114 protein-coding genes (2 of these 114 cut by a window edge) are annotated in these 110620 nt (G+C 65.2%); 70 read left to right on the forward strand and 44 right to left on the reverse strand.

What is annotated here, in order from left to right; all coding sequences use genetic code 11:
- The 3 genes from queG to AC4NN3_RS11330 all read left to right on the forward strand — a co-directional run.
- On the forward strand, positions 1-694 hold the 3' portion of the coding sequence (gene queG, locus AC4NN3_RS11320; RefSeq protein WP_491927197.1) for a tRNA epoxyqueuosine(34) reductase QueG. It extends 431 nt beyond the left edge of the window; the window shows 694 of its 1125 coding nt (coding positions 432-1125); the start codon falls outside the window, past its left edge; the stop codon is at positions 692-694.
- 125 nt (positions 695-819) lie between these two features.
- Positions 820-1560: an NAD-dependent epimerase/dehydratase family protein gene (locus tag AC4NN3_RS11325; RefSeq protein ID WP_491927198.1), complete on the forward strand. Its 741-nt coding sequence runs from the start codon at positions 820-822 to the stop codon at positions 1558-1560.
- Positions 1557-2213 (forward strand): GNAT family N-acetyltransferase, encoded by a 657-nt coding sequence (locus AC4NN3_RS11330; protein WP_491927199.1) that lies wholly within the window; start codon positions 1557-1559, stop codon positions 2211-2213. Before AC4NN3_RS11325 ends, AC4NN3_RS11330 begins: the two co-directional genes overlap by 4 nt.
- Here AC4NN3_RS11330 and AC4NN3_RS11335 read toward each other — a convergent pair.
- A complete protein-coding gene (locus AC4NN3_RS11335) occupies positions 2210-2983 on the reverse strand; it encodes an alpha/beta hydrolase (RefSeq protein WP_491927200.1) in 774 nt (257 codons plus the stop codon). The two genes, AC4NN3_RS11330 and AC4NN3_RS11335, sit on opposite strands and share 4 nt — an antisense overlap.
- A 182-nt stretch (positions 2984-3165) precedes the next feature.
- Between AC4NN3_RS11335 and infC the strand changes: the two genes are divergently transcribed.
- Positions 3166-3702, forward strand: a complete 537-nt coding sequence (infC, locus tag AC4NN3_RS11340) for a translation initiation factor IF-3 (RefSeq protein WP_193338018.1) — start codon at positions 3166-3168, stop codon at positions 3700-3702.
- Between the two features lie 154 nt (positions 3703-3856).
- On the forward strand, positions 3857-4843 hold the full coding sequence (locus AC4NN3_RS11345) for a nucleotidyltransferase family protein (protein ID WP_491927201.1): 987 nt from the start codon (positions 3857-3859) through the stop codon (positions 4841-4843).
- 23 nt (positions 4844-4866) lie between these two features.
- On the opposite strand, the gene AC4NN3_RS11350 is transcribed toward AC4NN3_RS11345, so the two are convergent.
- From AC4NN3_RS11350 to irrA, 5 genes are all read right to left on the reverse strand, one after another.
- Positions 4867-5763 carry a ribokinase gene (locus tag AC4NN3_RS11350; protein WP_491927202.1) on the reverse strand — a complete coding sequence of 299 codons (897 nt, stop codon included), beginning with the start codon at positions 5761-5763 and terminating at the stop codon, positions 4867-4869.
- Positions 5760-6302 (reverse strand): DUF1697 domain-containing protein, encoded by a 543-nt coding sequence (locus AC4NN3_RS11355; protein WP_491927203.1) that lies wholly within the window; start codon positions 6300-6302, stop codon positions 5760-5762. Before AC4NN3_RS11355 ends, AC4NN3_RS11350 begins: the two co-directional genes overlap by 4 nt.
- Positions 6299-6895: a YdeI/OmpD-associated family protein gene (locus AC4NN3_RS11360; RefSeq protein WP_491927204.1), complete on the reverse strand. Its 597-nt coding sequence runs from the start codon at positions 6893-6895 to the stop codon at positions 6299-6301. The genes AC4NN3_RS11355 and AC4NN3_RS11360 overlap by 4 nt, the downstream gene beginning before the upstream one ends.
- Before the next feature lie 2 nt (positions 6896-6897).
- Positions 6898-7767, reverse strand: coding sequence for an arylamine N-acetyltransferase family protein (locus AC4NN3_RS11365; protein ID WP_491927205.1), 870 nt, complete (start codon positions 7765-7767; stop codon positions 6898-6900).
- A gap of 142 nt (positions 7768-7909) precedes the next feature.
- Positions 7910-8356 carry an iron response transcriptional regulator IrrA gene (irrA, locus tag AC4NN3_RS11370; protein ID WP_491927206.1) on the reverse strand — a complete coding sequence of 149 codons (447 nt, stop codon included), beginning with the start codon at positions 8354-8356 and terminating at the stop codon, positions 7910-7912.
- Positions 8357-8530: 174 nt separating this feature from the next.
- On the opposite strand from irrA, the gene fabA reads away from it, so the two are divergent.
- Together fabA and fabB are read left to right on the forward strand one after the other, a co-directional pair.
- The gene (fabA, locus tag AC4NN3_RS11375) at positions 8531-9061 is read left to right on the forward strand and encodes a 3-hydroxyacyl-[acyl-carrier-protein] dehydratase FabA (RefSeq protein ID WP_193337585.1); all 531 of its coding nucleotides are present in this window, start codon (positions 8531-8533) and stop codon (positions 9059-9061) included.
- A gap of 78 nt (positions 9062-9139) precedes the next feature.
- Positions 9140-10366 carry a beta-ketoacyl-ACP synthase I gene (gene fabB / locus AC4NN3_RS11380; RefSeq protein ID WP_491927207.1) on the forward strand — a complete coding sequence of 409 codons (1227 nt, stop codon included), beginning with the start codon at positions 9140-9142 and terminating at the stop codon, positions 10364-10366.
- Positions 10367-10797: 431 nt separating this feature from the next.
- Here the strand turns inward: fabB and AC4NN3_RS11385 are convergent, their stop codons facing one another.
- The 5 genes from AC4NN3_RS11385 to ubiE form a co-directional block, all read right to left on the reverse strand.
- Entirely contained in the window at positions 10798-11520 is a 723-nt protein-coding gene (locus AC4NN3_RS11385; RefSeq protein WP_491927208.1) for a HesA/MoeB/ThiF family protein, read from the reverse strand.
- On the reverse strand, positions 11510-12238 hold the full coding sequence (locus tag AC4NN3_RS11390; protein ID WP_491927209.1) for a DUF2259 domain-containing protein: 729 nt from the start codon (positions 12236-12238) through the stop codon (positions 11510-11512). The genes AC4NN3_RS11385 and AC4NN3_RS11390 overlap by 11 nt, the downstream gene beginning before the upstream one ends.
- A complete protein-coding gene (gene dut / locus AC4NN3_RS11395) occupies positions 12219-12680 on the reverse strand; it encodes a dUTP diphosphatase (RefSeq protein ID WP_491927210.1) in 462 nt (153 codons plus the stop codon). Before dut ends, AC4NN3_RS11390 begins: the two co-directional genes overlap by 20 nt.
- Positions 12681-12747: 67 nt before the next feature.
- Positions 12748-14304 (reverse strand): 2-polyprenylphenol 6-hydroxylase, encoded by a 1557-nt coding sequence (gene ubiB, locus AC4NN3_RS11400; protein ID WP_491927211.1) that lies wholly within the window; start codon positions 14302-14304, stop codon positions 12748-12750.
- A gap of 3 nt (positions 14305-14307) precedes the next feature.
- Positions 14308-15090 (reverse strand): bifunctional demethylmenaquinone methyltransferase/2-methoxy-6-polyprenyl-1,4-benzoquinol methylase UbiE, encoded by a 783-nt coding sequence (ubiE, locus tag AC4NN3_RS11405; protein ID WP_491927313.1) that lies wholly within the window; start codon positions 15088-15090, stop codon positions 14308-14310.
- 99 nt (positions 15091-15189) lie between these two features.
- Between ubiE and mutM the strand changes: the two genes are divergently transcribed.
- The 4 genes from mutM to dnaA all read left to right on the forward strand — a co-directional run bounded on the left by mutM (position 15190) and on the right by dnaA (position 18879).
- Positions 15190-16077, forward strand: coding sequence for a bifunctional DNA-formamidopyrimidine glycosylase/DNA-(apurinic or apyrimidinic site) lyase (mutM, locus tag AC4NN3_RS11410; RefSeq protein ID WP_491927212.1), 888 nt, complete (start codon positions 15190-15192; stop codon positions 16075-16077).
- 153 nt (positions 16078-16230) lie between these two features.
- On the forward strand, positions 16231-16497 hold the full coding sequence (gene rpsT, locus AC4NN3_RS11415) for a 30S ribosomal protein S20 (RefSeq protein ID WP_193337576.1): 267 nt from the start codon (positions 16231-16233) through the stop codon (positions 16495-16497).
- A 491-nt stretch (positions 16498-16988) separates the two neighbouring features.
- Positions 16989-17090, forward strand: coding sequence for a hypothetical protein (locus AC4NN3_RS11420; RefSeq protein WP_491927314.1), 102 nt, complete (start codon positions 16989-16991; stop codon positions 17088-17090).
- 334 nt (positions 17091-17424) lie between these two features.
- The gene (gene dnaA / locus AC4NN3_RS11425; RefSeq protein WP_491927213.1) at positions 17425-18879 is read left to right on the forward strand and encodes a chromosomal replication initiator protein DnaA; all 1455 of its coding nucleotides are present in this window, start codon (positions 17425-17427) and stop codon (positions 18877-18879) included.
- A gap of 52 nt (positions 18880-18931) precedes the next feature.
- On the opposite strand, the gene AC4NN3_RS11430 is transcribed toward dnaA, so the two are convergent.
- Positions 18932-19789 (reverse strand): SDR family NAD(P)-dependent oxidoreductase, encoded by an 858-nt coding sequence (locus tag AC4NN3_RS11430; protein ID WP_491927214.1) that lies wholly within the window; start codon positions 19787-19789, stop codon positions 18932-18934.
- A 201-nt stretch (positions 19790-19990) separates the two neighbouring features.
- Between AC4NN3_RS11430 and dnaN the strand changes: the two genes are divergently transcribed.
- The 4 genes from dnaN to AC4NN3_RS11450 all read left to right on the forward strand — a co-directional run bounded on the left by dnaN (position 19991) and on the right by AC4NN3_RS11450 (position 26276).
- Positions 19991-21112: a DNA polymerase III subunit beta gene (gene dnaN / locus AC4NN3_RS11435; protein WP_491927215.1), complete on the forward strand. Its 1122-nt coding sequence runs from the start codon at positions 19991-19993 to the stop codon at positions 21110-21112.
- A 153-nt stretch (positions 21113-21265) separates the two neighbouring features.
- Complete coding sequence (gene recF / locus AC4NN3_RS11440) at positions 21266-22378, forward strand: DNA replication/repair protein RecF (RefSeq protein ID WP_491927216.1); 1113 nt, start codon at positions 21266-21268, stop codon at positions 22376-22378.
- Positions 22379-22480: 102 nt separating this feature from the next.
- Positions 22481-24934, forward strand: a complete 2454-nt coding sequence (gene gyrB / locus AC4NN3_RS11445) for a DNA topoisomerase (ATP-hydrolyzing) subunit B (RefSeq protein ID WP_491927217.1) — start codon at positions 22481-22483, stop codon at positions 24932-24934.
- Between the two features lie 679 nt (positions 24935-25613).
- Positions 25614-26276 carry a hypothetical protein gene (locus AC4NN3_RS11450; protein WP_491927218.1) on the forward strand — a complete coding sequence of 221 codons (663 nt, stop codon included), beginning with the start codon at positions 25614-25616 and terminating at the stop codon, positions 26274-26276.
- Positions 26277-26278: 2 nt separating this feature from the next.
- Here AC4NN3_RS11450 and AC4NN3_RS11455 read toward each other — a convergent pair whose 3' ends face one another.
- Positions 26279-27229 carry a toll/interleukin-1 receptor domain-containing protein gene (locus tag AC4NN3_RS11455; protein WP_491927219.1) on the reverse strand — a complete coding sequence of 317 codons (951 nt, stop codon included), beginning with the start codon at positions 27227-27229 and terminating at the stop codon, positions 26279-26281.
- Between the two features lie 136 nt (positions 27230-27365).
- Between AC4NN3_RS11455 and AC4NN3_RS11460 the strand changes: the two genes are divergently transcribed.
- The 3 genes from AC4NN3_RS11460 (at position 27366) to AC4NN3_RS11470 (ending at position 29714) form a co-directional block, all read left to right on the forward strand.
- Positions 27366-27935: a tetratricopeptide repeat protein gene (locus tag AC4NN3_RS11460; protein ID WP_491927220.1), complete on the forward strand. Its 570-nt coding sequence runs from the start codon at positions 27366-27368 to the stop codon at positions 27933-27935.
- 344 nt (positions 27936-28279) lie between these two features.
- Complete coding sequence (locus AC4NN3_RS11465) at positions 28280-28567, forward strand: type II toxin-antitoxin system HicB family antitoxin (RefSeq protein WP_491927221.1); 288 nt, start codon at positions 28280-28282, stop codon at positions 28565-28567.
- A gap of 124 nt (positions 28568-28691) precedes the next feature.
- Positions 28692-29714: an LLM class flavin-dependent oxidoreductase gene (locus tag AC4NN3_RS11470; RefSeq protein WP_491927222.1), complete on the forward strand. Its 1023-nt coding sequence runs from the start codon at positions 28692-28694 to the stop codon at positions 29712-29714.
- Here the strand turns inward: AC4NN3_RS11470 and arsK are convergent.
- Genes arsK through AC4NN3_RS11490 form a run of 4 tightly spaced genes read right to left on the reverse strand, consistent with a single transcriptional unit; the run spans position 29665 to position 32283 of the window.
- Positions 29665-30900 carry an arsenite efflux MFS transporter ArsK gene (gene arsK / locus AC4NN3_RS11475; RefSeq protein WP_491927223.1) on the reverse strand — a complete coding sequence of 412 codons (1236 nt, stop codon included), beginning with the start codon at positions 30898-30900 and terminating at the stop codon, positions 29665-29667. The genes AC4NN3_RS11470 and arsK overlap by 50 nt on opposite strands.
- 43 nt (positions 30901-30943) lie before the next feature.
- Entirely contained in the window at positions 30944-31246 is a 303-nt protein-coding gene (locus AC4NN3_RS11480) for an ArsR/SmtB family transcription factor (protein WP_491927224.1), read from the reverse strand.
- 57 nt (positions 31247-31303) lie between these two features.
- Complete coding sequence (locus tag AC4NN3_RS11485; RefSeq protein WP_491927225.1) at positions 31304-31834, reverse strand: hypothetical protein; 531 nt, start codon at positions 31832-31834, stop codon at positions 31304-31306.
- A gap of 2 nt (positions 31835-31836) precedes the next feature.
- Positions 31837-32283, reverse strand: a complete 447-nt coding sequence (locus AC4NN3_RS11490) for an Lrp/AsnC family transcriptional regulator (RefSeq protein ID WP_491927226.1) — start codon at positions 32281-32283, stop codon at positions 31837-31839.
- A gap of 33 nt (positions 32284-32316) precedes the next feature.
- On the opposite strand from AC4NN3_RS11490, the gene AC4NN3_RS11495 reads away from it, so the two are divergent.
- Both AC4NN3_RS11495 and AC4NN3_RS11500 read left to right on the forward strand, forming a co-directional pair.
- Positions 32317-33693 (forward strand): D-amino acid dehydrogenase, encoded by a 1377-nt coding sequence (locus tag AC4NN3_RS11495; protein WP_491927315.1) that lies wholly within the window; start codon positions 32317-32319, stop codon positions 33691-33693.
- Between the two features lie 241 nt (positions 33694-33934).
- Positions 33935-36568 carry a transglycosylase domain-containing protein gene (locus AC4NN3_RS11500; protein WP_491927227.1) on the forward strand — a complete coding sequence of 878 codons (2634 nt, stop codon included), beginning with the start codon at positions 33935-33937 and terminating at the stop codon, positions 36566-36568.
- A gap of 52 nt (positions 36569-36620) precedes the next feature.
- Here AC4NN3_RS11500 and AC4NN3_RS11505 read toward each other — a convergent pair whose 3' ends face one another.
- The 4 genes from AC4NN3_RS11505 to AC4NN3_RS11520 all read right to left on the reverse strand — a co-directional run bounded on the left by AC4NN3_RS11505 (position 36621) and on the right by AC4NN3_RS11520 (position 39159).
- The gene (locus AC4NN3_RS11505; RefSeq protein ID WP_491927228.1) at positions 36621-37304 is read right to left on the reverse strand and encodes a L,D-transpeptidase; all 684 of its coding nucleotides are present in this window, start codon (positions 37302-37304) and stop codon (positions 36621-36623) included.
- 57 nt (positions 37305-37361) lie between these two features.
- The gene (locus AC4NN3_RS11510; RefSeq protein ID WP_491927229.1) at positions 37362-37703 is read right to left on the reverse strand and encodes a hypothetical protein; all 342 of its coding nucleotides are present in this window, start codon (positions 37701-37703) and stop codon (positions 37362-37364) included.
- A gap of 69 nt (positions 37704-37772) precedes the next feature.
- On the reverse strand, positions 37773-38504 hold the full coding sequence (locus AC4NN3_RS11515) for a M48 family metallopeptidase (RefSeq protein ID WP_491927230.1): 732 nt from the start codon (positions 38502-38504) through the stop codon (positions 37773-37775).
- A gap of 163 nt (positions 38505-38667) precedes the next feature.
- Positions 38668-39159, reverse strand: coding sequence for a DUF2852 domain-containing protein (locus tag AC4NN3_RS11520; protein WP_491927231.1), 492 nt, complete (start codon positions 39157-39159; stop codon positions 38668-38670).
- Positions 39160-39304: 145 nt separating this feature from the next.
- Between AC4NN3_RS11520 and AC4NN3_RS11525 the strand changes: the two genes are divergently transcribed.
- Together AC4NN3_RS11525 and AC4NN3_RS11530 are read left to right on the forward strand one after the other, a co-directional pair.
- Positions 39305-40615 carry an ActS/PrrB/RegB family redox-sensitive histidine kinase gene (locus AC4NN3_RS11525; RefSeq protein WP_491927232.1) on the forward strand — a complete coding sequence of 437 codons (1311 nt, stop codon included), beginning with the start codon at positions 39305-39307 and terminating at the stop codon, positions 40613-40615.
- 51 nt (positions 40616-40666) lie between these two features.
- The gene (locus tag AC4NN3_RS11530) at positions 40667-41218 is read left to right on the forward strand and encodes an ActR/PrrA/RegA family redox response regulator transcription factor (RefSeq protein WP_491927233.1); all 552 of its coding nucleotides are present in this window, start codon (positions 40667-40669) and stop codon (positions 41216-41218) included.
- A gap of 67 nt (positions 41219-41285) precedes the next feature.
- Here the strand turns inward: AC4NN3_RS11530 and AC4NN3_RS11535 are convergent, their stop codons facing one another.
- Positions 41286-41633, reverse strand: coding sequence for a DUF1428 domain-containing protein (locus AC4NN3_RS11535; RefSeq protein ID WP_491927234.1), 348 nt, complete (start codon positions 41631-41633; stop codon positions 41286-41288).
- A 115-nt stretch (positions 41634-41748) separates the two neighbouring features.
- Between AC4NN3_RS11535 and AC4NN3_RS11540 the strand changes: the two genes are divergently transcribed.
- Positions 41749-43389 (forward strand): MBL fold metallo-hydrolase RNA specificity domain-containing protein, encoded by a 1641-nt coding sequence (locus tag AC4NN3_RS11540; RefSeq protein ID WP_491927235.1) that lies wholly within the window; start codon positions 41749-41751, stop codon positions 43387-43389.
- Here AC4NN3_RS11540 and AC4NN3_RS11545 read toward each other — a convergent pair.
- The 5 genes from AC4NN3_RS11545 to AC4NN3_RS11565 form a co-directional block, all read right to left on the reverse strand.
- Positions 43355-44521 (reverse strand): MFS transporter, encoded by a 1167-nt coding sequence (locus AC4NN3_RS11545; RefSeq protein WP_491927236.1) that lies wholly within the window; start codon positions 44519-44521, stop codon positions 43355-43357. The two genes, AC4NN3_RS11540 and AC4NN3_RS11545, sit on opposite strands and share 35 nt — an antisense overlap.
- Complete coding sequence (locus tag AC4NN3_RS11550; protein ID WP_491927237.1) at positions 44518-44979, reverse strand: MmcB family DNA repair protein; 462 nt, start codon at positions 44977-44979, stop codon at positions 44518-44520. The genes AC4NN3_RS11545 and AC4NN3_RS11550 overlap by 4 nt, the downstream gene beginning before the upstream one ends.
- Positions 44980-44982: 3 nt before the next feature.
- On the reverse strand, positions 44983-46176 hold the full coding sequence (locus AC4NN3_RS11555; RefSeq protein WP_491927238.1) for an MFS transporter: 1194 nt from the start codon (positions 46174-46176) through the stop codon (positions 44983-44985).
- Positions 46173-47348 carry an MFS transporter gene (locus AC4NN3_RS11560; protein WP_491927239.1) on the reverse strand — a complete coding sequence of 392 codons (1176 nt, stop codon included), beginning with the start codon at positions 47346-47348 and terminating at the stop codon, positions 46173-46175. Before AC4NN3_RS11560 ends, AC4NN3_RS11555 begins: the two co-directional genes overlap by 4 nt.
- Before the next feature lie 156 nt (positions 47349-47504).
- Positions 47505-48380, reverse strand: coding sequence for a LysR family transcriptional regulator (locus AC4NN3_RS11565; RefSeq protein WP_491927240.1), 876 nt, complete (start codon positions 48378-48380; stop codon positions 47505-47507).
- A 323-nt stretch (positions 48381-48703) separates the two neighbouring features.
- Here AC4NN3_RS11565 and AC4NN3_RS11570 point away from each other — a divergent pair, with 323 nt between their 5' ends.
- The gene (locus AC4NN3_RS11570) at positions 48704-49669 is read left to right on the forward strand and encodes an aldo/keto reductase (RefSeq protein WP_491927241.1); all 966 of its coding nucleotides are present in this window, start codon (positions 48704-48706) and stop codon (positions 49667-49669) included.
- A gap of 60 nt (positions 49670-49729) precedes the next feature.
- On the opposite strand, the gene AC4NN3_RS11575 is transcribed toward AC4NN3_RS11570, so the two are convergent.
- Entirely contained in the window at positions 49730-50083 is a 354-nt protein-coding gene (locus AC4NN3_RS11575; RefSeq protein WP_491927242.1) for a septal ring lytic transglycosylase RlpA family protein, read from the reverse strand.
- Positions 50084-50528: 445 nt separating this feature from the next.
- Here AC4NN3_RS11575 and AC4NN3_RS11580 point away from each other — a divergent pair, with 445 nt between their 5' ends.
- Positions 50529-51599, forward strand: a complete 1071-nt coding sequence (locus AC4NN3_RS11580) for a diguanylate cyclase domain-containing protein (protein ID WP_491927243.1) — start codon at positions 50529-50531, stop codon at positions 51597-51599.
- A gap of 4 nt (positions 51600-51603) precedes the next feature.
- Here AC4NN3_RS11580 and AC4NN3_RS11585 read toward each other — a convergent pair whose 3' ends face one another.
- Positions 51604-52338 carry a TetR family transcriptional regulator C-terminal domain-containing protein gene (locus tag AC4NN3_RS11585; protein WP_491927244.1) on the reverse strand — a complete coding sequence of 245 codons (735 nt, stop codon included), beginning with the start codon at positions 52336-52338 and terminating at the stop codon, positions 51604-51606.
- Positions 52339-52444: 106 nt separating this feature from the next.
- Between AC4NN3_RS11585 and aptA the strand changes: the two genes are divergently transcribed.
- The 10 genes from aptA (at position 52445) to AC4NN3_RS11635 (ending at position 63413) form a co-directional block, all read left to right on the forward strand.
- A complete protein-coding gene (gene aptA, locus AC4NN3_RS11590; RefSeq protein ID WP_491927245.1) occupies positions 52445-53788 on the forward strand; it encodes an omega-aminotransferase AptA in 1344 nt (447 codons plus the stop codon).
- Positions 53788-55281 (forward strand): CoA-acylating methylmalonate-semialdehyde dehydrogenase, encoded by a 1494-nt coding sequence (locus tag AC4NN3_RS11595; protein ID WP_491927246.1) that lies wholly within the window; start codon positions 53788-53790, stop codon positions 55279-55281. The genes aptA and AC4NN3_RS11595 overlap by 1 nt, the downstream gene beginning before the upstream one ends.
- Positions 55282-55292: 11 nt before the next feature.
- On the forward strand, positions 55293-56543 hold the full coding sequence (locus AC4NN3_RS11600) for a Zn-dependent hydrolase (protein ID WP_491927247.1): 1251 nt from the start codon (positions 55293-55295) through the stop codon (positions 56541-56543).
- A 46-nt stretch (positions 56544-56589) separates the two neighbouring features.
- Positions 56590-56865 (forward strand): hypothetical protein, encoded by a 276-nt coding sequence (locus AC4NN3_RS11605; protein ID WP_491927248.1) that lies wholly within the window; start codon positions 56590-56592, stop codon positions 56863-56865.
- 94 nt (positions 56866-56959) lie between these two features.
- The gene (hydA, locus tag AC4NN3_RS11610) at positions 56960-58411 is read left to right on the forward strand and encodes a dihydropyrimidinase (protein WP_491927249.1); all 1452 of its coding nucleotides are present in this window, start codon (positions 56960-56962) and stop codon (positions 58409-58411) included.
- Between the two features lie 10 nt (positions 58412-58421).
- Positions 58422-59210, forward strand: coding sequence for an ABC transporter ATP-binding protein (locus AC4NN3_RS11615; RefSeq protein WP_491927250.1), 789 nt, complete (start codon positions 58422-58424; stop codon positions 59208-59210).
- A 70-nt stretch (positions 59211-59280) separates the two neighbouring features.
- Positions 59281-60147, forward strand: a complete 867-nt coding sequence (locus AC4NN3_RS11620; RefSeq protein WP_491927251.1) for an ABC transporter permease — start codon at positions 59281-59283, stop codon at positions 60145-60147.
- Entirely contained in the window at positions 60144-61256 is a 1113-nt protein-coding gene (locus AC4NN3_RS11625; RefSeq protein WP_491927252.1) for an ABC transporter permease, read from the forward strand. The genes AC4NN3_RS11620 and AC4NN3_RS11625 overlap by 4 nt, the downstream gene beginning before the upstream one ends.
- Positions 61257-61275: 19 nt before the next feature.
- Positions 61276-62253 (forward strand): ABC transporter substrate-binding protein, encoded by a 978-nt coding sequence (locus AC4NN3_RS11630; protein ID WP_491927253.1) that lies wholly within the window; start codon positions 61276-61278, stop codon positions 62251-62253.
- 266 nt (positions 62254-62519) lie between these two features.
- Positions 62520-63413 (forward strand): hypothetical protein, encoded by an 894-nt coding sequence (locus AC4NN3_RS11635; protein WP_491927254.1) that lies wholly within the window; start codon positions 62520-62522, stop codon positions 63411-63413.
- Between the two features lie 138 nt (positions 63414-63551).
- Here the strand turns inward: AC4NN3_RS11635 and truB are convergent, their stop codons facing one another.
- The 3 genes from truB to AC4NN3_RS11650 form a co-directional block, all read right to left on the reverse strand.
- Positions 63552-64454 (reverse strand): tRNA pseudouridine(55) synthase TruB, encoded by a 903-nt coding sequence (gene truB / locus AC4NN3_RS11640; RefSeq protein WP_491927255.1) that lies wholly within the window; start codon positions 64452-64454, stop codon positions 63552-63554.
- Positions 64451-64858, reverse strand: a complete 408-nt coding sequence (gene rbfA, locus AC4NN3_RS11645; RefSeq protein WP_491927256.1) for a 30S ribosome-binding factor RbfA — start codon at positions 64856-64858, stop codon at positions 64451-64453. The genes truB and rbfA overlap by 4 nt, the downstream gene beginning before the upstream one ends.
- Positions 64859-64944: 86 nt before the next feature.
- Positions 64945-65958 (reverse strand): 2-hydroxyacid dehydrogenase, encoded by a 1014-nt coding sequence (locus tag AC4NN3_RS11650; protein WP_491927257.1) that lies wholly within the window; start codon positions 65956-65958, stop codon positions 64945-64947.
- Between the two features lie 104 nt (positions 65959-66062).
- Here AC4NN3_RS11650 and AC4NN3_RS11655 point away from each other — a divergent pair, with 104 nt between their 5' ends.
- Positions 66063-66647, forward strand: coding sequence for an SH3 domain-containing protein (locus tag AC4NN3_RS11655; RefSeq protein WP_491927258.1), 585 nt, complete (start codon positions 66063-66065; stop codon positions 66645-66647).
- Here the strand turns inward: AC4NN3_RS11655 and AC4NN3_RS11660 are convergent.
- Both AC4NN3_RS11660 and AC4NN3_RS11665 read right to left on the reverse strand, forming a co-directional pair.
- Complete coding sequence (locus AC4NN3_RS11660) at positions 66644-67429, reverse strand: siderophore ferric iron reductase (protein WP_491927259.1); 786 nt, start codon at positions 67427-67429, stop codon at positions 66644-66646. The two genes, AC4NN3_RS11655 and AC4NN3_RS11660, sit on opposite strands and share 4 nt — an antisense overlap.
- Before the next feature lie 68 nt (positions 67430-67497).
- Positions 67498-68259, reverse strand: coding sequence for a copper homeostasis protein CutC (locus tag AC4NN3_RS11665; protein ID WP_491927260.1), 762 nt, complete (start codon positions 68257-68259; stop codon positions 67498-67500).
- Positions 68260-68381: 122 nt separating this feature from the next.
- Between AC4NN3_RS11665 and AC4NN3_RS11670 the strand changes: the two genes are divergently transcribed.
- The 9 genes from AC4NN3_RS11670 (at position 68382) to AC4NN3_RS11710 (ending at position 75903) form a co-directional block, all read left to right on the forward strand.
- Positions 68382-68756: a GntR family transcriptional regulator gene (locus tag AC4NN3_RS11670; protein ID WP_491927261.1), complete on the forward strand. Its 375-nt coding sequence runs from the start codon at positions 68382-68384 to the stop codon at positions 68754-68756.
- Entirely contained in the window at positions 68749-69663 is a 915-nt protein-coding gene (locus tag AC4NN3_RS11675; protein WP_491927262.1) for an ABC transporter ATP-binding protein, read from the forward strand. Before AC4NN3_RS11670 ends, AC4NN3_RS11675 begins: the two co-directional genes overlap by 8 nt.
- Positions 69660-70577: a hypothetical protein gene (locus AC4NN3_RS11680; protein ID WP_491927263.1), complete on the forward strand. Its 918-nt coding sequence runs from the start codon at positions 69660-69662 to the stop codon at positions 70575-70577. Before AC4NN3_RS11675 ends, AC4NN3_RS11680 begins: the two co-directional genes overlap by 4 nt.
- A gap of 142 nt (positions 70578-70719) precedes the next feature.
- On the forward strand, positions 70720-71133 hold the full coding sequence (locus tag AC4NN3_RS11685) for a host attachment family protein (protein ID WP_491927264.1): 414 nt from the start codon (positions 70720-70722) through the stop codon (positions 71131-71133).
- A gap of 135 nt (positions 71134-71268) precedes the next feature.
- Positions 71269-72171 carry a metal ABC transporter substrate-binding protein gene (locus tag AC4NN3_RS11690; protein WP_491927265.1) on the forward strand — a complete coding sequence of 301 codons (903 nt, stop codon included), beginning with the start codon at positions 71269-71271 and terminating at the stop codon, positions 72169-72171.
- Complete coding sequence (locus AC4NN3_RS11695; RefSeq protein ID WP_491927266.1) at positions 72168-73049, forward strand: manganese/iron ABC transporter ATP-binding protein; 882 nt, start codon at positions 72168-72170, stop codon at positions 73047-73049. The genes AC4NN3_RS11690 and AC4NN3_RS11695 overlap by 4 nt, the downstream gene beginning before the upstream one ends.
- Entirely contained in the window at positions 73046-73912 is an 867-nt protein-coding gene (locus AC4NN3_RS11700; RefSeq protein WP_491927267.1) for a metal ABC transporter permease, read from the forward strand. The genes AC4NN3_RS11695 and AC4NN3_RS11700 overlap by 4 nt, the downstream gene beginning before the upstream one ends.
- Positions 73909-74751 (forward strand): metal ABC transporter permease, encoded by an 843-nt coding sequence (locus AC4NN3_RS11705; RefSeq protein ID WP_491927268.1) that lies wholly within the window; start codon positions 73909-73911, stop codon positions 74749-74751. Before AC4NN3_RS11700 ends, AC4NN3_RS11705 begins: the two co-directional genes overlap by 4 nt.
- 99 nt (positions 74752-74850) lie before the next feature.
- Positions 74851-75903: a DUF2793 domain-containing protein gene (locus AC4NN3_RS11710; RefSeq protein ID WP_491927269.1), complete on the forward strand. Its 1053-nt coding sequence runs from the start codon at positions 74851-74853 to the stop codon at positions 75901-75903.
- On the opposite strand, the gene AC4NN3_RS11715 is transcribed toward AC4NN3_RS11710, so the two are convergent.
- Positions 75893-76489, reverse strand: a complete 597-nt coding sequence (locus AC4NN3_RS11715; protein ID WP_491927270.1) for a TetR/AcrR family transcriptional regulator — start codon at positions 76487-76489, stop codon at positions 75893-75895. The genes AC4NN3_RS11710 and AC4NN3_RS11715 overlap by 11 nt on opposite strands.
- A 206-nt stretch (positions 76490-76695) precedes the next feature.
- Here AC4NN3_RS11715 and AC4NN3_RS11720 point away from each other — a divergent pair, with 206 nt between their 5' ends.
- Together AC4NN3_RS11720 and AC4NN3_RS11725 are read left to right on the forward strand one after the other, a co-directional pair.
- On the forward strand, positions 76696-77823 hold the full coding sequence (locus AC4NN3_RS11720; protein ID WP_491927271.1) for a Gfo/Idh/MocA family protein: 1128 nt from the start codon (positions 76696-76698) through the stop codon (positions 77821-77823).
- A gap of 76 nt (positions 77824-77899) precedes the next feature.
- Positions 77900-78718, forward strand: coding sequence for a glycosyltransferase (locus AC4NN3_RS11725; protein ID WP_491927272.1), 819 nt, complete (start codon positions 77900-77902; stop codon positions 78716-78718).
- A gap of 3 nt (positions 78719-78721) precedes the next feature.
- Here AC4NN3_RS11725 and AC4NN3_RS11730 read toward each other — a convergent pair whose 3' ends face one another.
- The 3 genes from AC4NN3_RS11730 to AC4NN3_RS11740 all read right to left on the reverse strand — a co-directional run bounded on the left by AC4NN3_RS11730 (position 78722) and on the right by AC4NN3_RS11740 (position 81508).
- Positions 78722-79600, reverse strand: a complete 879-nt coding sequence (locus AC4NN3_RS11730; RefSeq protein WP_491927273.1) for a glycosyltransferase family 8 protein — start codon at positions 79598-79600, stop codon at positions 78722-78724.
- Positions 79597-80814 (reverse strand): O-antigen ligase family protein, encoded by a 1218-nt coding sequence (locus tag AC4NN3_RS11735; protein ID WP_491927274.1) that lies wholly within the window; start codon positions 80812-80814, stop codon positions 79597-79599. The genes AC4NN3_RS11730 and AC4NN3_RS11735 overlap by 4 nt, the downstream gene beginning before the upstream one ends.
- A gap of 91 nt (positions 80815-80905) precedes the next feature.
- Positions 80906-81508 carry a hypothetical protein gene (locus tag AC4NN3_RS11740; RefSeq protein WP_491927275.1) on the reverse strand — a complete coding sequence of 201 codons (603 nt, stop codon included), beginning with the start codon at positions 81506-81508 and terminating at the stop codon, positions 80906-80908.
- 125 nt (positions 81509-81633) lie between these two features.
- Between AC4NN3_RS11740 and AC4NN3_RS11745 the strand changes: the two genes are divergently transcribed.
- The 3 genes from AC4NN3_RS11745 to mbfA all read left to right on the forward strand — a co-directional run bounded on the left by AC4NN3_RS11745 (position 81634) and on the right by mbfA (position 84034).
- The gene (locus tag AC4NN3_RS11745; RefSeq protein WP_491927276.1) at positions 81634-82089 is read left to right on the forward strand and encodes an RrF2 family transcriptional regulator; all 456 of its coding nucleotides are present in this window, start codon (positions 81634-81636) and stop codon (positions 82087-82089) included.
- Positions 82082-82972, forward strand: coding sequence for an NAD(P)/FAD-dependent oxidoreductase (locus AC4NN3_RS11750; protein WP_491927277.1), 891 nt, complete (start codon positions 82082-82084; stop codon positions 82970-82972). The genes AC4NN3_RS11745 and AC4NN3_RS11750 overlap by 8 nt, the downstream gene beginning before the upstream one ends.
- 81 nt (positions 82973-83053) lie before the next feature.
- A complete protein-coding gene (gene mbfA, locus AC4NN3_RS11755) occupies positions 83054-84034 on the forward strand; it encodes an iron exporter MbfA (protein WP_491927278.1) in 981 nt (326 codons plus the stop codon).
- Positions 84035-84050: 16 nt separating this feature from the next.
- Here the strand turns inward: mbfA and AC4NN3_RS11760 are convergent, their stop codons facing one another.
- Positions 84051-84779 carry an SDR family oxidoreductase gene (locus tag AC4NN3_RS11760; RefSeq protein ID WP_491927279.1) on the reverse strand — a complete coding sequence of 243 codons (729 nt, stop codon included), beginning with the start codon at positions 84777-84779 and terminating at the stop codon, positions 84051-84053.
- Positions 84780-84851: 72 nt separating this feature from the next.
- On the opposite strand from AC4NN3_RS11760, the gene AC4NN3_RS11765 reads away from it, so the two are divergent.
- On the forward strand, positions 84852-85490 hold the full coding sequence (locus AC4NN3_RS11765; RefSeq protein ID WP_491927280.1) for a TetR/AcrR family transcriptional regulator: 639 nt from the start codon (positions 84852-84854) through the stop codon (positions 85488-85490).
- A 26-nt stretch (positions 85491-85516) separates the two neighbouring features.
- Here the strand turns inward: AC4NN3_RS11765 and AC4NN3_RS11770 are convergent, their stop codons facing one another.
- On the reverse strand, positions 85517-86434 hold the full coding sequence (locus AC4NN3_RS11770; RefSeq protein ID WP_491927281.1) for a LysR family transcriptional regulator: 918 nt from the start codon (positions 86432-86434) through the stop codon (positions 85517-85519).
- A 167-nt stretch (positions 86435-86601) separates the two neighbouring features.
- Here AC4NN3_RS11770 and lnt point away from each other — a divergent pair, with 167 nt between their 5' ends.
- The 8 genes from lnt (at position 86602) to AC4NN3_RS11810 (ending at position 93777) form a co-directional block, all read left to right on the forward strand.
- Positions 86602-88212, forward strand: a complete 1611-nt coding sequence (gene lnt / locus AC4NN3_RS11775) for an apolipoprotein N-acyltransferase (protein ID WP_491927282.1) — start codon at positions 86602-86604, stop codon at positions 88210-88212.
- Between the two features lie 89 nt (positions 88213-88301).
- Positions 88302-88919 carry a ribonuclease D gene (locus AC4NN3_RS11780; RefSeq protein ID WP_491927283.1) on the forward strand — a complete coding sequence of 206 codons (618 nt, stop codon included), beginning with the start codon at positions 88302-88304 and terminating at the stop codon, positions 88917-88919.
- 5 nt (positions 88920-88924) lie between these two features.
- Entirely contained in the window at positions 88925-89572 is a 648-nt protein-coding gene (locus AC4NN3_RS11785) for a hypothetical protein (RefSeq protein ID WP_491927284.1), read from the forward strand.
- Entirely contained in the window at positions 89569-90021 is a 453-nt protein-coding gene (locus tag AC4NN3_RS11790) for an LptA/OstA family protein (protein WP_491927285.1), read from the forward strand. Before AC4NN3_RS11785 ends, AC4NN3_RS11790 begins: the two co-directional genes overlap by 4 nt.
- Positions 90018-90785: an LPS export ABC transporter ATP-binding protein gene (gene lptB, locus AC4NN3_RS11795; protein ID WP_491927286.1), complete on the forward strand. Its 768-nt coding sequence runs from the start codon at positions 90018-90020 to the stop codon at positions 90783-90785. The genes AC4NN3_RS11790 and lptB overlap by 4 nt, the downstream gene beginning before the upstream one ends.
- 153 nt (positions 90786-90938) lie before the next feature.
- Positions 90939-92450, forward strand: coding sequence for an RNA polymerase factor sigma-54 (gene rpoN / locus AC4NN3_RS11800; protein WP_491927287.1), 1512 nt, complete (start codon positions 90939-90941; stop codon positions 92448-92450).
- A gap of 245 nt (positions 92451-92695) precedes the next feature.
- Complete coding sequence (locus tag AC4NN3_RS11805) at positions 92696-93262, forward strand: ribosome hibernation promotion factor (protein WP_491927288.1); 567 nt, start codon at positions 92696-92698, stop codon at positions 93260-93262.
- Between the two features lie 47 nt (positions 93263-93309).
- Complete coding sequence (locus AC4NN3_RS11810; RefSeq protein ID WP_491927289.1) at positions 93310-93777, forward strand: PTS sugar transporter subunit IIA; 468 nt, start codon at positions 93310-93312, stop codon at positions 93775-93777.
- A 71-nt stretch (positions 93778-93848) separates the two neighbouring features.
- Here the strand turns inward: AC4NN3_RS11810 and AC4NN3_RS11815 are convergent, their stop codons facing one another.
- Together AC4NN3_RS11815 and AC4NN3_RS11820 are read right to left on the reverse strand one after the other, a co-directional pair.
- Positions 93849-94136: a DUF1150 family protein gene (locus AC4NN3_RS11815; RefSeq protein ID WP_491927290.1), complete on the reverse strand. Its 288-nt coding sequence runs from the start codon at positions 94134-94136 to the stop codon at positions 93849-93851.
- A gap of 15 nt (positions 94137-94151) precedes the next feature.
- A complete protein-coding gene (locus tag AC4NN3_RS11820; protein ID WP_491927291.1) occupies positions 94152-94571 on the reverse strand; it encodes an Hsp20 family protein in 420 nt (139 codons plus the stop codon).
- Positions 94572-94691: 120 nt separating this feature from the next.
- Between AC4NN3_RS11820 and AC4NN3_RS11825 the strand changes: the two genes are divergently transcribed.
- Positions 94692-95525 carry a glycosyltransferase family 2 protein gene (locus AC4NN3_RS11825; protein WP_491927292.1) on the forward strand — a complete coding sequence of 278 codons (834 nt, stop codon included), beginning with the start codon at positions 94692-94694 and terminating at the stop codon, positions 95523-95525.
- Positions 95526-95579: 54 nt separating this feature from the next.
- Here AC4NN3_RS11825 and AC4NN3_RS11830 read toward each other — a convergent pair whose 3' ends face one another.
- Together AC4NN3_RS11830 and AC4NN3_RS11835 are read right to left on the reverse strand one after the other, a co-directional pair.
- Entirely contained in the window at positions 95580-95900 is a 321-nt protein-coding gene (locus AC4NN3_RS11830) for a hypothetical protein (RefSeq protein ID WP_491927293.1), read from the reverse strand.
- Positions 95901-96043: 143 nt separating this feature from the next.
- Positions 96044-96364, reverse strand: coding sequence for a hypothetical protein (locus AC4NN3_RS11835; RefSeq protein ID WP_491927294.1), 321 nt, complete (start codon positions 96362-96364; stop codon positions 96044-96046).
- A gap of 507 nt (positions 96365-96871) precedes the next feature.
- Here AC4NN3_RS11835 and rpmI point away from each other — a divergent pair.
- From rpmI to trxA (AC4NN3_RS11885), 10 genes are all read left to right on the forward strand, one after another.
- Positions 96872-97072: a 50S ribosomal protein L35 gene (gene rpmI / locus AC4NN3_RS11840; protein WP_035099236.1), complete on the forward strand. Its 201-nt coding sequence runs from the start codon at positions 96872-96874 to the stop codon at positions 97070-97072.
- A gap of 20 nt (positions 97073-97092) precedes the next feature.
- Positions 97093-97497: a 50S ribosomal protein L20 gene (rplT, locus tag AC4NN3_RS11845; protein WP_193337495.1), complete on the forward strand. Its 405-nt coding sequence runs from the start codon at positions 97093-97095 to the stop codon at positions 97495-97497.
- A 255-nt stretch (positions 97498-97752) separates the two neighbouring features.
- Positions 97753-98883 (forward strand): phenylalanine--tRNA ligase subunit alpha, encoded by a 1131-nt coding sequence (pheS, locus tag AC4NN3_RS11850; protein WP_491927295.1) that lies wholly within the window; start codon positions 97753-97755, stop codon positions 98881-98883.
- A gap of 4 nt (positions 98884-98887) precedes the next feature.
- Positions 98888-99931 carry a hypothetical protein gene (locus AC4NN3_RS11855; RefSeq protein ID WP_491927296.1) on the forward strand — a complete coding sequence of 348 codons (1044 nt, stop codon included), beginning with the start codon at positions 98888-98890 and terminating at the stop codon, positions 99929-99931.
- Between the two features lie 12 nt (positions 99932-99943).
- Positions 99944-102364 (forward strand): phenylalanine--tRNA ligase subunit beta, encoded by a 2421-nt coding sequence (gene pheT, locus AC4NN3_RS11860; protein ID WP_491927297.1) that lies wholly within the window; start codon positions 99944-99946, stop codon positions 102362-102364.
- Between the two features lie 209 nt (positions 102365-102573).
- Entirely contained in the window at positions 102574-103290 is a 717-nt protein-coding gene (locus AC4NN3_RS11865) for a nucleotidyltransferase family protein (protein WP_491927298.1), read from the forward strand.
- Complete coding sequence (gene addB, locus AC4NN3_RS11870; protein WP_491927299.1) at positions 103287-106304, forward strand: double-strand break repair protein AddB; 3018 nt, start codon at positions 103287-103289, stop codon at positions 106302-106304. Before AC4NN3_RS11865 ends, addB begins: the two co-directional genes overlap by 4 nt.
- Complete coding sequence (gene addA, locus AC4NN3_RS11875) at positions 106301-109747, forward strand: double-strand break repair helicase AddA (protein ID WP_491927300.1); 3447 nt, start codon at positions 106301-106303, stop codon at positions 109745-109747. The genes addB and addA overlap by 4 nt, the downstream gene beginning before the upstream one ends.
- 78 nt (positions 109748-109825) lie before the next feature.
- The gene (gene trxA / locus AC4NN3_RS11880; RefSeq protein ID WP_193337488.1) at positions 109826-110152 is read left to right on the forward strand and encodes a thioredoxin; all 327 of its coding nucleotides are present in this window, start codon (positions 109826-109828) and stop codon (positions 110150-110152) included.
- Between the two features lie 171 nt (positions 110153-110323).
- Positions 110324-110620, forward strand: the 5' portion of a protein-coding gene (trxA, locus tag AC4NN3_RS11885) for a thioredoxin (RefSeq protein ID WP_491927301.1). It continues 27 nt past the right edge of the window; the window shows 297 of its 324 coding nt (coding positions 1-297); its start codon is at positions 110324-110326; the stop codon falls past the right edge of the window.

Genomic DNA, 110620 nt, shown 5'->3' on the forward strand with positions numbered 1-110620 from the left:
GGCCGAGGCCGCGGGCCTGGGCTGGCAGGGCAAGCATACCGTGCTGGTCAGCCGCGATTTCGGCTCCTGGCTGTTTCTCGGCGCCATTCTAACCGATGCCGACCTGCCCGGGGACAAGCCGCATGCGCAAAGCTGCGGCTCCTGCACCAGATGCCTCGATATCTGCCCGACCCAGGCCTTTCCGGCGCCCTTCCAGCTCGATGCGCGACGGTGCCTGGCCTATCTCTCCGTCGAGCATAAGGGTCAGATTCCCCTGGAGTTCCGCGTGCCCATGGGCAACCGCATCTATGGCTGCGACGATTGCCTGGCCGTCTGCCCCTGGAACAAGTTTGCCTCCGAAAGCCGCGAGGCAAGGCTGCAGGCGCGCGCCGATCTCGAGCGCCCGGCGCTGGCCGATCTGGTCCAGCTCGATGATGTGCGCTTTCGCACCCTGTTTGCCGGTTCGCCGGTCAAGCGTATTGGCCTCAGCCGTTTTTTGCGCAATGTCTTGATTGGCATCGGCAATTCGGGCGATGCTGGCCTCGTGCCGCGGGTGGTGGCGCGCCTGGGCGACGACAATGCCCTGGTGCGCGGCGCCGCCATCTGGGCCTTGCGCCGGCTGGACCCCTTGCGGGCGAACCTGATCAGACCGACCTGGCTGCTGACCGAAACAGACCCCGACGTTGCCACCGAATGGACCGTGGATATCGCATGAACGCTTTCTTTTTCGGCCTCGGATTCTCCGCCACCGCGGCGTCGATGCGATGCCACCTTTCCGGCCAATATGCTAACATTGTGGGCACCGTTCGCACCGCAGAAAAGGCCGCGCGGTTAAGCGCCATGGGCCTGCGCACGCACCTGTTTGACGGCACGGCGCCCGGCGCGACCCTGGGCCCCGACCTGCGGGCCGCCAGCCATGTGGTGTTCTCCATTGCCCCCGGCGCCGATGGCGACCCGGCGCTCATCCATCATCGTGCCGATCTCGACGCCGCCGAGGGCCTTGAATGGCTCTGCTATTATTCCACCATCGGGGTCTATGGGGATTTCGGCGGCGCCTGGATCGATGAAACCGCGCCGCTGGTGCCGCGCAATGAGCGCAGCGACCGCCGCGTGGTCGCCGAACAGGCCTGGCGCGATTATGCCAAGGCGCGCGGGGTCAAGCTCACCATATTGCGGCTGGCCGGCATCTATGGCCCGGGCCGCTCGACCTTCGACAAGCTCGAGGACGGCTCCTCGCGCCGCGTGGTCAAACCGGGCCAGGTGTTCAACCGCATCCATGTCGACGACATCGCCCGGGTGACCGAGCTGGCGGCGACAGCGCGGCTGGATGGCACCTTCAACCTGGGCGATGACGAGCCGGCCCCACCGCAGGACGTCATCGTCCATGCCGCCGCGCTGCTGGGCATGACGCCACCGCCCGAACTCGATTTCGCCACGGCGCCGATGACGCCGATGCAGGCCAGCTTTTACGCCGACAACAAGCGCTGCTCCAATGCCGCCATCAAGAGCGCGCTGGGCATCGAGCTGCTTTACCCGACCTATCGCGAGGGCCTGGCGCAGGTCCTGGAGACCCGCTCATGACGCCACCCAGCCCCGCCAAATCTGCCCCCGAACGCATCGTTCTTGAGGGCCGCTTCGTGCGGCTCGAGCCCTTGGAGAAGCGTCACGCCGCCGACCTCTTCGCGGTGGGGACCATGCCGGGCGGGCCCGAGCGCTATCGCTGGCTGTTCAGCAACGCGCCGGAATCGCTGGAAGGGCTGCAGACCTGGATCGACACGGTCAATGCCGGCCCCGATCGCTACGTCGCCATTATCGACCAGCAGACCGGCAAGGCCGTGGGCCAGCAGGCGTGGATGCGCATCTTTCCCGAACATGCTTCCATCGAGATCGGCGGCGTCTATTGGGGCCTGCCCATGGCGCGCACGCCGCTGGCCACCGAGGCGCTGTATCTGTTTGCCCGCCACGCCTTCGACGATCTCGGCTATCGGCGCTTCGAATGGAAGTGCAACGACCGCAATGATCCCTCCAAAGCCGCCGCCAAACGCTTCGGCTTCCACTATGAGGGCCTGTTCCGGCAGGACCGCATTACCAAGGGCGAAAGCCGCGACACCGCCTGGTTCTCCATCATCGACAGCGAATGGCCCGCTCTGCGGGCCGAATATGAGCGCTGGCTGAGCCCGGGCAATTTCGACGCCGACGGGGTGCAGAAGAGCAAGCTGGTGACGCGCGGCTAGGGCGCCGCAACCAGCCGCAGCACCGCGTCCTTCATCCGCGCCAGGTCTTCGTCCCGGCTCAACCGGTGGTCGCCATCGGGGATCAGGGTCAGCGTGACGGGATCGTGCAGGATATGGGTGACGAGGCGAATGGCATGGGCCGCCGGCACGTCGGGGTCCTGCCCGCCCTGGAGGATAGTGACCGGGCAACCTGTTTCGATGACGCTGCCGAACAGCAGGTGCAGCGCCCCATCCTCGAGCAAAGCCTGGTTGATACGATAGGGCTGGTCCGAATACTGGCTCGGCTGTTCGACAAAACCCTGCGCCTGCAGTGCCTGGTGTTCCTCCAGCGTGAAACTGGGCGACATCAGCTCATGCGTCATGTCCGGCGCCGGGGCGATCAGGACGAGGCCCCTTGCCGGCGTGCCGCGGGCGAGCAGGGCGCGCGCGAGCAGCAGGGCGATCCAGCCGCCCATCGACGAGCCGACGATGACCTGCGGACCCTCGGTGGTTGCATAGACCGCCTCGGCCTCTTCCAGCCAGCGGCTGATCGTGCCCGCGTTGAAGTCCCCGCCGGATAGGCCATGCCCGGAATAGTCGAACCGCGTCACCGCCAGGCCCTGCTCGGCCCCCAGCCCGTCCAGCGCCATCGCCTTGCTGCCGGCCATGTCGGAGCGGAAGCCGCCCAGCCAGAACAGGCCCGGACTGCCGCCGTCGCGCCGTGCCACGGCGATGGTACGCGCGGCGGGGCCGGAACCGACGGAGATTGTGGTGCTTTGGGTGGCGGTCATGGGATCGCTTTCTTGGGGAGGCAAAAGGGTATATGCTGGTTTCAGGCGGGCACTGCCTGACCGGGCCGGCAACGCGACAAGAGCTCCAGAAATTGGACCTTTTGCCAGTTGACTTATGGGCCCGGTAACACGATTTTAGCCCGAATTCACCGCTTGGCTTAACAACACAAGGATCATTTGCCATTCGCCGTCCAATGAGACCAGTCACGCCCCAGAAAGATGGGCCGCCGTCCAATGAAGATATCACCAGCGCCGATGTCCAGCTGATCGACGCTGAAGGTGAGAACCGCGGGATCGTCAACACCCGCGAGGCGCTCGCAGAAGCCCAGGAACAGGGCCTCGACCTTGTCTTGATCTCTCCCAACGCTGTCCCGCCGGTCGCCAAGATGCTTGACCTGGGACGCTTCAAATATGCCGCGCAGAAAAAAGCTGCCGAGGCCCGCAAGAAGCAGAAGGTGATTGAGGTCAAGGAAGTCCAGATGCGGCCCAATATCGACACGCATGACTACGAGACCAAGATGAAGGCCGTGCAGCGCTTTCTCGATGATGGCGACCGGGTCAAGGTGACCATGCGCTTCCGTGGCCGCGAAATGGCCCACCAGGACCTGGGCATGCAATTGCTGCTCAAGGTACGCGCCCAGACCGAGGAAATCGCCAAGGTCGAAAGCCAGCCGCGCTCCGAAGGCCGCCAGATGGTCATGGTCCTGGCGCCTAAATAGGGGTTGCCGGACTGTTAGAGATTGAAAAGGCAGGTCCGATGGGCCTGCTTTTTTGTTTGCCTTCGGCATACCTAGCAATTTGAATTTTTGCTTGGTAGATTATGCCAAGCAAAACCCGAAAGTGATAGGCATGATAGCTCTCAGCAGCATCGCCATGAGCGCCTATACCGATCTGGTTCGATTACTGCGGGACGATGCCATATCCGGCGTCGAGGGCAAACCGACCCTCAAGCAGCGCGGTAGCAAAGCCTATTGGTACGCTGCGCGCCGCATCGGTTCGGACATGCAGTTCTTGTATATCGGTGAAGATAGCGATGAGACCCGTGAGCGCATAGACCGGATTGAGGCACTGCGGACGACAGCCAAGGAGCAGCAGGCCGAACGGTCGCGGCTGGTCCGTTTGCTGCGGGCCGAGGGTTTGACACCGACCGATCGCGCCACCGGCTCCATGCTGTCTGCCATGGCGGATGCGGGAACCTTTCGGCTGGGCGGGACCCTGGTCGGCACGAACGCATTTCGCCTCTATGAGGGTGAACTTGGACTCCGTCTGCCTTTGGGCGGCATGGCAAATACCGGCGACATCGACATCGCCCAATTCGAAAAGCTCAGCCTGGCGCTGGAGGATCAGATCAGTCCGGGTCTGGCCGAGACCTTCTCGGCGCTGAAGTTCGCCCCCCTTCCAGGGCTCGACCCGGGCCGCACCTGGCGCTGGACGCAGGGCGGCAGTGGCCAGCTGGTGGAGTTCCTTACCCCCGCCTTCGGGGAAGAGACCGTCCGCGATCTGCCGGCGCTGGGCGTCAACGCGCAGTCGCTGAACTACCTCAATTTCCTGATCGCCGAACCCATCCACGCTGCGGCCATCTATCGATCTGGCGTCCTGGTGCAGGTGCCGCGCCCCGAACGATACGCGATACACAAGCTCATCGTTGCTGATCGGCGGCGCGACGGCGCAGGCAGTCTGAAAGCGTCAAAGGACCGAGAACAGGCGGCGTTTCTGATCGAGGCGCTGGCCCAGGACCGGCCCGACGATTTGCGCCGGGCCTATGTCAGCGCCATGGAGGTCGGTCCACGCTGGCGCGAACGCCTGGACAACTCGCTCAAGCGGATGCCTGACACTAGGACCATACTGCACGGCATCTAGGTGCCAGTGCGCCAGCCGTTCCCCTACCCCCTGAGCGCCGCATCCACTTCCGCGGCCAGCGGGATCGCCGGCTGCGCGCCCGGCTTGAGGCAGGCCAGACTCCCCGCCGCGGCGGCGCGGCGCAGGGCCGTTTCGAGGTCCAGCCCGGCATCGAGGCCGGCGCCGAGGTAGCCCACAAAGGTATCGCCCGCGCCCACCGTATCGACCGGCTTGATTGGCAGCGCCGGGATGGTCAGCGTCCGGCCGTGGGCAATGGCCTTCACCCCGGCGCCGCCCAGGGTGACGATGAGGATCTGGTCGTGCTGTGCCGCCCAGTCGGCCATGGCATCGTCCAGTTCGCTTTCCGGCCGCCCGCTCAGCAGGGCGAATTCGGTTTCATTGGCCACCACAATGCTGGCCAGCGGGGCGAGATCGGCCGTATCAGCGAGGAACGGGGCCGTGTTGAGCAGGCTGGTGACGCCCTGCGCCTGGGCCAGTTCCAGCGCGCGCCGGGTCGCGGCCTGCGGAATTTCCTGCTGCACCAGCAGCAGGTCATGGCTACCCAGTCCGGCCAGGGCTGTCTCGGCATCGGCTGGGGTGATGGTGCCATTGGCGCCCGGCAGCACGGCGATGACGTTCTCGCCGGCCGCATCGACAAAGATCATGGCAATGCCGGTGGCGCCGTCAGTATGGCGCAGGCTCCCCAGGTCCACCCCGGCGTCGGCCAGGAGGGCCAAAGCCGGTTCGGCAAAGCTGTCGCGCCCGACTGCCGAGACATGGCGCACCTGGGCCCCGGCGCGCCGCGCCGCCAGCGCCTGGTTGGCGCCCTTGCCGCCCGCGGCCATGGAGAAGACCCCACCGGCTACCGTTTCGCCCGGCAAAGGCAGGCGCGGCACGGTGCCGATCTGGTCGAGATTGGTGGAGCCGAAAACAGTGATCATGCCAGCATCTTCTCTATCGTGTTCCAGTTGCGCATGGTGTCGAGCACGCCCTTGCCCAGCTGGGCATAGAGCGGCTTGAGTACGTCAGCGATGCCTTCGGTATAGCGGCCATTGGGCTGGCGGTAACCGGCAATATAGATCTCGCGCACATCCACGCGGACGATTTCGGTATGGCTGGGCCGGTCGGCCAGCGTGATGCCGGCGGGCAGGGCCCGGTCGAACAGCAGTACATGGCGGGTGAGATCGGCCGCGGGGTCGAGCCGGCCAAAGGGGTGCTGCGCCAGCATCATGGTCAGTTCCGCCTCCGAGCGCAGCACGACACCGACCGCAAAGCCGAACTGAGCGGCAATGGCGGCTTCGAGCCTGTCCCTGATGGCATCGGCAGTGCCCGCGGCCCGCAGGCGCACATTGCCGCTGGCCACCGCGGTTGTGACCTCGGCAAAGCCGGCCGCCTCGAGGCACGTCCGCAGTTCGGCCATCTTGACCTGGCGCTTGCCCAGATTGATGCCGCGCAGAAAGGCGAACCATAGCCCGCTCACTTGGCCTTGCCCTGCGGATAGATGGTCTCGCCACGCTCGAGCATGGCGACAAAGCCGGCGATCTTGCGCGCCCGCGCCGCCGGGGTCTTGAGCGCGATGGTGCGGAAGATCAGCGCGAAGCGGTTCTGCGCCGTCAGGGCACGGTAGAAGGCGAGCGCCGCCGGGCTCGACTCGATGGCCGCCATCAGGTCCTCCGGCGGCGCCATCGTGGTGCCATAGCTGGCGTCCCAGCGGCCGTCGGCCTTGGCCAGGTCAACATGCCGCAGGCCATGTTCGGTCATCCGGCCTTGCTCGATCAACCGGGCGACATTGTCCTTGTTGATCTGGCTCCACAGGCTCTTGCGGCCGCGCCTGGTATAGCGCTGCACGAAGGAGACCTCGTCCCAGCTCTTGCGGATGGCGTCGATCCAGCCCCAGCACAGCACCACCTCGATGGCCTGGGCAGCCGTGATGCTGGGCGTGCCGCTGGCCTTCTTGAAAATGCGGATCCAGATCTCGTCGTCCTGGTCGTGATGCTGGCCCAGCCAGCGGTAGAACGCGTCGCTGTCGACAAATTCGCGGACCCTGTCCGGATCGACCTGCACCGGCGCCATGGCTAGTCCGCCGTCGCCTCGGGCACCACGTCGGGCGCGGGCGGCGCGATGCCGGCGGCGAGCAGGATCTCGGCCAGCTTGGCGTCGAGCGCCGCGTCGGCGGGCAGGGCAATGCCGAAACTGGTCATCAGCACGTCGCGCATCTCGGCGACGCTGGTCAGTTCCCGCCGCTCGACCTGGCCATCCTCGCCATAGCTGGTGAACTGGTTGTCCTTGAGCGCCAGGCGCTTGCCGGAAGGGGCCAGGGCGACCCGCAGCTGGTTGCGGAACGGGGAAGTGGGATCGGTCGACAGGAAGCTGTTGGACGCCGCGTAGTCGGCCGCGGTCTTTTCGTTGAGGTCGAAGGCGTAGAGCGGCGCCCAGTCCTCGCCCAGCCAGGCCTCGAGCTGCCAGACCGGGTCGCCGCCGGTGAGCCGGAAGCGCCCATGCGGTGTGCTCTGCTCGGCATCGGCCTTGAGCCGCAGCGGGCCGGTCAGCGTCAGCCCGCCAAAGCCGACATCGGCAATATAGGTGGTGCTGCTGATATCAACCGCCAGCAGCATGTGATGGGCCGGCCCGTCGACATTGCCCGGATTGTTCCACAGCACGCGCGCCGCCAGGCCGCGCACGGTGAAGTCGAGTTCCTCCAGCATCGCCTTGAGCAGCAGGTTGTGTTCGTAGCAATAGCCGCCACGCCGCTCGGTCAGCAGCTTGGCCTGCAGGCTCCCCAGATCCAGTTTGACCGGCAGCCCCAGCAGCGGATTGAGGTTTTCGAAGGCGATTGCGGCCGGATGCAGCGCATGAAGCTGTTCCAAAGTGGCCAAGGTCGGGGCGATTGAACCGGCAAAGCCGATTCGCTCGAAATAGCCGTTCAGGTTGACCTTTTGGCTCATTAACCACCCGTTTTGCTGTTGCAGGACGCGCAATATGGGTGATCACGCCTCCCGTGTCACGCTGGCCCCAGCGCAATTTCGTGGGCGCGGGGGACTGGACAGCGGCCGATTTTCTCCCAAGGGCGGCCGGCGGAGAACTCGATCAGCTCTTCGCCCTGCGCACCCTGATCACCACATCGACATGGCTGACTTCCATGCCCTTGGGGGCCTCGGGCAGCTTGGTGAACGCCACCGAGCTGGCCGGAATGTCGATCATGCGCTGCTCGTCTTCGACGTAGAAGTGATGGTGATCGGACGTGTCGGTGTCGAAATAGGAGCGCGCCGCATCCACGGCCACTTCGCGCAGCAGGCCCGCTTCGTGGAACTGGTGCAGCGTATTGTAGATGGTGGCCAGCGACACATTGACCCGCGCCGCATCGGCTTCGCCATGCAATTGCTCGGCGCTGACATGGCGGTGCGGCCCGCCAAACAGCAGTTCGGCCAGCGCCACGCGCTGCCGGGTCGGACGGAGACCGGCCATGCGCAGCACGGCGGTAAGACACGGTTTGCGCGAAGGCAGCGACCGGGCGGTCTGGGTACGATCAGTCATAGGGTCCTTGAGCGCTCTGAAGGGCCGGAAGATACTGGAGTTCTTATAACCGTCGCGCCCGCGCCACACAAGTCGCCGTGCCGTCGCAGGGTAGGGCTGGCGCCGCGTGCGTTGACTTGACCCTCCCCACGCGCCCCTATACGAGACGAACACACGGTTAACGGGGTTGGACGCATGGCCGATCGGCAGAGCGCATTTGGGTACCAGGAGCTGTTGGCACATGGCCGCGGCGAATTGCCGGGCCAGGGCGACGCGCGCCTGCCGGCCCCTCCCATGCTGATGTTTGACCGCATCACCTCCATTTCCGAGGATGGCGGCGCCTATGGCAAGGGCCAGGTGCGCGCCGAGCTCGACGTCAATCCCGACCTCTGGTTCTTCAAGTGCCATTTCATCGGCGATCCCGTCATGCCCGGCTGCCTGGGTCTCGACGCCATCTGGCAGATGACCGGCTTCTTCCTCAGCTGGATTGGCCAGCCCGGCCGCGGCCGCGCCCTGGCGGGTGAAATCAAGTTCACCGGCCAGGTGACCGATGACGTCAAGCTGGTAGAATATGGCATCGACCTCAAGCGCGTCATGAAGGGTCGTCTGACCCTGGGCATCGCCGACGGCTGGGTCAAGGCCGATGGCAAGGTGATCTACGAAGCCAAGGATTTGCGCGTCGGCCTGTTCACCGACGTCCAGATGCAGGCGCAGCAGAGCGCCTGACCCGCCTTAAAAGCGACGCTTCAATCAACGAGAACCGCCCGCATCAAGGGCGTCAGACCGAAACTAAACGAGGCCAAGATGAGACGAGTTGTCGTCACCGGCATGGGTATCATTTCCTCGATCGGCAATTCGCTCGACGAGGTCACGGCGAGCCTGCGCAGCGCGACGCCGGGCATCGTCTTTGCCGAGGATTATGCCGAATTGGGTTTTCGCAGCCAGGTCAAGGGCGACCCGCGGCTCGACCCGTTCGAACTGCTCGACCGCCGCGTCACCCGCTTCATGGGCAAGGGCGCGGCCTGGAACTACCTGGCCATGCAGCAGGCCATCGCCGATGCCGGCCTTGACGAGAGCGACATCTCCAACCCCATGACCGGCATTGTCATGGGTTCGGGCGGCGCCTCCACCCGCACCATTGTCGAGGCCGCCGACACCACCCGCAAGAATTCCAGCCCCAAGCGCATCGGGCCGCTGGCCGTGCCCAAGGCCATGGGCTCGACCGCCTCGGCTACCCTGGCCACTGCCTTTGGCATCAAGGGAGTCAACTATACCATCACCGCCGCCTGCGCGACCTCCAAGCATTGCATCGGCAATGGCATGGAGCAGATCATGTTGGGCAAGCAGGATATCGTCTTTGCCGGCGGCCATGAGGATCTCGACTGGACGCTGTCCAACCTGTTCGATGCCATGGGTGCGATGAGCTCGAACTATAACGCCACACCCGCCAGGGCCTCGCGCTGCTACGACGCCGATCGCGACGGTTTCGTGATTTCTGGCGGCGCCGGCGTGCTGGTGCTCGAGGAATATGAGCATGCCAAGGCGCGTGGCGCGCGCATCTGGGCGGAACTGGTCGGCTATGGCGCCACCTCCGACGGGCTCGACATGGTCGCCCCGTCCGGCGAAGGCGCGGCGCGCTGCATGCAGATGGCGCTCAAGCATGTCGGCCCCAAGGTCGATTACATCAATCCGCACGCTACCTCGACCCCGGTCGGTGATCTCAAGGAGATCGAGGCCATAAGGGCGGTGTTCGGCAGCGCCGACAAGTGCCCGCCCATCTCGGCCACCAAATCGCTGACTGGCCACAGCCAGGGCGCCACCGGCGTGCACGAATCGATCTATTCGATCCTGATGATGAAGCACCGCTTCATCGCCGCCAGCGCCAATATCGACAATCTCGATCCGGCCTTTGCCGACATGCCGATCATCCAGCAGCGCCGCGACAACGTCGACCTGGGCGTGGTGCTGTCCAATTCCTTCGGCTTCGGCGGCACCAATGCGGCTCTGGTCTTCAAGCATCCCGACGCCTGATCCCTGCTGCTGACCGCCCGCCGGGCTCGCTGATTCGGCCGGCGCCGGACCTGCCGCATTTCAACCATTGATTCCTGCTGCGAGGCGACAGGGGTTGGCTTTGCCGCGGTGGCCCGGGTGACCGAGGATCGCTGGGTGACCTGCCAGGTGCTCGACAATGTCGACTTCGGGCTCAAGCCGGGCGACGAACTCGGGGTCGAGACGACGCTGTGTCAGGAGGTCCGCTCGGACCTTCGGGAATTGGTCATCGATCACACTCAGCCAGGATCGGCCCCATGCGGACCACCACACCCCCCGCATCTATGGGCTGCAAAGCTATATATCGGTGCCGATCATCCTGCCGGACGGCAGCTTCTTCGGCACGCTCTGCGCCATGGACCGCGCCTCGGCCAGGCTGGACAATCCAGCCACTGTCGGCATGTCCCGCCTGGCTAGAAGGCGAATTCGGCAAAGCGGGCGCCCTGGCTGTCATAGGTCAGCACCCGGCCGATCAGCGGTTCACCAATGCCGGTCACCAGCTTGATGGCCTCCATCGCCATCAGCGTGCCGATGACGCCGGTGAGCGGACCGACAATGCCGGTGGCCTCGCAACTGGGCAGGTCGGCATCGCTGGCGCTGTCCGGATAAAGAGCGCTGAAGGGCGGCCCGCCTGGGGCAAAGACCGTTACCTGCCCGTCAAACATCGATACCGCGCCCGAGACCAACGGCAGGCCCAGCCCGGCCGCTGCCGCAGCCACGGCCCGGCGGGTCACCAGATTGTCGCTGCCATCGATCACCAGGTCATAATCGCCCATGAGCCGCCCCGCATTGTCCGCGGTCACCGCCGCGTCATGCAGTGCCAGCCGCACCTCGGGGTTCAGCGCCTGCGCAAAACTGCCGGCGCTGGCCGCCTTGCTCTGGCCGATGCCCGCGGTGGTGTGGATCACCTGCCGCGCCAGGTTGGACAGGGACACGCTGTCCGGATCGGCAATGCCCAGCAGGCCCACGCCGGCCCCGGCCAGATAGGCAATGACCGGACTGCCCAGCCCGCCCGCGCCCACCACCAGCACCCGTGCCGCCTTGAGCGCCTGCTGGCCGCTGCCGCCGAAGCCCTTGAGCACGAGCTGGCGGGCATAGCGTCGCGTTTCGGCGGGGGAGAACGGGTCAGAAGCCAAGCGGCACCACGATGAAGCGCCGGTCGGGCCCTTCAAAACCGAAGGTATAGACCGAGACAATGGCCACGGCATCGCGCAGCGGCTCGGCGGCAAAGGGCAGCACCACCCCATAGAGCCGGTAATCGACCGGGCAGCCGCGCGAGCGCGGCAGGCTGTCGTCGCGATGCACCACCCGCTTGCCGGCATCATCGACAATACTCAGCTGGTAGCCGCGCGGCACCGAACCGAACCATTCCTGGCACGGCGTGGCCGAGCTGGTGTCGAAGCGCGCCAGTTCCAGGCTATGGCTGCCCTCGACCGCACCCACCCCATAGGCCGGCACGCCGAAGCTGAGAACCTGACCGTCATTGTCGGGCAGGCCATCCCCGATCAAGGCGACGAATTCACCGGGCACGGCAATGCCCAGCATGGTGATATAGTTGGCGGCCTTGAGCTTGGCCTCGGCGCGTATTTCGGCCAGCGTCGCCAGTTCGTCTTCCGCCAGCACGCGGATCGGCGTGCCCACCACCCAGCTGTCATCGACCACATCGACGACATAGATACTGGCATAGGCAAAGCCCGAGCCGTCCTGCACGCCGAATTCCTCGAAGGCAAAATAGCTGCCGTCTTCGGAAAAGCCGATCAGGTCGATCTGTGCCCGGTCGCCCGCCAGCGCCGGCGTGGCCGGCATGAGCAGCAGGGCCAGCAGCCCGAAAAGCCTAGCGACCCGTCGAACCATGCCCACCCTCGCCGCGTTCGGTGCCATCCAGTGCCTCCACTTCGATTAAACTCACAGCGCTGACCGGCGCCACCACCATCTGCGCGATACGATCGCCCCGCCGCACCGTGAAGGGCACCATGCCGTGATTGATCAGCAGCACCTTGATCTCGCCCCGGTAGTCGGCATCCACCGTCCCGGGCGCATTGAGCACGGTCACGCCATATTTCGCCGCCAGCCCCGACCGCGGCCGGATCTGCGCCTCGAACCCTTCGGGCAGAGCCAGAGCCAGTCCCGTCGGAATCATCGCATAGGCGCCCGGCGCGATCTCCACATCGCCCTCGGCCGGCAGCGCCGCCGCCAGGTCGAGCCCGGCTGCCCCGGCCGTCTGCTGCGCCGGCAGCGCCAGTCCACGGCCGTGCTCAAGCCAGCGCAGTTGGATCAGGACGCGGCTGGCAGACATCGGGGGACTCGCAAATTCTGTCGATTTTAGTATTCTAGGTCGTGCCGGCTGGCCGGACAAGCCGCGCTCAGCCCGCCAGTGTCAGCACGCGCCACAGCACGGCCAGCAGGGTTGCCCCGGCAATGGCCATCAGCCCTATTACGCTCCAACGCATCAGCGGATCATAGCGCCGGTGTTTGACAGCATGATAATCGGCCAGCGCCAGTTCGGCCTGCGCCAGGATGACCGGCACGCGGCCGGCCGCCTCGGCCATGGTCTTGAAATGTTCGCCCAGGGTTTCGATCTGGCCCACCGGACCCGCCTGCCGACGCAGCCAGTCGCCCACCACTGGCTCGGCCACCGTCCAGATGTCCAGGTCGGGATCGAGCGCCCGCGCCACCCCCTCCACCAGCACCATGGACTTCTGCAGCAGCACCAGTTCGGGCCGCGTCTGCATGTCGAACAGGTCGGTAATGGCAAACAGCTGGCCCAGCACCCTTGCCATCGAGATATCGGCCGCGGTGCGGCCGTGGAGAGGCTCGCCGATGGAGCGGATCGCCAGAGCAAAATCATCCACCGACTGGTCCTTGCGGACATAGCCGATATCGAAATGCCGCTCGGCTACCAGCCGGTAATCCCGGGTGATGAAACCGAAGAGGATATCGGCGAGGAAGCGGCGTTCCTGCCGGTTGATCCGGCCCATGATACCGAAATCGACCGCGATTACGTCGCCGCTGCGCGCATCGGCGAAGAGGTTTCCCGGATGCATGTCGGCATGAAAGAAGCCGTCGCGAATGGCATGCTTGAGAAAGCTCTGCAGCAGATTGGTGGCCAGCGCCTTGCGGTCGACCCCGGCCCTGTCGAGCGCGGCATGGTCGCGGATCGGAATGCCATCCACCCAGCTGGTGGTGAGCACGTTCTGTGCCACATGGTCCCAGGAGACGCTCGGAATGACAAAGCCGGTATCGTCCTTGATGTTCTCGGCCATCTCCGAAATAGCCGCGGCCTCCAGCCGCAGGTCGAGTTCGAGCCGGGCCGAGCGATCCAGCGTCTCGACCACCTCGATCGGCCGCAGCCGCTTGGTCGAGACGATGAAACGGTCGGCCAGCCGGGCGGCCGCGTAAAAGCTCTCGATATCGGCCATGAAGCGGGCCTGCACGCCCGGGCGCAGGACCTTGACGGCAACCATCTGGGCCGGCCCCTTGGCCGACACCAGCCGGGCGCGGTGCACCTGGGCGATCGAGGCCGCGGCAATGGGGGCGCTGAGTTCGGTCAGCTCGGCCGCCTTGCCTTCCAGCGCTGCCAGCAGGATGGCCGGCACCAGCGCCGCGTCGAACGGATCCATGCGATCCTGCAGGCCCGCCAGGTCATTGGCGATGGTGATGCCCACCACGTCGGGGCGGGTGGCCAGGGTCTGGCCGAACTTGACATAGGTCGGGCCCAGCCGGTTGAGCGCCCGGTTGAGGCGGTCGACATGGCCGGTCTGGCGCACGCTGGGCCGCTCGATCAGCCGGCCCAGCCAGATGCCGGCGCGCAGCGGCGCCAGAGCGGGCGGCAGGCCCTTGGTCGAAATCATCGACAGCGCGCCTTCGCGGGCCAGCACAAAGCCGGCATGCAGCAGGCGAAAATAGGCGGAAAACAGCATGCGCTAGAGCTTCCATCCCGAAAACAGCGTCGCGATATTGCCCGAAAAGGCCGTCGCCTTGACGCGCTTGAAGCCCGCTTCGGTCAGCATGGACTGGAACAAAGCCGGATTGGGGAATTTGCGGATCGATTCCACCAGATACTGGTAAGGCTGCGCATCGCCGGTCACCAGCCTGCCCATGGGCGGAATGAGATTGTCTGAGAAGGCCTTGTAGACGAGGTCCAGCCCCGGCACGTCGACCTGGCTGAATTCGAGGACCAGGATGCGGCCGCCGCGCTTGAGCACGCGATGCGCCTCGCTGAGCGCCTTTTGGATTCGCGGCACATTGCGAATGCCGAAGGCGATCGTATAGGCGTCAAAGCTGTTGTCCGCGAAAGGCAGCTCCTCGGCATTGGCTTCGACAAAGCTGGCCTGTTCCGGATAGCGCCAGGCCTTGGCGCGCTCCGCGCCCACCCGCAGCATGTCCGAATTGATGTCGCTGACCACGACCTCGGCATAGCCCACCGAGGCATTGATGATGCGCTCGGCGATGTCGCCGGTGCCGCCCGCCATGTCGAGCACGCGATAGGGCCGGGAACCGGCCTTGGGCGGCGCCAGATCGGCTACCATGGCATTTTTCCAGAGCCGGTGCACGCCCGCGCTCATCAGGTCGTTCATCAGGTCATAGCGGTCGGCCACGCCATGGAACACCTGGTTGACCATGCCCTGCTTGTCGTCCAGCGCCACGGTCTGTTCACCGAAATGAGTGGTTTCTCGCGCGTCGGTCATGGTGATCGCCTCGTGCATTTCGTACTGGTCGATACGACCTGTATTGACCCAGCGATACATATTCAAAGCAAACCGACTTTGCCATGGCGCAAAGCCGCACAGGTGAAGAGACATAAAATGCCTGAACTGCCCGAGGTCGAAACCGTACGCCGGGGGCTGCAGCCCTGGCTCGAAGGCGCCCGCATCGACCATGTGACGCTCAACCGCCCCGACCTGCGCTTTCCTTTCCCTGCCGGGCTGGCCACAGCCCTGGCCGGCAGCACCATCGTCTCGGTCGGCCGCCGCGCCAAATATCTGCTGCTGGCACTCTCAAGCGGCCAGACCCTGCTCAGCCATCTGGGCATGACCGGCTCCTGGCGCTTTGCCGAGCACGGCATCGACAAGCCGCCGCGCTATTACGAGCCGGGCACCGCGCCCAAGCACGATCATCTGGTGCTCGACATTTCCCACCCCGAACACGGCAAGAGCCACCTGATCTATGCCGATCCGCGCCGCTTCGGCTTTGTCGATCTCTATGACGACCTGGCGAGCAGTCCCTATCTCAAGGACCTCGGCCCCGAGCCGCTCGGCAATGATTTCAACGCTGCCGAGATGGCCGACAAATTCGCTGGCAAGAAGAGCCCGATCAAGGCGGCCTTGCTCGACCAGCGCGTGGTGGCCGGCCTGGGCAATATCTATGTCGCCGAGGCGCTGCACCGTGCCCATATCCTGCCCACCGTGCTGGCGGGAACCCTCGTGACGGCCAGGGGCAAGCCCAAAGCCGCGCTCGAAGACCTCGCCAGCGCCGTCCGCCAGGTGCTGATCGAGGCCATCGAGGTGGGCGGCTCGACCCTGCGCGATTTCCGCCATGCCGATGGGAGCTCAGGCTATTTCCAGCATCGCTTCGCCGTCTATGACCGGGAGGGCGAGCCCTGTCCCACCCCGCTCTGTAGCGGTACGGTGGAGCGCATCGTCCAGTCCGGGCGCTCGACCTTCTTTTGTCCGGTCTGCCAGAAGAAACCCTGATCGGGGCTGGGCTGAATCCAGTTGACGCTTGCCCCTGCTTCCCCTATAGACCGGCCAACTTGGCGGCTATCGAGATGCCGCCGATTTCATTTTCATCCCGGACGCATGCGACCTCGTGGCGCGATCGGCCGGTTGGACGCCAAGAGGACCATTATGGCCAATACGCCTTCAGCCAAAAAGGCTACCCGCAAGATCGAAGCCCGCACCGCGGTCAACAAGTCGCGCCGTTCGCGCGTCCGCACCTTCATCCGCAAGGTTGAAGAAGCCATTGTTGCCGGTGACCACAAGGTCGCCATGGAAGCGCTGCATGCGGCCGCTCCCGAGATCAACCGCGCTGCGACCAAGGGCATCGTTCATGCCAATCTGGCCGCTCGCAAGATCAGCCGCCTGAACAGCCGGGTCAAGGCGCTCAGCGCCTGATTGGCTGCCAAAAGGCTCCCTGACCGGGCTGCCGACAATTGACGAGACGGGCTCCGCAAGGAGCCCTTTTTGTTTGTCGGGCCGGTGAGCAAGCTATTCCGATTTGACACGCATGTGTCATCGGCGTGACACTGCCGCCGCTACGGGCTAATGTCGCGCAGGCTCGGTATTTCTTGAGTTTTGATAGGGCTTTGCGCCATCGCCAGACCGTCACCAGACTGTCATCTGCACTGCCCGAGGCAAAAAACGGACCCTGCGGAGAAATAAAATTTTGCTGCCCCCGGACCGCTGCGAAGGCGAATCTGCGTTGAGTCACAGCGCCTTGGTTTACCGGGCTCGGGGCCAGAGGCCGGGCCCAAAAATACAACCTCAGAGTCAAGCCCCCATTTTGCAGATTCCCCGGTTGCTAGCCCAAAATCGTCCCTCTAAAGTGATCTGGTCAGCCGGCGAGAAGACGCCGCCAATGAGCGTCCGAGACAGCTGACCGGGTCATATTCGGGGCGTTGTTTTTAAGTTATTCGGGGCGTTGTTCTAGATCAAAGTTCGGCACAGGCCGAGACGGTTTGAATGGTGAAGGTTGTGTTGGCAGCTGATGTGGCTGCCGGTCCGATCTGGGCCGGCAAGATTTTTTTGAGACCTTAGGCCCGTTTTCGGCCTGGTTCATGACAGTTGCGTAGGTAACACCCCGCCGGCCCGCCCGGTGGACAAGATAGATGCGTCCGTATCAACGGGCGCAGGAGCGAAGCCATGGCTGCGTGGGCACACGGGCCAGCCATGGCACAGACAAATACCGGCCGGGCTTTGCGGACCAGCCGGAACCAATATGGGGCTGAAGGAATGACGCGACAGGCGACCGCTGACAGGGAGAATTGGCCCCCGGCCAATCCCCCAGTGAAAAGCACGATCAACAAAGGCGAAACTCCTGTCATGACCCCATCCGATTCCGGCCAAGCCCAACGCGAGCTCTGGAACCGGGTGCGGGCCCGCATCAAGACCGCCGTCGGCGTGGATGTGTTCACCTCCTGGTTTGCCAGCCTTGAACTCGAGGAAATCGTGGACGACGTCGTCCATCTGTCCGCACCCACGCGCTTTCTGTGTTCCTGGGTTCAGTCCAACTATCTCGAGCGCATCCTCGAGGCCTTCCGCCAGGACATTCCCGAGATCGGCCGCATCCAGGTGACGCTGCGCGTCAATGGTCAGGCGCGGCCGCGCTTCACCCCGGTCGTTGCCGAGCCGGTGGTCGGCGAAACCCCGAGCGCCCCCGCCCCCAGCCATGCCGCGCCCATGGCCAACGTGGCCCGCTTCAGCCGGGACAATGCGACCGCCAGGGGCGATGCCCTTTCGGGCAGCGCCATTGATCCGCGCATGACCTTTGACAGTTTCGTCGCCGGCGAGGCCAATGAAATGGCCTTCGGCGTGGCCAAGCAGATCGCCAATGCCGCCGCCAACAATGCGGTGACCTTCAACCCGGTCTATATCCATTCCACGGTCGGCCTGGGCAAGAGCCACCTGCTCAACGCCATCGCCCATGCCGTGCAGTCGGCGGATGCCAGCAAGAACATCGTCTACCTGACCGCCGACCACTTCATGTACCATTTCATCACCGCCGTGCAGCGCCAGTCGGCGCTCGGCTTCAAGGAATGGCTGCGCCGCGTCGACCTGCTGCTGATCGATGACATGCAGTTCCTGCAGGGCAAGTCGGCCACCGAATTCGGCCATACGCTGGGCACGCTGCTCACCGGCGCCAAGCAGGTCGTGGTGGCCGGCGATGCGCCGCCGCGCGATCTCGAAATGCTCGACGAGCGCGTGCGTTCGCGCCTTTCGGGCGGCCTGGTCGTGCCGATCTCCGGCTTTGATCTCGAACTGCGCCGCGCCATCGTGCAGCGCCGCGCCGACCAGTCGACCGCCCGCTACGGCATGCACTTCCCCACTCCGGTCATCGACTATATCGCCCGCGCCGTCATCAGCCATGGCCGCGACCTCGATGGCGCCGTCAACCGCCTCGTCGCCGCCAACCAGTTGACCGGCGAACTGATCACCGTGCCTTTGGCCGAAAAGACCCTGGGCGACCTGATCCGCAGCCGCGAGGCGCGCCGTGTCCGCATCGAGGATATCCTGCGCATCGTCTCGCGCCACTACAAGGTGCCGCGCAACGAGCTGCTTTCGGCCCGCCGCAGCCGCGACGTGGTGCGGCCGCGCCAGATCGCCATGTTCCTGGCCAAGGCCCTGACCTCCCGCTCACTGCCCGAAATCGGCCGGCGCTTCGGCGGCCGCGACCACACCACCGTGCTGCACTCGGTGCGCAAGGTCGAGGCCATGATCAAGGATGACGTCGAACTCGGCCAGGAGATCGAACTGCTCAAGCGCATGCTCGAGGAATAGGCGGCCATCTCCGGCATTGGAATGGCGGGTCCGGTGCCCGCCATTTTTGCGCCTAGGCCTTCGGCATCACCGGCAGATCCTTTGCCATGAAGGCGGCAAATTCGTCCTTGTAGTCCTTATGCCAGCGCGACAGGGCCGGGCGGTTTTCGATGATATCCATCGCGTTCCAGAAAATGCGCTTGTGGTCGACCGCGTTGGGCGTGTCGTCATCGGGGCAGAGGATGAAGAAGCGGTCGTCGGCGATGAGCTTTTCCATATGCTCGACCACCTGCTCTGGTCGCCAGGCGCCGGGCCGGTGTTCGGCCTCGCCCGTCGTGGTCCAGCCCGGGATCAGCAGATGCGCGCTGATGGCGCAGCCGGCCCGCTCGCGCAGGTCGCGGGCCAGGTTCTGGCTATAGGCGTTTACTGCTGCCTTGGACGTGTTGTAGGCCGGATTGCCCGGCGGATTGGTGAGGCCCTGCTTGGAGCCGGTATTGACGATGACGGCAGGCTTTGCCGCCGCCAGCATGCCAGGCAGAAAGGCCTGCACGCCATTGACCACGCCCAGCACATTGACGGCAAAGACCCGGGCCCAGTTGTCATGGGCGTCGAGGATCCCACCCGGTCCGCCCGCTACGAAGGCTGCGGCATTGTTCATCAATAGCGTCGGGCTTCCCCAGCGCGCCTGCACCTCGTCGGCGAGCGCCAGCATGGCCGCCATGTCGGCGACATCGGCCGTGCTGGTGATGACGCTGTCGCGGCCAATCGTCTCACGCAGGCTCTCGGCCGTTGCCGCCAGCTTGGCTGCGTCCACATCGACCAAAGCCAGGCGCATGCCGGCCGCCGCGGCACGGCGCGCTGCGGCCCGGCCAATGCCGCTGGCACCCCCGGTAATCACGGCAATGCCGCCGGCTGCAAAACTCTGGGCCATCGGGTTCTCCTCCTGATTGTCTGCTTCCCAGCCTAGACCCTTATGCGCCCCCGCGCAGCCCGCCGGGCCGGCTCGATAGCTGGTGGCAAACTGCTTGCTGCCCTTGCCTTTTGGTCACCAAATTGTAAATGTCCACAGCCCGGCTCGCCGGGGGTTTTTTGCTGCCGCCGTGCAGCCGCGTAGTGCCAGGGATATTGCCGCATGAAAGTCACGCTCGAACGCAATCATCTGCTCAAGTCGCTGAGCCATGTGCACCGGGTTGTGGAGCGTCGCAACACCTATCCCATCCTCGCCAACGTGCTGTTCAAGGCCGGCGACGACAAGGTCGAGCTGCGCGCCACCGACCTCGACATCGAGGTCACCGAAAGCGTGCCCGCCATGGTCTCGACGCCCGGCACCACCACAGTCCCCGCCCATACGCTTTACGAAATCGTCCGCAAGCTCAGCGATGGCGCTGAAGTGCGGCTCGAGACCGATGGCGGCGAGAACATGGTTCTGACCTCCGGCCGCTCGCGCTTCAATCTGGCCTGCCTGTCGCCCGACAGTTTCCCCGACCTCAAGTCGGGCGCCTTCGGCCACGAATTTTCCATGCCGGTCACCGCGCTGCGCGAGCTGATCGAGCGCACCCAGTTCGCCATCTCCAATGAGGAGACGCGCTACTACCTCAACGGCATCTATTTCCACACCATCGACATAACCGGCACCGGCACGGTTCTGCGCGCCGTGGCCACCGACGGTCACCGCATGGCCCGCGCCGAGATCGACGCGCCCGATGGCGCCAAGGGCATGCCCGGCATTATCGTGCCGAAAAAGACCGTCGGCGAAGTGCAGAAGCTGCTCGACGGCGCCGAGGGCGAGGTGCTGGTGGAAGTTTCCGATACCAAGATCCGCTTCACCGTCGGCTCGGTCGTGCTGCTCTCCAAGCTGATCGAAGGCACCTTCCCCGACTATGACCGGGTGACGCCCAAGAACAACGACAAGCAGATGAATGTCGACCGGCAGAGCTTTGCCACGGCAGTCGACCGCGTCTCCACCATTGCCTCCGAGCGTGGCGGCAAGGCCGTCAAGCTGCAGGCCAAGGACGGCCTGCTCGAGCTGTCGGTGACCAATCCCGATCACGGCACCGCCAGCGAGGAGCTTGCGGTGGAATTCGATACCGACGGCTTCGAGATCGGCTTCAACGCCCGCTACCTGCTCGACATCATCGGCCAGATCCGCTCCGAGAGCGCCATCTTCATGTTCAACGATGCCGGCTCGCCCACTTTGGTCAAGGACGAAGGCGAAACCCGCGCGCTCTACGTGCTGATGCCGATGCGCGTGTAAGTGCGCCATATTGCGCGCACCAATCGCGATCGTCACCCTCGGGCTTGACCCGAGGGCGCTTCACTTGCTGATGGATGTCAAGTGCAATGCCCTGGGGTCAGGCCCGAGGGTGACGGGCGGTGGGTTGAACGCTATGATGGCTGGCAAACACACATGATCCGTCATCTCTCCCGCCTGCGCCTGACCGCCTTTCGCAACTATGCCGCGGCCGCGCTTGATCTTGATTCCCGCCACGTCGTGCTGACCGGGCCCAATGGCGCCGGCAAGACCAACCTGCTCGAGGCCATTTCCCTGCTTTCGCCCGGCCGCGGCCTGCGCCGCGCCAGCTTCGAGACCGTGCAGGCCCAGGGCACCGATATCGGCTGGGCGGTTGCGGCAACCGTGGAAACCGATGACGGCCTCGCCGATATCGGCACCGGCGCCTTGCCCGATGGCGGCCGGCGCGTGCGCATCAATGGCGCCAATGCCCGCTCCATCGAGGCGATGAGCGACTATCTGCGCGTACTCTGGCTCACCCCCGCCATGGATGGCCTGTTCTCGGGCCCGGCAGGCGACCGACGCCGCTTTCTTGATCGCCTGGTGACCACGCTCATCCCCAGCCACTCGGCTTCCGTCAGCGACTACGACAAGGCCTTGCGCCAGCGCAACCGGCTGCTTGAGGACCATGGCGACGCCGCCTGGCTCAGCGCCATCGAGGCGCAGCTGGCTGAGCTGGGCGCCTCCATCCACCTGGCGCGCACAGATAGCCTTAGCCATCTGCAGGCGCTGATCGGCCAGAGCCTGGACGATGCCAGCTTTCCGGCCGCCCAGCTGGCGCTGACGCCCCTGTTCGAGGACGACGCCGAGCCCGCTTCCTCGACGGCGCTGGAGGCCGCCCTGGCCGACGCCTGGCAGCGTGGCCGCGGCCGCGATCGCGCCGCCGGGCGGGCGCTGGCGGGGCCGCATCGCGTCGACCTTGAGGTGACCTATGCGCAAAAATCCATGCCGGCCGCCCTGGGCTCCACCGGCGAACAGAAGGCGCTGCTGATCGGGCTGATCCTGGCCCATGCAAGACTGGTCAAGCTGCGCACCACCATCACCCCCTTCCTGCTGCTCGACGAGATCGCCGCCCATCTCGATCCGGACCGCCGCCGGGCCCTGTTTGCCGCCCTCGATGGCCTGGGGACGCAGTGCTTTCTGACCGGTACCGACCGCGTGCTGTTCGAGGCGCTGGGGGATCGCGCCCAGGCCATCACCGTGCGCGATGGCCGGCTGCAGCACGACTAGGGTAAAACCGGGCTCCACGGCCCTGAAAACGGCCATTTTGCTTGGGGATACCACCCCGTTCCGTTAGAACAAATGCACTCTGAAACGACTGATTCGGACCCCATGACCGATAGCGAAACTCCCGTCCCCGAAGAATATGGCGCCGACAGCATCAAGGTGCTGCGCGGTCTTGATGCGGTGCGCAAGCGACCCGGCATGTATATCGGCGATACCGATGACGGTTCGGGCCTGCATCACATGGTCTACGAGGTGGTCGATAATGCCATCGACGAGGCGCTGGCCGGCCATGCCGACCTGGTGACGGTCACGCTCAATGCCGACGGTTCGGTCACCGTCATCGACAATGGTCGCGGCATTCCCACCGGCATTCATACCGAAGAAGGCATCTCGGCGGCCGAGGTCATCATGACCCAGCTCCATGCTGGCGGCAAGTTTGACCAGAACTCCTACAAGGTTTCCGGCGGCCTGCATGGCGTGGGCGTCTCGGTGGTCAATGCGCTCTCGGCCTGGCTCAAGCTCAAGATCCGCCGCGACGGCGAGATCCACGAAATGAGCTTCACCCATGGCGATTCCGACGCGCCGCTGGTGCAGATCGACACCTATGTCGAGAACAAGACGCCGGGCACCTATGAAGGCCGCAGCGGCACCGCCATCACCTTCTTCCCGTCCGACCAGACCTTCACCATGGTCGAGTTCGACTTCAAGACGCTGGAGCATCGCCTGCGCGAGCTCGCCTTCCTCAATTCGGGCGTGCATATCCTGCTCAACGACAATCGCCATCCCGAGCCGGTCAGTGTCGATCTCTATTACGAGGGCGGCCTCGAAGCCTTCGTGCAATATCTCGACAAGTCCAAGCTGGCGGTGATCGACAAGCCCATCACCATGATCAGCGAGAAGGACGGCATCACCGTCGAGGTCGCGCTGCAGTGGAACGACAGTTACCACGAAAACGTGCTGTGCTTTACCAACAACATCCCCCAGCGCGACGGCGGCACCCATCTGGCCGGCCTGCGCGGCGCGCTGACGCGCCAGGTCACCGCCTATGCCGAAAGCTCGGGCATCGCCAAGCGCGAAAAAGTGTCGCTGACCGGCGATGACACGCGCGAAGGCCTGACCTGCGTGCTCTCGGTCAAGGTGCCCGATCCCAAATTCTCGTCCCAGACCAAGGACAAGCTGGTCTCCTCCGAAGTCCGCCCCGTGGTGGAAAACATCGTCAACGACAAGCTCGGCCAGTGGTTCGAAGAGCACCCGTCCGAAGCCAAGGTCATTGTCGGCAAGGTGGCCGAGGCCGCCGCCGCCCGCGAGGCCGCCCGCAAGGCGCGCGAGCTGACCCGCCGCAAGGGCGCGCTCGAAATCTCCTCGCTGCCCGGCAAGCTGGCCGACTGCCAGGAACGCGACCCCGCCAAGTCCGAAATCTTCATCGTCGAGGGCGATTCCGCCGGTGGCTCGGCCAAGCAGGGCCGCGACCGTTCCAACCAGGCCGTGCTGCCGCTGCGCGGCAAGATCCTCAACGTCGAGCGTGCCCGCTTTGACCGGATGATCAGCTCCGACCAGGTCGGCACACTGATCACCGCTCTGGGCACTGGCATTGGCCGCGAAGAGTTCAATGTGGAGAAGCTGCGCTACCACAAGATCATCATCATGACCGATGCTGACGTGGACGGCGCCCATATCCGCACGCTCCTGCTGACGTTCTTCTATCGCCAGACGCCCGAGCTGCTTGAGCGCGGCCATATCTATATCGCCCAGCCGCCGCTCTACAAAGCCACGCGCGGCCGCTCCGAGCAATATCTCAAGGACGAACGGGCGCTTGAGGACTATCTGCTCGATTATGGCCTCGAAGACGCCGTGTTCAAGACCCAGCATGGCATCGAACACGCCGGCGCCGACCTGATGGGCATCCTGCAGCAGTCGCGCGACATCGTCAAAGCCATCGACAACCTCAATACCCGCTACAATCGCAGCCTGGTCGAACAGGCCGCCATTGTCGGGGGGCTCGACCCCGAGGGCCTCAGCGACCCCGCCCGCATCGACAAGACCATGGACCGCGTTGCCAACCGGCTGGACCGCATTTCCGACGAACTCGAGCGCGGTTGGTCCGGCGTCATCACCGACGAAGAGGGCCTGGCCTTCTCGCGCACCGTGCGCGGCGTGACCGAGACCCACCAGCTCGACAAGGCTCTGCTGCAGAGCGCCGATGCGCGCAAGCTGCGCCAGCTGGCGGCCCGGCTGGACGAGATCTATGGCGGCGTGCCCACGCTCACCCGCAAGGACGAGACGACGCAGATCTTCGGTCCGGCCAGCCTGTTCAAGACCGTCACCGATGCCGGCCGCAAGGGAGTTTCCCTACAGCGGTACAAGGGATTGGGCGAAATGAACGCCTCCCAGCTCTGGGAAACCACGCTCGACCCCAATGCCCGCACCCTGCTCAAGGTCGAGGTCACCCAGACCGACGAAGCCGACCAGATCTTCACCGCCCTGATGGGCGACCTGGTCGAGCCGCGCCGCGAATTCATCCAGGACAATGCCCTCAGCGTGAGCAATCTGGACGTCTGAGCGGCTGTGCACACAGGCATAACTTGCGAATTAGGGCCATAACTTGAATCACTTCCCCCGCAGATAGGTCGCCCATCAGGGCGGTGAAGATCTGGTCGGCTTCGTCGGTCTGGGTGACCTCGACCTTGAGCGGTGCGGGCATTGGGTGAGTTTGGTTTCCCAGAGCTGGGAGGCGTTCATCTTGCCCTGCAGTTGATCCAGAAACGAAAACGTCATGGTTACACGTGAGCAGCTGCACGATCTGGTGTGGTCGGCACCTATGACGAAGGTGTCTGAGCAGTTTGGTGTGCCAGCCACCTATCTCGCACGCGTCTGCAGCGCGTTGAACGTACCGAGACCACCGACAGGATATTGGGCAAAGCTGGCGGTAGGTAAGGCGCCCGCCACCGAGCCCCTCCCAGCGGCCCTGCCAGGCACGCAGCTGGCCTGGAACGAGAAGGGAGGTCCGCTGCCAGCGGCGGCTGGTCCATCTCGTCCTACGGCCCCACGCAGGCGGCGGTCTGCCTCGAGGGCTACCGTTCCGGCGACCGATGTCCACCCGATCGTCCGCAGCACACGAGCCGAATTCTTTCGATCCAGGCCTGTCGAGCACGGGGGCTACCTCAAGCCTTACAAGAAGCTGCTGCCGGACGTGAGCGCCTCCGCGGCACAGATCGATCGTGCGCTCGGGCTCGCCGGCATGCTCTACAACGAACTCGAAGCTCTGGGAGCCAACGTTGCCATTGCTCCGGGCGATCAGCGTTGGCACGGGAAGAGCGTTGATGCACGGGAGGTGCCACAGAAGGAGCGGCAATACTCCTACCACTCGAGTAGTGCTTGGTCGCCTATGCGGCCCACGGTTGCGTTCTTCGATGAGGCGGCCATTGCGATAGCTGTGGTGGAGATGTCGGCTGAGATCATGCTCCGATACATCGGTGACGGCTACATCAGAGAGACCGAATACCAAGCCAACATCAGGCGATATCGTTACCAGCACACCTTCACCACGACCGCGGAACTGCCCATTGGTCGCATCCGGGTGGTGTTCCCATTCCAAGTAGGAGTTGATCCGTACAACGGTACGGACGCACCTCCTACACTTAGCCGAATGAGGGGGCAGCTTGAGCAGCATCTGGATGACTTGAGAGCGGTCTTGGTCGAGGCAGGGGTTTCAGGACCCTATATTTTCCAAATGACCTTCTCCAACCTGGATGGGCAAAAAGCCTTGAAACTGTTTTTCCCAAGCGGGTGCGACGAGGTTCGGGTGCGAGGTATGGGCATTGTCGACGACATCGAAGCTCCTCTTCATGCAAACATGGCCTATGAGGCTATAGACCGGGCATCGGGTAATCTGGGGGGGTAGGATCACCTTCGCTGCTGCAGGGGCTGGATGAACATCTCCCAGTAGTGCTCCGAGGCGCCCTCGAAGGTAAGCTGCTTGTCCTGATCCCTTCCGTACCCAGATCCGAACAGGGATTTCAGAAACATCCCCTCGCTATCGGCATCCACTGTAAGGCTGCCGTTGGACGAGGTGTCGGAGGCCGAGTCACTGTAGGAGTAGTCGATACCCCTGCCGAACATCCCGCCCATCCGGATCTTGCACCGCGACACGGCCTTGCCACCCAGATAGATGACGCCGGTGAATGAGTTGGCGTCGATCCGGCGAAACGTGCCTTCGATACCTGGGTTTCGCTTGCCCAGTTCAGCGATCGAGTTCTCGAAGAACTTGGCCATGAACTCGAACCCCTCGTTGAGGTAGCGGTCGCGGTCCGCATCCGTGAAGGACTTGGTCACCCGCAGGTTGCTGGACCTGGGGCCCACGGTATCAGCAAAACCCAGGCCGACAGTGCGGGGCGCGGCCACCCTGCCGCCGGCGTCGGACTGCTTCGGCAACGCCGCCCGGATCTGGGACACGACATCCACGAAAGCGTCATCGAGATCCGGCCACTTCACGACCGGCAGGCCGTCCTTGGGGGTGGCAAGCAGGTGGCCGAACCGAGACTTCTTCCAGTCGCAGTTCCTCAGGATCACCGGGATCACCTTGGCGTCGCCGGCTGCATGCCGCTCGAGCGCGATCCCCAGCTCGGTGTCGTAGCAATAGTCCGAGTTCAAGAAGTCGGAGGAAACCAGGATCAGGATGACGTCCGCCTTGTTGATAGCGGCATCGATAGAGCCGGCCAGGTCATCACCGGCGCCGATCCTGCGATCATGCCAGGTGTCGATCGTCCCGTCCCGCTTCAGGATCGCCAGGTGGGCTTCCAGCTTGTCACGCAAGTCTTCGTCACGGTGCGAGTAGGAGAAGAAGACACTTGTCATGGGGTCCCGGGACGAATGGAGGAATCGACACCGGATTGTCCTCGTTTTCAGGCCGCCATGCAAACCCGGGGAAACCGGCGCTTGCGATTCCGAATGATCCGGACGACCGAAATGGGAAGGTTACCAGGAGGTTCAATTGCCAGATGTTGTCGTAGGAGCTTCAACCGCTAAAGACGGTGAATACAACCAAGCGGTCGCATCATTGCATGATGGTGACTATGAGGCCGCACTTGCGATACTGAGACCTATGGCTGAACTGGGGGATCGGGACGCCCAGAACAATCTCGGCACCATGTATGGGGACGGGAAGGCGGTACCGCAAGATTATGTGGAGGCGGTGAAGTGGTATCGTCTCGCGGCTGAGCAGCACAATGCAAACGCCCAGCTAAATCTAGGCGTGGCTTTCGACAATGGATACGGAGTTGAAAAAGATCAGGTTGAGGCAGCGAAGTGGTTTCGTCTTGCTGCCGCGCAGGGAATTTCGGAGGCTCAGTACAACTTGGGAGTTATGCATGCAAAGGGCGAAGGTGTTCTGGAAGACTACGTCCTGTCTTACGCATGGCTGAATGTAGCAGCAGCTGCGGGATACCCCGAAGCGGTGGGCGTTCGAAAGACCGTTGCATCCATGATGACTGCTGAGCAGCTTGCCGAGGCTCAACGTCTGTCTAGGGAATGCCTCGCATCCAATCATAAGAACTGCCCGTAGGCCATTCGTCGTTGAATTCGCACGACAATTTCAGGTGACTCATTTTATGGCCCGAGTTCGGTACCTCATTCGCAAGTTATGCTCCGGTTCCGTCCAGGTTATGCCCCGACATCTCAGTCAGATACCCAGGTTTTCGGGGCCTACGTGATTCAGGTTATGGTTGGCTGCACAGCGGCCGCAGGCAAAATCGCTCCGGTGGAGCGATTTTAGGCGAGCAGGCCATGAGACCTGTGGTCGAATGGCAGCCGGCCATTGTGCCCTCCCGCAACGGGAGGGTGTGGACTGACAGGTGACGGCAGCCTATCGTTCGATCTATCGGCAGGCAGGCTGGGACAGCGAGCCCGATGCGTGACCTCCACTACATTGCCCTGATCCACAAGGAGCCCGAGTCCGGCTATGGCGTGTCATTTCCCGATGTGCCCGGGGTGATTGCGGTCGCTACCACGCTTGACGATGCCATCGCGGAAGCGGCGTCGGTGCTGGCCTTTGCCTTCGAGGACTGGCCCGGTGAGAGGCCTCACCCGCGGACCCTGGAGATGCTGCGCCAGGATCCTGACTTCCGATCGGCTTCGGCAGATGCGATGGTGGCGGTTATCCGCCCGTCCACCGAATATTATCACGCCGCCGAGTAACCGGCGGCGATCGTTCACCCCCACAGACCGGATAGTTCGAACAAACGGTCTTTACCCGGTGCCAGGCCGTACCTAGTTAAGGCACGCTGCGCCACCCATGGCGTCACCCCACCCAGGCATAACCATGAAAAACATCGGTTTCCTCTCCTTCGGCCACTGGTCGCCCTCGCCCCAGTCGGGCACCCGCTCCGCCGGTGACGCGCTGCTGCAGTCCATCGATCTGGCCGTGGCAGCCGAGGAGCTGGGGGCCGACGGCGCCTATTTCCGCGTGCATCACTTTGCCCGCCAGCTGGCCTCGCCCTTTCCCCTGCTGGCGGCCATCGGCGCCAGGACCAAAAAGATCGAGATCGGCACCGCCGTCATCGATATGCGCTACGAAAATCCGCTCTACATGGCCGAGGATGCCGGCGCCGCCGATCTGATTTCGGGCGGCCGGCTGCAGCTGGGCATCAGCCGCGGCTCGCCCGAACAGGTGATCGAGGGCTACCGCTATTTCGGCTATGCCCCGGCCGAAGGGCAGACCGATGCCGACATGGCCCGCGGCCAGACCGAAGTGCTGCTCGAAGTGCTCAAGGGCCATGGCTTTGCCGAGCCCAATCCGAGCCCGATGTTCCCCAATCCGCCGGGCAAGCTGCGGCTGGAGCCCTATGCGCCGGGCCTGCGCGAGCGCATCTGGTGGGGCTCGGCCACCAATGACACCGCCATCTGGGCCGCCAAGCTGGGTATGAACCTGCAGAGCTCCACGCTCAAATTCGACGAATCGGGCAAGCCATTCCACATCCAGCAGGCCGAGCAGATTCGTGTCTATCGTGCCGCCTGGAAGGAGGCCGGCCATGCCCATGAGCCGCGCGTCTCGGTGAGCCGCTCGATCTTTGCCCTGGTCAATGACATGGACCGCGCCTATTTCGGCAGCGGCCGTCCCGAGCAGGACCAGTTCGGCTATATTGAACCGGAAAAGCGCGCCGTCTTCGGTCGCGGCTATACCGCCGAGCCGGACGCCCTTATCAAACTGCTGGCCCAAGATGAGGCCATTGCCGAGGCCGATACCCTGCTGCTCACCGTGCCCAACCAGCTCGGCGTCGACTATAATGCCCATGTCATTGAGTCGATCCTGACGCTTGTGGCGCCGGCACTGGGCTGGCGCTAGGTGCTCGCGTCAGCCAGCCGATGCCGGCAAAGGTGAGCACGGCCATGACGCCTGCTCCTGCTGCCAGCAGCAGGGCGGGCGCCGTGCCCAGCAGCGTCGCCAGCAGCGAAAAAATGAACGGCGCCAGCGCCGAGGCCAGCTGCCGCCCGGCATTGACCAGGCCCAGCCGCGCGCCATAGCCCGTGGTGCCGAACAGGGTTAGCGGCAGCGTCCCGCCGACAATGCTGAACAGGCCCGAGCCCAGCCCGAACAGCACGGCAAAGGCCATGGCGCCCCAGGGCGAGGGCGCGGTGAGCACCAGCACCAGCACGCCCAGCGGCATCAGCCCGGCGGCAATCACCGCCAGCCAGGGTTGCGGCAAGCCGCTGCCCCAGCCCATATTGACCACCCGGCTGAGCACCTGGGCGGGGCCAAACAGAGCCGCCACCGCGACCCCGGCCGAGCCGATGCCCAACCCGGCCAGAATGCCCACCATATGCATCAGCACCGATGAGGCCAGCACGCCGGTCAGCGCGAAGCCGGCCAGCATCAGCCAGCCCAGCATGCGGGCCTGGTCCGGCCGGGCCATACCCAAAGCGACGGCAGGAACCCGCCCCGCAGCCCGGCTCTGCCGCATATGGCCGGCCAGCGCGAAATGCAGCGGCACGCAGGCGACAAGATTGAGCCCGGCAAACACCAGATAGGTGCCGCGCCAGCCCAGCTGCGCCACAAGGAAGGTGGTGAGTGGCCAGAACAGCGTCGAGGCAAAGCCGGCAATCAGCGTCAGATGCACGATCTGCCGCTGCGCCCCGGCGCCGGCGATCTGCGCCAGCGCGGCAAAGGCCAACGGATAGAGCACGAAGGCGGCTGCCAGCTCGATCGCCAGCAGGGCCGCCGTGAAGGACGGACCGTTGGGCGCCAGGGCGCACAGCACCAGCGACAGCGCTGCGGCCAGCGAGCCCAGTCCCATCATCGGCCCGGCGCCATGCCGGTCGGCCAGCCTTCCCGCCCAGGGGGCCACGGCCCCGCTCAGCAGCAGCGAGCCAGCCAGCGCGCCATAGAGCGCCGCCTCCGGCCAGCCAAAGCTGGCCGCCAGATGCGGCGCCAGCGGGCCGAAGCTGTAGTAAAGCGTGCCATAGCCGATCACCTGGGTGAGGCCCAGGCCCCAGATCAGCCAGGCCGGTGCCCGCGGCGGAGAAGTGGTCATTTCGGTGCTGCCGGAAAGATGGAAATAGGGATCAAGGGAAAACTCAGGCGGCCGTCTGGGCCCGGACATCGGCACAGCACTGGCTGGAGAGGAAATCCACCAGGCCGTTCATTGCCGCAAAATTGGCGCGACAGATCAGCTGGGTGCCCTGCCGGTCCTGGCTGACCAGCTCCACGGCCACCAGCCGGTGCAGGTGATGCGACAGGGTCGAGGCCGGAATGCCCAGCCCGGCCTGCAGCCCGCCAACGGGCAGCCCATGGGGCCCGGCCCGCACCAGCAGGCGATAGGCCGCCAGCCTTGTGGGATTGCCCAGGGCTTCAAGCTGGCGGGCAATGTCCTCGAGCATGGCAGGCCTCATCGCGCTATTTCGATATCTATCGAACAAGCAGATGACAGGGTGATGTCAGGGCAGGGAATAGGGTGACTGCGCGCAATTGCTGGCGGCCCAATAGGCATCGACAGGCGTCGCCGCACCGGTCGCCAGTTCTTCGATAGTAGCGGCAAAGGCCATGGCCTGGCACTCGTCGCGCCCGGCCACGACATGCACCATTTCATGCAGCACGGTCAGCACCCGCAAGTCGTCGGCGTCCGGCGTGAAGAATTGCGGGCATAGCACCAGCGGCAAGCGGCCCTGTTCCGGCGGCATGCGCACAAAGGCGGCATAGCGGCTGCACGAGCCGCTTGGTTCGCTGCGGATCTGCAACTCGACCTGGATGTCGCCACCCCAGACCACGCTGGCAAACGGCTGCAGCCGCAAAGCCGCAAGATAGTCGTCGACATCGACGCCGAAGGCGCTGCTGTCCAGAGCCGGCAATGCCCGCTCGGCCAGCGCCAGCGCCGTCGCCAGGGCGCGGTCGAGCAGCGCCTGGTCGTCCGCCCTTGCGCCGGGCATGAGGCAGCAGAGCGTCGTGGCGACCGCGATGCGCAAGAACATGCTCAATTGCGTGTCGGCCGCAGCACATTGCGGATGGCAAAGCTGGACTGGATGCGGGTGACGCTGGGCAGGCGCGACAGCACCTCGGTATGCAGCCGCTCGTAGTCGGCCACGCTCGAGGCCTCGACCCGCACCAGATAATCGGTCAGGCCCGCCATCAGATAGCATTCGCGCACCTCCGCGCAGCCGCGCAGCGCCTGCTCGAAGCGGCGCAGCACGTCATCGGTCTGCCGTTCCAGCGTGATCTGCACGATGGCCACGATGGTCTCGCCCGAGCTGGGCTCGTCGACAATGGCGGTATAGCCGCGGATCACGCCACTGCTTTCGAGCTCGCGCATCCGCCGCAGGCAGGCCGAGGGCGACAGGCCCACCGCCGTGGCGAGGCTGGCATTGCTGATCCTGCCATCCCGGCGCAGCTGGGCAATAATGGCTTGGTCGATCCGGTCCATCTGGACAACTTCCTGCACAATGGCCGCACGATCGTGCGCCTTAGTCGCATTGTTGCAATATTCATCCAACAAAGCGAAGGACATTTCATCGCTTCTGCGCCAGAATTAAGGCTTGATGACGGGCCAGCCGGTCCGGCGGTGCTGTGGGTGGCAAGCATGCGGGTGATCGTTCTGGGCGGCGGCGTGATCGGGGTGACCACGGCCTATTACCTGGCCAGGGCCGGTCATCAGGTCACGGTGCTCGAGCGTCAGGACGGGGTGGCGCTGGAAACCAGCTTTGCCAATGCCGGCGAGATCTCCCCCGGCTATTCCTCGCCCTGGGCCGGCCCCGGCATTCCGCGCAAGGCGCTCAAATGGCTGTTCATGGAACATGCCCCGCTGATCGTGCAGCCGCGGCTCGACGCCGCGACCATCAAGTGGTGCCTTGCCATCCTGCGCAACTGCACCCTGGCGCGCTACCAGCTCAACAAGTCGCGCATGATGCGGCTGGCCGAATATAGCCGCGACCAGCTCGTCGCCCTGCGCGCCGATACCGGCATCACCTATGATCATGCCAGCCTGGGTACGCTGCAACTGTTCCGCACCGAAAAGCAGGTCGAGGGCGCCCACAAGGATACCGAAGTGCTGGCCGCCGATGGCGTGGCCTTCGAAGTGCTCGATGCTGCCGGCTGCATCGCCGCCGAGCCGGGCCTGGCCGGCGCCCGCGACCGCATTGCCGGTGGCCTGCGCCTGCCGCATGACGAAACCGGCGACTGCTTCCTCTTCACCACGCGGCTGGCCGACATGGCCCGCGCGCTGGGCGTCGACTTCCGCTTTGGCGTCACCATCGAAGGCCTCGTCACCGAAGGCGACAAGGTCCGCGCCGTCCACACCAATATCGGCGAACTCCAGGCTGACATCTTCGTCGGCGCCCTGGGCAGCTTCACCCCCGCTCTGGTCAAGCCACTCGGGCTGGACCTGCCGGTCTATCCGGTCAAGGGCTATTCCATCACCGTGCCGGTCATTCACCCCGATCGGGCGCCTGTCTCCACCGTGCTCGACGAAAGCTACAAGGTGGCGGTGACCCGGCTGGGCGACCGCATCCGCGTCGGTGGAATGGCCGAAATCGCCGGCTTCGACACGACCCTGCATGAGCGCCGCCGCAAGACGCTCGAACATGTGGTCACCGACCTTTATGGCGATGCTGGGGACGTCAGCCAGGCCAGTTTCTGGACCGGGCTGCGGCCGATGACGCCCGATGGTACGCCGGTCGTGGGCCCGACGCGCTACGCCAATTTCCATCTCAATACCGGCCATGGCACGCTGGGCTGGACCATGGCCTGCGGCTCGGCCCGGGTGCTGGCCGACCAGATCAGCGGCATCGCGCCCGAGATCGATACCCATGACCTGGGGCTCGCCCGCTACGCCTGAACCAGGCCTGCCTCAATCCTGCCTGTGGCCGCCGCGCAACAGCCGCGCGGTCACGCAAAATGCCCCATAAACCAGCCACATTTTTCCGAAACAAGCTTGGCCGTGATCGCGTGGTCAGCCCCTTTACGGATGCCGGGCCGCGAGTCGATCATGATTGCTCGGCGGGAACTGCTCACCCCTGGTTTCCCATTGGCGCGGAACCGGATAGAAGCGGCCAACGGCACTTCTTTAGGTTCGCTTGATGGATTTTCGCATTTCCGCCGATGACCGCGTTGGCGCCCAGCCCAAAAAGCCGAGCCAGCCCCGTTCGCCTGCTGCCGCCAAGGGTGGTCGGGTCGAGCCCGTCATGGGCTCCTCCGCCAAGGGCCCGGCCGTGGGGGGCTTCAGCCTTGACGAGCGCCCAGCTGGCGGTTCGGGCAATGGTCCCAAGGGTGGCGGCAAGCCACCGCGGCGCGGCAAGGCGAGCACGGCGCGGGCCAAGAAGCCGCGCAAGTCGCGCAGCGGCGGTTTCCTCATGGGCCTGCTGTGGTGGGGCTTTGTCGCCTCGCTCTGGGTCGGCATCGGCATTATCGGCATCATCGTCTATTATGGCGCCCAGCTGCCGTCTTCCAACACCTGGGCCATTCCAGACCGTCCGCCCAATATCCGCATCCTGGCCGCCGATGGCACACTGCTGTCCAATCGCGGCCAGACCGGCGGCGAGGCGGTGACCTATCGCGAGCTGCCCTATTATGTGCCGGCCGCCTTCATCGCCAGCGAAGACCGCCGCTTCATGAGCCATTTCGGCGTCGATCCAATCGGCATGGCCTCGGTGGCGCTCGAAATGATCAAGGCGCGCGGCATGACCCGCGGCGCCTCCACCATCACCCAGCAAGTCGCCAAGAACCTCTTCCTTACCCCCGACCAGAACCTGGGCCGCAAGGTGCAGGAAGCCATTCTCGCGGTCTGGCTGGAGCAGAACTATACCAAGGAAGAAATCCTCGAACTTTATATGAACCGCGTCTATTTCGGCGCCGGGGCAACCGGTATCGAGGCGGCGGCGCAGACCTATTTTGGCGTCTCGGCGCGCAACCTGTCGCTCGGCCAGGCGGCCATGCTGGCCGGCATCCTGCCCGCGCCCTCGGCCTATAACCCCAAATCCAGCCCCGAACGCGCCATCCAGCGCCAGCGCCTGTCGCTCAATGCCATGGCCGAAGAGGGCTATATCACCGCCGAAGAGGCCGCCGCCGCCCAGATCGATCCCAATCAGAGCGTGCGCACCCGCGTCGCCGGCTCGGAATCCTATGTGGCCGACTGGGTCGAAAGCCTGATGACCGCCTATATCGGCGACATCGAAAGCGACGTGATCGTCCAGACCACCATCGACTACAAGATGCAGAAGGACGCCGAGTTCATCGTCCGCGAGCAGGTGGCTGCCGAAGGCGCCAATCGTGGCTTCACCCAGGGCGCCCTGGTCGCCATGGATGTCGATGGCAAGGTCCGCGCCATGGTGGGCGGCGTCGATTACCAGGCCAGCCAGTATAACCGGGCAGTCACGGCCAAGCGCCAGCCCGGCTCGACCTTCAAGCCCTTCGTCTACCTGGCGGCCATGGAAAAGGGCTATACGCCCGACACGCTCGCCGAGGATGCCCAGTTTGACTACAATGGCTGGAGCCCGCGCAATGCCACCGGCAAATATGCCGGCACCGTGACCCTGCGTCAGGGCCTGGCCTATTCGATCAATACCATTGCCGCGCGCCTCGCCATCGACGTCACCCCGGCGGCCGTGGTCGACGTGGCTACCCGCATGGGTATTTCCTCCCCGCTCGAGGCGGTGCCCTCGATCGCCTTGGGCACCCAGGAGGTCAATCTCCTGGAGCTGACCGCGGCCTATGCCCCGTTCGGCAATGGCGGCAATGGCGTCATTCCCAATGTCATCACCACCATCCAGTCCACCGATGGCGACATGCTCTACGAGGCCTCCGATGCCGGCCCCGGTCGCGTCATCTCTCCCGAAGTGCTGGCGCAGATGGACGACATGCTGCGCACCGCCGTCGAGGTGGGCACCGGCAAGCGCGCCAATGTCGGCGGCTGGGATTTCGGCGGCAAGACCGGCACCACCCAGGATGCCAAGGACGCCCTGTTCATCGGCTTCACCTCGGCCATGGTGACCGGCGTCTGGCTGGGCAATGACAATGCCACCAAGACCACGCTGTCGGGCGGCAATGTCCCGGCCACCATCTGGTCCGAATTCATGACCAAGGCGCATGCGGGCAAGCAGATCGCTCCCATTCCGGGTGGCAGTTACCAGGGCCAGCTGGCCGCCCAGCAGGTCATCGACCCGGCCACCGGCCAGGTGGCGATCGATCCCGCCACCGGCCAGCCGCAGGTGCAGTATGTCGACGCCGCCACTGGCCTGCCGGTGCAGACCATGACCGATCCGGCCACCGGCCAGGTTGTGCAGATCGATCCCGCCACCGGCCTGCCCATCGCCGGCGGTGCCCAGCCGATCCAGTCCGGTCAGCAGATGGCGCCTGCCGCAACCGCCCCGGCCGCCGGTGGCATGCTGGTCGACGCCAATGGCCAGCAGATCGATCCGGCCACCGGCATGCCGGTGGGCCAGGTGATCACCGATCAGGTCTATGATTCGGTGACCGGCCTGCCGCTGCAGCCCCAGAGCAATGGCGTGGGCCCGGCGCCGCTTGATCCCAGCACCGGCCTGCCGATGGTGCTGGTCATCGATCCGGCGACGGGTCAGCAGGTCTGGGTGCCCAGCGCGCCTGCCCAGCCGCAGCAGATCCAGCCACCGGCCGCCTTTGGCGAGCCCGTGCCCATCGAGAACCCCAATAGCCAGCGCACGTTGATGGATCTGATCTTTGGCGGGCAGGAGAACTAGCCTGACCGCATGAGACATAAAAAAGGGCCGCCCCATGGGGCGGCCCTTTGTCTTACTGCAGCACGACGATCGGGCTGCCGAATGGGACCCGGTCATAGAGGTCGATGACGTCCTGGAACAGCAGTCGCACGCAGCCACTCGAGACGGCCTTGCCGATCGTGCTGACATCCATATTGCCGTGGATGCGATAGATCGTGTCGACATTGCCCTGGTGGATATAGAGCGCCCGCGCCCCCAGCGCATTGTCGAGCCCGGGCGGCTGGCCGGTCCGGTAGATTTCGAGCTCGGGCTGGCGATCGACCATTTCGCTCGGTGGTGTCCAGACCGGCCATTTGCGGCCATAGGCGATATGGGCCCTTCCGCCCCAGGCAAAGCCATCCCGGCCGATGCCGACCCCATAACGCATCGCCCGACCATCGGGCATGGTCCAGTACAAAAAGCGGTTCGGGGTATCGACCACCACCGTGCCTGCTGGCTCGCTGGTGACATTGGCCACTTCCTGGCGCCAGAACATCGGATCGAGCTGGGCAATTGGGGCGGCGGGGACGGGAAATTCCTCGTCGAGCCGCGGACCATACATGGCCAGCACCTCGATCGGGACCACGACCGGTGCCGGCACGGTCTCGGTACGGCGCGACCCTGTCGTGGTGCAGCCGGCAACAGCAAGAGCGCCCATGCTGGCCAGGCCAGCCATGACGGCGCGACGCGACAATGTCGCGTTTAAAGCAATAGACATATCAATAATCCTTGCCCCGACAGACGGGGCGCTGAGCACAATGGGAAGGCGGCGTGCTCAGGCGGCTCGCGGTGGTCGCAGCAGACGCTCGCCCAGCCAGGGTGTCAGCCGGTCATGCTGCGCTGCCAGTGGCGCATCGCCTTCGGGCGCTCCAGGCAGGACGGGTGCCATGGTGGTGGTTATGGCATTGTGTGGGCCGCAGGGCAGGAAGATACCCGATCCCAGATCGATCTCGCCGCGCTGGATCTGCACCATTACCGGAATGGCGACATTGTCGCTGTCGACGTGATTGAGCACGACGATGGGCGTGCTGACATAGCGATGCGCATGCGCTGTCGTCATCCCGGCAAGGGATGCGACGGCAAAGACCAAAGCGATGAGGACGACCAGGCGCTGCATGCATAGGTGATAGCGGCGCGAATGCGGCAGCAAGGTGGCCGGGGCCGGGGCCGCGTCTCGCAGCGGCAGCTAGCGTGCCATTAGCGTGCGACCGTGTGCTTTTAGCCACGCCCGGCCGCGTTCCATGTCGGGCAGAGTGCGTTTGACCGTGGCCCAGAAGGCCGCCGAATGGTTCATCTCGACCAGGTGCGCCACCTCATGGGCCGCCACATAGTCGAGCACGAAGGCCGGCGCCATGATCAGCCGCCAGTTATAGTTGATGGTGCCCGACGATGAGCACGAACCCCAGCGGGTGGCCTGGCTGCGCATGCGGATGGTTTTGACTGTCACCCCGAGGCGTTCAGCATGCACGGCGCTGCGAACGGTGAGATCGGCATGCGCCTCGTCCTTGAGCCAGTCGGTCAGCCGCCGCGCCTGATGCGCCGGCTCGCCCGGCACCAGCAGCACTATTTCGCCATCGTCCTCGGCCAGCTCCACCCGGCCGCGCAGCTTGCCGGTGCCAATGATGCGGTGATCGACGCCGCGCAGCGGCACCACGCCGCCATCGGTGAAGCTGGTCGCCTGCGGCGCCCGCTTGATGCGGACGGCCAGCCAGTTGTGCTGGCGAGCCAGGAAGGCCTCGGCATCGCTCCACTTGCCATGCGGCGGCAGGGTCAGCAGCGGCTCGCCGCTCGGGGGGAGCGACAGCCGATAGCTCCGGGCCCGCGCATTGATGCGCACGCTGACGCTGACCACCTCGCCATCAATGCTGATGGTGGTGCTGGTCGGGATCTTGGGCTTGCTGCGGAAGAACAGGTTCATGTCGTCTCGGTGAATCGCTGCCGCGATCATAGCGGAAATTTGCCACGCCCAGGCAGATCTCGGGACAAAAAAAGCGCCCCGTTGGGGCGCCAGTGCAGTCGTTGGGAACGACAGGCTTTGGAGGAGGGCGGCGACGCGGAGGCGCGTCGCCGGTCAGGTGGGCTTAACCGTTATTGTTGGTCCAGCCATTGTTGTTCTGGTCGCCATTGTTCTGCTCGGGCTTGTTGTCGCCAAAGCCCTGGCGCGAACCGCGGCGCTCGTTCATGAAGCGGTCGAACTCTTCGCGATCCTTGGCCTTGTTGAGATTGGCCATATATTCGTGGAAGGCCTCGATCTCGGCGTCGAGACGGGCGCGTTCTTCCTCGAGGCGCTTGAGCTGTTCGGCGCGATAGTCGTCAAAGGCTGCATTGCCGCTCGAATTCATGCCGTAGCTCCTGTGGTTGGTCCAGTTGCGATGGGCGCCCTTGTTGGAGGTGCACCAGGCGCGGCCCTTGTTGAAATAGGCCTGGGCCTTTTCCGGCGAGCCGCCGAACTTTTCGCCCCACAGGATATAGCCCAGCACGGCCAGGCCGAGCGGCCAGAAGATGATAAAGCCCATTACCATGAGCGCGATGGTCAAAGGTGACCATTGTGGTTTGATGATTGCTGTGGTCATTTCCGTTACTTTCTCCCAGTCACGATGTGCAATACGTGGCCCGCCCCGGGTCAGGATCAAGCATGTGCCTGAGCAAAAATGGCCCTTGAATGATGATTTTTTCTCCCCATAGCGCAGTCTGTTTTTACTCACCACAGGTGCTCTCATGGCGCTGACCCAGGCCGATGGGCTGCCGCTGCCCTCCACCTGGCGGCCCCTCCGCCTGCAGACCCTGGTGCTGCTGCGCTGGCTGGCCGTGGGCGGCCAGGCCATCGGCGTGCTGTTCGTCGCCTTCGGCCTCGGTTTCCCGCTGCCCTTGCTGGAATGCTTTGCCCTGATTGCCGTCTCGGCGGCGGTCAATCTCTGGCTGGTGCTGCGCTTTGGTGCCGCCTATCGGCCCAGCTCGGCCTTTGCCGCCAGCCAGATCGCCTTTGATCTCTGCCAGCTCGGTGGCCTTTTGGCATTGACCGGCGGCCTGCAGAACCCGTTCTCGCTGCTGCTGCTGGCGCCGGTATCGGTTTCCGCCACCACCCTGCCGCAGCGCGCCACCTTCTTCATTGCCCTGCTGGCTGCCCTCATCGCCTCGGTCCTGGCCGTCTGGCACCTGCCGCTGCCCTGGGATCCGCTCGAGCGCATCGTCTTCAACCGCATCTATGTCATCGGCATCTGGGTCTCCATCATCTGCGGCGTGGTCTTCATCTCCGCCTATACCAACCGCGTCGCCCACGATGCCCGCCAGATCGCCGATGCCCTGGCCGCCACCGAACTGGCTCTGTCGCGCAAGGAACAGCTTTCGGCCCTCGATGGCCTGGCCGCCGCCGCCGCCCACGAACTGGGCACCCCCCTCTCCACCATTGCCCTCGCCGCCAAGGAGATGCGCGCCGACGCCCCGCCAGGCAGCGATCTGGCCGATGACGTCGAATTGATCATCGCCCAGGCCGCCCGTTGTCGCGCCATCCTCGCCAAGCTGCGCAATCTGGGCAATGAGGGCGGCGATCCCTTTGCCGCCGTGCCCATCACCGACCTGCTGGCCGAAGTGGCTCGCCCGCATGAGGCCCATGGCAAGGCGATCCTGTTCTATTACGAGCGCGCCGCCGGCCCGCCCCCGGTCTTCACCCGCAATGTCGGCTTGCTCTACGGCCTGGGCAATCTCATCGAGAACGCCACCGATTTCGCCCGCCAGACCGTGCGGATCGAGGCCGGTTGGGACCGCGACAGCGTGTCCATAACGATAACCGATGACGGGCCCGGCTTTGCCCCCGAACTGATCGCCCGGCTGGGCGAGCCCTATCTCACCAGCCGCCCGCGCGATCCCCAGGGCCCCGATGCCAGCCAGCCCGGTGGCCTCGGCCTCGGCGTCTTCATCGCCAAGACCCTGCTCGAGCGGGCCGGCGCGCGCCTCGCCTTCCACAACATTGCCCCCGAAGGCCATGCCCAGGTGCGCATTGTCTGGCCGCGGGAGCGGATCGAGCCATAGATCCAGCGCGCGGCTTTTGACGTATCAATCCCAACAGCCTATGGGAAAGTCATGAGCACGATCGAAGACCTTCTCGCCACCGACCCCAGCCTGCTGCTTGTGGATGACGATGTGGCCTTTCTGCAGCGCCTCGAGCGCGCCATGACGCGTCGCGGCTTTGATGTCCGCATTGCCGGCAGCGTCGCCGAGGGCCTGGCCGCCGTCGCCGAGCAGCCACCGGCCTATGCCGTGGTCGACCTGCGTCTCGAAGACGGCAATGGCCTTGAGGTCGTATCGGCGCTGCACCAGAAGCGCGCCGACGCCCGTGCCGTGGTACTGACCGGCTATGGCAATATCGCCACCGCCGTCACCGCCGTGAAGCTGGGCGCCGTGGATTATCTATCCAAGCCCGCCGATGCCGACGACGTCATCAATGCCCTGCTGGCCACCGGCGAGGACAAGCCCGAGCCGCCGGAAAACCCGATGTCGGCCGATCGCGTGCGCTGGGAGCATATCCAGCGCGTCTATGAACTGTGCGACCGCAACGTCTCGGAAACGGCGCGCCGGCTCAACATGCACCGCCGCACCCTGCAGCGCATCCTGGCCAAGCGCGCCCCGCGCTGAACGCTCTAGGTATTGATCTGTCGCGTTTTCGAACCGTAAAAGTGGCGACACTTTTGCTGAAAACGCTCTAGGCGATGAACAGCGTTTCGAATCCGCCATAAATCAGGCGACCCATGTCGAAGGGCATCTGCATGGCCCCCATTTCGGGGTCCTCCATCATCTTCTTCTGCACCGCGTCGCGGGTGGCCTTGTCGGGATACTCGATCCAGGAAAACACGATGGCCTCGTCCGCCTTGGCCGCGACGGCACGGCGGAAATCGGTGACCTTGCCATCGGCCACATCATCCTCCCAGTTTTCCACCACGCGCGTAGCGCCCCATTCCAGGAACATGTCCGCCGCCTTCCGGGCCATCTCGCCATAGGCTTGCCTGTTGGCCTTGGGCACCGCAGCCACGAATCCATCGATATAGGCCATCTTCGATCTCCTTGTGCTTGCTTGCTATTTGCGGTCGCGTTGCAGCGTCCGTCTCGACAACGACGAATTGCCGGCGCTTAGTTCGACGGACCCAGCAGCCAATCAGGAATTCGCCATGACCGTCACCCTGCATTTCCACGGCGCGGCCGGAACCGTAACCGGCTCCTGCTATCGCGTCGAGCATCCGGGCGGCCAGTTCCTGGTCGATTGCGGCCTGTTCCAGGGCAATCGCAGCGTGCGGGCACTCAACCTCAAACCGACGCCTTTTGATCCCAAGGCCATCGACTTCCTGCTGCTCACCCATGCCCATATTGACCATGTGGGCCTCTTGCCCAAGCTCTATGCAGAGGGTTGGCGCGGCCCGGCCTGGATGACCGAACCCACGTCCGGCCTGCTCGAATACATGCTGCCCGACAGTGCCGGCATCCAGGAAAGCGAAGCCGAGCGCGCCGGGCGGCGCGGCGATGAACCGGTGCAGCCGCTCTACAGCATGGCCGACGCCGAGGAAGCGCTGCGGCACCGCCAGACCTGCCGCTACGAGCAGTGGTTCGCGCCCGGCCCGGGCGTCCGCGCCCGCTACTGGAATGCCGGTCACATCATCGGCTCGGCCTCCATCGAGGTCGAGGTCATGGATGGCGACAAGCCGGTGCGGCTGATGTTTTCCGGCGATATCGGCCCCGACGAGAAGGTGTTCTACGGCAATCCCGAGGGCCCGGCCGGCTTTGACTATATCCTGTGTGAATCCACCTATGGCGGGCGCGAGCGCGATGACTATACCCTGCTGCAGCGCCGCGAGGCCCTGCGCGTCGAGATCAACACCGCCTTGGCACGCGGCGGCAACCTGGTCATTCCCACCTTTGCCGTCGAGCGCAGCCAGGAGCTGCTGCACGATATCGGTTTTCTCATCAAATCCGGCGAAATCAATCCGCAACTGGTCTTTCTTGACAGCCCGCTCGCCAGCAAGGTGACGGGGGTCTATCGCAAATATGCCCGCATGTTCGAGGATGTCGAACTGGGTGCCGACGAGTTGTTCAACGATCCCCGCTTCCGCATCATCGAATCGGTGGCCGACAGCCAGGCCATCAATGCCATTCGCGGCGGTGCCATCATCATGAGCGCCTCGGGCATGTGCGATGCCGGGCGCATCAAGCATCACCTGCGCGCCAACCTGATCCGTCGCGACGCCACCGTGCTGTTTGTCGGCTATCAGGCGCCCGGCACGCTGGGCCATGTCATCCTCACCGGCGCCAAGCAGGCCCGCATTCACGGCCGGCTGGTGCCGATCCGCGCCACCATCCGCGCCCTGGGCAACTATTCCGCCCATGCCGACCATTCCGAGCTGATGGCCTGGATCAAGGCGCGCCTGCCCGCCCATGGGGCGATCTTTCTCACCCATGGCGAGGACGAGGAGCGCACGGCGCTGCGCGCCGCCCTGATGGCCACCGGCATCTCTGCCGACCAGCTCATACTGCCCCAGCTCGACGACTATTTCGAGCTGACCGCCATCGGCATAGCCGGCAAGGCGCAGCCGGCCCAAAGGCGCATCGATCCCCACCAGGTCCACACCGACTGGCACAACGAGTTTTCCGATTTCACCATCAGGCTCAGCCAGCAGCTGCAGGCCCTGGGCGACGAGGACAAGCTGGCCTTGATGCAGGCGCTGCAGCAGCAGCTGTCTACCCTGGGCGCGCCGTCTTCGCCCGGCCACCGGCGCACCCCGATTACCCCGGTTGAGACCCAGTCGGTGGACGAGTAGGCGTCAGCTTTCCGGCCATCAGCCAGGTGAGCGCCAGCAGCGGCAGCAGCAGGGCAAAGGCGGTGCGCAGGTCGAAGGCCTCGGCCACGGTGCCGATCAGCACTGGGGCGCCCAGATTGACCAGCTGGAAGATCAGCGTCGTGGCGGCGACATTTTCCGAGGCCGGACGGTCACCCAGTCGCGCTGCCGCCGACAGCATCAGCGGATAGAGCACGCAGATGCCCAGTCCCACCAGGCCAAATCCGCCCAAAGCCGCCCATGCATTGGGCGCCGCCACCAGCAGCACGAGGCCGGCGAGGGCCAGGCTCGCCAGCGCCCGCGCCACCCGCACGGGCCCGAAGCGGTCGATCCAGCGATCGGCAGCCAGCCGTCCCAGCGCCATGGTGACCAGCAGGGCCGGCAGCGCCATGGATTCGATCCAGGCGGCCACCTCGAAGCTGTCGCGCAGATAGATGATCGACCAGGTGCGTGCTGCCCCTTCGGTGAGCCCGGCGCCCAGGCCGAAAGCCACCAGTCCCAGCGTCGCCAGCGTCGGCCAGGCCAGCCGCCGCTTTATGGCGCCGGCATACGGTCGCGCCGGCACCAGCGGCATGGGCAGCACGATTGCCAGTACCAGGCCAATGACCAGCGGCGCCAGCAGCCACAGATGCAGCACGGGTGTCACCTCCAGCCCGCGCAGCGCGGCGCCGGCCAGCGAGGTCACGAGAAAGCCGACGCTCCAGGCGCCGTGGCAGCGGTTCATGATGCGCTGGTCGGTGGCCGCCTCGATGCGGTCGGCCTCCACATTGATGGCGATATTGGTCAGCGAAAAGCCCACGCCATTGATGGCCAGCAGGATGAAGATCGCCACCGGCTGCAGCAGCACCGTCACCAGCGCCGCGCTGATGGTGACGAGCGGCAGCAGCAACAGGATCACCCGGCGCGGGCCGAAACGCTCGATGATGCGGCTGGAAAACAGGAAAGTGCCCAGCGCCCCCAGCGGCTGCCCCATCAGCACCACGCCCAGCTGCGCGTCGCTCAGCCCAACCAGCAGTTGGATATCGGGCATGCGGGTGTGAATGGCGCCGACGGCCAAAGCATGCACGAAGAACAGCGCCACGATGCGCCAGCGGGCAATGGGAACCAGACTCACCGCGGACCGGGATCCATCAGGCCGTGGATGCGATCGGCGCCCAGCCGGGCCAGCTTGAGCATCAGCGCCTTGCGCCGTGCCGGCGCCAGCGGCGTCAGCGGGCTGTCGCGCAGGATCGCCCCGTCATGGCCGTCGGCGACGATCAGCCCCTCGCTGTCGGGAAAGATCGCGCCATCCAGCTCGGGCGGCTTGGCAAAGAAGAACCTGTCGGAGAATTCGCGATATTCCGGCCATTTCCGGTCGATCTGGAAGTCGATCAGGCTCGACTTGATCTCGACGATCCAGATCTCGCCCTTGGGCCCCACGCCCAGCACATCGGCGCGGCGCCCGCTGCGCAGCGTCACCTCGGCATAGCAGGCCATGTCATGGCTCTCGCGCAGCAGCCGCATCACCCCGCGCTGCACCCGCAGGGCGGTGGCCGACTGGCGCAGGTCCACGATGGGCGGCAGATCTTCCATGGTCTAGCCCAGCGGCGCCAAGGGCTCGGGCGGCAGACCCGCAGGATCCGCCAGCTTGCGCTCGCCCAGCGCGAAGCTCGAGGCCCAGAGCCCGGCCAGCAGCAGCGGCAGGCAGATCAGATAGGAGGCGCGGATATTGATGAGCTCGGCAACAAAGCCGAGCAGCGGCGGCGCCAGGAAGAACACCACGACACTCACCTGTCCGATGGCCGCGACATTGACGGCAGCCGGCCGGTCGGTGCGCTGCGCCGCCGCCGACACCGCCAGCGGATAGACGGCCGAGCAGCCGGCTCCCATCATCGCAAAGCCCAGCAGGGCCAGCCCGGCAACTGGCGCCAGCCCCACCAGCAGCGCGCCCAGGCTGGCAAAGCTCAACATGACCATGGCCACATTGCGCGGGCCGAAGCGCGCGACGATCGGGTCGGCGGTCAAGCGCATGAGCGCCATGAAAAAGGCAAACAGCGTCAGCCCCATGCCGCCTACAAAGGGCTCCACGGCAAAGACGTTGCGCATATAGATGGCCGACCAGTCGATGCCCGCCCCCTCCACGAGGAAGGCGGCAAAGCCGATCAGGCAGAGCGGCAGCAGGCCCCGATTGGGGAAGGCGAAGCGATGCCCGCCGGCTTCGGTCTGGCTGCGCGCCGTCTGGGGCGCATTGGTCGCCCCCGCGATCAGATAGCCGGTGACCACGACGATGAGCGTGGCGACCAGCGCCAGATGCAGCCCGGCCGACAGGCCTGACTGCCGGATCATCGCGCCGAACAGCGCGGTAACGAAGAAGCCCACGCTCCAGAAGCCATGCGCGCGGTTCATGTAGCGCCCGCCGGTTGCGGTTTCGAGCCGGTCGATCTCCACATTGAGATTGATCTCCAGCGCGCCGGCGAGCAGCCCGACCAGCAGCAGCACGGCGAACACGGCCGGGGCCACCGGCAGCCAGGGCACCACCGCCAACAGGACCGCCGAGCCCAGCGTGGTGATGAAGGCGGCGGTCCGAAAGCCGAGCCGCTCGATGATAGGCGCGCCCACGGTCAGCGAAATCAGCGAACCGATGGCCATGCCGATCATGGTGAGGCCAAGCTGGCCTTCCGACACACCCAGATGGGTCTGGATATCGGGCAGGCGCGACATCAGCGCGCCGGTGATCAGGGCGAAGGAAAAAAAGCACGCATAGATGCGGTGTTGCGGTGCGATTCTCATTCGGCCGGAACCTGGCTGGACTGGCGTCGTGTGCCCACGGCATCGGCCATGACCAACCCCACGATCACCAGTGGAATGGCGACGCCGAAGGCCCAGCGGATACCGAAGTGCTCGGCAATATAGCCCAGCAGCGGCGGCCCGAGCAGGAAGGCGACGAAGGAAATCTGCGCCAGGGCCGCGACATTGACCGCGGCGGGTCGGTCGGTGCGCTGCGCGGCCGCCGACATGGCCAGCGGGAACAGCGCGCTGGTGCCGACGCCGATCAGGGCAAACCCGACATAGGCGAGCCACCAGATCGGCGTGAAGAAGACCAGCAGGGCCCCGATGCCGGAGATGGCGAGCAGGGTGCGCGCCACCACGGCCGGGCTCCAGCGCTCGACAAAGCTGTCGGCGAAGAACCGCGTCACCGCCTGGGCACCCGCGCCCAGCGCCACCGCAAAGCCGGCCCAGAACGGCGCCGCGCCGAAAATGTCGCGCATATAGATGGCCGACCAGTCGATGCCGGCGCCCTCCAGGATCATGGCCGACAGACAGACGCTGACCAGCACCAGGATGGCGCCGGTCGGACGGGCAAAGCGCGGTGCTGCCGCGGTGCTGCCGCCGGAGCGGTGCTCGGCGGGCTGATAGCGGCCCAGCAGTAGCACCGAGACGACACCGATGACCGGCACCATGATGGCCAGATGCAGCTGCGGCGAGACGCCCGCCTGGGCAATGAACGAGCCGACCAGGCCTGCCGAGAAGAAGCCGAAGCTCCAGAAGGCATGGGCGCGGTTCATGATGCGGCGGCCAAGGGCATGCTCGACCCGGTCGGCCTCCAGATTGATGATGATTTCGATGCAGCCAATGGTGATGCCCACCGGCACCAGCAGCAGGAAGAACATCACCGCACCCTGCGCCCAGACGGCCACGGCGTAGAACACCGAGAGCAGCGGGATGGCGACCAGCAGCGTGCGGCGATAGCCGATGTGTTCGATGATCGGACCGGCAAAGGTCAGCGAAATCAGGGTGCCGACGGCGGCGCCGATCAACGCCAGGCCGAGCGCGCCTTCGGCCACGCCTAAAGCCTCCTGGATGGCCGGCAACCGCGGATAGAGGCTCCCCATGCAGAACGAATAGATGAAGAAGGCGGCAAACACGCGGATATGCGGCGGCATGGCAAGGCCGATAGTCATCTGGCACCACTCGTGAGGCTGAATTGGCGCGCAAGCTATGCCAATTCGCGCCGCAGGGAAAGCGGGCCGAAAACGTTTCAGCCGGGCAATTGTAACGTTGCACTAAAGCGTTGCCCGCCGGGCACACCGCGTCGCCGCAAAGGCTGGGTCCTGGCTTCAGCGCCGGGGCAACTCGCCGCGAAACAGCGCCGCGTGCTGGCTCATCAGTGCGGCCAGGCGGTCGCCCACCGTCCGCACCGACGGATCATGGCGTTCCTCATGATGGCTGACCAGCCATTGTTCGGTTTCCAGTTCCCGGATCGGCGAAGCGATGCGGATCAGCCGCGCGTCGCTGTCGCCGACGAAGCAGGGAAACACCCCCAGCCCCGCGCCTGCCGCCACCAGTTCGCGCACGCTCATCGCATCATTGCCGCGCAGCGCGATGCGATCGCCATGATGGGCCTGCAGCCAGCGCGCCGACTGGATCTGTGCGCCTTCCCCGACCACGCCCACGAAATAGCCGGCCGCAATGCCATTGACCAGGTTCAGCCCGGAATAGAGCGCATGCGCCACCTTGCCGATCAGCCGCCCCGCCAGCCACTGCTCGGTCGGGCGCTGGCTGCGAATGCCCAAATCGGCATTGCGCCGGCCGATATCGACTTTCTGGTTGGCGGTGACGAATTCGAGGCCAAACTGGTCGCTCACGCTCCAGACGTCGCCGATATGGCTGGCCACAAAGGCCGAGGTCCAGGGCCCCGCCGAAACCCGCACCATGCGCTCGCCGTGATGGCCCTCCTTCCAGCGCCGCAGCGACAGCATGGCCGCCTCGACATCCTCAGCCCGCGCCAGCAGGTCTTCGCCGGCCTGGGTCAGCTGGTAGCCACTCTGGCTGCGCACGAACAGCGCCTCGCCCACCGCACGCTCCAGCGCCGTCACCCGCCTGCCCAGCGTCGCCGCACTCAGGCCGGTGGTCTCGGTGGCGGCGCTCAAGCCGCCCAGCCGGGCTACATCGAGGAATACCCGCAGATCGTCCCAGTTCAGATCGCTTTTCATTTCTGCAATGAGCCTTGCACTCTTCCCCGTAGATAATTGTCAGGCAGGACGCCAGATTACGCACAGGCGAACGCACATCCTGTGAACCGCCCATCACCATACCATCAAATCTGAAAGGCCGGCTATGGCGCCAGCATGGCGCGCGGCCGGCTATTGGAGGCAAGCATGTTTGATGCTCTTTTTGCGCTTTCTGGTCCGGCGCTGGCAGCGGGCCAACACCATCCAGCAGCTGTCCATGCTCGACGACCACCTGCTGGTCGATATCGGCGCACCCCGCGACACCATCGCCGACATTGTGACGGCAATTGAACTGGAGCAAGACCATGCAGACCAACACACTGGGCACTTTCGGGCCTGTCAGCCGGCTGACGCTGGGCGGCGGCGGTATCGGCACGGTCTGGGGGCCGACCTCGCCCGCTGACGCCGTGGCCACGCTGCGCCGCGCTGTCGACGCCGGCATCGACCTGCTCGACGCCGCGCCCGGCTACAAGATCTGCGAGGCGATGATCGGCGAGGCCTTTGCTGGGCACCTGCCCGGCGGCGTGCGGGTCACCACCAAGCACAGCCTGGGCACCGTTCCCGCCGACAGTGTCTATGCCCGCCTGCGCGCTTCTCTCGAATCCAGCCTGGCGGCGATGCGGCTGCAGCGGGTGGACATGTTTCTGCTGCACAGCGAAATCCGCCCGGATGACTTCACCTATCCGCCGGGCCAGCCGCCGCGCGACGAGCGCTCCACCAGCATCAGCCTCTATCGCGACGGCGTCATTCCTGCTTTCGAGCGTCTGGTGTCGGAGGGTCTGATCGGCCATTGGGGCATTACCGGCATCAACCATGCCGCCGCCACCATTGATGCCCTAGCCGACGCGACGCGCCCCGCCGCTGTGCAGGCCATTGCCAACCTGCTCGACAGTCCGGGCGAGATGAACGGCACGGGTCTGCCACCCCGCCCGCGCGACGTCATTGCAGCGGCAAAAGCGCAGGGCGTCGGCGTCATGGGGGTGCGGGCGGTGCAGGCCGGGGCGCTGACCGGGTCCCTCGACCGCGCCGAGCGATCACCCACCAGCGCCGATTTTGACCGTGCGGCGCCCTATCGGGCGCTGTGTCGGCAATGGGGGGAAGATCCGGCCATTGTCGCCCATCGCTATGCCTTGGGCATGGAGGGCGTCGACACGTTGGTGCTGGGGGTCAAGAACGTGGCCGAGCTGGAGCAGGCCCTGCTTGCCGAACAGCGCGGTCCGCTCGATCGTGTCCAGGTCGCGGCCATCGACGCCCTGGGCCTGCGCCCATAGCAGACGGGCCGCCTCCTGTGGAGACGGCCCGTCTGCGACGCAGCATGGATGGCAGGCGGTTTAGAGCTGGCTGATGCACACCGAGGTGACGCCGCGATTGCGGAAGCCCAGTTCGGTTGCCGCCGCCTTGGACAGGTCGATGATCCGCTTGCCGACAAACGGGCCGCGATCATTGATGGTCACTTCGATCTCGCGGCCGTTGCGCTGGTCGATCACCTTGACCTTGGTGCCGAAGGGCAGCGAGCGGTGCGCGGCGGTCATGGCATTTTCGTTGAAGGTTTCGCCGGAAGCGGCGGTTTTCCCGTTGAACCCTGGACCGTACCAGGAGGCGCCGCCACACTGGGCGAAGCTGGGCGTGGCAATGGAGAGCACAAGCACAGCAAGTGCGGCGACGGAGACGGCTTTTCTAGTCAAATCTGAATCTCAATGCAGTTGGCGTTGACCGCTGACTAGTGCAGTCGCCCGGCCACAATGTGCCTGGATTGGCTTAGGGGGATCCCCGAGGCCGTTTTGTTGCAATCATGCCGCAGTAATGGGTGCCTTGTCTGCGCCGCATTGTCCGGCGCCCGCCGGATCTGGAGGAAATGAATCCGCTATTGTCCGCATTGCTGGAATGCCGGAGGGGACAGAGCCACGATTGCGGATTCATCTTGCCGGGTGTGGTTGAACGGTAACAGTTCCGTCAGCAAGCGCAAAAAGTGCCGGTTTTCCGCATTGGTGAGACGAGCATCCACCCATTCTGGGCCAGGGCTGGTCGATTGTGGCGCGATTGCGGCAGGGTTTTGCCGGTGATTCCATCCGCTGCTAACCATTTGCCAACCTCTTGGGGCTCACTGTCTGCGCGCCGTAGGACGCAGGAATGACATTCAGATCGATACGCCGCTTTTGCGGGCCGCGCACTCTTGCGCCGGCCGCACAGGACGAGCATCACGCCATCAGGTCAATCGGCCGCTGGCTGATGCTCAGCATTGCCATGCTCATGGTCACCGCCGCCGTCATGCTCGTTACCGCCCTGCAGGTGCGCACCATCCTTGATGGCGGCCTTCTCGCCGACGAACGGCAACGCGCGGCCAATGCCATCGATCTGCTGACCCAGGACGGTGAGAGTCTTAATCCGCGCAGCATGGCGCTGATCCGCCAGATCGCCGGTCTCGACGATGCCCGTCTGTCCCCCACACTGCCAACGGGTGAACGGGAGCAGGCCCTGCCGCTGCTGCGCCAGCAAGATGGCACCGTTGCCTATCTGGTGTGGAGCGCCAGCGGCTATGCCGACGAGATCTATGCCCGCTTCGTGCCCATTCGCGTGCCGCTTATGCTGGGCTTGTTGGCCGTGGTGCTGGCGATGGTGATGCGGGTGCGTGGCCTCGTCCGCGATGTCGAGCGCCAGCGTCGCCTGGCGCACTGGCAATCGCGCACCGACCTGGTGACCGGCCTCGCCAATCGCCTGGCGCTTGAAACCGCCATGGAAGAGCACACCGTCGCGGCGACGCCATTTGGCCTCATCATCTTCGATCTCGATCGCTTCAAGGCCGTCAACGACGCGCTGGGCCACGCTGCCGGGGACCTGGTGCTGCGCAGCGTGGGTCAGCGCCTCTCCGATCTGCTGGCGCCCGGCGATCAGCTGGCCCGGCTGGGCGGCGATGAATTTGTCCTGCTCTGCGTGAGCCGGCCCGATGCCGGGTCGCTCGCCTTGCTGGCCCGCGCCTGCATCATTTTGATCGAGCAGCCCGTGCCCGTCATGGGGCGCACGGTCCAGGTCGGTGCCAGCCTGGGCATCGTTGCCGATATCGATACCGGCCTGCTGCCATCCACCCTGCTGGCGGCGGCAGATGCCGCCCTGTATCGCGCCAAGTCCCGGCCCGGCAGCAATTTCGAGTTCGCCGGCAAGGCGCCCGAACCGGCCGGGCGCGCCGAACGGCTCTGCGCCTGACCGCTCAGCGCGTCTCCGCGGCCCCGCGCGGCCGGGGCGTCAGCCCGTGCAGGAACAGTTGCTCGAGATAGCGCGCCGCATCCTCGAAACGCCCCTCGCCATTGCGCCCCTTGCCCAGCACCGCCCGCACCTGCACATCGAAATCGGCATAGTGCTGCGTCGTCGCCCAGATCGAAAAGATCAGGTGATAGGGATCGGTGCGGGCCAGCCTGCCCTGGTCCATCCAGCCCAGCAGCACCTTGGCCTTTTCATCGACCAGGTTTTTCAGGTCCACCTCGATCATCTCGATGATGCGCGGCGCCCCCTGCAGCATTTCATTGGCAAACAGCCGGCTCTCGCGCGGATAGTCGCGCGCCATTTCGAGCTTGCGCCGGATATAGGAGCGGATTTCCGGGAAGGGGTCGCCATCGGCGTTCATTTCCTGCAGCGGCGCCAGCCAGGTCTCAAGCAGCGCTGCCATCAGCCGGCGGTGGATCTCTTCCTTGCGCGGGAAATAATAGAGCAGGTTGGGTTTGCTCATTCCCGCCACTTCGGCGATCTGGTCGATCGTGGCGCCGCGAAAGCCATGCATGGAAAACACCTCCAGCGCCGCCTCCAGGATCACGTCCTGTTTCTCGCGCTGGATGCGCGTCAGCGGCCGGGCTTTTGCCGGCGTATGGCTGGCCGCCTTGGCATCGGCCTTGTGCTGGCGCTTGGGGCTGGCGGCAATCTCGGCACTGTTCATTTTGGTCGGCGGCATTTTTCGCCTTGCTAGAAAGTTTGGGAGTGCTAACATTTTTCCAACTGGTCAAAATTCGAAGCATTGCGCGCGCGCGTCAAGTGCCAATCGCGATCAGTCCGGAATTATGGGAGTGAGTGCCGTGTCCAATTCTAGCGCCGTGGTACCGAACGATCTGGGTGCCTTCTGGATGCCGTTCACATCCAACCGGCAGTTCAAGAAATCCCCGCGCATGTTCGTGGCCGCCAAGGACATGCACTACACCACCTCCGATGGTCGCCAGGTGCTCGACGGCACGGCGGGTCTGTGGTGCTGCAATGCCGGTCATGCCCGGCCCAAAATCGTCGAGGCCATCGCCAGACAGGCGGCCGAACTCGATTATGCCCCCGCCTTCCAGATGGGCCATCCCAAGGCCTTCGAGCTGGCCAACCGCCTCGTCGACATTGCCCCCAAGGGACTCGACCACGTGCTGTTCACCAATTCGGGTTCGGAATCGGTCGAGACCGCGCTCAAGGTGGCCCTGGCCTATCACCGGGTGAAGGGCGAGGGCGCGCGCAGCCGCCTCATCGGCCGTGAGCGCGGCTATCACGGCGTCAATTTCGGCGGCATTTCCGTGGGCGGCATTGTCACCAACCGCAAGATGTTCGGCACCCTGCTGACCGGCGTCGACCACATGCCGCACACCCATAACCTGGCCAAGAACGCCTATTCCAAGGGCGTACCCGAATATGGCACCGAGCTGGCCGACGAGCTCGAGCGCATCGTCACCCTGCACGATGCCTCCACCATTGCCGCCGTCATCGTCGAGCCCGTCGCCGGCTCCACCGGCGTGCTGATCCCGCCCATGGCCTACCTGCAGCGCCTGCGCGACATCACCAAGAAACACGGCATCCTGCTGATCTTTGACGAGGTCATCACCGGCTTCGGTCGCCTCGGCACCCCGTTCGGCGCCGACTATTTCGGCGTCACCCCTGATATCATGGTCACCGCCAAGGGCCTGACCAACGGCGTCATTCCCATGGGCGCCGTGCTTGTGTCCGGCGAAATCCACGACGCCTTCATGCAGGGACCCGAGCACATGATCGAGTTCTTCCATGGCTATACCTATTCGGGTAACCCCATGGCTTCGGCGGCGGGTCTGGCCACGCTCGAAACCTACAAGGAAGAGGGCCTGCTCACCCGCGGCGCCGCCCTCGCCCCGGTCTGGCAGGATGCCCTGCATTCGCTCAAGGGCGAGCCGCATGTCATTGACATCCGCAATATCGGTCTGGTTGGCGCCGTCGAACTCGAGCCCATTGCCGGGGCGCCCACCAAGCGCGCCTTCTCGGCCTTCCTCAAATGCTATGACGATGGCTTCCTGGTGCGCACCACCGGCGACATCATCGCCATGAGCCCACCCCTGATCATTTCGGAATCCCAGATCGGCGAGCTGATCGATGGCGTCCGCACAGCCCTGCGGAGCATCGACTGATGAACACCATTGAAAACGCCGTCGCCGGCAAACGCTATGTCTCGACTGGCCGTCGTGTGCCCGTCTTCAACCCGGCCACCGGCGAAGTCTCGGCCGAACTGCCGCTCTCGACGCTGAGCGAACTCAACGACGCCGTGACTTCGGCCAAGGCCGCGCAGGTGAGCTGGGGCAATACCCCGCCCATGAAGCGCGCCCGCGTCATGTTCAAGTTCAAGGCGCTGCTCGATCAATATGCCGATGACCTGGCCCGCGAGATCTCCCGCGAGCACGGCAAGGTGCATGACGACGCTTTGGGCGAAGTCGCCCGCGGCATCGACTGCGTCGATTTTGCCTGCGGCATTCCCCAGCTGCTCAAGGGCGAATTCTCCCGCAATGTCGGCCCGAGCATCGATTCCTATTCCGACCGCCAGCCACTGGGCGTGGTCGCCGGCATCACCCCGTTCAACTTCCCGGCCATGGTGCCGATGTGGATGTATCCGGCCGCCATTGCCTGCGGCAATGCCTTCATCCTCAAGCCCTCCGAGCGCGATCCCTCGGCCTCCATGCTGGCCTGGAACCTCTTCATGGAAGCCGGCCTCCCCGAAGGCATCCTCAATGTCGTCCACGGCGACAAGGAAATGGTCGATGGCATTCTTGACCATCCCGACATCAAGGCGGTGAGCTTTGTCGGCTCGACGCCCATCGCCGAATATGTCTACCAGCGCGGCACCAAGGCCGGCAAACGTGTCCAGGCCCTGGGCGGCGCCAAGAACCATATGGTAATCCTGCCCGATGCCGATCTCGACCAGGTCGCCGACGCGCTGATGGGCGCCGGCTATGGCTCGGCCGGCGAACGCTGCATGGCCATTTCCGTTGCCGTGCCGGTGGGCAAGGCGACCGGCGATGCGCTGATCGCCAAGCTCAAGCCACGCGTCGAAAGCCTCAAGATCGGCCCGTCCACCGACAAGGACGCCGAAATGGGTCCGGTGGTCACCGCCATGCACCGCGACAAGATTCTCGGCTATATCGATGCCGGCGTCGCCCAGGGCGCCGACCTCGTTGTCGATGGCCGCGGCTTCAAGTTGCAGGGCTATGAAGGCGGCTATTATGTCGGCGGCACATTGTTCGACAATGTCACCCCGGACATGACCATCTACCGCGAAGAAATTTTCGGACCGGTGCTCTCGGTGGTCCGTGCCGATACCTATCAGGACGCGGTCGATCTGATCCACGGCCACGAATATGCCAATGGCACCGCCATCTTCACCCGCGACGGCGACGCCGCCCGTGAATTTGCCGACAAGATCGAGGTCGGCATGGTGGGCATCAATGTCCCCATCCCCGTGCCGGTGGCCTATCACTCCTTTGGCGGCTGGAAGCGCTCGCTGTTCGGTGACCACGCCATCTACGGGCCCGAAGGCGTTCACTTCTATACCCGCCTCAAGACCGTCACCACCCGCTGGCCCGCCGGCATCAAGGGCGGCGCCGAATTCAGCTTCCCGAGCGTGAAATAGGACTAATGCCCATGTCTGCCCCAGGAGAAAACCTTCGTATCAATGGTGATCGGCTCTGGGACAGCCTGATGGACATGGCCCGCATTGGCCCCGGCATTGCCGGGGGCAATAACCGCCAGACCCTGACCGACGAGGATGGCGAAGGCCGTCGCCTGTTCCAGCGCTGGTGTACCGAGGCGGGGCTCACCATGGGCGTCGACCAAATGGGCACCATGTTCATGACCCGGCCGGGCACCGACCCGGACGCCCTGCCGGTCTATGTCGGATCCCATCTCGATACACAGCCCACCGGCGGCAAATATGACGGCGTGCTCGGCGTGCTGGCCGGGCTCGAACTGGTGCGCTCGATGAACGATCTGGGCATCAAGACCCGCCACCCCATCGTCGTCACCAACTGGGCCAATGAGGAGGGCGCCCGCTTTGCCCCCGCCATGCTGGCCTCGGGCGTTTTTGCCGGCATCCACACCCAGGACTATGCCTATGCCCGCCAGGATCAGGCGGGCCTCACCTATGGCGACGAGCTCGCCCGCATCGGCTGGCGCGGTGAAGAAGAGGTTGGCGCCCGCAAGATGCATGCCTATTTTGAATATCACATCGAGCAGGGCCCCATTCTCGAGGCCGAGAACAGGCAGATCGGCGTCGTCACCCACGGCCAGGGCCTGTGGTGGCTCGAATTCACCCTGACCGGCAAGGAAGCCCATACCGGCTCGACGCCGATGCTGATGCGCGTCAATGCTGGCCTGGCCACCGCCCGGATCATCGAGGCAGTGCAGGAGATCGCCATGGCGCATCAGCCGGGCGCCGTCGGCGGCGTCGGCCAGATGAAATTCTCCCCCAATTCGCGCAATGTGCTGCCCGGCAGTGTGGTCTTTACCGTCGATATCCGCTCGCCCAGCCTCGACAAGCTGACCTCGATGCGCGAGCAGATCGAGGCCAGGGCGCAGGCGATCTGCGCCGAACTCGGCGTCGGCTATGCCATGGAGGCGGTCGGCCATTTCGATCCCGTGGCCTTTGATCCCACCCTGGTCAACCGCGTCCGCGCCGCCGCCGAAAAGCTGGGCTATAGCCACATGGACATCATTTCCGGCGCCGGCCACGACGCCTGCTGGACCAATCGCATCGCGCCAAGCACCATGATCATGTGCCCCTGCGTCGGCGGCCTCAGTCACAACGAGGCCGAGGAGATTTCCCGCGACTGGGCCACCGCCGGCGCCGACGTGCTGTTCCACGCCGTGCTCGAGACCGCGGAGATTGTCGAGTGAGGCAGATGGGCCTATATTTGCGTCAGATGATGTTGGGGGTCTCCGGATGGAGACCGACAACCTTGTTCTCGAACTGCTGTGTGCGATCCGGGCGACGCTTGATCAGCACACCGATGAGCTTCGTGAAATCCGAGGCCGGCTTGGCAATCTTGAGCACCAATATGCCGGCCTGTCGACGCGGTTCGACCGCATGGACGAGCGTCTGGCGCGTGTTGAAAGGCGCCTCGATCTCATCGAGGCCTATGGCCAATACACTTGCAGCATTGGAGCTTTGACGTCCGCGCCGACAGGCGCGGCGGCTGGTATCGGCTGGCCGTATTGAGAATGAGATAATGATGGTCCGCGACAGCGCTGAGGGGTGCGTGCGGACCGGACGGAATATGCCGCGGAGACGGCGCAATTACAGGGAACCCAGCATGAGCACAGTCATCAAGAACGGCACCGTCGTTACCGCCGACCTTACCTACAAGGCGGACGTCAGGATCGAGGGCGATGTCATCGTCGAGATCGGGCCGAACCTGTCGGGTGACAAAACCCTTGATGCGACCGGCTGCTACATCATGCCCGGCGGCATCGACCCGCATACCCATCTCGAAATGCCCTTCATGGGCACCTATTCCGCCGATGATTTCGAGAGCGGCACGCGCGCGGCGCTCTCGGGCGGCACCACCATGGTGGTCGATTTCTGCCTGCCCAGCCCCGGCCAGAGCCTGCTCGAGGCGCTCTCCATGTGGGACAACAAATCCGGCAAGGCCAGCGCCGATTACAGCTTCCACATGGCCATCACCTGGTGGGACGAGCAGGTCTGGCGCGAGATGGACGACGTCGTCAAACGCGGCATTACCAGCTTCAAGCACTTCATGGCCTATAAGGGCGCGCTCATGGTCAATGACGATGAGATGTTTGCCTCCTTCTCGCGCTGCGCCGAACTGGGCGCGCTGCCTTTGGTACATGCCGAAAATGGCGATGTCGTCGCCGCTTTGACGGCAAAGCTGCTCGCCGAGGGCAATAACGGCCCCGAGGGTCACGCCTATTCCCGGCCGCCCGAGGTCGAGGGTGAAGCCACCAACCGCGCCATCATGATCGCCGACATGGCCGGCGTGCCGCTCTATGTCGTGCACGTTTCCTCCGAACAGGCGCACGAGGCCATTCGCCGCGCCCGCCAGCAGGGCATGCGCGTCTATGGCGAGCCGCTGGTGCAGCATCTGACGCTCGACGACAGCGAATATGCCAACCCCGATTGGGATCACGCCGCCCGGCGCGTCATGTCGCCGCCCTTCCGCAACAAGCTGCACCAGGATTCGCTCTGGGCCGGTCTGCAGTCGGGCTCGCTCTCGGTGGTGGCCACCGATCACTGCGCCTTTACTACGGCGCAGAAGCGCAACGGCATTGGCGATTTCTCCAAGATCCCCAATGGCACCGGCGGCGTCGAAGATCGCCTCGCCGTGCTGTGGAGCCGCGGCGTCGCCACCGGGCGGCTGACCATGAACGAGTTCGTTGCCGTGACCTCGACCAATATCGCCAAGATCCTCAACCTCTATCCCAAAAAGGGCGCGGTGCTGGTCGGCGCCGATGCCGACCTCGTCGTCTGGGATCCGGCGCGCAAAAAGACCATCACGGCGGCCAGCCAGCAGTCGGCCATCGACTACAATGTCTTTGAGGGCTTCGAGGTCACCGGGCTGCCGCGCTTCGTGCTGACCCGCGGTCAGGTCGCGGTGGTGGAAAACGAGATGCGCCACCGGCCCGGCCATGGCCAGTTCGTCGCCCGCGAGGCCAAGAACCCGGTCAACCAGGCGCTCAGCCAATGGAAAGACCTCGTCGCCCCGCGCAAGGTCGAGCGCTCCGGCATCCCCGCCAGTGGGGTTTGATGAACCTGTCATGACCGCAGTCGTTGCCGCCACCCATCTCGGTCTCACCTTTCCCACCAATGATGGCGACGTCATTGCCCTCAGCGACGTCAATCTCACCATCGAGAAGGGCGAGTTCGTCTCCTTCATCGGGCCTTCCGGCTGCGGCAAGACCACCTTCCTGCGCACCATTGCCGATCTCGAACAGCCCACCTCGGGCACCCTGACCATCAATGGCCAGACCCCGGGCAATGCCCGCCGGGACCGGGCCTATGGCTATGTGTTCCAGGCGCCGGCGCTCTATCCCTGGCGCACCATCGCCCGCAACATCGCCCTGCCGCTCGAAATCATGGGCTATGCCCAGGCCGAGCAGGCCGAGCGCATTGCCCGCACCATGGAACTGGTGAACCTGACCGGCTTCGAGCAGAAATATCCCTGGCAGCTGTCGGGCGGCATGCAGCAGCGCGCCTCCATCGCCCGGGCGCTGAGCTTTGATGCCGATCTGCTGCTGATGGACGAGCCTTTCGGTGCGCTCGACGAAATCGTCCGCGACCATCTCAATGCCGAACTGCTCAAGCTCTGGGCGCGCACGCAGAAGACCATCTGCTTTGTCACCCATTCCATTCCCGAGGCGGTCTATCTCTCGACCAAGATCGTGGTCATGTCGCCGCGCCCCGGCCGCGTCACCGACATCATCGAGAGCACCCTGCCGGCCGAGCGCCCGCTCGATATCCGCGAGACGCCCGAATTCCTGGCCATCGCCGCCCGCGTGCGCGACGGCCTGCGGGCCGGGCACAGCTATGACGAGGATCACGTTTGATGATCTCAGGGCCAGTCATCACCTCTCTCCTGAGGGGAGAGCTCGACCCGAAGGATCGGGCGCAAAATCCATGACCCGCTTCATCCCCGTCTTCACCATCCTGCTGGCCATCCTCGTCATCTGGTACGCCGCAGCCATTCCCATGAATGCGGCCTGGCAGACCACGCTCAACACCCGCGCCGAGCTGGTCGATCTGCCCTTTGCCAGCTTTGCCACCCAGACCTGGAACCAGGACAAGCCGGTACTGCCGGCGCCCCATCAGGTGGTCGGCGAGATCTGGAACGCGACCGTGGCGTTGGAATTCACCTCGCGCCGCTCGCTCGCCTTTCACGCCTGGATCACCCTCTCGGCCACGTTGCTCGGCTTTGCCTTGGGCACCGTGCTCGGCGTGGGCCTGGCCGTGGCCATCATCCACAATGATGCGTCGGACCGCTCGCTGATGCCCTGGATCATTGCCAGCCAGACCATCCCCATCCTGGCGGTGGCGCCCATGGTCGTGGTCGGGCTCGGCGCCATGGGCCTGACCGGGCTGGTGCCCAAATCGCTGATCTCGATGTATCTGAGCTTCTTCCCGGTGGTCGTCGGCATGGTCAAGGGCCTGCGCTCGCCCGAGGCCATCCAGCTCGACCTGCTGCGCACCTATGATGCCAGCCCCTTTCAGGCCTTCTGGAAGCTGCGCTGGCCGGCCGCCATGCCGTTCCTCTTTGCCTCGATGAAGGTGGGCATTGCCATTTCGCTGATCGGTGCCGTGGTGGCCGAGCTCTCCAATGCCGCCGGCGGTGGCCTGGGCGTGCGCCTGCTCACCGGCTCCTATAACGGCCAGACCGTGCAGATCTGGGCCGCCTTGTTCATCGCCGCCGGCCTTGCTGCCATTCTGGTCGCCATCGTCGGCAGCGCCGAGCGCTGGGTCAATGCGCGCATGGGGGTGCGGGTATGAGCCGCGCCGGCCTCTCGCGCCTGCAGATGGTGCTGGCGCTTGCCGCCGCGCTGACCGGCCTGGTTGGGCTGGTCCTCACCCTGCCCAGCCTGGGTGCTACCCCGCTGCTGGCGCTGTTCTTCGCCCTGGCGACGCTGTCGCTGGCGCGTTTCGTCCTGCCCTTGACTGTGTGGCTCGATGGCGCCCTGGCGGTGCTGGCTGCTATCGCGCTGCTGGCCGGCCTCTCCGCCGGGACCGCGCTGCCCTTCCATCACTGGCTGGCTTTGCTGGCCGGCTGGGCCTTTGCCTGGCTGTTTGTCGAACGCCTCGCTGCGGCCATCCGCGCCGGCAGCCTGCCTGAAACCGGCACCAGCCTGCTCATCCCCACCGTCTTTGGCCTGGCCTTGCTGGTCATCTGGGAAGTGGTGACGCGCGGCGCCAATGTGCCCCCGGTCATCCTGCCGCCGCCTTCGGCCATCGGCGCGCGCTTCGTCACGGAAATCCCCATCCTCTGGGCCGATTTCGTGCAGACCTTCGTCAAGTCGGTACTGCCCGGCTATGCCATCGGGTGCCTCGCCGGTCTGGGCGTCGCCATCCTGGTCGACCGCTCGCCCTTCCTCAAGGCCGGCATCATGCCGATCGGCAATTTCATGTCGGCTCTGCCCATTATCGGCATCGCCCCGATCATGGTCATGTGGTTCGGCTTTGACTGGCAGTCCAAGGCTGCCGTCGTCGTCGCCATGACGTTCTTTCCCATGCTGGTCAACACCGTGGCGGGGCTCAACGCCGCCAGCGCCATCGAGCGCGACCTCATGGCCACCTATGCTGCCTCCTATCGGCAGACGCTCTTGAAGTTGCGGCTGCCCGCTGCCGGCCCCTTCATTTTCAACGCCCTCAAGATCAATTCGACTCTGGCCTTGATCGGCGCGATCGTAGCGGAATTCTTCGGGACGCCCGTTGTGGGAATGGGCTTCCGGATATCGACCGGGGTGGGGCGTCTCGCCATCGACCTGGTCTGGGCGGAGATCGCGGTTGCCGCGATCGCGGGGTCCGCCTTCTACGGGGTGATCGCGCTCATCGAGCGCGGGGTCACTTTCTGGCATCCGTCTGTCCGTGGTGGACGGACGTAACAGGGAAAAGGGAACGACAATGAACAAACTTATCGGAGGTCTGCTCGTCAGCGCCCTGGCGCTTGCGGCCACGCCGGCATTCGCACAGGACGCGCTGACCCTGCAGCTCAAATGGGTCACCCAGGCGCAGTTCGCCGGCTATCTGGTCGCCGAATCCAAGGGCTTCTATGACGCCGAAAATCTCGATGTCACCATCCTGCCGGGCGGCCCCAATATCGCCCCCGAACAGGTGATCGCCGGCGGCGGCGCCGACATCATCGTCACCTGGATGGCGGCCGGCATGGCGGCGCGCGAAACCGGCGTGCCGCTGGTCAATATCGCCCAGCCCTTCAAGCGCTCGGGCCTGATGATGATCTGTCCCACCGAAACCGGCATCAAGACGGTTGCCGATTTCCCCGGTCACACGCTGGGAGTCTGGTTCTTCGGCAATGAATATCCGTTCTTTGCCTGGATGAACAAGGAAGGCATTGCCACCGACGGCTCGGCAGGCGGCGTCACCGTGCTGCAGCAGAGCTTTGACATCCAGCCCATGATCCAGGGCCAGGCCGACTGCATTTCGGTCATGACCTATAATGAATATGGTCAGGCCCTCGACGCCGGCTACGGCCCGGACAACCTGACCATCTTCAACTATTCCGAAATGGGCAATGACCTGCTCGAAGACGGGCTCTATGTCATGGAAGACACCCTGGCCGATCCCGCCAAGGTCGACGCCTATACCCGCTTCGTGAAGGCCTCCATGCAGGGCTGGGCCTACGCCCTGGAAAACCCCGAGGAAGCCGCCCAGATCGTCGTCGACATGGACGAGACCGGTGCCGCCACGCTCGAGCACCAGCTCTACATGACCGGCGAGGTCTCCAAGCTTGTCGACGCCACCGATCCGGCGCTCGACATGGCCACCTATGAGCGCACGGTAAAGGCGCTGCTCGACCAGAAGATCATCAAGACCCAGCCTGAAGGCGCTTATTCCACCGTCGTCACCGACGCGCTGAAGTAAGCGGTCCACATTCCATTGACGGCAGGGGCGGGGCGCAAGTCCCGCCTTTTTGCTTGCCTTGTTGTGTACATATTTGCCCCGCTCCGGGAACGAATTTGCTCACGCTCTGTTGATACGGCACCTGCGTCACTCAACAAGGCATATTAAAATGAACTCCATCATTTACCTCGTCGGTCTGGTCGTTGTCGTCATGGCAATCCTGTCTTTCATCGGTCTGGCTTGAGCCTTCTGGCCGTCCAAACCCCATCATTTCAGGAGCTGCCACAATGAGCATTGATGCGCCCGCGGGCGTCGCCATTATCGAATCTGAATCCACCGATCGCGACCAGTCCAGCTATGTCGACTGGCCTGCCATCTTTGCCGGCATTGCGCTGGCCACAGCCATCAGCCTGGTGCTGATCAGCTTTGGCTCGGCCGTTGGCCTCAATTTCCTCGACTTCGGCTATGGCACGGGTGCCAACCCGCTGGTCATCGGCATTGTCGCCGCCAGCTGGTTCCTCTGGGTGCAGATTTCCAGCTTCATGGCTGGCGGCTACCTGACCGGCCGTCTGCGCCGCCGTCACTTCGACGCCAATGAAGACGAGAGCGACCTGCGCGATGGGGCACATGGCCTGCTCGTCTGGGCTGGCGCCGCCATCCTGGGCTCCGTCATTGCCATTGGCGGCATTGGCGCGGCGGTGTCCACCGCCGGCAATGTGGCCGCAACCGCCACCATTGCTGCCTCCAATGTGGCCGAAGGTTCGGCCGAAGCCATGGATCCGAACGCCTATTTCATCGACACCATGTTCCGCTCGACCCAGCCGGTTGAAGCAGGGCAGGCCCGCGCTGAAGCTGGCCGTATCTTTGCCCAGGCTGCGCTTGGCGATGGCACTGTTGCCGAGGCTGACCGGACCTATCTGGCCAGTGTCGTGGCCGCCAATACCGGTCTTGCCCAGGCTGAAGCCGAAACCCGCGTCGACCAGGCCATCACTAGCGTTGAAGCTGCCCGCCAGGAAGCCATCGAGGCTGCCCGCATTGCCCGCAACACCGCCATCATCGCCGCTTTCCTGCTCGCAGCCTCGCTGCTGATCTCGGCCATTGGTGCCTTCTGGGCTGCCCAGAAGGGTGGCAATCATCGCGACAACAACAGCGTCTTTGCTGACGTGTTCCGCCGGTTCTAAGGAAAGGAAATCAGATGTTTCGAGGCATTGGACTCTGGCTGCTCGGCGTGCCGATCTGGCTGATCATCATCATCGTCTTCTTCATCAACTAAGCGACGACAAGATCGAGGCGGGGAGCAATCCCCGCCTTTTTGCTGCCTAATTGAAGACCCGCCGCGGCTGGAACTGGCCGAATTCGACCCAGCCGGTGGCCAGCACCTCGCCCTTGAAGCTGGCCCAGCATTCGTCCAGCGTCACCGGCGCACCCGCCCCGGTCAGCAGCACGCTATTGCCATGCCGCACCGCATTGGCCTGCAACGCATCGAGCCGGACTTCCGGCAGGTCGACAAAGCCCGACCAGACCGGCTTCAGCAGCCGGTCGCGTTCCTCCAGGCTCAGCGCCTCGAGCTGGTCGATGGTCAGCGCATCGGCATCGTTGAACGGCCCGACGGCCGAGCGGTGCAGCAGGCTGACATGGCCCCGCGTGCCCAGCGCCTCGCCGATATCACGCGCCAGCGAGCGCACATAGGTGCCCTTGCCGCAGGTCACCTCGAGCACCGAGCTTTCGCTGCCATGCTCGAGCAGCCTGATGGCGTCAACATCGATTTCGCGCGGCGCCAGCTCCACGACTTCGCCGGCCCGCGCCAGGTCATAGGCCCGCTCGCCATCAATCTTGAGCGCCGAAAAGATCGGTGGCCGCTGCAGGATCGTGCCGGTAAAGGCCGGCAGCACCGCTTCGAGCGCCGCCCGGTCGGGCCGCACGTCGGAGGTGGCGATCACCGTGCCTTCGGTATCGTCGGTGGTGGTGGCGCTGCCCCAGGCAATGGCAAAGCGGTAGACCTTGGTGCCGTCCTGCACCTGCGGCACCGCCTTGGTCGCCTCGCCCAGCGCAATCGGCAGGATGCCGGTGGCCAGCGGATCGAGCGTGCCGGCATGGCCGGCCTTGGCCGCACTGAACAGCCAGCGCACCTTGCCCACCGCCTGGGTCGAGGTCATGTCATAGGGCTTGTTGAGGACGACCCAGCCGGAAACCGCGCGCTTGACGCGTTTGGGGGCGCTCAATCGGTCTCGCCGTCATCACCGGCCAGGTCACGCTTGACCTTTTCCGAGCGCAGCAGCGCATCGATGCGGCCGGCTTCCTCGAAGGTCTCGTCGACAAAGAACCGCACTTCGGGCGCAAATTTGACGTTGAGTGCCGGCGACACCCGGCCGCGCACATATTTGCGGTGCCGGTTCAGCGCGGCGACGATCTCGTCGGCATGCTGGCCGCCAAGCGGCATGATATAGACATTGGCCAGCTTGAGATCGGTGCTCATGCGCACTTCGGGCACGGTGATCACCGTGCCGCGCAGGGCATCGTCATCGATGTCGCCGCGGGCGAAGATGTCCGCCATCGCATGGCGGACCAGTTCACCCATGCGCAGCGAGCGCTGGGTCGGGCCGGTTTGCTTGTTATCTTTGCTCATGGGCGGGAATTATGCCCTCGGCGGGCCCGCGTCAATCCGCCAGCGCATCTGCCCCCCATGCGCGACCGGCGCGTCGCGCCCGGCGGTCAGCTCAGCGAGCCGCGCCCGCCCTCGGGCAGCACCCGGTGCGGCGGCTGGTGCCCATCCATGAAGGCACGGATATTGACGATCACCGTCTCGCCCATCTCCACCCGCGCTTCGAGCGTTGCCGAGGCCATATGGGCGGTCAGCACCACCTTGTTGGCCTCGGCCAGCGCCAGCAGCCGCGGATTGATGCCATGCTTGTTCTCGAACACGTCGAGCGCCGCGCCGCTGAGATGGCCGGCCTCGATTTGCGCCACCAGCGCGGCCTCGTCGAGCAGTTCGGGCCGGCTGACATTGACCACGAAACTGTCCGGTTTCATCGCCGCCAGCCTCTCGGCCGAGAGCAGGTGAAAGGTCTCGCGCGTATGCGGCGTGTGCAGCGAGACGATGTCGACCGCCGCCAGCATGGCATCGAGGTCAGGCCAGTAGGTGGCCTCGAGCGGGGTTTCGATCGCCGGGGGGCGGCGGTTGCGCGAATAGTAGTGGATGTGCAGGCCAAAGGCCCGGGCGCGCTGCGCCACCGCCGTGCCGATGCGGCCCATGCCGACAATGCCCAGCGCCTTGCCGCGCAGCCGGTGCCCCAGCATCGAGGTTGGCGACCAGCCGGCCCAGACCCCGTCGCGCACCAGCATCTGCGTGCCTTCAACCAGCCGCCGCGGCAGCGCCAGCATCAGCACCATGGCCATGTCGGCCGTGTCCTCGGTCAGCACCGAAGGCGTATTGGTCACCGTCAGCCCGGCGGCCCAGGCCGCCTCGACGTCGATATTGTCCACGCCATTGCCGAACTGGGCGATCAGCCGCACGCTCTTGGGCAGGCGCGCGATCAGCCCGGCATCGACAGTGTCGGTGATCGAGCAGACCAGCACCTCCTTGCCCTCGAGCCCGGCAATGATATCGTCCTGCGTCAGGGTGACGTCGGCCTCGTTGACGTCGGTCTCGAACAGCGTCGCCATCCGTGCCTCGATGGTCTCTGGCAGGCGCCGGGTCACGAGGATTTTGGGTTTGTGGCTGGCCATGAGGTTCCGGGGTGTGGGCCGCGGGCTGTGGAAAACCACCCCCTTCAGTGCCCATTAAGGATCATCGGCTAGTGATAAGGCAATTCGAATTCATCTGCAAAGCCATGTTTGACCAGCCCCTTCATGGCGGCTTTGGCCGTCACACCAGCCCCATTCCCCTGCTGCGCGTCCTTGTCGGGCTGCTGCTGACGCTGCTGCTTTGCGTGCCGCCGGTGTTGGCCCAGGCCGGCAATCCCAGCGGCCTGCCGTTGCCACGCTTTGCCTCGACCCGCTCGGACCCCATCAATGTCCGCGTCGGCCCCGGCACCAAATACGAGGTCGCCTGGACCTACCTGCAATCGGTCATCCCGGTCGAGATCGTCCAGGAATTCGACACCTGGCGCAAGATTCGCGACATGGACGGCGCCGAAGGCTGGGTACACCAGAACCTGCTGCAGGGCACCCGCGCCGGCTATGCCACGCCGCTGCTGGCCAATGGCGAGGTCGCCATTCGCGCCAGCCAATCGGACACCGCCAGCCTGCGCGCCCGGCTCGGCGCCGGCTTCAAGGTCATCATCCGGCAATGCGACGGGGCCTGGTGCGATGTCAGCGCCACCAGCTCGGCCGGCAATGGCCGCGCCGCCAGCTATGCCGGTTATGTCCGCCAGGAAGAGCTCTGGGGCGTCTATCCCGACGAGGTCTTCGACTAATCCAGTTCCGCCAGCGCATTGGCGCTCTGCCGCGCCACGCGCAATCCGTCTTCCTGCCGTGGGCAGCTGGCACAGAGCCGGTCGGGATCGAGCAGGTAGTCCAGGCAACAGCCCTTTCGCTGCACGATCAGCGCCTGCAGTCCGTCCGGCGCCGTAATGGTGACCAGCCTGCCCTGGCCGGTCAGCCCCATGCCGGCCAGCCACTGGCTGCAATAGTCCTCGATCAGCGCCAGCGGCAGGTCGCGCCGTTTCTGGCTGAGCCAGACCATCAGGCTGAGCATCCGGTCGGCCAGCAGGCGCCTTGCGTTCAGGGGACGCAATTTGACCAGGCCATTGACCTCTTCGAGCAGCTGCCCGCTCAGGAGGTTGAGCTGGGCGCTGGCCTGGGCGATGCGCGCCGGCTCGCTGCCCCCGCTCTGCACGCCCGGCACCAGCCGGTAGCCATCGACGAAAACGCCGCGCCGCTGCTGGCTGAGTCGGGTGAGGTCGGGCAGGGCGCCATGGATATGGGTGGCGATGACCGCCAGATAGGCCGGCTGCCAGATCAGGTTGGTCCAGAGCCGCACCGCCCAGAGTGGCGGGCCGGCGTCCCGATAGGTCGCCGCCAGTGCCTGATGCAGCTGCGCCATGAAGGCGGCATTGTCGCCGCCGGCCACGTACCAGCCGGGCCGGGCCGGGCCAGGCTCACCCTTCATGAAGCCGGTCACCTGCGCCGCGGTCGCGATCAGCCGCGTCGTGGCGGCATCGGCTTCATCCTGGGCAAAGAGAAACGAGCGGGTCATGGCACCGCTTCTAGCGCCAGCCGGCCAAAGAAAAAAGGGCCGCTCTGCCGCAGGGGCGACCGCAAGCCTCAGGCGGCGGCGCGGGCCTCGGCAATGGTGGCGCGAACGGCCGCCTCGTCGGTGACCGTCACCTCATATTCCCGCTCGATGGCGGTGCCGCCCATGCCCACATGCGGATTGCGGAATGTCATGGCGCTCTTGAGCGTCTTGAGGGCGGCAAAATGCATCTCGTCGACGCCGGTGTCGCGCCGGACCTGGGCGATATTGCCGGCATTGAGCTCGCCGCATCCCATGATGACGATGCGGCCTTTGGCAAGCGCCACGCTGTCCTTGAGAATGGCGCTGCCCTCCACGGCCGTGTCGCGCTGGCCGCTGGTCAGGACCCGGTCGACGCCGCAGCGCACCAGCGCCTCGATGGCCTCGCGATAGTCTGCCGTCATGTCAAAGGCGCGGTGGCAGGTGACGGCCATCGGCCGGGCAGCCTCGACCAGCGCCGTGGTCCGCGCCTCGTCGATCCGGCCGTCTGCCGTGAGGCACCCGATCACCACGCCGGCAACACTGCCCATTTCGCGCAGCGCCTTGATGTCTTCCACCATGCTGTTGAACTCGACATCCGAGTACAAAAAGTCGCCGCCGCGCGGCCGGATGATCACGTGGAACGGAATGGTCGCCACCCGCAGCGCCTCGCGGATCACCCCCAGGCTGGGCGTCAGCCCGCCCTCGATCAGGCTGGCGCACAGTTCCACCCGGTCCGCCCCGGCATTCTGCGCCGCGATCAGGCCATCGGTGCCTTCGACGCAGATTTCGATTCTGAACGGGTGGCTGCTCATGAGTGGTCTCCAATTGGTATTGTATTGGATAGTATCGGCGCGGCCGCGCGGCAAGGCGAAAAATCCCGTTGACACTCTGTTTGGGTGTGGTAGGTGTGTAGCACACTAGTTAGGCAAGACACATGGATGACTTTCACACCAGCCAGCCGATCTTCGTGCAGATCCGCCAGCGACTGGCCGAGATGATCCTGGCCGGCAATGTGGCGGAGGGCGAGGCACTGCCCTCGGTCCGCCAGATCGCCGGCGAGCTCTCGGTCAATCCGCTGACGGTCACCAAGGCCTTCGATGCCCTGGTCGATCTCGGTGTGGTGGAAAAACGCAGGGGACTGGGGATGTTCGTCAAACCGGGCGCACGCGCGCAACTGCTGGCCCATGAGCGCGAAAAATTCCTCAAGCAGGATTGGCCGCGCATCGCCGCCCAGATCAGGGCGCTCGGCCTCGATCTCGACAGCCTACTCAACCACCTCAACACCGACCAGGGGCAGACCCATGAATGAGCTTTCCCTCGATACCGCCGCACCGGCCGGCGCGCCCATCGTCTCGGCGCGCTGGCTGCGCAAGAGCTTTGGCCGCAAGGAAGTACTGCATGGGCTCGATTTCGACATTCCCGCCGGCCGCATCTATGGCCTGATCGGCCATAATGGCGCCGGCAAGACCACCGCGCTTAACGCCATGCTCGGCCTCACCAATTGCGAGGGCACCATCCGGGTGCTGGGCGAGGACCCCTTTGCCCAGCGCGCCAAGCTGATGGAAAACGTCGCCTTCATCTCCGACGTCGCCAGTCTGCCGCGCTTCCTGCGCGTGCGCGAGCTGTTTGCTTTGCTCACCAATATCCATCCCAACTTCAGCCAGGACAAGGCGCGCAGCTTCCTCGAAGGCACCGATATCCGCCCCGAAATGAAGGTCAAGCACCTCAGCAAGGGCATGATGGCCCAGCTGCATCTGGCGGTGGTCATGGCCATCGATGCCAAGCTGCTGGTACTCGACGAGCCTACGCTGGGCCTGGACATCACCTATCGCAAGCGCTTCTATCGCCGCCTGCTGGAAGACTACATGACCGAGGAGCGCACCCTGCTCATCACCACCCATCAGGTGGACGAGATCGAGTTCATGCTCTCCGACATCATGTTCATCCGCGATGGCAATCTGGTGCTGCACATGCAGATGGAAACCGTCAACGACAAGTTCACCCAGCTGGTGGTCACCGATTCCGCCCGCCTGGCGCCGGCCCGCGCTTTGGGTCCCGTCTTTGAGGAAACCCGCTTCGGCCAGACGGTGCTGATCTTTGACGGCGTCGACCGCAACCTGCTCGAGCCCTTCGGCGCGCTCTCGACGCCTACGCTCAGCGATCTCTTCGTCGCCCTGATGCAGCGGCCCGCCGCCAATCCGGAGACCGCGCGATGAAGGCCTTCACCGCGCTCATGCATCGCGAACTGCTCGAGCATCGTGGCGCTTTCCTGACCGGCCCGCTGCTGCTGCTGGGCATCATCTTTGCTCTCGTCATCCTGGCCTTCACCGTCGGCCGGGTCGACGTGCACCTGTCCGGCGCCATGCTCACCGTCGTGCCGCTGGTCGTCTACGAGCTGGGCTTTCTCGGCCTGGGTTTCGGCTGGTCGCTCTATCTGGCGGCGACACTGTTCTTCTACGCTGCCGATGGCTTTGCTGCCGACAAGCGCAACAATGCCATGCTGTTCTGGAAGTCCATGCCGGTCAGCGATTTCAAGGTCCTGCTCAGCAAGCTGGCGGCTTCCGTCACCCTGCTGCCGCTCACCGTCTTTGGCGTCGTCCTGCTCAGCGGCGTGCTGCTGTTTACCGTCGCCTTCGTCACCATGCTGATCAACGGCACGGCGGGCTTTGCCGCTTTGGGCGACATTATCGTCATCTATGGCCAGGTCGCTCTGGCGCTGTTCACGGTACTGCTGGCCGGCCTGCTCTGGTATCTGCCCTTCATCGCTTTGGTGGGCGCCATTGCCACCGTGGTCGGTCGCTGGGCCATTCCCATCGCCCTGCTGCTGCCCACCATCATCTCGGCGCTCGAATGGGTGACCCTGGGCGGGCTGCACCCCTTTGCCACCCGCACCTGGGCCTTCATGCAATACCGCTCCGCCGCGCCGGCCACCGACTATGCCGACAGCTGGATCGCCAGCCTGGGTGACCGCTTCGAGCCCAATATGGGTGCTGCGCGCTTTGATGGCTTCGCCTTTGCCGGCGACCTGCTGACTGGCCTAGACTGGACCCAGGTCGGTATCGGCCTGGTCTTTGCCCTGGCCGTGATCTACCTCGCCAGCGAATATCGCCGCCGCGTCAACGACAACTAGCGCCGCCTGCCTCAACCCTGACGCCACCTGCCCGCCGGGCGGGTGGCGGACCCTCGGCCCGCCGCCCCGCGGGAACGTTCACTGCCCGCAGCCGTTGGGCTAGGAGCCCGCATTTCCGGGCCAGCAACCAACGGAGCATGTCATGACCGAGTCAAAGCCCATCCCCCAGCAGACCCTTGTCGTGGTGGCCGACGGGCATCGGGCCCTGCTGTTCCGTACTCATGGCGTCAAGGACGCCATGACGCTGACCGAGGAACGCCAGCTGACGCCGCAGAACCTGGCGTCTGAAGGTCCTTCCGGTTCGCGTCCGGAAGACCAGACCCCGCGCCAGACCGACGAGGCCACCTTTGCCAAGCAACTGGCGGCCGAATTGTTTGCTCTCAAGCAGGCCAACAAGTTCGACCACATGGTGCTGGCCGCCGATCCCCAGACCCTGGGTCAGCTGCGCAGCGCCCTGCACAAGACCGTCGAGACCAGTATTGCGCTGACGCTCGACAAGGAACTTACCAATCACAGCGCCGGCGATATCGCCGCCATCATCCGCAACGCTGCCTGATCTACGCCCGCGCAACCCGAGCAGCATAGCCTGCCGGCCGGGTTGCTGCGTGGTGGCGACTCTGCCACCAAATTGCTACTTGCGAATGATTTGCAATTGCACTAGATACGGAGCATCGCCGGTTCGGAGTGCCAGATGCATCGTCGCCTGTTTTCTGCCCTGCTCATGTCCTCCGCCATGCTTGTGGCTCTGCCCGCCTGGGCCCAGGACGCGACGCCCAAGCGCCTCAAGGTGGTCACCACCTTCACCATCATCGCCGACATGGCGGCCAATGTGGCGGGCACCGCCGCCGATGTGGTCTCGATCACCAAGCCCGGTTCGGAAATCCACAATTACCAGCCGACGCCGGGCGACCTGATCGCCGCCCAGGATGCCGACCTCATCCTGTGGAACGGGCTCAATCTCGAGCAGTGGTTCGAGCAGTTCCTCGCCAATCTGGGCGACGTGCCCTCTGTCGTCGTCACCGACGGCATCACGCCCATGGGCATTGGCGAGGGGCCCTATGCCGGCAAGCCCAATCCGCATGCCTGGATGTCGCCCAGCGACGCCCTGGTCTATGTCGACAATATCCGCGCTGCCTTCGGCGCGGCCGATCCGGCCAATGCCGGCCTCTATGATGCCAATGCGGCCGCCTATGCCGCCGCCATCACCGCCACCGTCGAGCCGATCCGCGCCGCCATTGCCGCCATCCCCGAGGAGCGCCGCTGGCTCGCCACCTCCGAAGGCGCCTTCTCCTACCTGGCGCGCGATTTCGGCCTCAGGGAGCTCTATCTCTGGCCGATCAATGCCGATCAGCAGGGCACGCCGCAGCAGGTGCGCCAGGTCATCGACGCCATGCGCGAACACGCCATTCCGGCGATCTTTTCGGAATCCACCATTTCCCCCAAGCCGGCCGAGCAGGTCGCTCGCGAAACCGGCGCGGCCTATGGCGGCGTGCTCTATGTGGACTCCCTGTCCGAAGCCGGTGGTCCGGTCCCCACTTACCTCGACCTGCTGTCGGTCACCACCTCCACCATCGTCAAAGGCCTTGCCCCATGAATGACCTTGCCGCCAGCGGCCTCGTCGTCAGCGACATCACCGTGGCCTATCGCAACGGCACCACGGCCATCAGGCAGGCCAGCTTTGCCATTCCGCGGGGTTCCATAACCGCGTTGGTCGGGGTCAACGGCTCGGGCAAGTCCACCCTGTTCAAGGCCATTATGGGCTTCGTGCCGCTGGCCAGCGGCTCGGTCGAGATCCTCGGCGTGCCGGGCAAGCAGGCGCTCAAGCGCAACCTGGTAGCCTATGTGCCGCAGTCCGAGGACGTCGACTGGAATTTCCCCGTGCTGGTCGAGGATGTGGTGATGATGGGGCGCTATGGCCATATGGGGCCGCTGCGTCGCCCCAAGGCCATCGACCACGCCATGGTCACCCAGGCGCTCGAGCGGGTGAACCTGGTCGAGTTCCGCCACCGCCAGATCGGCGAGCTCTCGGGCGGCCAGAAGAAGCGCGTTTTCCTGGCACGGGCCTTGGCCCAGCAGAGCGAGGTCATCCTGCTCGACGAGCCCTTTACCGGCGTCGACGTGCAGACCGAGGACGCCATCGTCGCCCTGCTGCGCGGCCTGCGCGACGAGGGCAAGGTCATGCTGGTCTCGACCCACAATCTCGGTTCGGTGCCCGAATTCTGCGATCGCACCGTGCTGGTCAAGGGCACCGTGCTCGCCGCCGGCCCGACCGGCGAGATCTTCACTCGCGAATGGCTGGAAAAGACCTTTGGCGGCGCGCTGCGCCACTTCGTTCTGGCCGGGTCGGGCCTGCATGACGATGACGATCCGCGCCACATCTCGGTGCTCACCGACGACGAGCGACCCCTGGTCATGTATGGCGAGAAGGGCAAGATGACCACCCGCCAGTCTGATCCGGTGGACGGCAAATGATCGAGACCCTGCTGCTGCCCTTCAACTATGGTTACATGGTCAACGCCATCTGGGTCTCGGCCCTGGTCGGCGGCGTCTGCGCCTTCCTCTCGGCCTATCTCATGCTCAAGGGCTGGTCGCTGATCGGCGATGCCCTCAGCCATTCCATCGTCCCCGGCGTGGCCGGCGCCTATATGCTGGGCCTGCCCTTTTCGCTGGGCGCCTTCTTCTCCGGTGGCCTGGCCGCCGCGGCCATGCTGTTTCTCACCCAGCGCACCAAGCTCAAGGAAGATGCGGTGATCGGGCTGATCTTCACCGCCTTTTTCGGTCTCGGCCTGTTCATGATTTCGCTGTCGCCCACCTCGGTCAATATCCAGACCATTGTCATGGGCAATATCCTGGCCGTTACGCCCGAGGACACCATCCAGCTCGTCATCATCGCCCTGGTGACGCTGGCCGTCATGCTGGTGATCTGGAAGGACCTGATGGTCACCTTCTTCGATGAAAGCCATGCCCGCACCATCGGGCTCAATCCGCCCTTGCTGCGGGCGATTTTCTTCACCCTGCTCGCCGCCTGCACCGTGGCGGCCATGCAGACCGTGGGCGCCTTTCTCGTCATCGCCATGGTGGTGACCCCCGGCGCCACCGCCTATCTGCTCACCGACCGCTTCCCGCGCCTGATCCTGATCGCCATTGCGGTGGGCGCGCTGTCCTCGCTGATCGGCGCCTATCTCTCCTTCTTCCTCGATGGCGCCACCGGCGGCATCATCGTCGTGCTGCAGACCGCGGTTTTCCTCGCCGCCTTCTTCTTTGCCCCCAAACACGGCATGCTGGCCGCGCGCCGCCGCCGCGACGCCAATATTGCCGGCGAGCTCACGCCATGACCGAGTTCCTGATCTACGCCCTCTGGCCGTTCCAGTTTCCCTTCATGACCAATGCCATGGCCATTGCCGTCATGGTAGCCGTGCCGACGGCCCTGCTCAGCTGCTTTCTGGTGCTCAAGGGCTGGTCGCTGATGGGCGACGCCATTTCCCATGCCGTGCTGCCCGGCGTGGTGCTGGCCTATATGGTCGGCCTGCCGCTCGGCATTGGCGCCTTTGCCGCCGGCATGGCCTGCGCCCTCTCGGTCGGCTTCCTCAAGGAAAACAGCCGCATCAAGGAGGATACCGTGATGGGCGTGGTCTTCTCCGGCCTGTTTGGCCTGGGCATCGTGCTTTACACCTCCATCCAGACCGATGTGCATCTCGACCACATCCTGTTCGGCGATATCCTGGGCATCAGCCCGGCCGACTTGCTGCAGACCGGCGTCATCGCCCTGGCGGTTACCCTCATCGTCCTCGCCAAATGGCGCGACCTGCTGCTATTCATCTTCGATCCGCAACAGGCCGGCGCCATCGGCCTGCCGGTCCGCGTGCTGCATTATGGCCTGCTGGCTCTGCTGTCGCTGACCATCGTCGCCGCCCTCACCGCCGTCGGCATCGTGCTGGTGATTGCCCTTCTGGTGGCGCCCGGCGCCATCGCCTTTCTCATCTCCAAGCGCTTCGCGCCCATGATGCTGATCGCCGTCACCATCTCGGTGGTGAGTTCGCTCCTCGGCATCTATCTCAGCTTCTTCATCGACAGCGCCCCGGCCCCCACCATCGTGTTGCTGATGAGCGCCACCTTCATCGTGACCTTCATCGTCACGACGACGCGGCGCCCCGTGGTCCTCGCCGCCGCCTGACCTCCCCTCTCCCCACGGGGGAGAGGGGACCGGTCCGATGCGGTTCACTTATCCCCGCCGCAACCGCTGGCCCTAGACTCTCCCCCAAAGGAGACCGCCATGGACCACACCCCCCGCCTTACGCTGCCCTTCATCATGCCAGGCCAGGCGCAAAAGCACATCACCCACAACGAGGCGCTGCAGGCGCTCGATGCGCTGGTGCAGCCCGCCGTCGGCAGTCGCACCCTGACCGCCCCGCCGCTCACCCCAATCGAAGGGCAGACCTATCTGGTGCCCGCCGGCGCTACGGGTGCCTGGGCCGGTCATGCCGATGAAATCGCCAGCTTCCAGTCCGGCGCCTGGCTGTTCCTCGATCCGGCGCCAGGCTGGCAGCTCTATTGCAGGGCCGACCAGACCGCTTTGGTGTTTGATGCCGGGGCCTGGAACCCCCTGGCCTCGGTCGGCAGCGGCCTGCCGCGCCTGGGCGTCAACACCAGCGCCGACACCACCAACCGCCTCGCCGTGGCCGCCCCGGCCAGCCTCTTCACCCATGCCGGCGCCGGCCATCAGCTCAAGCTCAACAAGGCGGCGGCCGGCGACACGGCGAGCCTGCTGTTCCAGACCAACTGGTCAGGTCGGGCCGAGATGGGCCTGGCCGGCAGCGACAACTGGTCTCTCAAGGTCAGCCCGGATGGCAGCAGCTGGATCAATGCGCTGACCGTAAACGCCACCACCGGGGCGACCACGGTGGCGGCAACCCTGCGTCCCGCCACCGACAATGCCATGACCCTGGGCGGTTCGGGTGCGCGCTGGTCCGCCATCTGGGCCGCCACCGGCACCATCCAGACCTCCGACGCCCGCCAGAAGACCGACATCGCCCCCACCGATCTCGGGCTCGATTTCATCCTGGCGCTGCAGCCGGTCAGGTTTCGCTGGATCGATGGCGGCAGTGCAACGGGTGAAGCACGCCTCGGCCGCCGCACCCATTATGGCCTGCTCGCCCAGCAGGTGCAGGCCGTGCTCGGCGACCGTGACTTTGCCGGCCATGTCCTCGTCGACCCCACCGACGCCGACAGCGAACAGGGCCTGCGCTATGACCAGTTCATTGCCCCGCTGATCGCCGCGGTGCAGACCCTGGCCGCGCGCCTGGCTGCGCTCGAAGCTAGGTCTTGAGCCCGCGGATCAGCGCCTTGATGGTCTTGCGATAGTCCGCCAGGTCCGCGGGCGCCGCCAGGGCGGCCCGGTCGAACAGGGCATTGAGCAGATGCGCCAGCGGCAGCACCGGCAGGTCGCGGATGGCCTTGGCCTCCATGGCGGCAGCAACGCCCTCGATCAGCGTGCGCAGGCCATGCCGCGCGTCGATGGCGTCGACCGCCGCCCGTCCCAGCACGGCCGGCGCATCGACCAGCAGAATGCGCCGCCGCCCCTCGTCTTGCATGGCGTCGAGAAAGGCATCTCCACCGGCGATCAGGGCCTTGACCGGGCCGGGCTCGTCCTCGCCCGCGGTGGCACCATTGATGGCCATCGCCAGCAGCGCATGTTCCTCTTCTACCACGACCTGGAACAGCGCCGTCTTGTCGGCAAAGTGGTGATAGAGCGCGCCGCGCGTTACTCCCGCCGCCGCCACGATCTCCGGCGTGCCGGTCGCGGCAAAGCCCTGCTGGGCAAATAGCCGCCGCGCTACCGCGATCAACTTCCGCTGCGTCCCCTCACGCCGTTCGCGCTGACTTTGGCGCACCTGCATACATTCACCCTGCATGTTGCATTTTTATACAGGCAGAATGTATCTTAATGGCTGAAATGGCAAGCAGATCGCCTGCAGCAATGGGCTTGCCGGCAGCTGCATGTTCCCGCCACGCTTCGCTCCGAAGCGAGCATCTGATAGCCAAATAAACCTCTCCCTGCTCTGGCGCGGCGCGGCGCTCCCCGCTAGCTTGCCACTAACATGTCAGGGAGGACTATGCAGTGACCACCAAGCGCCTCGGTATCGGCTTTATCGGTACCGGCAATATTTCGTCGGCCTATTTGCGGGCCATGACAGGCCACGAGACCATGGCCGGCTTTCCGGTGCTCGACATCAGGGGCCTGGCCGATATGCGGCCAGAGGCGTCGCAGGCGCGCGCCGCCGAGTTCGGCCTCAAGTCGATGTCGATTGAGGCCATGCTGGCCGATCCAGAGATCCAGCTGATCGTCAACCTCACCATTCCGCGCGCCCATGTTGAGGTCGGCCTGCGCTGCCTGGTCGCCGGCAAGCACGTCTATTCGGAAAAGCCGCTGGGTATCAATTTCGCCGAAGGCCGCACGCTGCTCGACGCCGCCAACAAGGCCGGCCTGCGCATCGGCTCGGCGCCCGACACCTTCCTGGGCGGCTCGCACCAGCAGGCGCGTGCCGTGGTCGATAGCGGCGCCCTGGGCCAACTCGTGGGCGGCACTGCCTTCATGCAGGCCCCCGGCCACGAGGCCTGGCATCCCGATCCGGCCTTCTACTATGATATCGGCGGTGGCCCCGTGCTCGATATGGGCCCCTATTACATCACCGACCTGGTCAACCTGCTGGGGCCTGTGGCCCGCGTCTCGGCCATGGCCTCGCGCCTGCGCCTGCAGCGCCCCGTCCTGTCCGAGCCCAAGAAGGGCCAGATCATGGATGTGAAGGTCGATACCCATGTCACCGGCGCGCTCGGCTTTGCCAATGGCGCCATTGTCCAGGTCGCCATGAGCTTTGACGTGGCCGGCCACAAGCATGTGCCGCTCGAACTCTATGGCACCGAGGCCAGCCTGATCGTCCCCGATCCCAATTTCTTCGGCGGCGATGTCGAGCTCAAGAAGCGCGGCCGCGACGAGCCCTGGACGCCCGTGCCGGTCACCGCGCCCTATGCCGACGGCAATTACCGCTCGCTCGGCGTCGCCGACATGGCCCTGGGCATTCTCGACAACCGGCCGCACCGCGCCAATGGCGATCTGGCTTTGCACGTGCTCGAGGTCATGGAAGCCTTCGAGACCGCCTCGCGCGAGGGCCGCACCATTGACATCAAGACCCCCGTCGAGCGGCCGGCGCCGCTGGCGACATCGTTGAAAGACGGCGTGCTGGCCTGATCGAATTGGGCCGGGGTGACAGAGTGGACCGCGCTGGGCTAAGTACAGCGCAGGCCCATCGTCACCCCGGACTGCCATGCCCACCACGTTGACCGCTCAACTGCCCACCATTGTCAGCTTCTGGCACGGCCCGATGAGCTGGCTGGAGGCGCTGTCCATCGCGTCATTCCGCCGCAATGGACACGCGGTGGAGGTCTATTCCTTCGATCCCATCGGCAACCTGCCCGCCGGCGCCCGCCAGCGCGACGCTGCCGAGGTGCTGCCGCGCGACAAGCTGGTCTTCTACAAGGGCAAGGGCACGCCCGGCGTCTTCTCAGATTACTTCCGCATGGCGGTGCTGGCCCAGGGCAGGGGGGTCTATGCCGATCTTGACGTCTATTGTGTCCGCCCCATCGAGGGCCCGCCCGACTATCTGATGGCCTATGAGCGGCCCGGCTCGATCAACGGCGCCGTGCTGCATATCCCCGCCGACGCGCCGCTGCTGGCCGACCTGCTCTCGATCTTCACCGATACCAAACGGCCATTGCTCGAGCCGCACCTGCCGCTGTTCCGCCGCCTCGAGGTCGCCGCGCGTCGCCTGACGGGTGAAAAAATCGCCCCCGAGGACATGCAATACGGCGCCACCGGCCCCATGGCGCTGACCCATTACATGCGCCAGCGCGGCCTCGAGCATCTGGTGCGGCCCAGTTCGGCGCTCTATCCCATCCCCTATGAGGGCATTCCCGCGCTGATGCAGCCCGGCTCCAGCGTGGATGGCGCCATTGGTCCCGATACCCTTGCGGTCCATCTCTGGCGCAGCCAGTTGACGCGCCGCGGCCGGGCCGACATGCCGCTGCCCGAGCAGGGCAGCGCCCTCTGGACCCTGTGCCAGCGCGAGGGCATTGCGCTCGGCTGAGGCCTAGCCGAGCCGCAGCAGCTTTTTCCACCAGCGCTGCCAGCGATGCCGGGCAAAGCGGTAGAACAGTTCATTGGTCATCACGTGTCGATAGAACCGGGCATGGGCGCTGGAGTGGAAGATGCCTGACATGATGCCCCAGGGCTTGGCCTTGCGCGTATAGTGCAGGATGGCCGGGTTCATCCCCTCATGGGCGGCATGGGCATCGATGGTGTTCCAGCGCCAGTTCAGCTCCAGCCAGTTGTTCCGGAAGATCAGGTTGAGCATGTCCTGGTCGTAATAGAGCCGACCCAGAATCCCGCGTGCGGCCAGCGCCGCGATCTGGCTCTGCATGTCGATGGCGCGCCAGGCGACCAGGTCGATCAGCAGCATGCCGGAATTGAAATAGGGGTCGGCATACTCGAACAGGTCGCGGTTCTGCACCATGTCGCGCTTGCCCACGATGAACGGATGCACCGAATCGCGCACCGCCCCCAGGGGGAAGCCCTTGAGATCGGTATCGAACAGCGCCTCGATCGGGTCGCGCACCATCATGTCGCAATCGAGATAGATCACGCGGCTTACCGTTTCGGGCAGCAGCCTGCCCAGCATCAGCCGCCCATAGACCACTTTGGGCCATTGCGTGCTGGTCGGCAGGCCGGCGACGAAGGCGTCGAATTCGGCATTATGCGCCAGATTGTACCAGACCAGGGTCGCCCCGAATTCGCTTTCGATGGCCTTGAGGTCCTTGAGATGCGCCTCGGTCAGCGGCAGGTGCAGCAGGTGAAACACCATGTCGGCGCGGCGCCGGCTGGCCAGGCATATCGAGCGCATCAGCGCATAGGCCGGCGCCCAGAAATTGTCGTCAAAGGTCAGGGCAATATGGATCGGTGTGCCGGTCATCCCTGGTCTTCCTGTCCGAGCTGCGCCAGCGCCGCGATCAGCGCCAGCAATACGCCATAGACCACCGTCTGGGTCAGGATGCCGAACATGGCATTGGTCAGGCCCATGCTGAGATAGCCCAGGCTGGCCAGCACGCCCAGATAGAGCGCCGCATGACGGTGCCGTCCCCGCGTGGCGAGGCCTCCCGCAATCGGCGCTGCCAGCAGCAAGCCGTAGCAGATCAGGCCCAGCAGGCCCCCGATCACCGCAAAATCGGCCAGGTCATTATGCAGGTGCGAGGAGGGGGCATAGCCCGGCCCCGGCGGCGCGAATGCCGCGGCGCTGGTGGTGAACTCGATCATGCCATAGCCAAACCAGGGCGAGGCCCAAAAGGCGTTCCAGGCGGTCTGGTACATGTGGAGCCGTTCCCCGATCGCCCCGTCGGTTGCCCCGCCGGTGACCAGCGCCACCGCGTCATTGCCCAGCCCACCCAGCCGTCCGCCTAGGCCCAGCCCGATCACCGCCGTGCCCGCCAGCCCGATCAGCGCCACCACCGCGACCAGCGCGACGACAACCTGCCGGCGCGACAACGTCATGAAAGCCAGCATAGCCGTCGCCACCAGCAGCATGGGCACAAAGGCCAGCAGAGGGCCGCGTGAGCCGGAAAACCACACGGCAACCAGCGCCAGCAGCGGCCCGAGCAGAAACACGAAGCGCACCGGCCGGCGGTCGAGCAGGCCGACCAGCGCCACAAAGCCCAGCATCAGGGTCAGGTCGGCCAGGTGGATGGGATTGTTGACCAGCATGCCGCCGCGGTCGAGCTGCAGCACCAGCGCGCCATAGCCGGCTATGAGAGCCCCCGCGGCTGCCCCGGCCAGCGCCAGGCTGGCGATCGCCAGCGGCGTCAGTCGCTCGCCCAGCCGCGTCAGCAGGCCGGCATGAGGCCCGGCCAGCCAGAGCGGCGCCAGCACCATGATGACCGCGATATGCATCGGCGAGGTCGCGGTGAACGCCAGCGCCACCAGCAGCACCAGCCCCGCTCCCAGCGACAGCGCGATGGCGGGCTGCCGCAGCACCGCCCGCGATGCCGGCACCGCGGCCAGCACCAGCAGACCCACGCCCATCAGCACCAGCGTCGTGATATTGGCCACTTCGGGGGTGGGCGTCGGCAGGGTCAGCCCGGCGAGCAGCGCCGCCCAGGCAAGGATGACAACCAGTTTGGGCAGCAAGGTCATGGGGTCCGGGGCTCGATTTGGCCGGACAATGTCGTTTCGGCGTCGGGGCGTCAACCGCCCAGACACCGCCCGCCCGCTACCGGGCCGCTACCTACCAGCGCAGGCTCAGCTGCGCTGCCGTTTCGGGGTCGAAATGCAGCGTCACCAGCGTATCCTGCGCCGGGTCATGCACGCCCTCGCTTGACTGCCGCTGCAGCAGGGTGATCGTCTGCATGGTGGCGTCCACGCCCCGGAACACATAATCAAAGCAGTCCTGGCTCGGTGGGCCCACCACCGCGGCAATCTCCGCCTTGAGGTCGCGCAGGGCGCGGCCGCCGACGAGGCTCGCATCGCCCCGCCGCATGGCCCGCACGCTGGCCAGCCAGTCGTTTTCGGTGTCGCAGATCGCCTGCCCGTTCTCGAAACGGCCCTGGGCGATCAGGGCGATATCGACCGTCGCGTCCCAGGCATTGCCGATCTCATATTCCGCACCATCCGGGCTGACATCCAGATAGACATCCGTCCAGGCACAGCTCCCGGCCTCCTCGAGATAGCACCAGCGCTCGCTCGCCTGCATCAGCCTGGCCACATCCTCGATCGCCACCGGCTTGCCGATCTTCTGGCTGGCGATCACCGCCTCGGTCAGCGCATCGAAGGCCTGGGCGCTGGGCAGGGACAGGAGGCAGAGGGCAATGGCGGCAAGCAGGGTCTTCATTGGCATCGGCTCCCCTTGGGCTCCTGGCACAGGCACTGCGCACCATAGCATCGGCTTGTGGCGGCAAAAACAAGTCCCTGTCGATACAGTTGACAGGTCGGATTATATGTAACTATTATTGTTACATGAAACGATCCAGCCGCCTGTCGCTCGCTCTGCACGCTCTGGTGCATCTGCACCTGCAGCCCGATGCCGCCATGACGTCAGCCACCCTGGCGCAATGCCTGATGACCAATCCGGTCGTCGTGCGCCGCGTGCTCGGCACCCTGCGCGAGGCCGGTATTGTCGGCGCCACCAAGGGGCATGACGGCGGCTGGCGCCTGCTGCAGCCCGCCAGTGCCATCAGCCTTTACGCTATCTATGCCGCCATGGGCGAAAGCCTGCTGATCCGTACGGCCAGCGATCCGGGCGACCAGGGCTGCGGCATCGTGCGGGCTGTCGATCATGTCATGGGTGACTTCCTCGCCGATGCCGAGGCGCTGCTGGCCGCGCGTCTGGCCCGGGTCTCGTTGGCCGATATCGCCCAGCAGGCCACCCCCCATCCCCTCCACCCATCTCTCGGAGCCTCTCATCATGGATGACGTCATCATCATCGGCGGCAGCTTTGCCGGCCTCGCCGCTGCCCTTCAGCTCGGCCGCGCCCGCCGCCAAGTCACCGTGCTCGACACCGGCCTGCCGCGCAATCGCTTCGCCGCCCATTCCCATGGCCTGCTCGGCCATGACCACAAGTCGCCGCTCGACATTCTCGCCGCCGCCCGCCAGCAGCTTGCCCGCTATGCCACCGTCAAGCTGGTCAATGCCCGGGCCGAAAACCTGACCGGCAGCCTCGACGACTTCGCCGTCCATACCGATGCGGGCGAAAGCCTTGCGGCTCGTCGCGTGCTGCTCAGCTATGGCGTCGCCGACCAGATGCCCGCCATTCCCGGCTTCGCCGAATGCTGGGGCAAGACCATCGTGCCCTGTCCCTATTGCGACGGCTTTGAAGTGGCCGACAAGCATTGGGGCCTGCTCTGGTCCGGCCCGCATGCCCAGCATGCGGTGTCGCTGTTCCACGACTGGACCGATCACCTGACCGTGTTTGCCAATGGTCACGCCATCGCCCCCGACATCCGCGCCGAACTGGCTTCTCGCCAGGTCGATGTCGTTGATGGTCAGGTGGCCGAGATTGCCCATGCCGCCGGCCGGATCGCCACCGTCAACCTTGATACCGGTCGTCATGTGGCGCTCGACGTGCTGTTTGCCCATCCGCGCAACCAGCCATCGGCCAGCCTGCATGCCGCCCTGGGCCTTGAGACCGTTGAGGCGCCGGTCGGCATTGCCCTCAAGGTCGATGAGCGCCACCAGACCAGTATGCCCGGCATCTATGCCGCCGGCGATCTCGCCAGTCCCATGGCCAGCGTCACCCTGGCCAGTGCCCATGGCGCCATGGCCGGCATCTTCGCCCAGCAATCCATGCTGGTCTAGGCAGCGGGCAACAACGACACTTGTCTTCACTTTGGAATGGTTCTAAACATTGTTTAGAACTATTCTAATAAGTGGCCTGTCATGCTCCGCTTCATGCCCGACAATCGCCGTGCCTTCGCCTCGCTGAGCGAGCGCGAAATCCTCGCCCTCGCCATTTCGGCCGAGGAGGAAGATGCCCGCATCTACGCCGAATACGCCACCAGATTGAGCCCGGTCTATCCGGGCTCTGGCGCCCTGTTCGAGGGCATGGCCGCCGAGGAGAACGAACACCGCCGCCGCCTGCTCGATCTCTATGTCACCCGCTTCGGGCCCCATATCGTGCCGATCCGGCGCGAACATGTGCGCGGCTTTCTCACCCGCAAGCCGCTCTGGCTGATGGCCACCATGAAACTGGACGCGGTCCGCCAGCAGGCCTGGGAGATGGAAGAGAGCGCCTATCGCTTCTATCTCGCCGCCGCCCAGCAGACCACTGACGCTGCCATCCGCAAGCTGCTCGGCGACCTGGCCGAACAGGAGCGCAAGCACGCCCGGGCCGCCGACCGCATTGACGCTGAGGTCTTGGGCGAAACCGGCCGCGACGCTGAAAAGAGCGAGGCGCATCGCCAGTTCGTGCTGACCTATGTGCAGCCCGGCCTGGCCGGCCTGATGGATGGCTCGGTCTCGACCCTGGCCCCGGTCTTTGCCGCCGCCTTCGCCACCGGCGATACCCACCAGACCTTCCTCGTCGGCCTCGCCGCCGCCGTCGGCGCCGGCATTTCCATGGGCTTTACCGAGGCCGCTTCCGATGACGGCAAGCTCACCGGCCGCGGCTCGCCCATCAAGCGCGGCTTTGCCGCCGGCATCATGACCACCATTGGCGGCCTGGGCCACGCGCTGCCCTATCTGATCCACGATTTCGCCATCGCCACCACCATCGCCGTGATTGTGGTGCTGGTCGAGCTCTGGGCCATCGCCTTCATCCAGAACCGCTATATGCAGACCCCCTTCTGGCGGGCTGCCCTGCAGGTCGTGGTCGGAGGCGCCCTGGTCTTTGCTGCGGGCATATTCATCGGCATGGGCTGACCCCTGGGGGCTGCCGTCACCAGGCGGTTTCGCCCCCGGGTTCGACAAAGCGTCCGGATACGGCATCCGCGCCCATCAGCGCGTATTGCACCGGCAGTCTGGCGCCCTCTTCGGGCGTCATGAAGCCAAGGCCGGTGAGATCGGTCTTGACGAAGCCGGGGCTGACCGAATTGACGACAATGGCGGTGTCGGCCAGTTCCTGGCTGAGCTGGACCGTCAGCATGTTCAGCGCTGCCTTGGAGGCATTGTAGCCGATCAGGCGGGCCGCGTAATAGGGCGAGGTCGGATCCCCGTTGACCGCCAGCGAGCCGAGCGAGCTTGCCAGATTGACGATCCGGCCCGCTGCCGATCGGCGCAGCAGCGGCAGCATGGCCTGTACTACCACCAGTGTGCCGAAGAAATTGGTGTCGAAGATGCATCGGACAGCCGCGGTGCTGGCCATGCTGGGCGGGCCGTCAGCCGGGTCGACGATGCCGGCATTGTTGACCAGGATATCCAGCCTGCCATGCTCGGCCTCGATCTGTCGGGCCGCCGCGGCAACACTGTCCGCATCGGTGACGTCGAGCGGCACGAATTCGACGGCCAGCCCCTGCGCCGACAGCGCGGCGGCCGCCGTCTTGCCCCGGCCCGGATCCCGCGCGCCGACGAGGACGGTGACGCCGGCTTCGCCAAGCTGGCGAGCGATCTCGAGGCCAATGCCCTTGTTGGCGCCGGTAACGAGCGCGATGCGATTAAGGTGCGTCATGGATAGTCCTTCACTGCTGGTCTGACTATTCGGGCCAGTATATGAAGGATGCTTCAGTTTGAGGATTCGCTTATGCCCGCCAGCGCGCCGCGTCACCTGGAGCCCCGCAAACGGCCGCGTCAGGCGCGGGCCACGGTCACCGTCGACGCCATTTTCGAGGCAACCATTCAGGTTTTGCTGGTCGACGGCCCGCACCGGCTGACCACTACCCGCGTGGCGGCCCGGGCCGGCGTCTCGGTCGGCACCATGTATCAGTATTTCCCGCACAAGCAGGCCCTGCTCTATGCGCTCAACGAGCGCTATCTCGACAACCTTGCTTTGCAGGTCGAGACGGCCTGCCAGGCGCAGCACGGCAAGGATATTGCCGCGATGGTGGCGTCGCTTGTGGGTACCTATTGGGCAGCCAAGACCGCGCGCAGCGACGTTACGCGCGCGCTCTATCGCTCGGTGGCCGAACTCGATACCGAGGCCTTGATCGAGACCTTCGGCCGCCGGGTCGACGCCGCGACCATGGCCATGTTCACCACCGCGTCAGACGCCCGCTTCGCCGACCTTTCCCTGGTCAACACCACCCTGCTGACAGTCATCTTCGGCACCGTGCGCAGCGTCTTCGAGCGCAACCTGCCCACCGCGCTGGGCAGCGACATCCACAACCAGCTGGTGCTGCTGTGCCTGTCCTATCTGGCGGCGGTCAAACTGCCGGCGCGCTGAGCCGGCCCCCGGGCGCTTGGCCGCGCTTACAAACTGCTCAGCCGGTTTTCCACGATCATGCCGACCTCGGCGCATTCGGCCGCGATCTCGGCGACGAAGTCGGCCAGCATGGGGCGCTCCAGCGCGCTGGTCGAGCGCACCACCATGGCGGTGTCGCGGTGCAGCGGCGCGAAATTGGCCGGGGCAATTTCCACCAGCCGGCCGGCCGCCACATCCTCGGCAATCGCCGAATGCACGAAAAATCCCAGCCCCTGGCCCTTGGTCGCCAACCGCCGCGCCGGCCCGGTGGGCAGCTCGACGCTGGTCTGGGCCAGCCGCACCAGCGCCGCCGCCGTCTCGGGCTCGGCCTGCCACCAGCGCAGCGAGATCACCCGCGGCACCAACGCCAGCACTTCCTCGATGCTGGGCTCTGCCGACAGCTGCGCCGCGATCTCGGGCGACACCACCAGCGGCACCCGTTCGCGCATTACCAACAGCGGCACCAGGTCCACCACCAGCGGGTCGATATTGGGCCAGCACAATATGCCCATCTCGACCTCGCGCTCATGCAGCATGGCCACGATCTGGCTTTGCCGCCCCTCATTGACCACCACGTCGACGCCGGGATATTGCGCCTGGAAGCGCAGCAGCGGCTCGGTCACCAAAGGGGTGACGAGGCTGCGCAGCGAGGCAATCGCGATCCGGCCGCGCTCCACCCGCCGCAGGGCCTCGCGCCCCTCCTGCGCCGTGCCGATGATACGCCGCGCAAACGGCAGGAAAGTCATGCCCTGATCGGTCAGCGTCACCGTCCGCCCGCGCCGGAACAGCGTCACGCCCAACAGGCCCTCCAGCGCCCGCATCCGCATTGAGGCGGTGGCCTGGGTAATGTTGAGATGGGCCGCCGCGCGGGTGAAGCTCTGCTCCCGCACGATTCGGTCAAAAGTTCGTAGCTGGTCGAGGTCCATCGATTTGGCTTATCTTGCTATCGTTATTGCACCGGATTTTTGCATCATGCATTGGCTTTTGCAATGCTGACACCGGCAAGCCGCCTGCTGCAGCCTGCCCGTCTTGACGCTCTCTGCCCCACCAGCCAGCTTGCGCCCATGGATTTTGATTCGCTGAGCCCACTGCCATGACCTGGCTCGCCGAGACCGCCATGCTCAGCCATGGCTGGCGGCGCTTCGTACTGCTGCTGGTCGCCGGCGCCCTGGCAGGCCTGTCGGTACCGCCGCTCTTTGTCCTGCCGGCGCTGTTCATTGCCTTTCCGGTCTGGATCTGGTGCCTCGACGGTGCCGAAACCGGCCGCTTCTGGCGGCGCCTGTTCGGCCCGGCCTTCACCATCGGCTTTGCCTTCGGCTGGGGCTATTTCACCGTCGCCTTCCACTGGCTGGGCGCTGCCTTCTTCGTCGAGGGCGGCATCATGCTCCTCATCATGCCCTTCGCCATCCTGGCGCTGGCTGGCCTGATCGCCCTGTTCTGGGGCCTGGCCAGCGCCTTGGCCCACCTGCTGTGGAGTCACGGGCCCTGGCGCATCGTCACCCTGGCCACCTTCCTGACCATGGCCGAATGGGCCCGCGGCCACCTGCTGACCGGCTTCCCCTTCGATCTGCTCGGCTATGCCCTCACCCCCAATGACGAGATGATGCAGCTTGCCGCCGTCATCGGCATCTATGGCCTGACTTTGCTGGCCGCGCTGCTGGCCATGACCCCGGCGCTGATCTGGCCGGCAGACCAGCGCAGCCTCAGCCGGCGCCTCCTGCCCTTCTTCATCGCCATTGCCGTCATCGCCGCCCAGCTCGGCTATGGCCACAATCGCCTCACCGGCACCACGGTCACCCCGCGCACCGATACCGCCCTGCGGCTGGTGCAGCCGCTGGTCTATGAGCATGCCGACTGGAACAATGCCGATCCGGTGGCGCTGATCGATCGCCTGCTGATGCTCTCCGACATGCGCACCGGTCCTGATGATCAGGGCCTGGCCGATATCGACCTGCTGGTCTGGCCTGAATCCAGTCTGCCTTTTTATCTCTCCACCTATCCCGAGGCCCTTGCCCGCATCGCCCGCCTGCTGCCCGAGCGCACCACCCTTTTGGCCGGGGCGCCGCGCCTGCAATATGAGCCCGGCACCACCACGCCGGCGGGCCCGCCCTTCAACGCCATCCTGGCCATCGACAGCAATGGCGAGATCATCGCCAGCTACGACAAGGCCCATCTGGTGCCCTTCGGCGAATTCCTGCCCTTTGCACCCTTCTTTGCCAGCCTGGGCATCAAGCAGTTTGTGCCCGGCGCCGAAGGCTGGAGCCATGGCGACACCCGCCGCCGCCTGATGACCCTGCCCGGCAAGCCCGCTCTGCTGGCGCTGATCTGCTACGAGATCCTGTTTTCCGGCGATCTGGGCGACACGGCAGGGGCCCAGTTCCTCTTCAACATCACCAATGATGCCTGGTTCGATCACTCCATCGGCCCGGCCCAGCACGCCCATCACGCCCGCATCCGCGCCGTCGAGGAGGGCATGAGCCTGGTCCGCGCCGCCAATTCGGGCCTGACCTTTGTCACCGATCCGCTCGGCCGCATCACTGCGCAATTGCCGGTCTTGCAGATGGACGCGCTCGACGTGCAGCCCGATGAGCGGCTCGCCTCCACCCCCTTCAGCCAGCTTCGCTACTGGCCCCTGCTCATCGCCCTGCTGCTGGGCCTGGGCCTCTCCGTGCTGGTGCGGCGCCGCCGCAGCTCGGCTTTGTGATCGCCGCGCACCGGGCCCGTCGCCTGCCCAGCCTTTCCAATGCCGTGATGCTGTGGCATCAGGGAGCTACTCTTCCTGCGAGGATTTTCATGGCCATCCGTCTGCACCGCGGCGACCTGCCCAACCTGTCCAATTACGATGGCCGCGAAGTCGCGATTGATACCGAGACCATGGGCCTGCAACCCCATCGCGACCGGCTCTGCGTCATCCAGCTCTCGCCCGGCGACGGCAGCGCCGATATCGTCCAGCTCCCCCAGGACGTCAGCCAGGCGCCCAACCTGGTCAGGCTGCTGGCCGATCCGGCCGTCACCAAGATCTTCCACTATGCCCGCTTCGACGTGGCCGCGCTCAAGAACCGTTTCGACGTCGTTACCGGCCCGATCTTCTGCACCAAGATCGCCAGTAAGCTGGTCCGCACCTATACCGATCGCCATGGCCTGAAAGACATCAGCCGCGAACTGCTCGGCGTCGACCTGTCCAAGCAGCAGCAGAGCTCGGACTGGGGCGCCGACAAGCTCAGCGACGCCCAGCTCGAATATGCCGCCTCCGACGTGCTCTACCTGCACGATCTCAAGCGCCATCTCGATCGCATGCTGGCCCGCGAAGGCCGCACCGAGCTGGCCCGCCAGTGCTTCGACTTTCTCAAGACGCGCTGCGAACTCGATCTGCTGGGCTGGGGCGAGATCGACATCTTCGCCCATAGCTGATGGCCATGACGGTGACGAACCTGCAGGCCGATGCCGCCCAACGCGAGGCCATCTACCAGCGCCTGGCGCGCCGCAACCGCCTGGTCGCCATCCTGCGCATCGGCGTGCCGGCGCTCGGTATCCTGGTTCTCGTCCTGCTGGTCGGGCAGATCTATCTCTCCAGCCTCGCCGGCCGCTTCGGCATCGGCCGCATCGCCGTCTCCCCTGACGCGGTCACCATCGAAACCCCGCAATATTCCGGCGTGCTCGACGACGGCACCAGCTATCGCGTCTGGGCCCGATCGGCTCAGGCCGCCATTGTCGCGGCCGACCAGATCGATCTCGACGAGGCCGCGCTCTCCATGAACCGGCCTGGCGGGGTGGTGACCGAGGTCACGGCGCATGCGGCCCGTCTCGACAGCGGCGCCGAAACCGTGACCATTCCCGGCGTTGCCATCATCGCCGAATCCACCGGAACCACCGCGACGGTTGTCGATTCAGTGTTCGACTATGCCGCCCAGACACTGGTGGCCAGGGGCCGGGTGCATGTCGACTATGCCGATGGCTCCTCCCTTGACGGCGTTGGCATGACCTACGATGTCACCGAGGCTGTCTGGACATTTTCCCGCGTGAACGTCACGCTGCCATCGACGCCTGGATCGGAAACCCCATGATGCTGCGCCTGATTGCGTTTTTCGTGCTGGCTTTGTTTGCCACCCCGGCCTTTGCCCAGCAGGCGGTCAATATCACCGCCGACCTCTTCACCCTCGATGAGACCTCCAACATGGCCGTGTTCACCGGCAATGTCGTGGTCGTCCACCCCACCGTCACCGTCTGGGCCACCAAGGTGGAGGCCACCTATGGCGCCGGCGGCACCACCGACCTCAAGACTTTCGACGCTACCGGCGACGTCCGCCTCAAGACCGTCGACCAGGAAGCCACCGGCGAGCACGCCGTTTTCACCCCCGGCGACCAGCTGTTGCGGCTCACCGGCAATGTCGTGGTCGTCAATGCCGGCGGCACGGTCAATGCCGACGAGCTCGTGGTCAATCTTGAAACCAATGTCTCCACCTTCACCAGTGGCCAGAGCGGCCGGGTCACGGGAACCTTCTCCTCACAATGACCCTGTCCACCCCGCCGCAGTCCCCGTCGCGCGTCGATCAGTCCGGCTGGCTCGTCGCCCATAGCCTCGCCAAGAGCTTTGGCAAGCGCGTGGTCGTCCGCGACGTCTCCATCGCCGTCCGCCGTGGCGAGGCCGTGGGCCTGCTCGGTCCCAATGGCGCCGGCAAGACCACCGTCTTCACCATGATCATGGGCCTGGTCAAACCCGATTCGGGTTCCATCCAGCTCGATGGCCGCGCCATCACCCATCTGCCCTTGTTCCAGCGCGGCCAGCTCGGCATCGGCTATCTGCCCCAGGAGCCCTCGATCTTTCGCGGCCTCACCGTCGCCGGCAACATCCTGGCCGTGCTGGAAAACCACATCAGCGGCAAGGCGGCCCGCCAGGCTCGCCTCGACTCGCTGCTGGCCGAGTTCTCCATCCAGCACCTGGCCAAGTCCAATGCCCTGGCCCTGTCGGGCGGCGAGCGCCGTCGCGTCGAGCTCGCCCGGGCGCTGGCCGCCGATCCGGCCTTCATGCTGCTCGACGAGCCCTTTGCCGGCGTTGATCCCATTGCCGTCGCCGAGGTCAAGGGCCTGGTGCGCCAGCTGACCCAGCGCGGCATCGGCGTGCTGATCACCGATCATGCCGTGCGCGAGACGCTGGGTCTGGTCGACCGCGCCTATGTCATCCATGGCGGCAAGGTGATGATCCAGGGCTCTCCCGCCGTCATCAGCGCCGATCCGGACGCGCGCCGGGTCTATCTCGGCGAGAATTTTGCCATCTGACGCGCGCTTTGCGGGCACGACGCCGCAATCGGACTTGGCACGAATTTTGCCGCCGCTGACCTGGCCTGCTTGCCCGCTGCCCAATAATGCGGCATGCTTTGCTTGAAACTTGGCCGCACCCGGCCTGAACTTGCGCTAAAGGTCTAGAGCTGAATGGCACTTTCGCCGCGTCTGGAATTCCGGCAGGCCCATAGCCTGACCCTGACGCCGCAACTGATGCAGTCCATTCGCCTGCTGCAGCTCAGCCATCTTGAGCTCAACAGCTTCGTCGAGGAGGAACTGCTGCGCAATCCGCTGCTCGAGCGCGAGGATGGCGCCGCGGCAGCCGATGCCGAGCCCCCCGAGGCGCCTGAGCGCTCCACCGAGATCAGCGCCTATGAGGACACCGTCGACCGCGGCGACCGCATCCAGGACGCCGATTCCATTGCCGACGGCTATGATACGGCGGTCGACAACGTCTTTCCCGACCAGAGCGCGCAGGACCAGCTCAATCCCGCCAGCCGGCTCGACCGCAATGGCGCCAGCGCAGCTGGCGAGGCCCCCGACATCGACCAGTTCGTCGCCTCCCGCCCGGTCCTGAGCGAACATCTCGAAGGCCAGTCCAACTTCATCCTGCGCACCCCGGCCGACCGTCTGATCGCCCGCCACCTCATCGACGGGCTCAACGAGGCCGGCTACCTGACCACCGACCTGCAGGCGCTGGCCGACCAGCTGGGCGCCGAGCTGGCCGATATCGAGGCCGTACTCACGGCCCTGCAGGGTTGCGATCCGGTCGGCGTCTTTGCCCGCACCGTCCCGGAATGCCTCGCCATCCAGCTGCGCGAGCGCGACCGCCTCGATCCGATGATGCAGGCGCTGCTCGACAACCTGTCCATGCTGGCCGAGCACGACATGGCCGGGCTGATGCGCGTCCTTGGCTGCGACCGCGAGGACCTGCTCGACATGCTGGGCGAATTGCGCCGGCTCGATCCGCGCCCGGGCCTGGCCTTTGACAGCGGGCCGGTCGAAACCGTGGTGCCCGATGTCTTCGTGCGGCGCGGCCCTGACGGCGCCTGGCAGATCGAGCTCAATGCCGAGGTGCTGCCCCGCGTCCTGGTCAATCGCGTCTATTACGCCACCGTCACCAAAAAGACCCGTGCCCCCGGCGAAAAGGCCTTCCTGTCTGATTGCCTGGCCACCGCCAACTGGCTGACCAAGAGCCTCGACCAGCGCGCCCAGACCATTCTGAAGGCCTCCGCCGAAATCGTCCGCCAGCAGGACGGCTTTCTCACCCACGGCATTGCCCATCTCAAGCCGATGACCCTGCGCATGGTGGCCGAAGCCATCGACATGCACGAATCCACCGTCAGCCGCGTCACCGCCAACAAATATATGGCCACCCCGCGCGGCCTGTTCGAAATGAAGTATTTCTTTACCACCGCCATTGCCGCCAGCGACGGTGGCAATGACCATTCAGCCGAGGCCGTGCGTCACCGCATCCGGCAGCTGATCGAGGCCGAACTGGTCACCGCCGTCCTCAGCGACGACACCATTGCCGACCTGCTCAAGCAGGAACAGGGCATCGAACTGGCCCGCCGCACCGTGGCAAAATACCGCGAGGGCATGAACATTCCCTCGTCGGTCATGCGCCGCCGCCGCATGAAGAACGCCCAGCAGCTGGCCTGAGCGCCCCGGTTTCCTGCCGAAGCGATAAGTTTTGCGGCAGAATTTAGCCTGCTTTGTTCGCCCTGTCCGCACAATAAACGAACCACATGCCGGACTTGCGCATTGCACCTGCACGGCGCGCAGGTCTAGCATTGACCCTGTCGTCCACCCATATCCAAGGGGCAGGCGACAGGCGTCATCCCGAAGACCGGGAACGGCTTTCGGAGGTCCTGACGTCGCACAACGACAAGAAGGAAAGACAAGCCATGACCTTACGCGTATCGGGAAAGAACATGGATGTCGGCGATGCCCTGCGGGGTAAAGCCGAAGATCATTTCGCCGCCGTCGTCGGAAAATATTTCGATGGTGGTTATGACGGTCATCTCACCCTCACCCCCGACGGCATCGGCTTCCGCGCCGATTGCGTGGTTCACCTCGATTCCGGCGCGACCCTGCAGGCCAGTGCCCAGGGGGGCGAACCCACCGCTGCCTATGAAGTCATGGCGCTCAACATTGAAAAGCGTCTGCGCCGCTACAACCGCAAGCTCAAGCAGATTCGCCGCGGCAATGGAGCGGATGTGACCGCCCAGTACACCGTGCTCGACGCCGGCACCCAGTTCGATGAGCTCGATGCCGACTATGCGCCCCCGGTGATTGCCGAGAGCACCAAGAACCTGCGTCAGCTCAGCGTCGAGGAGGCGGTGATGGAGCTCGATCTCACCGGTAGCCAGGTTGTGATGTTCCGCCATGCTGGACATGGCGGGCTCAATGTGGTCTACCGCCGCTCCGATGGCAATATTGGCTGGATTGATCCGGCCCTGGGGGCGAATTGACCGCCCCCTGAGCCGTAGTTTGCGCAGTTGATCTCAAGGCGATTTGAATGGAACTGGCCGATATTCTGGCTGAGCGTGCCGTGCTGTTTTGCACGGACATCACCGCGAAACGCCAGCTCTTTGAAACCCTTGCCGTTCGTGCCGCTGCATTGACCGGGTACCCGCAGGCCGAGATCCTCGAGGCTATTGTCAGCCGCGAGGCCCTTGGTTCGACGGGGCTCGGTAATGGCATCGCCATTCCGCATGGCAAGCTGGGCGGACTGGGTGGCGTGACTGCCCTGTTTGCCCGGCTCGACCAGCCCATCGACTTTGACGCGGTCGACGATCAGCCCGTCGATCTGATCGTCATGCTGCTGGCCCCGACCGGGGCCGGCGCCGATCATCTCAAGGCCCTGTCGCGCGTCGCCCGCCTGCTGCGCACCGAATCAGTCGTTGACGCGCTGCGCGCCACCGCTGATCCGGCGCGTCTGCATGCCATCCTCACCGCGCCGCTGCCGGTTACCTACGCCGCCTGAGCTTGGGCCCCGGGCGCATAAAAAAACCCTCCGGCATTGCCGGAGGGTTTGTCATTTCGGGAAAGGGGCGGCTAATGCAGCGTTGCCAGGCCCAGATTGTTCTCGCCCAGCCAGTCGCTGACTGAATCTTCGGTATCGGTCACCAGCAGCGGCGTGCCATCGGCCGCCATCAGCAGCTGATATTCCGCCTCGGCTTCGAATACCGCATCGGTGATCATCGTGCCCAGCACGGCGCCGCTGACCGGCCGCATATAGGCGACGGCATCCCCGCCCAGCGCGGCAAACTGCGCGCGGGTCAGCGATTTCAGCGGATGGATGACGCGATTGGCGGCGGCCATTTCATTTCGTTTTTCATACATGGGTCGGCCCTTTCCTCAGACTGAGCGAATTTCGATACGGCGAGCGATCTTGGGCGTCTGGGGGCGCTCTATGGCAATAACGAGCATACCATGCCCCAAAGTTGCATCCTTCACGATCATGCCATCGGCCAGCAGGAAGGCGCGCTGGAACTGCCGTGCGGCAATGCCGCGATGCAGGAACTCCCGCCCGGTTTCGTCCTTCTGCTTGCCGCGCACGATGATCTGGTTGTCTTCGGCCATCACCTCGAGTTCGTGGCCGCCAAAGCCGGCGACCGCGATGGACACCAGGAACTGCTCGGTGCCCACTGCATCGATGGTGCGCTCAATATTATACGGCGGATACCCGTCGGCGGATTTGGCCAACCGGTCGACACGCTCCTCGAAACTGTCAAAGCCGAGGAGAAATGGGGCGGAAAAGACCGAAATACGCGACATGCCAGCCGTCCTTGATCATCAAGCAACGTATCGACCCGCGACCCGATAAGTGTGGCATCGCGCGTCTGGCTGAAATATGGGACCTCAACGCGCATCGTTCAAGGTCAGGATCCGGTCGCCATGTCGCAGGCAGTTTCCATCATCACCCCGGCCTTCGGGGCCCAGGCCACCATCGTGACCACCGTGCAGAGCGTGCTGGCCCAGACCCATGCCGATTGGCAGCTCTGGCTGGTTGCCGATGACGGCTTTGACTATGCCGCCTTCCTGGCATCCGCCGGCATCGCCGATCCGCGCATCATCCACCTCGACAGCGGCGGCCTGGGCCTGGGCGCGTCGCGGGCCCGCAATGTGGCGCTCGACCGCCTCGCCACCCCCTATGTCGCCATTCTCGATGCTGATGATCGCTTCAAGCCGCAAAAGCTCGAACGGGCGGTGGCCGCCTTGGCCGACCATGCCATCGTCACCACTGCCCTCGACGTCATGGACGACAGCTTTCGGCACCTGCGTTTTGTCGGCCAGGGCCCCGATCGCGCCCTCAGCCCCGGGCAACACAAATGGGTGAGCCTGTCGATGGATTCCATGCTGGTCTGGGATCGCCGCCGCGCCGACGCCCGCTATGACGCCACCATGAGCAATATGACGGACCTCGAATTGCTGCTGCAGCTCTATGGCCAGGTGCCGGCCTCGTTCCATCTCGGCACGCCGCTGCATGACTACATCAAGCGCTCCGCCTCGATGAGCAATGGCGCCAATGTCGCCGCCGGCATGATGGCCTCCAAGACCACCCTGCTGCAGCGCCTGGCCGGCAATCACTATGGCCTGCCGGCCGCCGAATTGCCCGGGCTGACGCGCTTTCTCGAGATTTCCCTCGCCGCCGAGCCGCTCTACGGCCCGGCTCTGGCGGCGAGGCCCGGCCTGCTGTTCGAGGATCACCTCGAGCCACGCCTCGTCTGAACGACAAAAGCCGGCCCACAAGGGGCCGGCCATGCTGTCGCGACGGATCAGGTCTTACAGCGCGTAAAGGGTCAGGCTGTTGAGGTCGCCGCTGACGCCGACGATCTGCTCGAGCGTATAGCCCTGGCGTTCGATGGTCTCGATCAGGCGCGGGTTGTTCTTGACCCGGGCCTGCACCGAGCTGACATCGTTGTCGAACTTGAGCGTGAAGGCTTCATTGGCATTGACCTGCAGCACGGTGGCGCCGCCGGCTTCCTGGATCGAGCCGAGCGAGCTCACGCCGTCCATGACGTCATAGGGGCTGGCAGCCAGGGTTGCGGTAGCGCCGCCGGCCAGCAGGGTTGCGGTCAGGGCGAGGATCTTGAGAGTGGTCATGATGATTTCCTTCGGATGATGCTGGAACTGCCCGAACTCGGGCCGACATGGGCCGGCCGTCGACCCGCTCGGGTCGTTGGGCAGTTCTGTCTGGGGAGGGAAGGGGAGGGGGCGGCTCAATACCGCCCTGGCTTGCGCCGGTCTTACAGCGCGTAAAGGGTCAGGCTGTTGAGGTCGCCGCTGACGCCGACGATCTGCTCGAGCGTATAGCCCTGGCGTTCGATGGTCTCGATCAGGCGCGGGTTGTTCTTGACCCGGGCCTGCACCGAGCTGACATCGTTGTCGAACTTGAGCGTGAAGGCTTCATTGGCATTGACCTGCAGCACGGTGGCGCCGCCGGCTTCCTGGATCGAGCCGAGCGAGCTCACGCCGTCCATGACGTCATAGGGGCTGGCAGCCAGGGTTGCGGTGGCGCCGCCGGCCAGCAGGGTTGCGGTCATGGCGAAGGTCTTAAAAATGTTCATCTTGGGTAATCCTTTGTGACGCTGGTAGAGGTCGTTTGTGATCTCGGGAGGAGTTACGCGCAGCCCCCCACAAAGGTTTCAATCTATGTTCGTATTAAACGAACACTCGCGCGTGATAGCGTCGTAAATGTTCCCGAAAACCCCGGCCGCTCCGGGGTTTAACACCATCCTCGTGCCAGATTGCCGCATGCCGTGCCAAACCGGGCTTTCTGGCCAACCCCCTGCTCACGCCTGACAATCCGGTCTGGATTGCCCCGCCGACCGGCCTTGCCGGGCCCCGGATCGCGGCGCGGCGCCGGGCCGAGCCGTCCCTGGACAGCCGCGGGCCGGCAACCCGGGACCGCGCGAAGGCTGGTGCTGGGCGCGTTTGCCCCCCGGGGTCTTGCTCTGCGCCCGCTTTCCGCCTATAGAGCCGACTTCTCCGGATCGCCCGGCCAACAGGCATGCCGTGGCGATCTCTGAATGCGATGGGCCAAATCCATCCAATCTCTTATAAGGACCCGCAAAATGCCCAAGATGAAGACGAAATCTGGCGCCAAAAAGCGTTTCAGTTTCACAGCGACCGGTCGTGTCAAGGCAGGCGTCGCCGGCAAGCGCCACCGCCTGATCAACCACAATGCCAAGTACATTCGCACGAACCGCGGTACCAAGATCCTGTCCAAGGGCGACGAGGGTCTGGTCAAGTGGTACATGCCGTACAATCGCTAACGCTGAAAGGAAGCTGACACATGTCACGCGTTAAAAGAGGCGTTACCAATCACGCCCGCCACAAAAAAGTTCTCAAGGCTGCAGAAGGCTATTATGGCCGCCGCAAGTCGACGATCCGCATTGCCAAGCAGGCCGTCGAAAAGGCCGGCCAGTATGCCTATCGCGATCGTCGTATCAAGAAGCGCAATTTCCGCGCCCTCTGGATCCAGCGTATCAACGCTGCCGTGCGCGATCAGGGCCTGACCTATGGTCGATTTATCGACGGCCTCAGCAAGGCTGAGATTGCTGTCGATCGCAAGGTGCTGAGCGATCTCGCGATCACCCAGCCTGAAGCGTTCAACGTGCTGGTCGCTAAGGCCAAGGCTGCTCTGGCATATCTGGAAAGCGTGGACACCGTTACCCACGCCCGCGTCACCGCCGCCTAACTCTCCCAGCCCTGCTGAGGTCGAATTTGACGCCTTGCGCTGCCCGTTAAAGGGCTGGCGCGGGGCGTTTTGTTTTGCTCTTTGAGCCGGCCGCCGGCAAAATTGCTCCGGTGGAGCGATTTCAGGCGAGAAGGCCGTGAGCGCGGCGCTCGAAGGGCCCATCTGCGGTTAGGCACGCTGCCAATCTGCACTTTCCACCTGACTCTGCGCCCTCAAAATGCTCTAACGCAGCCAACCGAATTGACGAGAAATACCATGTCCCTGGATACCCGGATCGATACAATGCGCACCGACCTCAGCGCCGCCATTGCCGGCGCGTCCGACGAGGCCGCGCTTGATGCCGTGCGCGTCGCCGCCCTGGGCAAGAAGGGCAGCGTCTCGGCGCTGCTGGCTTCGCTCGGCTCCATGGCGCCCGAAGAGCGCAAGAGCGCCGGCCCGGCCATCAACGGCCTCAAGGCCGAGATTGCCGGTCTCATCGAGGCCCGCAGCGCCGCCCTCGGCGCCGCCGCTCTTGACGCCCGCCTCGCCGCCGAAACCCTCGACATCACGCTGCCGCTGCAGCCGGCCCCCACGGCGCGCGGCCGCATCCACCCCATCAGCCAGACCATTGACGAGATCACCGCGATCTTTTCCGACATGGGCTTTTCTATCGCCGAAGGTCCCGATATCGAGACCGACTATCTCAATTTCACCGCGCTCAATTTCCCCGAGGGCCATCCGGCTCGGGAAATGCACGACACCTTCTTCATGAAGCCGGGCCCGGACGGCGTCAAAAAGGTGCTGCGCACCCATACTTCGCCGGTGCAGATGCGCGTCATGCACAAGACCAATGACAAGCCGGCCGCCGCCTATCTCACCCCGGCCATGGATCCGCCGATCCGCGTGGTCATGCCCGGCCGCACCTATCGCAATGACTCAGACCAGACCCACACGCCCATGTTCCACCAGGTCGAGGGCCTGGTGATCGACAAGTCCAGCCATATCGGCCAGCTGCGCTGGGTGCTCGAGGAGTTCCTCAAGGCCTATTTCGAGGTGCCCAACGTCACGCTGCGCTTCCGCCCCAGCTTCTTCCCCTTCACCGAGCCCTCGATGGAAGTCGACGTGCAGTGCGACCGCTCCGGCGCCGAGGTCAAGATCGGCGAGGGCAGCGACTGGCTCGAAATCCTCGGCTGCGGCATGGTCCACCCCAATGTCATCGCCAATGCCGGGCTCGATCCTGAAGTCTACCAGGGCTTTGCCTGGGGCATGGGCATCGATCGCATTGCCATGCTCAAATACGGCATGCCCGACCTGCGCGCCTTCTTCGACGCCGACCAGCGCTGGCTCGACCACTATGGCTTCCGCCCCCTGGACCTGCCGACTCTGTTCGGCGGCCTGAGCAGCTAGGCCAATGGTCGACCTCCCGCCCCTTTATGCCGATGCCATCCAGTTCAGCTTCGGCGACTCGCCGGCCCTGGCCGATGAACTGCTGGCTTTGGTGCTGGCCGGCAAGAAGACCGCCACCTGTGGCGCGCTGCGCGACTATGGCCTGGGCGGCGAGCCCATGCCCGAGCCCGGTCGCCGCGATGTGGTGCTCAATGGCGCCGGCCAGCCTGCCTGCGTCATCGAGACGCTCAGTGTCGAAACAATGCGCTTTGACGATGTTGGCCCGGACTTCACCGACAGGGAAGGGGAGGGCGATTACGCCGCCTGGCGCGCCGGCCACGAGGCCTATTTCGCCCGCAATGGCGGCTTCTCGCCCGATATGGACCTGGTCTGCGAGACGTTTCGCCTCGTCACCGTGCTGCCGGCCGGGCGCGACGTCTATAACCAGGTTGCCACGCCTATCTTCATCGTCACCGATATCGAAAGCGATGGCCCCACCCCGCTGCACAATTCCATGCTGAGCTTTGCCTCGGTCGCCATCGCCGCCGACGGCACCTCCCATGGCGACTTCGAGGCCCAGTTGCTGCAGCGCCCCGACCGCACCACCAACGAGACCACCATGGCCTGGTGGGAAACCCAGTCCGAGGCCTGGGCTGCCGCCACGACCAATGCCGAAGACCCCGCCGTGGTCATGCCGCGCTTTGCCGACTGGGTGGACAGCCTGCCGGGCCCCAAGGTCTTCGTTGCCGCGCCGATGATCTTTGACGGGCTATGGATGGATCATTATCTCGACGAATATGCCGGCACCCGCGCCCTTTCCGGCCCGTTCAAGGGCCGGCAGATCTTCCGCGGCGGCGGCATCTGCCTCTACACCATGGCCGGCACCCTGCGCGGCGCGCCCTATCTCGACTGGGGCATGAGCAAGCTGCCGGCCGAATTCTACGGCCATATCGCCCATACCCATCGCGCCATCGACGACGCCCGCGGCTTTGCCAATGTGCTGGTCGAACTGTTCAAGATTTCTCGCAGCCTGCCGGCCATTACCGGCAGCGCCAGCGACTTCCGCTAAAGGCCCATATCCATGAAATTCACCCTCGACTGGCTCAAGGAACATCTCGACACCGATGCGTCCGCCACTGAAATCGGCACGACGCTGACCCTGATCGGGCTCGAACTCGAAGCCATGGAAGACCAGGGCAAGGCGCTGGCCAGCTTCGTCACCGCCCATGTGGTCTCGGCCGAGCAGCACCCCGATGCCGACCGCCTGCGCGTCTGCAAGGTCGATGCCGGCACTGGCGAGCTGATCGACGTGGTCTGCGGCGCCCCCAATGCCCGTACCGGTCTCAAGACCGTCTTTGCCTTCCCCGGCACCTATATTCCGGGCAAGGACATGACTATCGGCAAGGGCAATATACGTGGGCAAGTGTCCAATGGCATGCTCTGCTCCAATGCCGAGCTCGAGCTGTCCGAGGATCACGACGGCATTATCGAGCTGCCCGCCGACGCCCCCATCGGCGTCAGCTATCCCAGCTATGCCGGCATTGACGGCGTTGTCTTTGACATTTCCATCACGCCCAATCGCGGCGACGCCACCGGCGTCTATGGCATTGCCCGCGATCTGGCCGCCTATGGCCTGGGCACGCTCAAGCCCACCGACATGTCCCCGGTGCCCTCGCAGGGCAAGAGCCCCATTGCCCCGCTGCCGCACCAGTTCGACCCCGACGAGCCCAAGGCCATCCGCCGCTTCGGTGGTCGCTATATCAAGGGCGTCAGGAACGGCCCATCCCCGGCCTGGCTGCAGCAGCGCCTGCGCGCCGTTGGCCTCCGCCCAATCAACACCATTGTCGATATCACCAATTGGGTCTCGCTCGGCTGGGGCCGGCCGCTGCATGCCTATGATTCCGACACGCTCAATGGCCAGCCCGTGCTGCGCAATGCCCGCAATGAGAGCTTCGACGCGCTCGACAACAAGGTCTATGTCCTCGACGAAACCATGACCGTCATTGCCGACGATACCGGCCCGCTTTGCCTCGGCGGCATTATGGGCGGCATCCGCTCCGGCGTCACTGACCAGACCACCAATGTCTTCATGGAATGCGCCAGCTGGGATCCCGATCTTATCGCCCGCACCGGCCGCAAGACCGGCATCGTCTCCGACGCCCGCTATCGCCTCGAGCGCCATGTTGATCCGGCCTTGACCGACCCCGGCCTTGAGCTGGCGACGCGCCTGGTGCTCGAACTCTGCGGCGGCGAGGCGATGGAGCCGGTCCTGTCGGGCGAGGACGTCTATCCCCACACCACCGTGGATTTCCCGCTCAGCGAAGTGCGCCGCCTCACCGGTCTCGATGTCGAGCCGATGATCGTCACCGCCATTCTGAGCAAGCTCGGCTTCGAGCTGACCCCCAAGGGCGATGTCTTCACCGTCAAGGTGCCGAGCTGGCGTCCCGACGTCACCCTCAAGGCCGATCTGGTCGAGGAGGTCATGCGCATGGTCGGCGTGGACAATATCCCCGTCGAGCCGCTGGCCCGGCTGAGCCATGTCGCCCCGCGCATGCTGACCACGATCCAGAACCGTCGCCGCATCGCCCGCCGGGCCTTGGCCGCGCGCGGCCTCGACGAGGCCGTCACCTGGAGCTTCATCAGCCATGCCGAGGCCACCCGCTTCGGCGGCGGCCAGGAAGAGCTGCAGCTGGCCAATGCCATCGCCGCCGACATGACCGACATGCGGCCTTCCCTGCTGCCCGGCCTGCTCGCGGCCGCCCTGCGCAACGCCAATCGCGGCCTTGCCGATCTCGGCCTCTTCGAAGTCGGCCAGGTCTTCCTTTCGGCCAGTCCCGAGGGCCAGCACACCTATGCCACCGGCATCCGCACCGGCACGGCCGGCCTGAGCGGGTCGGGCCGCCACTGGTCGGGCAAGGCCGACAAGGTCGGGGTCTTCGATGCCAAGGCCGATCTGGCCGCTACGCTCGATGCGCTGGGCGTCGATATCGACAAGGTGCAGATCCTGGCCGAACCAGCGCCCTGGAGCCATCCCGGCCGTGGTGGTCGCATTGCTTTGGGCCCCAAGGTCACCCTGGGCTGGTTCGGCGAACTGCATCCCGCCTGGGCCGCCGCGCTTGATCTGACTGGCCCAGTCGCCGCCTTCGAAATCGATCTCGATGCGCTGCCCGAGCCGCGCAAGAAGGCCACCCGCACCAAGTCGGCTTTGGCACTGTCACCGCTGATGCCGCTCAGCCGCGACTTTGCCTTTGTCGTCGACAGCGCGGTCACCGCCGCCACCATCCTGCGTGCCGCCCGCGGCGCCGACAAGGCGCTGATCCGCGACGTCAATATTTTTGACGTCTTCGAAGGCAGCCATGTCGGGGCCGGCAAGAAGTCCGTCGCCATCGCCGTCACCATCCAGCCCATGGACAAGACCCTGACCGACGAGGACATCGACCAGGTCTCCGCCGCTGTCGTCGCCGCCGTCACCAAGTCCACCGGCGGCGTGCTGCGCACCTAAAGTCGCCAAGGTATCAGTTGGCGTCTCCCTCCCCCCTATGGGGAGGGAAGCTAGATAGGACTTGGCCTTGCCAAGTCCGTGATCGAGCAGGGTGGGGGTCTGGCTTCGTACTTGCACCCCCACCCTTGATCCCTCCCCACAAGGGGGAAGGAGACGACTGCGCCATCCGCGCACTGGACATCGCTGCCCCACATCGCTCTTATCCGCCCATGAGCGACAACACCGAACCCAGCCGATTCCCCGACGTGATGCTGCTGGCGGCGGGCCTGGGCAGCCGCCTGCGCCCGATCACCGATACCCTGCCCAAGCCGCTGGTGCCGGTGGCCGGCGTGCCGCTGATCGAGCGGGTCATGGACAATGCAAAGGCCGAGGGCGCCAAACGCTTCGTCGCCAATGGCCATTATCGCGCCGACCAGCTGCTGGCCCATTTCGGCGGCCTGCTCAAGGTCAGCCGCGAGGACGAGCTGCTCAATACCGGTGGCGGCATCAAGCGGGCCCTGCCCATGCTGCATTCCGACCCCATCTTGGTGATGAATACCGATGCCTTCTGGCCGGCCGGCAGCGATGCGCCGCTGGCCCGCCTGCTCGCCCGCTTTGCCGCGGGCAGGGCCGAGATCGTGCTGCTCTGCGTGCATCCGCGCGACGCCACCGGCTTTGCCCGCAGCCATGACTTTTGTCTGGCCCCCAGCGGCGAGATCACCCGCGACTATGGCGCCCCGGTGATCTATGGCGGCGTCGCCGTTATGGGCAAGGCGCTCTTCGCCAACACGCCCGACGGCGCCTTCTCGCTCAATGACCTGTTCGATGCCTGCCTCGATCGCGAAACGCTCTTTGGCGTCGCCCTCAACGCCCCCTGGTTCCATGTCGGCGATCCGGCCGGGCTCGCCGAAGCCGAACGGCGCCTGACCCCGTCCGCCGCGCCATGACCCTGTTCTCCATCGCCCCGCACGCCCGCTTTATCGCCACCCTGGCCGATCGGGTGATCGACGGCACCCTGCTGGGTGGCGCCGACCAGACCTCGCCCTTCTGGCTCACCGATGTCACCATCGTCCTGCCCACCCGCCGCGCCAAGCAGGCTTTGGCCGATGAATTCGCCCGCCGCGGCCATGGCCTGCTGCCCGATATCCGCACCTTTGGCGGCGAGGTCGAGGACGAGGAGCCCTTCCTGCCGCCCTTCGACGCGCCCATTCCGCTACCGGCGGCCTCCGGCCTCGAGCGCCGTCTGGTGCTGTCCAGCCTCGTCGATCAATGGGCCAATTCGCCCGCCGGCCAGCGCGCCTTTTCCAGTCCGCCCACCGCCGGGGAAATCCTCTCCATGGCCGAATCGCTCGGCGTGCTGATCGATGACCTGCACACCGAGGAGCGCGGCGCCGCCGAGATCCGCGCCGTCGTCCCCGAGATCGAGGCCAATCTGGGCGAATACTGGCAGCAGACGCTGACCTTTCTCGATATCGCGCTGACCTATTGGCCGCTGCGGCTCGACGCCAGCGGTCAGGCCGATACTGCCGCTTTGCGCGGCCAGCGCCTCGATCGCCAGGCTTTGGCGGCGCCGCTGGTCTATGGCGACCGGCCGGTCATCGCTGCCGGCTCCACCGGCTCGATTGCCGCAACGGCGCGCCTGCTGGCCGCCATCAATGCCCTGCCGCGCGGCGCCGTGGTGTTGCCGGGTCTCGATTGCAGCATGTCCTCTGCCGACCACGCTGCCCTGCTCGATCCGGCCAACAACCCGCATGGCCATCCGCAATATGGCCTGGCCAGATTGCTGCGCGCCATGGGCGCCGCCATCAGCGACGTCACCGAACTGGCGCCAACCGACCATCCCCGCACCACCCTGGTCCATCGCGCCCTTGCGCTGACCCGCGATACCGCCCGCTGGTCCACCCAGCGCCTCACGCCCGACCAGCTCGCCGAGGCCAGCCAGGGTCTCTCAGTCATTCGTGCCCGCACCGAGGACGAGGAGGCCCGCGCCATCGCTTTGGCCGCCCGCCAGGCCCTTGGTGACAAAAAAACCGTCGGCATCGTCACGCCCGATCGCAATCTGGCTCGCCGCATCGCTGCCGAACTGCGCCGCTTTGGCGTCGCCGTCGACGACGCTGCCGGCGCGCCCCTGTTCCAGTCCGCTGCCGGCCGCCTGCTGCGCCAGATCCTGGCGCTTGCAACAAATGGCTGTTCGGCCGTCGATCTCATGGCCCTGCTGCGCAATCGCGCCACACGCTTCGGCCAGAGCCGGGCCGCCATCTCGACTTTGGCCGACGCCATCGAGCTAGGCCTGCTGCGCGGCCAGCGCGCCAATCCCGGTCTGGCCGGTCTGCGCCAATTGCTGGCCGCCAATATCGACAAGACCACTACTCATCCGGCCCGCCGCCTCACCGACGCCGATCGCGCCCCCATCCTGGCGCTGTTCGACCAGATCGAGACGGCTTTGGCGCCTCTCTTTGCCCTGCTGGGCGAAAAAACCATCCGCGCCGGCGCCCTAGCCGCTGCCCTCTGCAGCGCCTTCGACGCTGTGGCTGACGGCGCCGATATCCCCGGTCGCCGCGAACTGGCCGACTGGGCCGGGCAGATGGCCAGCCTGGGCGGCGAGGGCCACAGCTTCCGCCCGCGCCAGCTCGATGGCGTGCTCAGCGCCCTCATGCTGGGCGCCCAGGTGCGCACCCATGAGGAACGCCGCCATGACATCGCCATCTGGGGCCAGCTCGAGGCCCGGCTGCAGAATCCTGATCTGCTGATCCTGGCCGCGCTCAACGAGGACAAGTGGCCCGAGCCGGCCGATCCGGGCCCCTGGCTCAGCCGCGGCATGCGCCTGGCCGCCGGGCTCAACCCGCCCGAGCGCCGCCAGGGCCTGGCCGCGCATGACTTTGCCCAGGCCATGGGCAATCCCCAGGTCATTATCGCCCATGCCGACCGCATCGGCGCTAGCCCGGCCATCGCCTCGCGCCTGCTGCAGCGGCTGCAGGCCTTTGCCGGCAAGGCCACCGCCGATGCCTGGGAAACTTCCGGCGCCATCTGGCTCGACCAGGCCCGCCGCCTTGATGCCGTGGAGGAGACCAGGCCCGCCCCGCGCCCCCTGCCCAATCCGCCCGCCAGCACCCGTCCGCGCGCCCTCTCGGTCACCGAGGTCGAGACCCTCATGCGCTCGCCCTATGACGTCTATGCCAAGCATGTGCTGGGGCTCCGCCCCCTCGACCCGCTCGGCGACAGTCCCGACAGTCGCGAGCGCGGCACCATCATCCACGACATCTTCGCTACCTTCGTCATCCGCCGTCACGCGGTCATGGCCCCCGATGCCATCGAGGTGCTGATGGCCATTGCTGCCGACAAGTTTTCCGGTCTCGACGCCATCGGCGAGCGCCGCGATATCTGGCTGCGCCGCTTCCACACCGCCGCCACCCAGTTCCTTGCCTTCGAGCGGGCCCGCGAACCCCTGGTGGCGCAGCGCCACGCCGAAATCGATGGCGAGCTCAGGCTGCATTTGAGCGAGGCTTTCACCCTGCGCGGCCGCGCCGACCGCATCGACGAACTCGTCGATGGCACGCTCGAAATCATCGATTTCAAGACCGGTTCGCCCCCCACCAAGGGCGCCATGCAGGCTTTCGAGGTGCCCCAATTGCTGCTCGAAGCCCAGATGGCCCTGGCCGGCACGCTCAAGGATGCCATTGCCCCCGCGCCCACCTCGGCCCTCACCTATATCAAGGTCGGCCTGGGTCCCGATGCCTTCACGGCCAAGCCCTTCATCCCCGCCGACGGCTTTGACCTGATGGGGGCTGCCGACGAGATTACCGCCCGCATGCAGCGCCATGTCGAACTCTTCCTGCTGCGCGACACGCCCATGCCCGCCCGCCTCTTGCCGCTGCCCGGCCAGCGCTTTGCCGGCGCCTATGATCACCTGTCGCGGCTGGCCGAATGGACCGCCGTCGATGGCAGCGAGGACGCGTCATGAGCGAACGCGGCCCCCTCGTCGTCCCCTTCGATACCAGCGCCCATCAGGCCCGCGCCGCCGATCCTTCCTGGTCGATCTGGGTGTCGGCCAATGCCGGCTCCGGCAAGACTTTCGTGCTCACCCGCCGCGTGCTGCGCCTCCTGCTGGCCGGCACCGCGCCCGAGACGGTGCTGTGCCTGACCTATACCAAGGCCGCCGCGGCCGAAATGCGCCGCCGCGTCGCCGGCGAGCTGGCCAAATGGGCTTTACTGGAAGATGCCGAGCTCGATGGGGAACTGGCCAGGATCGAAGGCCCGGGCGTGACGCAGGAACTGCGCGAGCGCGCCCGCACCCTCTTCGCCAAGGCGCTCGAAACCCCCGGTGGGCTCAAGATCGTCACCATCCACGCCTTCTGCGAATCGGTGCTGCACCGCTTTCCGCTCGAAGCCGGCGTGCCCTTCGACTTCGCCGTCATCGAGGATGACGAGCGCGCCGCCATGCTGCTCTCCGCCCGCGAAACCGTGCTGTCGCAGGGCCTCGACGTCGATGGCGCGGTGGAGACCCTGTTCCGCACCCTCAGCGACGAGCAGATCAAGAACGCCATCAATGCCGCGCTGTCCGATGGTCGCAAACTCAAACTGGTCCTGGCGAACCCGGAGAAATCCAAAGCCAATCTGCGCAAGCTTATCGGTGCCGGGGACTTGGAAGTTGAAGATGTCCGCAACACGCTGCAGTCGGACACGCCGCTTGTCTCGTCGGTATGCCGCGAAATCGTCGCGGCATTTGGCGGAGACCCAACCAAGACACGCGGCGCCAGATTTGTGGACATGCTCGCCAAGTATGTCGCAGCGCCCTTGAGCGCAGATCAACTACGAGCCCTGTTTGTTGTGGTGAAGGATGGCACGAGCGCACCACGCGCGAGTCTCTTGAATGCAACTCAGCAAAAGCAGCGGCCTGATCTGTTTGAACTGCTTGTCGCAGAGAGGGATCGAGTTTTCGACCTTGATGCTCAGATGACCGCAGCCGAGCTGATCACCCGCAGCGATGCCCTGCTCGATATCGTCGCCGCCGTCGGCCAGCTTTACCAGGCACAAAAGCGCGCCCGTTCGCTGCTCGATTTCGACGATCTGGTCGAACGCCTCGCCGATCTCTTCCAGCACCAGTCCGGCGATTGGGTGCGCTACAAGCTCGATTCCGGCATCGACCATATCCTGGTCGATGAAAGCCAGGACACCAATGGCGAACAGTGGCGCGTCGTCCGCGCCATTGCCGAAGAGTACTTTGCCGGGGCAGGGGCCGTGACCCGCCCGCGCTCGCTCTTTGCCGTGGGCGACCAGAAACAGTCCATCTATTCCTTCCAGGGCGCCGAGCCGGCTCTGTTCGGCGCCACCGGCCAGGATTTTGCCGCCAAGGCCGACCTGGTCGATCTGCCCTTTGAGCCCGTGCCACTGCGCACCAGCTTCCGCACCCTGCCCGAAATCCTCGCCGCGGTGGATCTGGTCGCTGACCGCGAGGACATCCAGGCGGCTTTGCTCGAAGCCGACAAGCTGCACCACAATACCGCCCGCACCATGCGCGGCGGTTCGGTGACGCTCTGGCCGCCAACCCAGCAGGTGGCCGATGCTCCCGCCGGCAGCGCCTGGCCCACCACGGTGCTCGAAACCGAGCGCAGCGCGCCGCGCCAGATTGCCGAGCGCATTGCCAGCGAGGTCAAGGCCTGGATCGACCAGCGCCGCCCGCTCACCGGCCGCGGCCGCGCCGTCACCGCCGACGATGTGCTGATCCTGGTGCAGTCGCGCGGACCGGTGTTTCAGGAAGTCATCCGCGCCTTGCGCAATGCCGGCCTGCCCACCCCCGGCGCCGACCGTCTGGGCGTCACCAGCCATATCGCCGTCATGGACCTGCTGGCGCTTTGCGACGTGCTGCTCAATCCGGCCGACGATCTGCAACTGGCGGCCCTCTTGCGCTCGCCGCTCTTTGATATCGACGAGGAAACCCTCTACACCCTGGCCCAGCCGCGGGCGAAAGGGCAAACCCTTTGGCAGGCGCTGGCCGGTCACGCCGCGCCTGATTGCATCGACGCTGCCGCCCGCCTCGCCCGCTGGCGCGGCGAACTCGATTTCGAGCGCCCCTTCGAATTCCTGACCGAAGTGCTCTATGCCGAGGGCGGGCTGCGCCGTTTCCATACCCGCTTTGGCGGCGAGGTCGATGACGTCGTCGCCGAACTGCTCGAACTGGCGCTCACCCACGAACAGGGGCCGCAGCCCTCGCTGCAGGGCTTTGTTGCCGACATGCGCCAGCGCTCGGGCACCATCAAGCGCGAACTGCCCGAATCGGGCGCCGGTATCCGCGTCATGACGGTGCATGGCGCCAAGGGGCTTGAGGCTCCCATCGTCATCCTCGCCGATGCCGCCGCCAAACAGCGCAAGCAGATGATCGGCAAGCCGGTCTACCTCCTGGCCGAGGCGCCCGGGCCGCTGCTCATCCACGCCGCGGGCACCGCCGATCACGTCGCCGCGACCCTGCCCATCAAGCAGGAGGTCGACGCCAATCTTGAGCGCGAATACTGGCGCAAGCTCTATGTCGCCATGACCCGCGCCGAGGATGAGCTCTATGTCACCGGCGCCCTGACGCCCGGCTCGGATGCGGCAACCCAGCTGGCCGGCAGCTGGTTTGAGGCCATCGACACCGCCCTTCGCCCCCTGGGCCAAAGCCAGACCGATGCCAGCGGCGCCGAAACCGCTTTGGTCTATCCACGCGAGCGCATTGCGCCGCTGCCGGCCGGCGCCGCCAATGCCGCGACGGGTCCCGGCCATCTGCCCCTGAGCTTTGACCCATTGCCCGCGCCGCTGACCATTCCCCTGCTGTCGCCCTCATTGGCCGGCCCGGCCACCGTGCCCGGCGCCGCGCTCGATAGCCTCGCCGAACAGGTTCGCGATGCCGATGCCGCCCGGCGTGAGGGCATTGCCCTGCACGCTTTGCTGCAGCATCTGGGCAAGCTCGATCCGGATATCTGGCCCGCCATCGCCGGCAAGGCGCTCGCAGCCCTGCTGCCTGATTCGCCCGCCGACCATCCCCGTCTCGCTGCCAAGGCGATCGCCATCCTGAGCCGGCCCGAACTGGCATCCGTCTTTGGTCCGGGCAGCCGGGCCGAAGTGCCCTTCCTGCTGGACATCTCGCGCCATGGCCAGCCCGTCCGCCTCAGTGGGCGCATCGATCGTCTGGTGATTGACGACCACGGGGTAATGGTGATCGACTACAAGTCCGACGCGGTCGTGCCCGGAGGGCCGGGCGCCGTGCCGGGGAACTATCTTACCCAGCTGGGATTGTATGCATTGGTTGCAAGTCAGCTCTTCCCCGGACGGACCGTGCAGGCGGCCATTTTGTGGACAACATTGGAATCGTTGATGAAACTGCCCTCAGACGTGCTGGCGGCGGGCACTGAAGGCTTCACCTTGCAGTGATCTGCGTTGTACCTGTGCTGGACTCTCACCAGCTTTGGGCGCACACAGACCGCCGCTTAGAACAAAAGGCAAATTCCCATGACTACTCATGTTTCCGACGCCAATTTTGGCGAGGAAGTCCTCAACTCCAAAGAGCCCGTCCTCGTGGATTTCTGGGCGGAGTGGTGCGGGCCCTGCCGCGCGATTGCGCCCGTTCTCGACGAGCTTTCCACCGAACTGGCCGGCCGGGTCAAGATCGTCAAGCTCAATGTCGATGACAATCCGGGTACCGCCAGCAAATATGGTGTCCGCTCCATCCCGACCATGATCCTGTTCAAGGGCGGCGAAGCCGCCGACATGAAGATTGGTGCCGGCACGCCCAAGGCAGGCCTCACCAAATGGCTCGAAGGCCACGCCGCCGCCTGACCATCGGCGCCACAAGAATTCTGACGCCGCTGGAGTGATCCGGCGGCGTTTTGCTGTGCCGGGCAGGGGCGAAAAGACTTTCTAACCGCAGGCCCCAACCAGATGCTGTATGCCTTGTCGGCGCCAGCCCCCAGGTCTAGCCTCCATGCAGATTGATTTGGAGGAACCGCCATGGCCCTGGACGTTGATGATGCCAGTTTCGCGCGCGAGGTTCTCGCCGCCGACCAACCCGTTCTCGTCGATTTCTGGGCCGAATGGTGCGCGCCCTGCCTGGCCATGGCGCCGACCCTGGACGAACTCTCCGTCACGCTGGCGGACCGGGTCAAGATCGTCAAGCTTGACGTCGCCAGCAATCCCGCCATCACCAGCCAGTACAATGTGCGCAACATGCCCACGCTGATCGTGTTCAAGCAGGGCCAGCCGGTGGACATGAAGGTGGGCGCCGGCCAGTCGCGCGTGCAGCTGATC

This window comes from Devosia sp. MDV22-iso42 (assembly GCF_058629155.1).

Excerpts from the sequence above, each read along its gene's own strand:
- AC4NN3_RS11325 (WP_491927198.1), top strand. The coding sequence starts at position 820 with ATGGGCCTGCGCACGCACCTGTTTGACGGCACGGCGCCCGGCGCGACC.
- AC4NN3_RS11330 (WP_491927199.1), top strand. The coding sequence starts at position 1,557 with ATGACGCCACCCAGCCCCGCCAAATCTGCCCCCGAACGCATCGTTCTT.
- AC4NN3_RS11335 (WP_491927200.1), bottom strand. The coding sequence starts at position 2,983 with ATGACCGCCACCCAAAGCACCACAATCTCCGTCGGTTCCGGCCCCGCC.
- AC4NN3_RS11345 (WP_491927201.1), top strand. The coding sequence starts at position 3,857 with ATGAGCGCCTATACCGATCTGGTTCGATTACTGCGGGACGATGCCATA.
- AC4NN3_RS11350 (WP_491927202.1), bottom strand. The coding sequence starts at position 5,763 with ATGATCACTGTTTTCGGCTCCACCAATCTCGACCAGATCGGCACCGTG.
- AC4NN3_RS11360 (WP_491927204.1), bottom strand. The coding sequence starts at position 6,895 with ATGGCGCCGGTGCAGGTCGATCCGGACAGGGTCCGCGAATTTGTCGAC.
- AC4NN3_RS11365 (WP_491927205.1), bottom strand. The coding sequence starts at position 7,767 with ATGAGCCAAAAGGTCAACCTGAACGGCTATTTCGAGCGAATCGGCTTT.
- irrA (WP_491927206.1), bottom strand. The coding sequence starts at position 8,356 with ATGACTGATCGTACCCAGACCGCCCGGTCGCTGCCTTCGCGCAAACCG.
- fabA (WP_193337585.1), top strand. The coding sequence starts at position 8,531 with ATGGCCGATCGGCAGAGCGCATTTGGGTACCAGGAGCTGTTGGCACAT.
- fabB (WP_491927207.1), top strand. The coding sequence starts at position 9,140 with ATGAGACGAGTTGTCGTCACCGGCATGGGTATCATTTCCTCGATCGGC.
- AC4NN3_RS11390 (WP_491927209.1), bottom strand. The coding sequence starts at position 12,238 with ATGGTTCGACGGGTCGCTAGGCTTTTCGGGCTGCTGGCCCTGCTGCTC.
- dut (WP_491927210.1), bottom strand. The coding sequence starts at position 12,680 with ATGTCTGCCAGCCGCGTCCTGATCCAACTGCGCTGGCTTGAGCACGGC.
- ubiB (WP_491927211.1), bottom strand. The coding sequence starts at position 14,304 with ATGCTGTTTTCCGCCTATTTTCGCCTGCTGCATGCCGGCTTTGTGCTG.
- ubiE (WP_491927313.1), bottom strand. The coding sequence starts at position 15,090 with ATGCACGAGGCGATCACCATGACCGACGCGCGAGAAACCACTCATTTC.
- mutM (WP_491927212.1), top strand. The coding sequence starts at position 15,190 with ATGCCTGAACTGCCCGAGGTCGAAACCGTACGCCGGGGGCTGCAGCCC.
- rpsT (WP_193337576.1), top strand. The coding sequence starts at position 16,231 with ATGGCCAATACGCCTTCAGCCAAAAAGGCTACCCGCAAGATCGAAGCC.
- dnaA (WP_491927213.1), top strand. The coding sequence starts at position 17,425 with ATGACCCCATCCGATTCCGGCCAAGCCCAACGCGAGCTCTGGAACCGG.
- AC4NN3_RS11430 (WP_491927214.1), bottom strand. The coding sequence starts at position 19,789 with ATGGCCCAGAGTTTTGCAGCCGGCGGCATTGCCGTGATTACCGGGGGT.
- dnaN (WP_491927215.1), top strand. The coding sequence starts at position 19,991 with ATGAAAGTCACGCTCGAACGCAATCATCTGCTCAAGTCGCTGAGCCAT.
- recF (WP_491927216.1), top strand. The coding sequence starts at position 21,266 with ATGATCCGTCATCTCTCCCGCCTGCGCCTGACCGCCTTTCGCAACTAT.
- gyrB (WP_491927217.1), top strand. The coding sequence starts at position 22,481 with ATGACCGATAGCGAAACTCCCGTCCCCGAAGAATATGGCGCCGACAGC.
- AC4NN3_RS11450 (WP_491927218.1), top strand. The coding sequence starts at position 25,614 with ATGCTCTACAACGAACTCGAAGCTCTGGGAGCCAACGTTGCCATTGCT.
- AC4NN3_RS11455 (WP_491927219.1), bottom strand. The coding sequence starts at position 27,229 with ATGACAAGTGTCTTCTTCTCCTACTCGCACCGTGACGAAGACTTGCGT.
- AC4NN3_RS11465 (WP_491927221.1), top strand. The coding sequence starts at position 28,280 with ATGCGTGACCTCCACTACATTGCCCTGATCCACAAGGAGCCCGAGTCC.
- AC4NN3_RS11470 (WP_491927222.1), top strand. The coding sequence starts at position 28,692 with ATGAAAAACATCGGTTTCCTCTCCTTCGGCCACTGGTCGCCCTCGCCC.
- arsK (WP_491927223.1), bottom strand. The coding sequence starts at position 30,900 with ATGACCACTTCTCCGCCGCGGGCACCGGCCTGGCTGATCTGGGGCCTG.
- AC4NN3_RS11480 (WP_491927224.1), bottom strand. The coding sequence starts at position 31,246 with ATGCTCGAGGACATTGCCCGCCAGCTTGAAGCCCTGGGCAATCCCACA.
- AC4NN3_RS11485 (WP_491927225.1), bottom strand. The coding sequence starts at position 31,834 with ATGTTCTTGCGCATCGCGGTCGCCACGACGCTCTGCTGCCTCATGCCC.
- AC4NN3_RS11490 (WP_491927226.1), bottom strand. The coding sequence starts at position 32,283 with ATGGACCGGATCGACCAAGCCATTATTGCCCAGCTGCGCCGGGATGGC.
- AC4NN3_RS11500 (WP_491927227.1), top strand. The coding sequence starts at position 33,935 with ATGGATTTTCGCATTTCCGCCGATGACCGCGTTGGCGCCCAGCCCAAA.
- AC4NN3_RS11505 (WP_491927228.1), bottom strand. The coding sequence starts at position 37,304 with ATGTCTATTGCTTTAAACGCGACATTGTCGCGTCGCGCCGTCATGGCT.
- AC4NN3_RS11510 (WP_491927229.1), bottom strand. The coding sequence starts at position 37,703 with ATGCAGCGCCTGGTCGTCCTCATCGCTTTGGTCTTTGCCGTCGCATCC.
- AC4NN3_RS11515 (WP_491927230.1), bottom strand. The coding sequence starts at position 38,504 with ATGAACCTGTTCTTCCGCAGCAAGCCCAAGATCCCGACCAGCACCACC.
- AC4NN3_RS11520 (WP_491927231.1), bottom strand. The coding sequence starts at position 39,159 with ATGACCACAGCAATCATCAAACCACAATGGTCACCTTTGACCATCGCG.
- AC4NN3_RS11525 (WP_491927232.1), top strand. The coding sequence starts at position 39,305 with ATGGCGCTGACCCAGGCCGATGGGCTGCCGCTGCCCTCCACCTGGCGG.
- AC4NN3_RS11530 (WP_491927233.1), top strand. The coding sequence starts at position 40,667 with ATGAGCACGATCGAAGACCTTCTCGCCACCGACCCCAGCCTGCTGCTT.
- AC4NN3_RS11535 (WP_491927234.1), bottom strand. The coding sequence starts at position 41,633 with ATGGCCTATATCGATGGATTCGTGGCTGCGGTGCCCAAGGCCAACAGG.
- AC4NN3_RS11540 (WP_491927235.1), top strand. The coding sequence starts at position 41,749 with ATGACCGTCACCCTGCATTTCCACGGCGCGGCCGGAACCGTAACCGGC.
- AC4NN3_RS11550 (WP_491927237.1), bottom strand. The coding sequence starts at position 44,979 with ATGGAAGATCTGCCGCCCATCGTGGACCTGCGCCAGTCGGCCACCGCC.
- AC4NN3_RS11555 (WP_491927238.1), bottom strand. The coding sequence starts at position 46,176 with ATGAGAATCGCACCGCAACACCGCATCTATGCGTGCTTTTTTTCCTTC.
- AC4NN3_RS11560 (WP_491927239.1), bottom strand. The coding sequence starts at position 47,348 with ATGACTATCGGCCTTGCCATGCCGCCGCATATCCGCGTGTTTGCCGCC.
- AC4NN3_RS11565 (WP_491927240.1), bottom strand. The coding sequence starts at position 48,380 with ATGAAAAGCGATCTGAACTGGGACGATCTGCGGGTATTCCTCGATGTA.
- AC4NN3_RS11570 (WP_491927241.1), top strand. The coding sequence starts at position 48,704 with ATGCAGACCAACACACTGGGCACTTTCGGGCCTGTCAGCCGGCTGACG.
- AC4NN3_RS11580 (WP_491927243.1), top strand. The coding sequence starts at position 50,529 with ATGACATTCAGATCGATACGCCGCTTTTGCGGGCCGCGCACTCTTGCG.
- AC4NN3_RS11585 (WP_491927244.1), bottom strand. The coding sequence starts at position 52,338 with ATGCCGCCGACCAAAATGAACAGTGCCGAGATTGCCGCCAGCCCCAAG.
- aptA (WP_491927245.1), top strand. The coding sequence starts at position 52,445 with ATGGGAGTGAGTGCCGTGTCCAATTCTAGCGCCGTGGTACCGAACGAT.
- AC4NN3_RS11595 (WP_491927246.1), top strand. The coding sequence starts at position 53,788 with ATGAACACCATTGAAAACGCCGTCGCCGGCAAACGCTATGTCTCGACT.
- AC4NN3_RS11600 (WP_491927247.1), top strand. The coding sequence starts at position 55,293 with ATGTCTGCCCCAGGAGAAAACCTTCGTATCAATGGTGATCGGCTCTGG.
- AC4NN3_RS11605 (WP_491927248.1), top strand. The coding sequence starts at position 56,590 with ATGGAGACCGACAACCTTGTTCTCGAACTGCTGTGTGCGATCCGGGCG.
- hydA (WP_491927249.1), top strand. The coding sequence starts at position 56,960 with ATGAGCACAGTCATCAAGAACGGCACCGTCGTTACCGCCGACCTTACC.
- AC4NN3_RS11615 (WP_491927250.1), top strand. The coding sequence starts at position 58,422 with ATGACCGCAGTCGTTGCCGCCACCCATCTCGGTCTCACCTTTCCCACC.
- AC4NN3_RS11620 (WP_491927251.1), top strand. The coding sequence starts at position 59,281 with ATGACCCGCTTCATCCCCGTCTTCACCATCCTGCTGGCCATCCTCGTC.
- AC4NN3_RS11625 (WP_491927252.1), top strand. The coding sequence starts at position 60,144 with ATGAGCCGCGCCGGCCTCTCGCGCCTGCAGATGGTGCTGGCGCTTGCC.
- AC4NN3_RS11630 (WP_491927253.1), top strand. The coding sequence starts at position 61,276 with ATGAACAAACTTATCGGAGGTCTGCTCGTCAGCGCCCTGGCGCTTGCG.
- AC4NN3_RS11635 (WP_491927254.1), top strand. The coding sequence starts at position 62,520 with ATGAGCATTGATGCGCCCGCGGGCGTCGCCATTATCGAATCTGAATCC.
- rbfA (WP_491927256.1), bottom strand. The coding sequence starts at position 64,858 with ATGAGCAAAGATAACAAGCAAACCGGCCCGACCCAGCGCTCGCTGCGC.
- AC4NN3_RS11650 (WP_491927257.1), bottom strand. The coding sequence starts at position 65,958 with ATGGCCAGCCACAAACCCAAAATCCTCGTGACCCGGCGCCTGCCAGAG.
- AC4NN3_RS11655 (WP_491927258.1), top strand. The coding sequence starts at position 66,063 with ATGTTTGACCAGCCCCTTCATGGCGGCTTTGGCCGTCACACCAGCCCC.
- AC4NN3_RS11660 (WP_491927259.1), bottom strand. The coding sequence starts at position 67,429 with ATGACCCGCTCGTTTCTCTTTGCCCAGGATGAAGCCGATGCCGCCACG.
- AC4NN3_RS11665 (WP_491927260.1), bottom strand. The coding sequence starts at position 68,259 with ATGAGCAGCCACCCGTTCAGAATCGAAATCTGCGTCGAAGGCACCGAT.
- AC4NN3_RS11670 (WP_491927261.1), top strand. The coding sequence starts at position 68,382 with ATGGATGACTTTCACACCAGCCAGCCGATCTTCGTGCAGATCCGCCAG.
- AC4NN3_RS11675 (WP_491927262.1), top strand. The coding sequence starts at position 68,749 with ATGAATGAGCTTTCCCTCGATACCGCCGCACCGGCCGGCGCGCCCATC.
- AC4NN3_RS11680 (WP_491927263.1), top strand. The coding sequence starts at position 69,660 with ATGAAGGCCTTCACCGCGCTCATGCATCGCGAACTGCTCGAGCATCGT.
- AC4NN3_RS11685 (WP_491927264.1), top strand. The coding sequence starts at position 70,720 with ATGACCGAGTCAAAGCCCATCCCCCAGCAGACCCTTGTCGTGGTGGCC.
- AC4NN3_RS11690 (WP_491927265.1), top strand. The coding sequence starts at position 71,269 with ATGCATCGTCGCCTGTTTTCTGCCCTGCTCATGTCCTCCGCCATGCTT.
- AC4NN3_RS11695 (WP_491927266.1), top strand. The coding sequence starts at position 72,168 with ATGAATGACCTTGCCGCCAGCGGCCTCGTCGTCAGCGACATCACCGTG.
- AC4NN3_RS11700 (WP_491927267.1), top strand. The coding sequence starts at position 73,046 with ATGATCGAGACCCTGCTGCTGCCCTTCAACTATGGTTACATGGTCAAC.
- AC4NN3_RS11705 (WP_491927268.1), top strand. The coding sequence starts at position 73,909 with ATGACCGAGTTCCTGATCTACGCCCTCTGGCCGTTCCAGTTTCCCTTC.
- AC4NN3_RS11710 (WP_491927269.1), top strand. The coding sequence starts at position 74,851 with ATGGACCACACCCCCCGCCTTACGCTGCCCTTCATCATGCCAGGCCAG.
- AC4NN3_RS11715 (WP_491927270.1), bottom strand. The coding sequence starts at position 76,489 with ATGCAGGGTGAATGTATGCAGGTGCGCCAAAGTCAGCGCGAACGGCGT.
- AC4NN3_RS11725 (WP_491927272.1), top strand. The coding sequence starts at position 77,900 with ATGCCCACCACGTTGACCGCTCAACTGCCCACCATTGTCAGCTTCTGG.
- AC4NN3_RS11730 (WP_491927273.1), bottom strand. The coding sequence starts at position 79,600 with ATGACCGGCACACCGATCCATATTGCCCTGACCTTTGACGACAATTTC.
- AC4NN3_RS11735 (WP_491927274.1), bottom strand. The coding sequence starts at position 80,814 with ATGACCTTGCTGCCCAAACTGGTTGTCATCCTTGCCTGGGCGGCGCTG.
- AC4NN3_RS11740 (WP_491927275.1), bottom strand. The coding sequence starts at position 81,508 with ATGAAGACCCTGCTTGCCGCCATTGCCCTCTGCCTCCTGTCCCTGCCC.
- AC4NN3_RS11745 (WP_491927276.1), top strand. The coding sequence starts at position 81,634 with ATGAAACGATCCAGCCGCCTGTCGCTCGCTCTGCACGCTCTGGTGCAT.
- AC4NN3_RS11750 (WP_491927277.1), top strand. The coding sequence starts at position 82,082 with ATGGATGACGTCATCATCATCGGCGGCAGCTTTGCCGGCCTCGCCGCT.
- mbfA (WP_491927278.1), top strand. The coding sequence starts at position 83,054 with ATGCTCCGCTTCATGCCCGACAATCGCCGTGCCTTCGCCTCGCTGAGC.
- AC4NN3_RS11760 (WP_491927279.1), bottom strand. The coding sequence starts at position 84,779 with ATGACGCACCTTAATCGCATCGCGCTCGTTACCGGCGCCAACAAGGGC.
- AC4NN3_RS11765 (WP_491927280.1), top strand. The coding sequence starts at position 84,852 with ATGCCCGCCAGCGCGCCGCGTCACCTGGAGCCCCGCAAACGGCCGCGT.
- AC4NN3_RS11770 (WP_491927281.1), bottom strand. The coding sequence starts at position 86,434 with ATGGACCTCGACCAGCTACGAACTTTTGACCGAATCGTGCGGGAGCAG.
- lnt (WP_491927282.1), top strand. The coding sequence starts at position 86,602 with ATGACCTGGCTCGCCGAGACCGCCATGCTCAGCCATGGCTGGCGGCGC.
- AC4NN3_RS11780 (WP_491927283.1), top strand. The coding sequence starts at position 88,302 with ATGGCCATCCGTCTGCACCGCGGCGACCTGCCCAACCTGTCCAATTAC.
- AC4NN3_RS11785 (WP_491927284.1), top strand. The coding sequence starts at position 88,925 with ATGACGGTGACGAACCTGCAGGCCGATGCCGCCCAACGCGAGGCCATC.
- AC4NN3_RS11790 (WP_491927285.1), top strand. The coding sequence starts at position 89,569 with ATGATGCTGCGCCTGATTGCGTTTTTCGTGCTGGCTTTGTTTGCCACC.
- lptB (WP_491927286.1), top strand. The coding sequence starts at position 90,018 with ATGACCCTGTCCACCCCGCCGCAGTCCCCGTCGCGCGTCGATCAGTCC.
- rpoN (WP_491927287.1), top strand. The coding sequence starts at position 90,939 with ATGGCACTTTCGCCGCGTCTGGAATTCCGGCAGGCCCATAGCCTGACC.
- AC4NN3_RS11805 (WP_491927288.1), top strand. The coding sequence starts at position 92,696 with ATGACCTTACGCGTATCGGGAAAGAACATGGATGTCGGCGATGCCCTG.
- AC4NN3_RS11810 (WP_491927289.1), top strand. The coding sequence starts at position 93,310 with ATGGAACTGGCCGATATTCTGGCTGAGCGTGCCGTGCTGTTTTGCACG.
- AC4NN3_RS11815 (WP_491927290.1), bottom strand. The coding sequence starts at position 94,136 with ATGTATGAAAAACGAAATGAAATGGCCGCCGCCAATCGCGTCATCCAT.
- AC4NN3_RS11820 (WP_491927291.1), bottom strand. The coding sequence starts at position 94,571 with ATGTCGCGTATTTCGGTCTTTTCCGCCCCATTTCTCCTCGGCTTTGAC.
- AC4NN3_RS11825 (WP_491927292.1), top strand. The coding sequence starts at position 94,692 with ATGTCGCAGGCAGTTTCCATCATCACCCCGGCCTTCGGGGCCCAGGCC.
- AC4NN3_RS11830 (WP_491927293.1), bottom strand. The coding sequence starts at position 95,900 with ATGACCACTCTCAAGATCCTCGCCCTGACCGCAACCCTGCTGGCCGGC.
- AC4NN3_RS11835 (WP_491927294.1), bottom strand. The coding sequence starts at position 96,364 with ATGAACATTTTTAAGACCTTCGCCATGACCGCAACCCTGCTGGCCGGC.
- rpmI (WP_035099236.1), top strand. The coding sequence starts at position 96,872 with ATGCCCAAGATGAAGACGAAATCTGGCGCCAAAAAGCGTTTCAGTTTC.
- rplT (WP_193337495.1), top strand. The coding sequence starts at position 97,093 with ATGTCACGCGTTAAAAGAGGCGTTACCAATCACGCCCGCCACAAAAAA.
- pheS (WP_491927295.1), top strand. The coding sequence starts at position 97,753 with ATGTCCCTGGATACCCGGATCGATACAATGCGCACCGACCTCAGCGCC.
- AC4NN3_RS11855 (WP_491927296.1), top strand. The coding sequence starts at position 98,888 with ATGGTCGACCTCCCGCCCCTTTATGCCGATGCCATCCAGTTCAGCTTC.
- pheT (WP_491927297.1), top strand. The coding sequence starts at position 99,944 with ATGAAATTCACCCTCGACTGGCTCAAGGAACATCTCGACACCGATGCG.
- AC4NN3_RS11865 (WP_491927298.1), top strand. The coding sequence starts at position 102,574 with ATGAGCGACAACACCGAACCCAGCCGATTCCCCGACGTGATGCTGCTG.
- addB (WP_491927299.1), top strand. The coding sequence starts at position 103,287 with ATGACCCTGTTCTCCATCGCCCCGCACGCCCGCTTTATCGCCACCCTG.
- addA (WP_491927300.1), top strand. The coding sequence starts at position 106,301 with ATGAGCGAACGCGGCCCCCTCGTCGTCCCCTTCGATACCAGCGCCCAT.
- trxA (WP_193337488.1), top strand. The coding sequence starts at position 109,826 with ATGACTACTCATGTTTCCGACGCCAATTTTGGCGAGGAAGTCCTCAAC.